Below are 115,343 nucleotides of genomic sequence, written 5' to 3'. Positions count from 1 at the left end.
ACGCGCCTGCAGCGGGCCCTGCCGCTGCGCGAACTGTTCGCCGCGCCGAACGTGCGCGCCCTGGCCGCGGCATTGGAGCGCGGCGAGGTCGAGACCGCGATACCGCAACGGCTGTCGCGCACCCAGCGTCTGCCGCTGTCGCCCGCACAGCGCCGGCTGTGGTTCCTGCAACAGCTCGACGCCGCTTCGCCGAGCTACAACATGCCCGGCGCGTGGCGGATCGAAGGCGCGCTGGACCCGGCCGCGCTGCGCGCCGCGTTCGCCTGCCTGCTGGCGCGGCACGAGGCGCTGCACAGCCGCATCGCCAGCGACGCCGGCACGCCGTATGCGCTGCCCGATCCGCAGGCCGCGCTGCCGTGGCGGGAGCTCGACCTGTCGGCGCTGGCGCCGGCGCAACGCGAGGCGCGCCTGCAGCAACGCCTGCACGCCAGCGCGACCGCCGCGTTCGATTTGGGGCGCGAACTGCCGCTGCGGATCGAATTGATCCGGCTGGGCGCGGACGAGCACGCGCTGCTGGTCTGCCTGCACCACATCGCCGCCGACGGCGCCTCGCTGGGCCTGCTGATGGCCCAGGCCAACGCCGCCTATCGCGCAGCGTTGCGCGGCGAGCGCGACAACGAAGACGCTTCGCGCCTGCACTACGCCGATTTCGCCGATTGGCAACAGCGTCTGCTCACGCCCGAGCGCGAACGCAGCTTGCTGACTTACTGGCGCGAACGCCTGTCCGGCGCGCCCGCGGTGCACAGCCTGCCGCTGGATTACCCGCGTCCCGAGCGCCCCGATCATCGCGGCGGCCACCACGCCTTCGTGCTGCCGGCGGCGCTGGTGGCCCGGCTCGACGCATTGGCGCTGGATTGCGGCGTCACCGCCTTCATGCTGCTCAAGAGCGCGTTCGCGCTGGTGCTGGCGCGCTATTCCGACAACGACGACATCGTCCTGGGCACACCGGTGTCCGGCCGCGAGCGCGCCGAGTTCGAGCACACCATCGGCTTCTTCGCCAACACCCTGGTGTTGCGCGAAACCGTCGACCGCTCGCGCAGCCTGCCCGACTCGTTGCGCGCCGGCCGCGCGCAATACCTGGCCGATTTCGATCGCCAGGCGCAGCCCTTCGACACCCTGGTCGAGGCGCTGGGGGCGGCCGGGCAGGGCGGGCCGTCGCCCCTGTTCCAGATCCTGTTCGCCGTGCACGAAGGCGGCGCCGCGCTGGAATTCCCGGATGCGCGCCTGGTTGCGCTCGACCACGGCAGCGGCACGGCCAAGTTCGACCTGAGCCTGCACCTGACCCGCCGCGACGGCGGCTTGCACGGCCAGTTCGAATTCGCCGCCGCGCTGCTGCGCGAAGATACCGTGCGCAGTCTCGGCGAATCGCTGGCGGCGCTGCTGGCCGATCTGGCCGAGCGTCCCGACGCGCCGGCCGGCGAACTCGCGCTCGCCGCCGCGGCGTTGCCGCAACCGGCACCCGCCGCGGCGGCCGTCGCGCACGCCGATCTTTGGCATTGGTTCGAGCACAGCGCCCAAGTCCATGCGCAGTCGGTCGCGCTGGAGCACGGCGAGCATCGCATCGAGTACGCCGAACTCGCGCGGCAGGCGCGCGACTGCGCCGACTATCTGTACGCCCACGGCGTCCGTGCCGGCGACCGGGTCGGCCTGTGCCTGGCGCGCGGCTGCGCGCCGGTCGTCGCGATCCTCGCCTGCCTGCGCCTGGGCGCGGCTTATGTACCGCTGGATCCGGCCTATCCGAGCGAGCGCTTGCTGCGCATCGCAGCGGAAGCGCGATTGCGCTGCATCCTCGCCGACGCGGCGGGCGAGGCGGCGCTGATCGGCGCCGACGCGCCGCGCCTGCCGATGCCCGCCGAAGGTGCGGTCTTCGCGCCAGCGCCGACGGCGACGATCGATCCCGACAGCGCCGCCTATGTGCTCTACACCTCCGGCTCGACCGGCACGCCGAAGGGTGTGGTCCTGCCGCATCGCGCCTTGACCCAGTTGCTGACCGCCCAGGCCGCCGACCAGCCGCTGTTCGGCGAACGCCTGGCGACGCTGCAGTTCACCTCGTTGAACTTCGACGTCTCGTTCCAGGAAATCTTCACCGCGCTGGTCAGCGGTTCGCGCCTGGTGCTTGTCGGCGAGGCGCAGCGCCAGGACCTGCCGGCCTTGGTCGAGTTGATCCATGCCCGCGGCGTGCAGCGGCTGTTCCTGCCCGTGGCGGTATTGACCTTGTTGCCGATGCTGGCGCAACGGCCCTTGCCGGAGCTGCGCCTGGTCGCGGTCGCCGGCGAGGCGCTGTCGGTTTCGCCGGCGCTGCGCGGTTTCTTCGCCGCGCATCCGCAATGCCGTCTGGTCAATCACTACGGGCCGACCGAGACCCACGTGGTCACGGCGCATACCTTGCCGGCCGATCCGCTGCGCTGGCCGGCGCTGCCGCCGATCGGGCGGCCGCTGCCGAACCTGCGCCTGAGCGTGCGCGACGCGCGTGGCGCGCCGCTGCCGCAGGGCGCGATCGGCGAACTCTACGTCGCCGGTCCCGCGCTGGCGTCGGGCTATCTGGGCCGGCCGGACCTGACCGCGGAACGCTTCGTCGTCGATGCCGACGGCGCAGTCGCGTACCGCACCGGCGACCGCGTGCACCTGGGCGGCGACGGCGAGTTGCGTTATCTGTCGCGCGGCGACGGCCAGATCAAGCTGCGCGGCTTCCGCATCGAGACCGGCGAAGTCGCCGCGCAATTGCAGGCCGTGCCCGGCGTGCGCGCCGCCGCGGTCGATCTGCGCACCGACCCCGTCGGCGAACCGCGACTGGTCGCGTGGCTGGCCGGCGACGAGGACGCGGCCGCGCTGCGCGAGCGCGCCGAGCGGCAGGTCGAACGCAGCCTGCCCGCGTTCATGCGCCCGCAGGCCTACGCCGTGCTGGCGCGCCTGCCGCTGACCGTCAACGGCAAGCTCGACCGCGCCGCACTGCCGGCGCCGCAATGGCAACGCGAGCCCAGCGCGGCCCAGCCCGCGCAGACCGCGACCGAAGCGGTCCTGCTGGAGCTGTGGCGCGAACTGCTCGGCAACGACGGCCTCGGCACGACCGATCACTTCTTCGCCCACGGCGGCCATTCGTTGCTGGCCGTGCGCCTGCTCGCGCGGGTGCGCGAACGCTATCCGCATGCGCCGCCGCTGGCGGCGATCTTCGCCGCGCCGACCGTGCGCGAGCTGGCCGCGCGCATCGACGCGCTGGCCGACGGCGCGAACGCCGACGCGCCGGTCGCGGCCGATCGCTCCGGCGAACTGCCGTTGTCGTTCGGCCAGGCCCGGTTGTGGGCGCTGGAACGCCTGACCGGCGGTGCCGCCGACTACCTGATTCCGGCGGTGGTGGAGCTGCGCGGCGAACTCGACGCCGCGCGCTTGCTGGCCGCGTTCGACGCGGTGTGCGCGCGCCACGAGATCCTGCGCAGCCGATTCGGCGAACGCGACGGCGAAGGCCGTCAAACCGTGCGCCCGGCCGCGGCCGGCACCGGCTGGATCGAAGACGCGACCGGTTGCAGCGACGAGGCCTGCCGCGAGCGCGTGGCGGAACTGACCGCGCGCCCGTTCGACTTGGCCGAGCAAGCGCCGCTGCGCGTGGCCTTGCTGCGCCGCGCCGCCGACCGCCATGTGCTGGTGCTGGTGCTGCACCACATCGTCGCCGACGCGGCCTCGCTGCCGATCCTGCTCGCCGACTTGCAGGCGGCCTACGCCGAACCGGCGCAAGCCTTGCCGGCGCTGCCGCTGCAGTACGGCGACTATGCGCTGTGGCAACGCGGCCGCGAAGGGCAGGCGAGTGCGGCGCAGGAACTGGCCTGGTGGCGAGAGCGCCTGCACGGCCTGCCGACGGTGCACAACCTGCCGCTGGACCGGCCGCGTCCGCCGCAGCGCTCCTACGCCGGCGCGACCCTGCGCCAACCGCTGCCGCCGGCGCTGGTGGCGCGGCTGGACGCGCTGGCGGCGCGCCAGCGGGTCAGCCGCTACGTGCTGCTGCAGGCGGTGTTCGTGCTCTGGCTGCATCACTTCAGCGAAGCCGAGGATATCGTGCTGGGCACGCCGTCGGCCGCGCGCGACCATGCCGGCCTGGACGGAATGATCGGCTTCTTCGTCGATACCCTGGTGCTGCGCCACCACGCCGAACCTTCGATGCGCTTCGATCAGCTGCTGGACGCGGTGGCGGCCACGGTGACCCAGGCGCTGGCGCATCAGGATACCCCGTTCGAGCACCTGGTCGATGCGCTGCGGCCGCCGCGCGAACTGGCCCACAATCCGCTGTTCCAGATCATGTTCTCGGCGCAGTCCGCGCAGCCGACGCGACTGTCGCTGCCCGGCATCGAGGTGCATGCGCTCGACGCGCCCAGCCGCAGCGCCAAGTTCGATCTGTCGCTGGACGTCAACCAGCTCGAAGACGGCTGCGTGGCGTTCTGGGAGTACGCCACCGATCTGTTCGATGCCGACAGCGTGGAGCAGTTCGCCGCGCACTACCTGCGCTTGCTCGAAGCGGTCGCCGACGCGCCGACGCGGACCCTGGACGAACTCGCCCGGGTCGAGGAGCGCTGGCCGGCGCCGACGACCGCGCCGGCGCCGACGCACGTCGCCGCGCGCATCCGCGAACACGCGCTGCGCACGCCGCGGGCGCTGGCGGTCGAAGACGGCGAAACCCGCCTGGACTACCGCAGCCTGTGGCGCCGCGCCGGCGCGCTGGCCCGGCATCTGCCGCGCGACGGCACGCCGGTCGCGGTGCTGGCGCCGCGCGGTTGGCAATCCATCGTCGCCGAACTGGCGGCGTGGCGCGCCGCGCGCGCGTTCCTGCCGCTGGACCCGGCGCATCCGCCGGCGCACCTGCAGGCCATCGCCGCCGATGCCGGCGCCGGCGCGCTGCTGCGCCACGCCGATTTCGCGCTCGACCTGGGCGTGCCGGGCTGGACCATCGACACCGCCAGCGAACCCGAAGCGCCAGACGGCGACGACGACAGCGATGGCGGGGCGGACGCCGCCGGCATCGCCTATCTGATCTACACCTCCGGTTCGACCGGCGCGCCCAAGGGCGTGGTGATCGGCCACGACAACCTCGCCGCCTACGTCGACGCGGCCGGCGCGGCCTATGCCATCGGCGCGCACGACCGCGTGCTCAATCTGGCCTCGCCCGGTTTCGACATCGCCATCGAAGAGACCATGGTGAGCCTGGCCCACGGCGCAACGGTAGTGGTCGCCGGTCCGCAGTTCCTGGCCCAGGCCAGCGGCTTCTGCGCGGCGCTGGCGGCGCAGGCGATCAGCGTGACCAGCCTGCCGACCGCGTTGTGGAACGTGCTGGCCGAAACCGCGCAGGGCGCGCAGGCGCCGGCGTGCTGGCGCCTGTGCGTGCTCGGCGGCGAAAGCCTGCAGCCGGGCTTGCTCGCGCAATGGCGCCGGCACGTCGTCGGCGGCCCGCAACTGATCAACACCTACGGCCCGACCGAGACCACGGTGGTGGCGAGCCACTACCGGCTCGGCGACGACGGCCGCGTCGCCATCGGCCGGGCGCTCGGCGACGCCCGCCTGAGCGTGCGTCGCGACGGCTGGCCGGTGGCTCCGGGACTGCCGGGCGAACTGGTCATCGGCGGCGCCGGCGTCGGCCGCGGCTATCACGGCCAGCCGCAGCTCAGCGCCGAGGCGTTCTTCGAATCCGAAGGCCAACGCTGGTACCGCAGCGGCGACCGGGTGCGTTGGAACGGCGAGGGCCAACTCGAATTCCTCGGCCGCAGCGATCATCAGCTTAAGTTGCGCGGTTACCGGGTCGATCCGGAACAAGTGGGCGCGGTCCTGGCCGGCCATCCCGCGCTGCGCCAAGCGGTGGTCGTCGCGGTGCGGCCGGCGCAGGGCGAGGCGTACTTGGCCGCGTATGCGGTCGCCGATCCAGGCGCGGCCTCCGCCGAGGTCGAGCCGGCCGCGCTGCGCCAGTGGCTGGGCGCGCGGCTGCCCGACTACATGCTGCCGCAGGCCTGGTCGGTGGTGCCGGAATTGCCTTTGACGGTCAACGGCAAGCTCGACCGCAAGCGCCTGCCCGAAGCCCCGCGCCTGGCCGCATCCGCCACCGCGGCCGCGCCGGTGGCGCCGCGCGACGAACGCGAACGCGAACTCGCGGCGATCTGGTGCGAACTGCTGCGGCTGCCACAGGTCGGGGTCGAAGACGACTTCTTCGCTCTCGGCGGCAACTCGCTCGGCGCGATCCGGCTCAAGGCGCGGGTCGAAGCGCGCTTCAACGTGGAACTGGAACTGGCCGGGCTGTTCGCCCGTCCGACCATCGCCGCACTGGCCGAGCGCATCGCCGCCGCGGACCAGCGCATCGCCGCCGACGACATCGGCTTCCTCAACGATCTGCTGGACGAACTGGAATGACCGCTGCATCCGAACTGCGCGCGATCGCCGAACGCGCGATCAACCTGCCGGCGCACAAGCAGGACCTGTTCCTGGCGCGCCTGGACGAACGCGGCCTGGACGCGGCGCTGCTGCCGATCGTGGCCCGCGCCGAGGCCGATGCGGCCACGCCGCTGTCGTTCGCGCAACGCCGCATGTACCTGGTCGAGCGCATGTCCGCGCAAGCCCTGTACAACCTCGCCTCGGGCCTGGAACTGCACGGCGAACTGAACCTCCGCGCCTTGCGCGGCGCCTTGGACTCGATCGTCGAACGTCATGCAGTGCTGCGCACGGTCTATCGCGAAGTCGACGGCGTGCCGCAACAGCAGGTGCTGGCGCACGCGCCGCTGGCGCTGGAAGAGCGCACCCTGCAAGGCGATGCCGGCCGGCAACTGCGCGAGCGGCTCGACGCGATGCAGGCGCAGCCGTTCGCGCTCGATGCCGAAGCGCCGCTGCGGATCGAGCTGTACCGGCTCGGCGAGCGGCGCTGGGCCTTGCTGTGGTGTGTGCACCACATCGCGTTCGACGCTTGGTCCGAAGGCGTGCTGCAAAACGAGCTGGTGCAGGCCTATTCGGCTCTGGCCGACGGTCGCGCTGCGATGCTGGCGCCGCTGGCGGCGCAGTACGCCGACTACGCCGCCTGGGAAGGACTGTGGCAGCGCAGCGCCAGCTTCCGCCGCCACAGCGACTATTGGCGCGACGCGCTGGCCGGCGTGCCGGACGAATTGTCGCTGCCGTTCGACCGCGCCCGGCCCGCCACGCAGGCGCGCGGTCACGGCGGCGCCGAAGCGAGGCGCACGCTGCCGGCGGCGCTGACCCGGCGCCTGTACGGCCTGACCGCGAATCTGCTGCCGGGACGCGAGACCACGCTGTACACCTTGTTGCAGACCGCGTTCGGTTGGCTGCTGGCGCGCTACGGCAACACCGGCGACCTGTGCATGGCGACCTCGATCGCCAACCGCCAACGCACCGAACTCGAACCGCTGATCGGCTGCCTGGTCAACACTCTGGCGATCCGCCACCGGGTCGAGGCCTCGCTGCGCTTCGACCAGGCGGCCGCGGCCGCAGGCGACACCATCACCGCCGCGTTCGAGCACGCGCAGGTGCCGTTCGAGCACGTGCTGGAGCGGCTGGACATCGCCCGCGACGGCGTCCGTCCGCCGCTGTGCCAGGTGCTGTTCGTGCTGCAGAACGTGCCCGACGCCGGCGCCCTGGCCCTGCCTGGGCTGAGCATCGCGCCGTTGGCGCAGGAACAGCGGCTGGCGCGTTTCGACCTCAGCCTGCGCATCGCCGAGCGCCGCGACGAGGCCCATCTCGGCCTGCATCTGGAGTACAGCACCGAGTTGTTCCAGGAGCAGACGGCCGAACGCCTGCTCGCCGATTTCGAAATCCTGCTGGAACAGGTTTGCGCCGCGCCGCAGATTCGCTTCGGCGAGGTCGTGCTCGGGCATGAGGCGCGGAATCAAACCGTCGAGCCCGCGGCCGTCGCCACCGCGCAGTCGCTGCTGTGGCAGGCACCGGCGCAAGCGGTGGCGGTGGAAGAGGGCGATGCCAGCTGGACCTACGCGCAGCTGCGCGCGGCGGCCGGCCGGATCGCCGCGATGCTCGACGCGGCGGGTACGTCGCCGGGCGCGCACGTCGCGCTGTGCCTGCCGCGGACGTTCGCGCAACTGGCGGCGATGGCCGCGGTGTGGCATCGCGGCGCGGCGTGGCTGCCGTTGGACCCGCAACATCCCGATGCGCGTCAGATCGCCGTGCTCGACGACAGCGGTGCGGGTGTCGTGATCGGCTGGGGCGCTGCGCCGGCGTGGCTGCCGGCCAGCGTGCGTTGGCTCGATGCCGAATCGGTCCTGGGCGACACCGCGCCATATGCGGAACCGCCGCGCGTGGATGTCGATGTCGATACTCCGGCCTATCTGATCTACACCTCCGGCTCGACCGGCACGCCCAAGGGCGTGGTGGTGAGCCAGGGCAGTCTGGCGCATTACGTCGCCGGCGTGTTGCCGGTGCTGGAACTCGGCGAGAACGCGTCGCTGGCTACGCTATCGACGGTCGCGGCCGACCTGGGTTTCACCGCCTTGTTCGGCGCTTTGCTGAGCGGCCGCCGCGTTCGGCTGCTGCCGGCGGAGCTGGCGTTCGATGCGCAAGCGCTGGCCGCACATCTTCAGGCGCATCCGGTGGATTGCCTGAAGATCGTGCCCTCGCATCTGGCCGGTTTGCTGGCGGCCGGCGGCGGCGCGTCGGTGTTGCCGCGCGAATGCCTGGTCACCGGCGGCGAAGCGCTGAGCGGCGCCTTGGTCCAGCAGGTGCGCGCGCTCGCGCCGTCGCTGCGGATCGTCAATCACTACGGCCCGACCGAAACCACGGTCGGTATCCTGACCTGCACCGTGCCGGACGAATGGCCGGCGGAGCAGGGCGTCCCGGTGGGCTGTCCGCTGGCCGGCAACGAGGCCTGGGTGTTGGACCGTTTCGGTCTGCCGGCGCCGATCGGCGTGGCCGGCGAGCTGTACCTGGGCGGCGGCAATCTGTCGCTGGGCTATTGGCAGCGCGACGAACAAACCGCCGAACGCTTCGTCGCGCATCCGTTCGCGCCGGGCCGCACGCTGTACCGAAGCGGCGATCTCGCCAAGCTCGATAGCGAAGGCCGGATCGTGTACCTCGGCCGCGGCGATCACCAGGTCAAGATTCGCGGCTATCGCGTGGAATTGGGCGAAGTCGAGCAAGTGCTGGCGCAGTTGCCCGGCGTCGAAGTCGCCGCGGTGCTGGCTCTGCCAGGCGCCAACGGCGTATTGCAACTGGGCGCTTGCGTGCAAGGCACGCTGGACGGTGTCGCCGACGCGCTGGCGCAGCGCCTGCCCGAATACCTATGCCCGACCCGCTGGTGCGTGGTCGAATCGATGCCGCGCCTGGGCAACGGCAAGATCGACCGTCAAGCGCTGGCCGAGTTGTTGCAGCAGGACGAAACCGATCCGTCGGCCGAGACCGCCGACGAACCCCCGGTCAACGAAGTGCTGCGCGAGCTGTGGCAAAAGCTGCTGGGCCGCGAGCATATCGGCGCGCACGAGAACTTCTTCGCGCTCGGCGGCGATTCGATCCTGAGTCTGCAAGTCGTAGCGCGGGCGCGCCAAGCCGGGCTGGCGCTGATGCCGCGACAGCTGTACGACCATCCGACCCTGGCCGCGCTCAGCGCTCACGTGCAGGCGAGCGCGCCGGCGCCCGCCGCGGCCAAGCCCGCGCCTGAAGCCGAACAGGCATTCGGCTTGACCCCGATCCAGCATTGGTTCTTCGAACAGGCGTTGGAGCAGCCCGCGCACTGGAACATGTCGGTCTGCATCCGCATTCCCGAGCGCCTGCGGCCGGCTGCGCTGGAGACCGCCGTACGCGCCGTGGCCGAACGCCATCCGATGCTGCGCGCGCGTTTCGGCCGCGATGCAAGCGGCACGTGGCAGCAGCGCATCGGCCCGTGGCTGCCCGCGCAGTTCGCCCACCGCGAAAGCGACGACCCGGCGAGCCGCGCAGAATCGATGCGCGCCTGGCAAGCCAGCCTGGACCTCGACAACGGACCGCTGTTCCGCGCGCTCTATCTCACCGCCGCCGATGCCGCGGATGGGCGTCTGCTGCTGGTCGCGCATCATTTGCTGATCGACGGCGTGTCCTGGCGCGTGTTGCTGGAGGACCTGCAGCGCGCCTATCGCGACGCCGCCGACGGCCGCGCGCCGGCCCTGGCGCCACCGCCGAGCGATTTCGGCCAATGGCAGCGGCATCTGCGCGAGGGTCTGTCGCCGCGGCGCCTGCAGCAATGGCGCGATTACTGGGCGCGACCGCAATCCGGCGACTGCGCGCAGCTGCCGTTCGCCGCCAGCGCCAACCGCGAATGCGATAGCGCCAGCGTGCACGCGCGGCTCGACCGCACCGCCACCGCCCGATTGCTCGGCGAGGACACGCGCGCGTTGCGCACCCAACCGCAGGAGCTGCTGCTGGCCGCGCTGGCGACGGCGCTGGCGCGACTGTGCGGCGCGAACGACATCGTGATCGAGCTGGAAGGCCACGGCCGCGAGCCGGTCGACAGCGAGCTGGATTTGTCGGAAACCGTCGGCTGGTTCACCAGCCGCTACCCGGCGCGGCTGCGTCTGCCCGCCGGCGCCGTGCCGGCCGCGACGCTGGCCGCGGTCAAGGACCAACTGCGCGACATTCCCGATCGCGGCCTGGGCTATGGCGTGCTGCGCTACCTGCACGGCGAACTCGCCGACCTGCCGGTACCGCAGGTCTGCTTCAACTACCTCGGCCAGGTGCGTTCGGGCGAGGCCGCGGGGTGGGACTTCGCCGGCGGCGACGACGGCGGCAGCCGCGCGCCCGGCACCCGCCGCAGCCATCTGCTCGATGTCGGCGCCATCGTCGTCGACGGCGAGTTGAGCGTGGATTGGACCTATCCCGCCGACGCGATCGGCCGCGATGCGATCCAGACGCTGGCCGACGATTTCATCGCCGCGCTGCAGGCGCTACTGGCACTGGACGGCCGCGACGCCGCCGTCCCCACGCGCAGCGACCTGGCCCTGGCCGCGTTCGACGACGCCGGTTTCGACCGTTTGATCCATCGCTATCCGGACCTGGAAGACGCCTATCCGGTGTCGCCGCTGCAGCAAGGCTTGCTGTTCCACGCCCTGGACGCCGGCGAGCAGCCGCTCTACATCAACCAGAGCACGGTCACCCTCGACGGCGAATTCGATGCCGACGCATTCGACCAGGCCTGGACGCTGGCGCTGGCTCGGCATCCGATCCTGCGCACCGGTTTCGCCTGGGACGGCCTGGAACGGCCGCTGCAGGTGGTTCGCAGCCGGGCGTCGCTATCGCCGCGCCGGCACGACCTGCGCGATCGCGACGAAGCCGGCATCGCCGCGATCCTGGCCGAGATCCAACGCGAGGACCGCACTACGCCGTTCGCGCTCGACGAGGTGCCGCTGATGCGGGTGCGCCTGCTGCAGTGCGCGCCGCGGCGGCATATCGTGGTGTGGACGCGCCACCATCTGATCGTCGACGGCTGGAGCTCGGCGCTGCTGATCCAGGAAGTGATGGCCGGCTACCGCGCGCTTGCGCGCGGGCAGCGGCCGGCGCTGCCCGCGGCGCCGCCGTATCGCGATTATCTGGGCTGGCTGGCGCGGCAGGATCGCGCGGGCTCTAGCGCCTGGTGGTCGCGCGAACTGGCCGCGCTCGACGCGCCCGCGCGATTGCCTGAGGCCGCCGATCCGCAGCCCGGTTTCGCCCATGTGCAACGCGAGTTCGATGCGACCGCCGTGGCTGCGCTGGCTGCCGCTCACGCGGTCACGCTAGGCACCGCGGTGCAGGGCGCGCTGGCGCTGGTGCTGCGCCGTTACTATGGCCGCGACGATTTCTGCATCGGCCTGACCAGTTCCGGCCGTCCGGCCGAACTGCCCGGGGTGGAGCGCATGCTCGGCGTGTTCATCAACACTTTGCCGCTGCGCTTGCGCTTCGACCGGACGCAACTGGAGCGGTCGCCATCGCTTGGCGCATGGTTGGCGCAGTTGCAACGGCACGGCGTGGACCTGCGCGAGCACGAACACCTGCCGCTGGCCGAAGTGCAGGCCTTGTCGGGCCTGACGGGCGGCGTGTCGCCGTTCGATACCCTGCTGGTGTTCGAGAACTATCCCGCCGCGCCGGGCGAGGATGGTGGCGAACTGCGCGTGCGTGAGCACGACGGCGCGGACCTGACCCACTATCCGCTGACCCTGGCGATGCTGGCCGACGAGTCCAGACTGCACGTGCAAGCGGTGCTCGACCGCGGCAAGCTCGACGGCTGGCTGGTCGAGCAGATGCTGGACGATCTGGCCTTCGTGCTGCGGCAGCTGCCGTCGTTGCAGCGACTGGACGACTTGCCGTTGCTGCCTTCGCAGAGTCGATCCGCCGCCTGGACCGAACGCGCGAGCTACCCATGCGTCGGCAGTCTGGTCGCGCGCTTCATCGAAGTCGCGCAGCGCCATCCCGCGCGCATCGCCGTCTCGGCCGAAGACGGCGAACTCGACTACGCCGCGCTCGATCGGCGGTCTTCGCAGTTGGCGGCATTGCTGATCCGCCAAGGCGCCGGCCCCGGCCAACGCGTCGGCCTGTGCCTGCCGCGCGGCCGCGATCTGCTGGTCGCGCTGCTGGCGATCCTCAAAACCGGCGCGGCTTACGTTCCGGTCGATCCGCAGGCCCCGGCGGCGCGGCGCGGTTTTATTCTCGAAGACAGCGGCGTCTGCCTCAGCGTCAGCCAGCGCGCATTGGCGGTCGAGCTGCCCGGCACGGCGCTGTGCCTGGACGATCCGTTCACTCGCGCGCAGCTCGATGCGGCGACGCCGGGCGAACTGCCCGAGGTGCCCGCCGACGCGCCGGCGTATCTGATCTACACCTCGGGTTCGACCGGCACGCCCAAGGGTGTGGTGGTCACGCATCGCAATGTCGAGCGGCTGTTCACCGCGGCCACGCAGGATGGCCATTTCGCATTCGACGAACATGACGTGTGGAGCCTGTTCCACTCGCACGCCTTCGACTTCGCGGTGTGGGAACTGTGGGGCGCGTGGCTGTACGGCGGCCGCGCGGTGCTGGTGCCGGAAGCGGTCTGCCGCCAACCCGATGCCTTCCTCGATTTGCTCGCCGAACAGGGCATCACCGTGCTCAACCAGACGCCGTCGGCGTTCTACGCGCTGCAGTCGCAGGCGCTGCGACGCGACGTACCGCTGAAGGTGAAGACCGTGGTGTTCGGCGGCGAAGCGCTCGAACCTTCGCGCCTGCAACCCTGGCGCGAGCGCTACCCGGATGCCGAGCTGGTCAACATGTACGGCATCACCGAAACCACGGTGCACGTCAGCTTCCACCGCCTCAGCGACGAAGACCTGCAAAGCCCGGCCAGCCGCATCGGCCGTGCATTGCCGGACCTGGCCGTACACGTGCTCGACGACGCCGGCCAGCCGGTACCGCTGGGCGTGGTCGGCGAACTGGTGGTCGAAGGCGACGGCGTCGCCCAAAGCTATTGGCAGCGGCCGGAATTGACCGCGCAGCGCTTCGTGGCGGTCGACGGCCAACGCCGCTACCGCTCCGGCGACCTCGGCCGCTACCGCGCCGACGGATCGCTGGAGTACCGCGGCCGCGGCGACGATCAAGTCAAGCTGCGCGGCTACCGGATCGAACCGGGCGAGATCGCGGCCAAGCTCGCGGCGTTGCCGCAGGTCGTCGACGCCGCGGTGACGGTCGAAGGGCAGGGCGAGGGCGCATGGCTGATGGCTTACGCCGTCGCCGCGCCGAACGCCGAACCCGATCCGCAAGCGTTGCGCGATGCGCTGCGCGCGGTGCTGCCGGACTACATGCTGCCGCGTCAGATCCAGCTGCTGCCGGCGCTGCCGCTGACCGCCAACGGCAAGCTCGACCGCAAGGCGCTGCCCAAGCCGGAAGCGACCCAGGCGGCCGACCGGCGCATGCCGCGCAACGCGCTGGAATGGCAGTTGCTGGATGCGTGGCGGCAGGTGTTGGCGCGCAGCGACTTCGGCATCGACGACGATTTCTTCGCCCTCGGCGGCCACTCGCTGCTCGCCACCTCGCTGCTCAGTCGCCTGCGCCGCCTGCGCGGCCAGGACTTGCCGCTGGCGCTGGTGTTCCAGCATCCGAGCATCGCGCGCATGAGCGAGCATCTGGGCGCGCAGCGCGGCGGCGCCAATGCACTGGTGCGGCTGCGCGGCGGCGGCGCGGCGACGCAGCGGCTGTTCTGCCTGCACCCCGGCGGCGGCCACACCCTGGCCTATGCGCCGGCGCTGGAACGCCTCGATGCGGACGTGGCCGCGTTCGGCATCAACTCGCGCATGCTGGTCGACAATCAGTGGCGGCCGGCGAGCCTGGAGGCCTTGCTCGACGACTACCTGGCGCTGATCCGCGCCGAGCAGCCTGAAGGCCCGTACGCGCTGCTGGGCTGGTCGCTCGGCGGCACGCTCGCCTACGCCCTGGCCGAGCGCCTGGAGCAAGCCGGCGACCAGGTCGCCTGGCTCGGCCTGATCGACTGCTTCGGCTGGCGCGAGAAGGAACGCATCGCCGATCCGGCCTTGCACGGCCTGCGCTGGCTGCCGGAGTACTTCGCCTACCTGGAGCCGGCCCAGCGCGAACCGCTGTACGCGCAGCCGCAACAGCTCGTCGCGCTGGATGCCGCGCTGGTGGAAGCGGCCGACGAAGCCGCGCGCCAAACCGTGCTCGCCGCGCACTACGCAGCGCTGGCGGGGCAGGGCGTCGCCGATGCCGAACGCCATCTGCTGCAACTGCGCCTGTTCCGCAGTTGGGACGAGGTGCTGGCGGGCTACCGTCCCGGTCGCCTCGCCGCGCCGGTCGCGCACTGGCAGGCCGCCGACAGCGTGGCCTTGTTCGGCGGCGGCGCCGACGCGTGGCAGGCGCATGCCGCGGTCGAGCAGACCGTGCTGGCGGGCGACCACTATTCGATCATGCAGTCGCCGGCCCTGGCCGACGCCGTGGCCGCGGCCGCGCGCCGCGCCCGCGCCGCGGAGGTGTCCCCATGTCGCTGATCCGCCTGTTGTTCCGCAGCCATCGCGCGTTCATCGCCCTGGCGATGTCGCTGAGCCTGGTCAGCGCCGCGATCGGCGTGGCGATGATCGGCTACGTCGACCGCCTGCTGGCGCAGGTCGGCGACGCGCGCGGGCTGGCCGGTTTCGCCGCGCTGCTGGTGGCCTTGTTCGTGTTCGGCAGCGCCGCGCAACTGGCCATGTCCACGCTCGGCCACAAGGTCGTCTACCGGCTGCGCCAGACGATGGTCAAGCGGGTGCTCGACACCGACGTGGAGCGGCTGGAAGGGGTCGGACTGGCGCGCATCCTGGCCACCCTCAACGGCGACATCAACACCATCACCCTGGCCTTCGCCAGCCTGCCGTCAGTGGTCTACGGCCTGACCCTGACCTTCGGCGGCTTCGCCTACCTGGCGTGGCTGTCGCTGCCGCTGTTCGCCGCCTGCGCGCTGATGATCGCCATAGCGGTCGGCTGCAGCGCGTTGCTGATGGCGCGCACCCGGCGCGAGGCGCGCCTGGCCCGCGACATGGAAGACCATCTGTACCGTCACTACCAGGCCGTGGTCGAGGGCCGCAAGGAACTGGCCCTGAACCGCGACCGCGCCCGCAGCGTGTACGAACACGAGTTCGAGCCCGACGCCCGCCGCAGTCGCGACCACGAGATCCGCACCGACATCTACAACGGCCTCAACCAGAACTGGATCAACACGATCCTGCTGGCGACCATCGGTCTGGTGTTCTTCCTGGTCGGCTACCTCGGCTGGGCCAGCCCGGGCACGGCCGCGACGTTCGCCTTCGCGCTGATGTTCCTGCGCACGCCGATGGCCGGCATGGTCGGTTCGGTGCCGAGCCTGATCGCCGGCAGCGTGGCCCTGGCCAAGGTCGACAGCCTGCAACTGGCGCCGCACCGCGAAGGCTTCGGCGACGACGAAACGGCGCTGCCGGCGGACTGGTCGCGCCTGCAGTTGCGCGGCGCGGCCTATCGTTATGCCGCCGCGACCCCGGAGGAAGCCGGCTTCGGCGTCGGTCCGATCGACCTGAGCCTGCGCCGCGGCGAACTGTTGTTCGTGATCGGCGGCAACGGCAGCGGCAAGAGCACGCTGATGCGGGTGCTGTCGGGACTGTACCGCCCGCAACAGGGCGCGCTGTGGCTGGACGACACCGAGATCGACGCCGCCCGCACGCCGGCTCTGCGGCGCCTGTTCGCCACGGTGTTTTCCGATTTCCATCTGTTCAACCGCGTGCTCGGCCCGGACGGCGCGGACTTCGGCGACGAACGCGCGCAGGCGCTGCTGGCCCGGCTGGAACTGGCGCACAAGGTGTCCGTCGGCGCCGGCGTGCTGTCGGACACGCGCCTGTCGCAGGGCCAGCGCAAGCGTCTGGCGCTGCTGCTGGCCTGGGCCGAGCAGCGGCCGATCCTGCTGCTCGACGAATGGGCGGCCGACCAGGACCCGGCGTTCCGCCGTTTCTTCTACGAGCACCTGCTGCCGGAGTTGCGCGCGGCCGGCAAGACCATCGTCGCGGTCAGCCACGACGACCGCTATTTCCACCTCGCCGACCGGGTGCTGAAACTCGACGGCGGCCAGTTGGCCGAGTACGACGGCGACCACGCGACGGGAGGGCGAATGGCGCATGCGCCGGCGCAGGCGCTGGGGTAAGGTCTGCGGCCTATGACGAACCCGCCCTCGCTTCCCTCCCGGCCCGGCGTTGCGGCCCGCTGCCTGGCCTTGCTGGTGCTGATCGCGTGCGCCGCCGCCGCGTGGCTGGACGTGAGGCCGCCGGCCGCGCGCGACGGCAACGCAGCTGCGAGCGAGTTCTCGGCCGCGCGCGCCATGCGTCACCTGCCGTCGATCGCGTCCCGGCCGCACCCGGTCGGCAGCGCCGAGAACGCGCGGGTGCGCGCGTATCTGCTCGCCGAACTGCGCAAGCTCGATTTGCAGCCGCAGGTGCAGACCGCGTTCGTGGCCAAGCCCGACCGCTGGGGCGTGGTCGCCGGCACCGTGCACAACATCGTCGCGCGCCTGCCCGGGCGCGAGCCGGGCCCGGCGCTGGCGCTGGTCGCGCACTACGACTCGGTCACCACCGGTCCGGGCGCGGCCGACAACGGCGCTTCGGTCGCCGCGGTCCTGGAAACCTTGCGCGCGCTGCGCGCCGGCGCGCCGCTGCGCAACGACGTGATGGTGGTGTTCACCGATGCCGAGGAAGCGGACCTGCTCGGCGCCGAGGCCTTCGTCGCCCAGCATCCCTGGGCGCGGCGGATCGGGCTGGTGCTAAACTTCGATTTCCGCGGCAACCGCGGCCCGTCGATGCTGTTCGAAACCAGCGCCGGCAACGGCCGCCTGGTGGCGCAGTTCGCCGCGGCGGCGCCGCATCCGATCGGCGGTTCGCTGGGCTACGAGCTGTATCGGCGCATGCCCAACAGCACCGACTTCAAGGTGTTCAAGCAGGCCGGCATCGCCGGGCTCAACTTCGCCGCGATCGAAGGCCACACCCACTACCACACCCAGATCGACCGGATCGACCGCCTGCAGCCCGATAGCGTGCAGCACCTGGGCGAGAACATGCTCGCTGCGGCGCGCAGCTTCGGCGAATCCGACCTTCAACGCATCCACGGCGAGGACCGGGTGTTCTTCAATGCGCCGGGCCTGGGCATGCCGAACTACGGCGCAGGCTGGGCGATCGCATTCACCGCGCTGGCGGTCGCGCTGAGCCTGGTGCTGCTCGTCGCGGGACTGCGCAACGGCGCGATCCGCGGCGCCGGCGTGGCCCGCGCGTTGCCGCTGTTCGCGCTGGGGCTGGTCCTGGCCGGCGGCGCGTGCCAGGCGCTGTGGATCGCGGTCGGCTGGCTGCATCCGGCCTACGCGACGCTGTTGCAGGGCGATACCTACAACAGCCATTGGTACCTGCTCGCGTTCCTGGCCGTGGCCGCGGGCGTGCAGACCGCGCTGCTGGCCGCGACGGCGCGCTGGTGCAGCGCGCTGGAAGCCGGATTCGCGGCGATGCTGGTCTGGACCGCGTTGTTGTGCTGGGCCGCCGCGGTCGTGCCCGGCGCCGGTTATCTGCTGCTGTGGCCGCTGCTGGCGGTGCAAGCCGGCACTTGGGCGAGCCTGGCGCGCCCGGGCCGCGGCGTGTCGGCGAACGTGCGGCTGGCCGTGCAGACCGCCGCGGCGATCCCCGGCGTGGCGCTGTTCGCGATAGTGCTGTGGGCGCTGTACGTGGCGCTGACCCCGTCGCTGGCATTCGTCGCCGGCATCGCCGCCATGTTGCTGTTCGGCATGCTCGCGCCGTTGCTGGCGCAGATCGGCGGAAGCGGGGCAGGGCGCTGGGCCCCGTGGCTGGCGGCGCTGGCGCTGCTCGCCGTCGGCTCGGTCACCGCTGGTTTCGACACCGCGCATCCGCGCCAGAACAGCTTGCTGTACGCGCAGGACGCCGCCAGCGGCAACGCCTGGTGGATTTCGCGCGACGACCGGCCCGACGCCTGGACCGGCCGCTACCTCGGCGCATCGCCGACGCAGCGGACGATGCCGGAGTTCTTCGGCCCAGATTCCGATCCGTTCTGGGCCGGCGCGACGCCCGCGGTGCTGGCGCCGCCGACGCTGCGGCTCGACGCCGAACGCGCAGACGCGCAGGCGCGCACGCTCAAACTGACCATAGCGTCCGCACGCAACGCGCCGCGGATGATGTTGAGCGTGGACGGCGCGACCGTACTGCGCGCAGCGATCGCCGGCGTCGAATACCCGAACGCGCAGGCGGACGACAGCGAAGAATGGATGCTCGACCTGTACGGACAAGGCGACGCGCCGCTGCGGCTCGAACTGCAGCTCAAGCCCGGATCGGCCTACGCGATCCGCCTGGTCGATGCTTCGTACGAACCCACGATGATGCGCGTGCCGCGTCCCGAAGGCATGGTCGCGCAACCGTTCTCGCTCAACGGCGCGGCGCTGGTCCGCAGCGAGTTGCGCGGCGGGGCGGGTGCGGCGGCGGACAAGGCCGGGCCTTGAAAGCCCGCGGCGCCGGTCTGCGTCGATCCCGTCCGTGTCGCGCTGGATGCGCGAAACCGGCGGCTATCGGCGAGCGCGGCACGATGCGCGCCGTGCATGCGGACGGGCGATGGCGCGCTACGACTCGTCCGCCCCGTCCGCCGCCTGCAGTAGATAGCCCAAACCGCGCATCGCATGGATCTCGATGCCAGCCGGCGCCAGCGTGCGCCGCAGTCGGGAGATATGCGATTCCAAGGTGTTGGATTCGATGTTGTCGTCGAAGCCGTACACCGCTTCCTGCAGCTTGGTCCGCGAGACCGTGCGGCCGGCGCGCAGGCACAGCGCTTCCAACACCAACAGCTGCCGCCGCGGCAGGTTCAGCCGGACCCCGTGCAGGCTGGCGCAGCGGTCGCCGAAATCGAATTGCAGCGCGCCCAGGGTCATGCTCGGGATCTGCTGCTGGGTCGGGCGCCGGCACACCGCGCGGATGCGCGCCAGCAGTTCGTTCACGTCGAACGGCTTGGTGATGTAGTCGTCGGCGCCGGCGTCCAGGCCCTGGATGCGGTCTTCGACCTGGTGGCGCGCGGTCAGGATCAGCACCGGCAGGCCCGGCTGCGCGCGCCGCGCCAGCGGGATCAGCGAAATGCCTTCGCCGTCGGGGAGCTGCCAGTCCAGGATCAGCACGCGGTAATCGGCGTCGCTCAGCGCGCGCCGCGCCGCGCCGAGGTCGGCGGCGACGTCGAGCACGATGCTGTGCGCGGCCAGCGCGCTCTTGAGCGCCTGCGACAGGCCTTGATCGTCTTCGACCAGCAGGATGCGCATGATCAGGCGCCTCGCGCCGGCGGCCGCAGCAGCGGCAGTTGCACGCAAAAGCGCGCGCCGCCTTGCGACGATCGCGACACGCGGATGCTGCCGCGATGCCGGGTCACCACTTCGCGCGCCAGGTGCAGGCCCAGGCCGCTGCCCTGGGCGGACGGATTGAGCCGGTAGAACGGCGAGAAGATCTGCGGATACTCCTCTTCGGCGATGCCCGGACCGGCATCGGACACGCTGATGCGCGCGTCCGCCGACACGCTCAGTTCGATCCCGCCGGCGCGGCCGCCGTGGGTCATGGCGTTCTGCAGCAGGTTCATCACCACCCGCTGCAAGGCGCCGACATCGCCGGACACATACACCGGCTGCGCGGGCGCGTCGAACGAGAACGCGTAGCCGGCCTTCACCAGCAGCGGCGCGATGTCCTCGCCGACCTCGCGGCAGACCTGGACCAGGTCCAGGGTGTCGTTGGCGATCAGGCCGCGGTCGATCCGCTGCAGATCCAGCAACTGCTCGGAGATGTTCTCCAGCCGCACGATGTCGCTGAGCAGGCTGGTCTTGGACGGTCCGGCGGACAGCGCCGCGGCGCGCGCGCGCACGATCGCGATCGGCAGGCGCAGTTCGTGCGCGGCGTTGCCGAGGAAGCGGTCGCGCGCTTCGGCGGCGTCCCAGATCCGGTCCAGCGCCTGGTTGAAGGCGTCGATCAGCGGCTTGAGCTCGGACGGCACCGCAGCGGCGTCGAGGTGGCGGCTGCGGCGGTTCATGTCGACTCCGCGCGCCTGCTCGGCGACCTCGCCGATGCCGCGCAGGCCGCGGCGCACGATCCACGGCACCAGCAGCAGGATCACGATCGCCACCGGCAGCGCCATCCACAGGCCGACGAAGTAGAACAGCGGCGCGAACAGGCCGATCACGCCTTCCTCGGGCACGCCGCCGACGATGATGCGCAACCGGCCCCAGTCGCGCTCGGCGACGACCAGGGTCGCGGCCAGGCGCGGGTCCGGGCTGCGCAGGTCGGAGTCGCTCAGCAGCGGCAGCATCGCCACCACCGGCCGGTATTCGGCGGGCAGCTTGCCCCAGGTCAGGGTATGGCCGGCGTCGTCCACCGCCGCCAGCCAAGCGGTTTCGGGCGCTTCGCGCAGCCGTTGCGGCAGCCGCGCCGGGGCCAGGACCAGCGTCGCCCCGCGCCGGTCGATGGCCTGGGCCGCGTCGTCGGCGGTGTCGCGGTAGATCGTGCGCGCTTCGGGCTTCCACAGCACCACGCACAGGATCGCGAACAGCACGAAGATCAACGACACCACGCCCAGGCCGACCCGCCAGGCGATGCGGCGACTCAGCGACGGCACGCGGAAGAAGAACGGGATCGGGTTGCGCATGCTGGCTCCGGCGGCGTCTGCAACGCGCACAGCGTCGCCGGCATGATAGTCCCGTTCGCGCCGGCGCTGCGCGCGCACGACCGCCCCGGGCCGCGCCGTCCGCGCGCGCTCAAGCGCCGCCGCCATCGCCCGCGCCCGCCGCGGCGGTGGCGGTCCTGGACGGCGCCTGCGGTTCGGCCGGGTTGTGGGTGATCAGCCGCGAGAGTTTCGGCGTCAGCCACAGTTCGGCGTCCTCGACGAATTCGTACACCACCGGCACCAAGACCAGGGACAGCACGGTCGAACTGATCAGTCCGCCGATCACCGCCAGCGCCATCGGCACGCGGAACTCCGAGCCTTCGCCCAGCCCGAGCGCGGTCGGGACCATGCCGGCGGCCATGGCGAAGGTGGTCATCACGATCGGCCGCGCGCGTTCGCGGCAGGCCGACACCAGCGCCTGGTGCTGGCTGGCGCCGTCGCGTTCGGCCTCGATCGCGAACTCCACCAGCAGGATCGAGTTCTTCGCCGCCAGCCCCATCAGCATCAGCAGCCCGATCAGCGCCGGCAGGCCCAGTTCGGCGCCGCCGAGCAGCAGGCCGAGGAAGGCGCCGGCCAGCGACAGCGGCAGCGCGGCCAGGATCGTGATCGGCTTGAAGAAGCTGCGGAACAGCAGCACCAGCACCGCATAGATCATGAAGATGCCGGCGGCCAGGGCCAGACCGAAGCTGGCGAACAGCTCGACCTGGCTCTCGCCCTGGCCGTAGGCGGGGTTGGTCACGCCTGGCGGCAACTGCTTGAGGATCGGCAGGGCGTTGATGCGGGCCATGGCCTGGCCCAGCGAAACCCCGTGCAGTTCGGCCTCGACCATCGCCCGGCGTTCGCGGTCGTAGCGTTCGATCCGCGCCGCGCCGGCCTGGAAGCCGAGGTCGGCGACCGCCGCCAGCGGCACCGACGCGCCGCTGGCGGTGGGCACGCGCAAGGCGCCGATGACGTCGAGATCGCCGCGCGCGGCGTCGTCGAGCCGCACCCGCACCGTCAGCCGCTCCATGCCGGCGTTGAACTTGGCCGAATTGGCGTCGATGTCGCCGATGGTCGCCACCCGCGCGATCGCCGCGACCGCTTCCGGGCTCACGCCCAGGCGCGCGGCCTGCTCGGGTTTCAGCCGCACGATCAGCTCGGTGCCCGGGCGCGGGGTCACTTCGTGCACGTTGGCCAGTTCCGGCAGGCCGCGCATCTGCCGCTCCAGCGTGCGCGCGGCCTGTTCCAGCGCGGCGCCGTCCTCGCTCGACAGCAGCACCTGGACCACGGTGCTGCCGCCTTGCCCGGCCGGCCCGTAGCCCAGGCGCACGTCCGGAATCGACAGCATCAGCGCGCGGATGTCGGCCTGGAATTGCTGGGTGGTCAGCTCGCGGTCGGCGCGCAGCAGCACGGTGACGCCGCTGCTGCCGGCGGCGTCGGTGGCGAGGGTCGCGAACACGCTCTGCACGTCGTCGCGCTTGCGCAGTTCGCGCGTCAGGCGCTGGGTCGAGGCCTGCAGGTCGTCCAGGGTCGCGCCGGGCGCGCCTTCCAGCGAGATCTGCACGATGCCGTTGTCGCTCGGCGGGGTGAAGCCGGTCGGCAGCGCCGCGGCCAGGAACAGCGAGCCGACGAAGATCGCCACGCCCAGCGCCAGCGAGATCCAGCGGTGGTCGAGCGCCCAGTCGAGCGCGCGGCGGTACGTGCCGCGGAACGGCTTGCGTTCGTGCGCCTGCGCCTGCGGGGCGAGGAAGTAGGCGCACATCAGCGGCGTGAGCATGCGCGCGACCACCAGCGAGGACAGCACCGACACCGCCACGGTGATGCCGAACTCGAAGAAGAACTGGCCGATGAAGCCGCTCAGGAACGACACCGGCAGGAACACCACCACGATCGCCAGCGTGGTCGCGGTCACCGCCAGGCCGATCGCGTCGGAGCCTTCGAACGCCGCCTGGAACGGCGTCTCGCCGAGCTGGATGCGCTTTTGGATGTTCTCGATCTCGACGATGGCGTCGTCGACCAGGATGCCGATCACCAGGGTCAGCGCCAGCAAGGTGATCATGTTCAGGCTGAAGCCCAGCAGCGCCATGATCGCGAAGGTGGGGATCAGCGAGATCGGCATCGCCACCGCGGCGATCGCGGTCGCGCGCCAGTCGCGCAGGAACGCCAGCACCACCAGCGCCGCCAGCAGCATGCCCTCGACCAGGGTGTGCACGGTCGCCTCGAAGCTGTGGCGGGTGTTCTCGGCCGAGGACAGGATGCGGGTGAAGCGCAAGCCGGGATGGCGGCGGGCGAGGTCGTCGACGGCCTCGATCGTGGCCGCCTCCACTTCGACGTCGGAGGCGGCCTTGGTCTTCATGACCTGGAAGCCGACCACCGGCGCGCCGTCGAGCAGGGCCAGGCTGCTGCGTTCGGCGCCGCCGCTGCCGACCTGGGCGACGTCGCCCAGGCGCACGTTGCGGCCGTCGCCGGTGGGGATCGTCAGCTGGCGCAGGCTTTCCACGTTTTGCGCCGCGTTGAGCACGCGCACGGTCTGCTGGTGGCCGCCGATGCGCGCGCTGCCGCCGCCGATATCGGCGCTGAAACCGCGCAGCGCGTCGTTGACCTGCGGCGCGCTCAGGCCCAGCGCTTCCAGCCGGGCCGGGTCGAGGGTGACGTTGATCTCGCGCTCGACGCCGCCGACGCGGGCGACCTGGGCGACGCCGCGCGCACCGATCACTTCGCGCGCGACGGTGTCGTCGACGAACCAGCTCAGCTCCACATCCGACATCGCCGGTGCCGACACTGCGTAGGTCAGGATCGGCATCTGGTCGATGTCGAAGCGGCGCACTACCGGCTCCTCGATCCCGCGCGGCAGGGTCGCGCGCACGCCGTCGATGGCCGCGCGCACTTCGTCGGTGGCCTTCTGCGCGTCCGCGCCGACGACGAATTCGACCGTGGTCGAGGACAGGCCCAGCGACACGGTCGAGCTGACGTGATCGACGTCGGCGATGCTGGCGAGCGCGCCTTCGATCTCGCGGGTGATCTGGGTTTCGACCTCCGACGGCGCCGCGCCGGGCAGGCTGACGGCGACCTGCACGATCGGGAACGACACGTCCGGGAACAGCTTGATCGGCAGCGCCTTGTAGCCGGCCAGGCCGGCCAGCAGCAGGGCGATGAACAGCACGCTGACCGGGATCGGGTTCTTGATCGACCAGGCGGAGATGCCGAGTTTCATGTCAGCGCTCCGCGGCGGATGCCGGTTTCGGCGCGTGCGGCGCCGGCGCGACCGGCTCAGGCGAAACCGGCTCAGGTGCGACCGGCTCCGGGACGACCGCTTCCGGCCGGACCCGGTCGCCGTCGATCAGGAACGCGCCGCCGGCCAGCGCGACCCGGCTGCCGACCGGCGGTCCCTGCAACAATTCGACCACGCCGCCCGAGCGCCGGCCGGTCTTCACCGCGATCCGGCGGGCACGGTCGTCGCGGTCGATCAGGGTCAGCTGCGGGCCGCTGGCCTCGAAATGCACGGCCTTTTCCGGCACCGTCGCGACCGGCGCGGAGCGGCCGGCGAAGGCGGCGCGGGCGAAGCCGCCCACGCGCAGGTCCGCCGCGACCGGCAGCGCCACGCGCACGCGTCCGAGCTTGGTCTTGGGATCGATGCGCGGGCTCACCAGCCGCACCCGGCCGGCGAAGACCTGGCCGTCGGCAAGCGTGACCGCGACCGGCTGGCCCGGCTCGATGCCGAGGATCGCGGTTTCGGGCACTTCGGCGTCGAGTTCGACCTGGTCGTCGCGGACGATGCGGAACAGCGGCTCGCCGCCGGACAGCGAACCCGGGCGCGCGCTGCGCTCGATCACCACGCCAGACACCGGCGCGCGCACGGTGGTCTGCCGCGACTGCGTTTCCAGTTCGCGCAACTGCGCCTGGGCGATGCGGGCCTGACTGCGGCGGCGGCCGATCTCTTCCTCCGACATAACCCCGCTGCCGTCGAGGCCGCGCACGCGTTCGGCTTCGCTGCCGGCCTGGGCCGCCTGCGCGCGCGCCTGCGCCAGGCGTTCACGCAGCAGCGCGTCGTCGAGCACCGCCAATGGCTGGCCCGCGCGCACTCGCGCGCCTTCCTCGACCAGCACCCGCAGCACCCGCACGCCGGCCTGTTCGACGCCGACCGCGGCTTCCTCGCGCGCGACCAGCAAGCCCGAGGCGCTGGCGGCGCTGGCCAGCGCGCGGCTTTCCACCCGCGCGACCGTCACCGCGCGCACGCTCTCCGGCGCCCGCGGCGTGGCGGGTTTTTGTTGCGAACACGCGCACAGCAGCGCGGTGGCGCCGGCGAGCAGCAGGCAGGCGGTGGTCGAATTCATGGTCGGATCGGTCGCAGGAACGGTGGAATGGGGAGAGCGGCGCGGATCAGGCATCGCCCGGCGCGGCGGCGGACCAGCCGCCGCCGAGCGCCTTGCACGCCTGGACCGCGCCGAGCAGCGCGTCGAGCCGGGCCGCGGTGCGCGCGCTGCGCGTGGCCCGCCACGCGGCTTCGGCGTCGAGCAGCGCCTGCAGGTCGCCGAGGCCGCGCTGGAAGCGAACCTGTGCGGCATCGAACGCGCGACGGGCGCGGATCTCGCCGTCGTCGAGCGTATGTGCGCGCTTGCGCGCCGCGGCCAGTCGCAGCAGGGCCTGGTCGGCTTCGGCGAAGGCGGCCTGTACCGCCTGTTCGTAGCCGAGCGCGGCCTGTTGCCCGCGCGCGCCTTGCAGGTCCAGCGCAGCGAGCAGCCGCGGCCGGTCCAGCACCGGCACGGCGAGGCCGGCGCCCAGGGTCCAGAACGAGCGCGAGGCGTCGAGCGCGCCGCGCTGCCACGACGCGCCGGGGGTGGCTTGCAGGGTCAGCTTGGGAAAGAAATCGAGCTCGGCCAAGCGCACCGCGCCGGCCGCCGCGTGGATCCGCGCCTGCGCCTGGCGCACGTCGGGACGGCGGCCCAGCAGGTCGCCCGGCAGCGTCGCCGGCACCTCGGGCGCCGTGCCCAGCTCGGCGCTGAGCGGCAACGCCGCGGCCGGCGCGAACGCATCGCCGCTGAGCACCAGCAGCGCGCGCCGGGCGGCGTCCAGTTCGGCTTGCAGCGCCAGCCGTTCCGCCTGGCTGCGCGCGAGTTCGGCGCCGACGCGGTCGCCGTCGGCGGGCGCCGCCAGGCCGCGTTCGACACGTCGCCGCAGCAGCTCGGCCAGCGCGCCCTGGATGCGTTCGTTCTCGCGCGCGTCGTCCAACCGCGCGGCCAGACCGCGCGCCTCGAACAAGGTCTGCGCGACCTTCGCCGCGACCGCCGCGCGCGCGGCTTCGTACTGGAAGCGCGCCGCGGCCAGATCCGCGTCGGCGGCGGAGCGCGCGGCGGCGCGGCGGCCGAACAGGTCGAGCTCCCAGCCGACTGGCAGCGACGCGCTGCGCGCGCGTTCGTCGGCAGGATCGGGGCCGTCGTCGAGATCGCGGCTGCGCGTGCGTTCGGCGCTGGCGCGCAGCGCGCCTTGCGGCGCATACGCCGACAGCGCCTGGCCGCGGATCGCACGCGCTTCGTCCAGGCGCGCCAGCGCGAGGCGAGCGTCGACGCCGGCGTCGAGCGCGCGTTCGACCAGCGCCTGCAGTTGCGCGTCGTCGAAACCGCGCCACCACGCGTCCAGCGCCGCCGGCGGCAGCTGCGCGCGGCCGGCGGCGTCGTAAACCGGAGGCAGAACCAGCGACGGAACCTGCGGGCGCTGGCCGCTGGCGCAGCCGGCCAAGGCGAGCGCCAGCGCGACACCGAGCCAGTGGCGCGCCGGCGGGCGCAGGGCCGCGGCGAACGCGAACGGATGCGGCATGTCAGCCCTGCGTCGCGTTCGTAGCGCCGAGCACGAGCGTGGCCACGGCGATGAAGTGGAATGCGCTGCCGGCGATGACGAAGCCATGCCACCACGCATGCAGCGCGGGGCGGCGGCGCGACATCAGATAGAACGGCGTGCCGGCGGTGTAGGCCAGCCCGCCCGCGGCCAGCCACAACAAGGTCGGGCGGGCGAAATGCTGCAGGAACGGATGCGCGGCGATCACCACCACCCAACCCATCGCCACGTAGATCGCGGTGGAGAGCCAGCGCCGGCCGATCGCCGCGCGCAGCTTCAGCGCGATGCCTATCGCCGCCGCCGGCCATACGATCGCCAGCAGCAACGCGCCCCAACCGCCGCCCAGCGCCACCGCGAACGGCGTGTAGGTGCCGGCGATCAACAGGTAGATCGAGCAGTGGTCGAGCGCGCGCAGGAACGGCTTGCGCGCGGCGTCGGCGCTGCCGTGGTACAGCGCCGAGGCGACATACATCGCCAGCAGCGCGGCGACGAACACGCACACCGATGCGGCCAGCGCGAACGAGCCGCTGCCGAGGCTGGCGTCGACGAGCCAGGCGCCCAGCACGGCGAACGCCAGCGCGCCGGCCGCATGGGTCAGCGCGTTGGCGCGCTCTTCGCGCGGAATGGATCGCAGCCACGACGAGCGACGGCGCGAGGGGCGCGGGTTCCAGGCCGCGGAAGTGAGGCCGTAGCGGGTTTCCTGATTCATGGCGGTCGGCTTTTGACTCGGACGAGCCCCCGGGGGCGGGGCGTTCAGCCGGGCGACCTTAGCCAGCGAAGCTTGCGCGAACTATGCGCGGCGGTTTTCCGCTGCGGTATACGCCTCGCGCGTTAATCGCACGGTCACGTCGCGGCGAAGCGCGCGAGCGACAAGGTTCGCGCAAGCATCGCCGCGCATCATGCACGCGCCCGTGCGCCGTCGCGTCGCGGCGATCCGCGTGCGATGGAATTCGCGCGCCCGCGGCGTCCGTCGGTTCACGGTTCCCCCGACTACGAAACATTCGACAAGGAGAAACACATGTACGTACGCATCGCTTCCGGCCTGGCCCTGGCCGCCGGCCTGGCACTGTGCGCGCAAGCCGAGGCCGCGCCGCAATACGGCAGCCACGGCGGCTACGGCGGCGGCGACACGATCCGCTGCGAATCCGACGGCGGCCGCCAACGCTACTGCCAGGCCGATACGCGCGGCGGCGTGCGCCTGAGCCGGCAGCTGTCGAATTCCTCGTGCGTGCAGGGCAGCAGTTGGGGCTACGATCGCCGCGGCGTGTGGGTGTCGCAGGGCTGCCGCGCCGACTTCGAGATCGGTCGCGGCGGCCGGGGCGGCAGCGGCTGGGGCCAGAGCGGAGCAGGTTGGGGCGATCGCGGCGGCGGCCAGGTCCTGAGCTGCGATTCCAACAAGGAGCGTCTCAACCGCTGCAATGCCAGCGTGCGCCGCGGCGCGCGCCTGGTCCGGCAGAACTCCAATTCACCGTGCATCGAAGGCCAGAGCTGGGGCTGGGACCGCAACGGCGTGTGGGTCAGCAACGGCTGCCGCGGGCAATTCCGGATCGATTGATCCGCTGCGGCGCGATCGCGCGCGCATCCGCGCGAACAGCCGGTGGGGCGGGCCGGCTGGCAGCGCCAAGGGATACGGGCGGGCGCCGATCGCGCCCGTTCATCCATCGAAGGCGGCGGCGTCCATCGCAAGGAGGCGCCGCCGGTCGCATCGCCGCGCCTGCTTCGGCGACGCCGGGCAACTGCACCGCAACCGCAGCCGCGACGCACCGGTTCTGTCTACGCATACCCTCACGCAGCGCCGGCGGGCTTGCGTACCTGGGTCACAGTCCGCGATGCGCGATGCCGGGCCGTAGCGAAGTGCCGCTTATGCCGGCCGAAGCAACGAATGTAAAGCCCGGCATGACGAAGAATTCGCTATAAAAATGCGAATTGCATTGCACAAAGAACCACGCATAACGGAATCACCCACGGCGATGGGTCCTATACCGAATATCGATTTCCGCGCCGGCGCCGCCCGCGGGTAAACAGACCGGGCTCGCCGGTCGGCTGGTTCGACGCACGACGGCGGAGCTCACTTGTCTGAGCAACCCCGGAGGCGGCATGTCCGTTCAGAACAGCCAGAAGTTCATTGCAAGAAACCGCGCCCCGCGCGTGCAGATCGAGTACGACGTCGAAATCTACGGCGCGCAGAAGAAGGTCCAGGTGCCGTTCGTAATGGGCGTGCTGTCGGACCTGTCCGGCGCCAACTCCGTCGACCTGCCGCCGATCGAAGAGCGCAAGGCGCTGGAGATCGACGTCGACAACTTCGACAGCCGCATGCGCGCGATGAAGCCGCGGGTGCAGATCAGCGTGCCCAACACGCTTACCGGCGAAGGCGAATTGGCGGTGGACCTGACCTTCGAGCGGCTGGAGGATTTCTCCCCGGCCGAAGTGGTCAAGCGGATCGAGCCGATGGCCAAGCTGCTGGAGGCGCGCACTCAGCTGTCCAACCTGAGCACCTACCTGGACGGCAAGGCCGGCGCCGAGCGCCTGATCGCCGACACCATCCGCGACCCGGCCCTGCTGCGCGCCCTGGCCAGCACGCCCAACCCCGAGCGCGAGTGAGGCGACGATCATGGCCACTACCCAGAAAGCCGTCGCCACCGCCGAAGCGCTCGAAACCGCGCCGTCGGTAGACGCGCCGTCGATCAACGATTTCTCCGCGCTGCTCGCGCGCGAGTTCCGCCCGCGCAACGAGCGCGCCGGCGAGGAAGTCCGCTCGGCGGTGCGCACGCTCGCCGAGCAGGTGCTCGAACGCAGCGACATCATCAGCGCCGACGTCACCCAGACCCTGAGCGCCTACATCGCCGAGATCGACCGCAAGCTCAGCGAGCAGCTCAACCTTGTGATGCACAACGCCCAGTTCCAGAAGATGGAAGGCGCCTGGCGCGGCCTGCATTACCTGGTCACCAACACCGAGACCGACACGCTGCTGAAGATCCGCGTGCTCAACGTCTCCAAGGCCGAACTCGGCAAGAACCTCAAGCGCTTCAAGGGCGTCGCCTGGGACCAGAGCCCGGTGTTCAAGAAGGTCTACGAAGAAGAGTACGGCCAGCTCGGCGGCGAGCCTTACGGCTGTCTGATCGGCGATTACTACTTCGACCACAGTCCGCAGGACGTGGAAATGTTGCGCGGCATCGGCCAGATCGCCGCCGCCGCGCACGCGCCGTTCATCGGCGCGGCCTCGCCGAGCCTGATGGGCATGGAGAGCTGGGGCGAGCTGTCGAACCCGCGCGACCTGGCCAAGATCTTCACCACCCCGGACTACGCCGCCTGGCGTTCGCTGCGCGGCAGCGACGACGCCAAGTACCTCGCGCTGGCGATGCCGCGCACGCTCTCGCGCCTGCCGTACGGCGCGCGCACCGAGCCGGTCGAGGAGTTCGACTTCGAAGAGGACACCGAAGGCGCCGATTCCTCGCGCTACACCTGGCAGAACGCCGCTTACGCGATGGCGGTCAACGTCAACCGTTCGTTCAAGCTCTACGGCTGGTGCACGCGCATCCGCGGCGTCGAGTCCGGCGGCGCGGTCGAAGGCCTGCCGGCGCACACCTTCCCGACCGACGACGGCGGCGTGGACATGAAGTGCCCGACCGAGATCGCGATCACCGACCGCCGCTCGGCCGAGCTCGACAAGATGGGCCTGATGCCGCTGGTGCACCGCAAGAACAGCGACATGGCCGCGTTCATCGGCGCGCAGTCGCTGGGCCGGCCGGAGGAGTACGACGACCCCGACGCCACCGCCAACGCGGCGTTGAGCGCGCGCCTGCCGTACATGTTCGCGTGCTCGCGCTTCGCCCATTACCTGAAGTGCATCGCGCGCGACAAGATCGGCTCGTTCAGCACCCGCGAACAGGTGCAGAGCTGGCTGACCGACTGGGTCATGAACTACGTCGACGGCGACCCGGCCAACTCCAGCGAGGAAGCCAAGGCGCGCAAGCCGCTGGCCGCGGCCGAGGTGCAGGTGGAGGAAGTCGAGGGCAACCCGGGCTACTACACCTCCAAGTTCTTCCTGCGCCCGCATTACCAGCTCGAAGGCCTGACCGTGTCGCTGCGCCTGGTCTCCCGCCTGCCGTCCGCGCAAGCCAAGTAACCCCCCAACGCAATCCCAGCCAAGCAACTCCGGGCGCGAACGGCGCGGCGCAGGCCGCTCCGACGCTCCCGGCTTTTCCCAGAACCGCTGAAACGGAGATAGGCCGTGGCATACGACATGCATCTGAAGTTCGGTCCGGGCGACGTCGAGATCAAGGGCGCGTCCAATCATTCCAAGCACAAGGACGAGGTGCCGATCCTGGCCTGGTCGTGGGGCACCAGCAACACCGGCAACCTGCACACCGGCGCCGGCTACGCCGCCGGCGGCAAGGCCAACGTGCAGGACATCTCGATCACCAAGTACATCGACTCGTGCTCCAACGCGCTGCTCAACGCCTGCTGCACCGGCGCGCGCGTGGAGAACGCCACGCTGTACGTGACCAACGCCACCGGCGAGCAGACCGACTTCCTGACCATCGAGCTCAGCGACGGCGTCATGGTGACCGCGGTTTCCACCGGCGGCAGCGGCGGCGAAGAACGCCTGACCGAGAACATCACCCTGCATTTCGGCAAGTTCAAGTACGCCTTCCAGCCGCAGGACGACAAGGGCAAGAAGCAGGGCGGCACCAAGGACTTCACCTTCTCGATGCAGGAAGTCAAGAAGTCCTGATCCGCGCGTCGCGGCGTCCGCGCCGCGATCCGGGTTCCGCCGCCTCGTCCATTCCAGAGCCGACCGCGCCATGATCCGTACCGTTTCGCAGTCCCAGCAAGAGTGTTCCAGCCTGCTCAAGCGAGGCGAGTTCGACCTGGCGTTGCGTTCGGCGATGGAATGGGCGAAGCAGCATCCGGCCGATGCGGAGCTGCGCATCGGCCTGTTCCAACTGCTCGCCGCGTCCGGCCAGTGGAGCCGGGCGCGCGAGCAACTGCAATTGTCGGCGCGGCTCGACGCCGGCCACGGCGATCTCGCCGCGGCCTACTCGCGCGTGCTCGACGCCGAGCTCGAACGCGAGCAGGTGATGTCCGGGCAGATGATGCCGCTGCTGCTGGGCCAGGCCGGCCAGTGGCAGCACGACCTGCTGCTGGCGCTGCGCCAGGACAGCCAGGGGCTCGCCGCCGAGGCCGCGCAGCGGCGCGAGGTGGCGCTGGCCCAGGCCGAAGCCGCCGCCGGCGAGATCGACGGCGTCGCCTTCCAGTGGCTGTGCGATGCCGATCCGCGCTTCGGGCCGTGCCTGGAAGTGGTGTTGGAAACCGGCTATGCCTGGATCGCGTTCGCGCAGTTGAGCGAGGTGGTGCTGGACGCGCCGGTGAGCCTGCGCGACCTGCTGTGGCAACCGGCCACGCTGGTGTGGCGCAACGGCGACGCGGTCGCCGGGCTGGTGCCGTGCCGCTATCCGGGCAGCGAACACAGCGAGCACATCGCCCTGCGCCTGGGCCGGCGCACCGACTGGAGCGGCGACGCCGCCGCCGCGCGCGGACTCGGCCAGCGCATGCTGCTCAGCGACCGCGGCGAGCATCCGCTGCTGGAGATCCGCCGCATCCGCTTCGATCCGCCGCCGGGCGAGGCCGCCGCATGGCCGAGCTGAGCCAGCAGGAACGGCTGCAACCCTCGTTGCTGGACCGGCTCATCGACGAGAACCGGCACGAGATCGTCGAAAGCCGCGACGCCCGCGCGATCACCGCGGCGAAACTGCGCCAATGCATCGTCCGCGACCTGTCGTGGCTGCTCAACTGCACCCGGCACTGGTCCGACGAAGCGCTCGAGGCGCATCCCTACGTCGCCGCAAGCGTACTGAACTACGGCATTCCCGACCTGGCCGGCACCTTGCTCGAAGGCCTGGACGTGAGCGCGCTGCAAAGCCGCATCCAGGCCGCGATCCTGGCGTTCGAACCGCGCCTGCTGGCCTCGGGCCTGCAGGTGACCGCGCGCGTGGACCCGCAGCGCAGCGACCACCTGGCGCTGTCGTTCGTGATCGAGTCGGAGATGTGGGCGCAGCCGATCCCGCTGAGCCTGTACCTGCGCACCGAGGTCGACCTGGAAACCGGGCGTTTCAGCCTGGTGGAGGGCGAGCGCTGACCATGGACCCGCGCCTGCTCCATCACTACAACCGCGAGCTGCAGCACCTGCGCGAGATGGGCGCGGAGTTCGCCCGCGACTACCCCAAGGTCGCCGGGCGCCTGGGCATGAGCGGCATCGAGTGCGCCGACCCGTACGTCGAGCGCCTGCTGGAAGGCTTCGCGTTCATGGCCGCGCGCGTGCAGCTGGAGCTGGAAGCGCAGCAGCCGGTGTTCGCCGCGCACCTGCTGGAGATGCTGTACCCGCATTTTCTCGCGCCGCTGCCGTCGATGGCGGTGGTGCAGTTGCATCCCGAGGCGGGCGAGGGCATCGACCCGGCCGGCCACCACCTGCCGCGCGATACCGCGCTGCACTCGCTGCTCGGCCACGGCGAGCGCACGCCGTGCGAATACCGCACCGCGCACGAGGTGGTGCTGTATCCGCTGCGCCTGACCGATGCGGCCTATCTGGCCTCGCCGGCGGCGCTGGCGGCGATAGGCATCGCCGCCGACGCCGGGGTCAAGGCCGGCCTGCGCCTGAGTTTCGCGGTCGAGCCCGGGCTCAGCGTGGACATGCTCAACCTGGACCGGCTGCCGCTGTTCATCGCCGGCGCCGACGGCCAGTCGGGCTGCCTGTACGAACAACTGCACGCGCACGCGACCGGCTTCGTGGTGCGCGCCGCGGCCGGCCCCAACGGCAGCTACCTCAGCCGCACGTTCGGACCCGAGCGCATCGGCGAGGTCGGCTTCGACGATGCGCAGGCCTTGCTGCCGCGCAGCGAGCGCTCGTTCAGCGGCTATCGGCTGCTGCAGGAATATTTCGCCTGTCCGGAGCGGTTCCTGTTCGCCGAATTCTCCGGCCTGTCCGAGCTGTTGCCGCGCGCGTCCTGCCTGGGGTTCGAGATCGTGGTGCTGTTCGACCGCGTCGCCGAGCGGCTCGACAACGCGGTCGGCGCCGACAACTTCCGCCTGTACTGCACCCCGGCGATCAACCTGTTCCCCAAGCGCGGCGACCGCATCCACCTGCGCCAGGGCGTGTCCGAGCACCACCTGCTCGCCGACCGCACCCGGCCGATGGATTTCGAGGTCTACAGCGTCGCCCAGGTCGAGGGCTACGGCGACGCCAACGAGCCGTTGCAGCGTTTCGAGCCGTTCTACGCCGCGCAGGGGCGCAGCTGGCACGAGCGGCGCTCGGCGTTCTATGCGCTGCGCCGGCATCCGCGCCGGCTGTCGCAGGGGCAGAAGCACAACGGCGCGCGTTCCAGCTACGTCGGCAGCGAGACCTTCATCGCCCTGGTCGACGGCGAGCAGGCGCCGTACGCGCACGATCTGCGCCAGCTCGGCCTGCAGATGCTGTGCACCAACCGCGACCTGCCGCTGCACATGCCGGTCGGCAAGGCCAGCACCGATTTCCTGCTCGACGACGCCGCCGCGATCGGCGCGGCGCGCTGCGTCGCCGGGCCGACCCGGCCGCGCGCCGCGGTCGCCGCCGGCGATTCGCGCTGGCGCCTGATCAGCCACCTGCAGCTCAACTACCTGTCGCTGCTCGACGACGGCGAGGACGGCGCCAGCGCGATCCGCGAGATGCTGACCCTGTACCACGACCCGCACGACAGCGCCGCGCGGCGCCAGGTCGAAGGCATCCGCCGGGTCGCCTCGCGCCCGATCGTGCGCCGGCTGCCGCTGCCGGGGCCGGCCACGTACGGCCGCGGACTGGAGATCACCCTGACCTGCGACGACGCCGCCTTCGAAGGCCAGGGCGCGTACCTGCTGGCGTCGGTGCTGCGGCATTTCTTCGCCCGCCAGGCATCGATGAATTCCTTCACCGAGACCGTGCTGCGCACGCTCGAACGCAACGAGGTGGACCGATGGCCCGCAAGGCTCGGAAACCGACCGATCCTGTAGCCCGCGGGGCGGCGTCGGCGGACGCCGCGCGCCTGTTGCGGGCGCTGCGCGAGCGGCCGCAGGACTTCGAACTGTTCGAGGCGCTGCGCCGGATCGAGTGCGCGTACCCGCAGCACCCGCGCCTGGGCCAGGCCGCGCGCCCGCAGGACGAGCCGGTGCGGCTGGGCCAGCGCGCCAGCCTGGACTTCGCCCCGCGCAGCGTCGACGCCCTCGACGAAACCGGCGGCGGACGCGCGCCGCGGCTGCGCACGTTTCCGCTCGGCCTGTTCGGCCCGCAAGGCGCGCTGCCGCTGCACCTGACCGAGTACGCGATCGAGCGCGAACGCATGGACCAGGACCCGACCCTGGCCGCGTTCGCCGATCTGTTCCATCACCGCATGATCGCGCTGTGGTACCGCAGTTGGGCCGATGCGCGGCCGACCGTGCACGCCGACCGACCCGACCAGGACCGCTTCGGCGGCCACGTCGATGCGCTGGTCGGGGTCGGCCAGCCGGCGCTGCGCGAACGCGATGCGCTGGCGCCGGACGTGCGCCGTTACTTCGCCGGACGCTTCGCCGCGCAGGCGCGCAATGCCGAAGGATTGCAGGCGGCGATCCGGACCTTGTTCGACGTGCCGCTGACGGTGCAGTCGTTCTTCGCCGACTGGCTGGACCTGCCGCCGGACGGCCGCCTCGGCATGGGCCGGCAAGCCGCGCGGCTGGGCCAGGAAGCGACGATGGGCGCCAAGTTCCGCAACGCCCAGCACCGCTTCCGCCTGCGCATCGGGCCGCTGGACCTGCCGCGCTACCGCGAGTTCCTGCCCGGCGGGCGCGCGCTGCGCGAGCTGGTCGCGCTGGTGCGCCATTACTGCGGCGACGAATACCTGTGGGACCTGCAACTGGTGCTCGACCGCAGCCAGGTGCCGCCGCCGCGGCTGGGCAAGTCGCAGCGCATGGGCCAATCGCTGTGGATGGGCGATTACCGCAAGCCCGAGCACGCCGACGACCTGGTCCTGCACCCCGCCCTCAACGCCTGAACCCACTTCCGCAACGGGAACCGCCATGGCCAACATCAGCCGCGCCGCATTGTTCGGCAAGCTCAACAAGATCGCGTACCAGAGCATCGAGTCGGCGACCGTGTTCTGCAAACTGCGCGGCAACCCCGAGGTGGAGCTGTCGCACTGGCTGTACCAGCTGCTGCAATTGCAGGACGGCGACGTGCATCGGATCGTGCGCCACTTCGGCATCGAGCCGGCGCGGCTGGCGCGCGACCTGACCCAGGCGCTGGACCGGCTGCCGCGCAGCGGCGGCGGCGCGCACTTCGATCTTTCCGCGCACGTCGAGGAGACCGTGGAGCGGGCCTGGCTGTACTGCAGCCTGCGCTACGGTCGCCAGCGCGTGCGCAGCGGCGACCTGCTGGTGGCGATCGCGCAGACCCGCGGCCTGCGCAACGCGCTGCTGGCGCTGTCGCCCGAGTTCGCCGCGCTGCGCACCGAAGCGTTGACCGACGAACTCGAACGCATCGTCGCCGGCTCGCCCGAAGACGACGCGCTGGACGTCGCCGCGACGCCGGCCGAGGCCGCGCCGGGGCAGGGCGCCGTCGCCGGCGGCGACGATGCGCTGGCGCGTTTCACCGTCGACCTGACCGCGCAGGCCCGCGCCGGCAGCATCGACCCGGTGGTCGGCCGCGACGAGGAGATCCGCCAGCTGGTCGACATCCTGATGCGCCGCCGGCAGAACAATCCGATGCTGGTCGGCGAGGCCGGCGTCGGCAAGACCGCGGTGGTCGAGGGCTTCGCGTTGCGCATCGCCGAGGGCGACGTGCCGCCGGCGCTGCGCGAGGTCGAGCTGCGCGTGCTCGACGTGGGTTTGCTGCAAGCCGGCGCCAGCGTCAAGGGCGAGTTCGAAAACCGGCTGCGCCAGGTCATCGACCGGGTCCAGGCGTCGGTGCGGCCGATCGTCTTGTTCATCGACGAAGCCCACACCCTGGTCGGCGCCGGCGGCGCGGCCGGCACCGGCGATGCCGCCAACCTGCTCAAGCCGGCGCTGGCGCGCGGCAACCTGCGCACCATCGGCGCGACCACCTGGGCCGAGTACAAGCGCCATATCGAGAAAGACCCGGCGCTGACCCGGCGCTTCCAGCCGATCAAGATCGAAGAGCCGGCCGAGGCGCGCGCGGTGGCGATGATGCGCGGCGTGGCCGCGGCGATGGAGCAGCACCACCGCGTGCAGATCCTCGACGAGGCGCTGGAAGCGGCGGTGCGGCTGTCGCATCGCTACATCCCGGCGCGGCAGCTGCCGGACAAGTCGGTGAGCCTGCTCGACACCGCCTGCGCGCGGGTGGCGATCAGCCATCACGCGGTGCCGCCGCAACTCGACGACGCGCGCAAGCGCATCGCCGTGCTGGAGACCGAACAGACGATGGTCGAACGCGAGGGCCGCATCGGCGTGGACGTGGCCGAGCGCGCCGGCCGGGTCGGCACGGAGCTCGCCGACCTGCGTGAGAACGAGCAACGCTTGCAGCAGGGCTGGGCGGCGGAAAAGGCCCTGGTCGAGCGCATCCTGGCGCTGCGCGCCCGACTCGGCGAAGCGGTCGCCGCGAGCGAAGCCGGCGCGACCGCGATGGCGCACGCCGAGCCGGCAGACGACGCAGCGGCGGACGAGGAACTCGCAGACGCTGAAACGCCGATCCGCGGCGACGGCGAGGCGCACGCGCCGGCCGACCCCGGCGCGCCGTCGCTGCTGGACCAACTGCGCGCCCTGCAGGCCGAACTGTCGGCGCTGCAAGGCGAGCGCCCGCTGGTGCTGCCGAGCGTGGACTACCAGGCGGTGGCTTCGGTGGTCGCCGACTGGACCGGCATTCCGCTTGGGCGCATGGCCCGCGACGAGGTGCGCACGGTGCTGGAACTGCCGGCGCTGCTGGGCCGGCGCGTGGTCGGCCAGGACCATGCGATGGAGGCCATCGCCCGGCGCATCCAGACCTCGCGCGCCGGCCTCGACAACCCCGACAAGCCGGTCGGCGTGTTCCTGCTCGCCGGCACCTCCGGCGTCGGCAAGACCGAGACCGCGCTGGCGCTGGCCGAGACCCTCTACGGCGGCGAGCAGAACCTGATCACCATCAACATGAGCGAGTTCCAGGAGCCGCACAGCGTGGCCACGCTCAAGGGCGCGCCGCCGGGCTACGTCGGCTACGGCGAGGGAGGGGTGCTGACCGAAGCGGTGCGCCGGCGCCCGTACTCGGTGGTGCTGCTCGACGAGGTCGAGAAGGCGCATCCGGACGTGCACGAGATCTTCTTCCAGGTGTTCGACAAGGGCTGGATGGAGGATGGCGAGGGCCGCCGCATCGACTTCCGCAACACGCTGATCCTGCTGACCACCAACGCCGGCACCGAACTGCTGACCAGTCTGTGCGCGGACCCGGACCTGACCCCGGATCCGGACGCGCTGGGCCAGGCGTTGCGCGCGCCGTTGCTGAAGGTGTTCCCGCCGGCGCTGCTCGGCCGCCTGGTCACCATCGCCTATTACCCGCTCGGCGACGCGCTGCTGGCGCGCATCGCCCGGCTGCAGCTCGAGCGCATCGCCCAGCGCGTGGCCGCGCGCTACCGCGCGCAGTTCCGCTACGGCGAGGACGTCATCGCACTGGTGGTGCAGCGCTGCACCGAGTCCGAATCCGGCGGCCGCATGATCGATTCCATCCTCACCCACGCGCTGTTGCCGACGATCAGCCGGCGCCTGCTCGAACGCGACGCCGAGCTGCCGCCGCCGCGCAGCATCCGCATCGGCGCCGACGGCGCCGAACTCAGCGTCGAGATCGACTGAGCCGCCGCCGTCCGTCCACTCCCGTCCCCACGCCACCGATCCCACTACCGAGACCCGCCATGAGCAACCTGAGCAGGGAAGAGTTCCTCGCCCTCAACGCGATCGCCAAGTCGCGCCGCGAGCTGATGTTCCAGACCTTCAACGGCACCCAGCTGAAGTTCGGCAAGTTCAGCTACGCCAAGGGCAACTGGCACGGCATGGCCACCGGCATCTACGAATTCCAGGGGATGATCCAGGAGAAGGTCACCGAGGCGATGCTGCCGAAGATCCAGGAAGCGGCGCAGGCCTTCGCCGCCGACGCCGCCGGGGTCGGCAATTTCAACGAACTGGTCGCCGCGCTCGGCCAGGAATCGGCCGGCCAGTTGCTCAAGGAAATCATTCCCTGGGTCGGCCTGGTCTACACCACGATCAACTGGGCCAAGGCGTCCAAGCAGGTGATCACCGACGCCCACCACCTGTACCGGATCAAGGCCGGCGATTTCCGCTCCGGCTTCCGCGACGGCACCCCGCAGGCGGCGGTGGACTCGGTCCAGCAGATCATCAAGCGCGAGCTGTACGTCGGCGGCATCGACTGGGCCAACCAGACCGTCGGCTTCGGCACCAAGGTGGCCGGCGTGTTCATCGACATGGGCACCGCGACCACGCTCGGCCCGGGCATCGCCACCTTCATCGCCGACTGGCTGCTCAAGCTGACCGTGATCGGCATGGACATCAAGCAGATGAAGGCCGGCAACCGCTGGCTGCAGAATCCGGGCGACCTCAGCATCAAGGTGTTCGAGGAATGCCCGATCCTGGGCTGCTACCTGCTGATCAGCGCCGATACCTCGAGCGTGGCCAATCTGTTCGTCGCCGACATCGGCCTGCCCAACTGGATGACCCAGGTCGAGCAGATGTACGAGAGCAAGATCGAGCCGACCGTGCGCTACGCGCGCGACCTGGTCGATCGCTCCAATCTGCAGCTGGAAGGCGTCAGCGGCCGCGCCCAGCCGGCCAAGACCCACGTCAAGAAGGATTTCTTCCTCAAGTCCAAGGCCAAGGCGGCCAAGGACTACCTGCGCGCGCACGTGCCGCACCGCAGCTCGCGGCCGACCGCCTGAGGCCGCGGGCTCGATGCCGCGAACCTGACGCCGACGCCCGTCGTTCCCAGCCCGACCCTCGCACCGAACGCCCCCTTCGCCGAGAGCACCGACCATGGCCCACGCCATCACCTTGCAGTCCCCGCTGGGCGACAAGCTGCGCTTCGCCCGCATGCGCGCGCGCGAGCAGCTCGGGCGCCTCTATACCTTCGAGCTGGAAGCGATCAGCCGCTCGCCGGCGCTGGACCTCAAGGCGATGCTGGGCATGGCGATGTCGGTCAAAGTGACCACGCCCAAGGGCTACGTGCGCCATTACCACGGCATCGTCAGCGAGGTCGAGCAGACCGGTTTCGAATACATCAAGGACTTGCGCTACGCCGTCTATGCGCTGGTGCTGGTGCCCAAGCCCTGGCTGCTGACCCAACGCCGCGACTGCCGCATCTTCAAGAACAAGAGCGTGCCCGAGCTGGTCCGGCTGCTGCTGTCGGAGGCCGGCTACACCGACGTCAAGCTCAGCCTCACCGGCAGCTACAAGGCGCGCGAGTACTGCGTGCAGTACCGCGAGAGCGACTTCGACTTCATCAGCCGGCTGATGGAGCAGGAGGGCATCTACTACTACTTCACCCACACCGCCAGCACCCACACCATGGTCCTGGCCGACGCGCTCGGCGCGCACAGCGCCAACGCGCCGTTCGCGCGGGTGCCGTACTGCCCGCCGGGACAGAAGGGCAGCCGGATGAAGGATTCGATCACCGACTGGAACCTGGGCCGCAGCGCGCACAGCAAGCGCGTGCGCCTGAACGACTACGACTACCTCAAGCCGCGCGCTTCGCTGCAGGTCGCCGAGGAGCCGGCCGAGGCCTGCGGCGGCAGCGTCGGCGAGCTCGACGTGTTCGACTATCCCGGCGCCTACGAAGACCTCGCGGTCGGCCGGCGCTACGCCCAGGTGCGCGCGGAAGCGCTGAACGTACCGCAGGCGCGGTTCAGCGGACAGACCGACGCCTGCGGTCTGGCGGTCGGCGCGCTGTTCAAGCTCAAGGATTTTCCGCTGGCCGAGTACAACCAGGAATACCTGGTGGTGCAGGCCGAGACCGTACTGGTCGAGGTCGACTACGTATCCGGCGAAAGCGCCACCTGCGAGCCGTACTTCTGCACGTTCTCGGCCTTGCGCAGCCGCCAGCCGTTCCGCACCGCGCAGACCACGCCGTGGCCGCGCATCGCCGGGTTGCAGACCGCGGTGGTGCACGGCAAGACGCCGGAGGACATCGAGGTCGACCAGTACGGCCGGGTCGAGGTGGACTTCTTCTGGAGCCCGCCGGGCAAGCGGCGCGCGGACTGCTCCTGTCCGGTGCGGGTGGCCTCGTATTGGGCCGGGCGGCGCTGGGGCGCGGTGCACATCCCGCGCGTCGGCCAGGAAGTGGTGGTGAGCTTCCTGGAAGGCAATCCGGACCGGCCGCTGATCATCGGCAGCGTCTACAACGCCGACCATATGCCGCCGTATCCGCTGCCGGCGCAGCGCACCCGCAGCGGCGTGCGCAGCCGCAGCCATCCGCGCGGCGGGCCGGAGGACTACAACGAAATCAGCTTCGAGGACCGCAAGGGCAAGGAAGAACTGCTGCTGCACGCGCAGCGCGACATGCGCCACGAATCCGAGAACGACCACCTGGTCGACACCAAGCGCGACGAGACCGGCGAGATCGGCCGCAACCGCGAATGGACCGTCGGCCGCGACGACACCCTCAAGGTCGGCCGCAAGCTGCGCATCGAGGCCGGCAACGAGATCGAGCTGGTCACCGGCGCGGCGCGGCTGGTGATGAAGCGCAGCGGCGAGATATCGATCAGCGGCACCCGTTTGACCTTCGACGCGCGGATCGGCTTCAACGTGGTCGCCGGCGCCGCGGTCGACATCAAGAGCGGCACGGCGTTCACGGTGATGGCCAACGGCGCGGTGATGGTGCAGTCCAACGCGGTCGCCACGGTGCGCGCCAACGCCACCTTGCTGCTGCAGGCCACCGGCCCGGCCATCCTCAAGGGCTCGCCGCCCTTGCTGGCATGAGCGCCGCCATGACCGCGACCGCGCAGATCGCCGAGCAGATGCAGCTGTCCGAACCGGGACAGGCGCTGGCGGCCGCGCACGAGGCGCCGCTGGCGGCGGTCTCGGCGCTGATCGGCGCGCAGCGCTACGGCGACGCGCTGCCGCTGTCGCTGCGCCTGCTGCCGACGCCGTACGCGCTGGCGTGGACGTGCCAGTGCGCCGGCGCGCAGCCGCTGGACGAACGCGACGCGCAAGGCCTGCGCCTGGCCCAGCGCTGGATGCGCGAGCGCGACGAACCCAGCCGGCAGGCGGCGCAGGCCTTCGCCGAGAACGACGACTACCGCAGCCCCGGCGCCTGGCTCGCGGCTGCGGCGGCCTGGGCCAGCGGCGCGCCCGCGGCCGAAGGCGGCGCGCCGCCGGCGGCGCACTTGACCGCGGTTGCGGCCAACGCGGCGCTGGTGCTGCTGGCCAGCCGCGAGCCGGAGCGTTTCGACGAACGCCTGCAGCGCTGGGCCGAGCAGGCGCACGCGTTGCTGGGCCAGGTCCATCCCACGGAGCAGATCGCATGAGCGCGAGCGCACAGGCATTGACGATGCGGTTGCGCGACAGCGCGCTGGCGCCGGCCGGCGCGCGCGCGCAGTTCGAGGGCGGCGGCAGCATCGGCCGCGGCGCCGCCTGCGACTGGGTGCTGGAGGCCGACGGCGTATCGCGCCTGCACGCCACGGTGCGCTGCCTGGACGGCCTGTACTTCATCGAGGACCACAGCACCAACGGCCTGCTGCACAACGGCGCGGCGCTGCAGCCCGGCCTGCCGGTGGCGCTGCGCCACGGCGACTGGCTCAAGATCGACGTGTTCGAGATCGACATCGCGATCGGTACGGATGGCGCGCACGCCGCCGCGGCGCAACCGGCGTACGCGCCGATGCCGGCGCCGGTCGACGACGAGCTGCCCGAGGTCTCGATCGCGGTGCTGTCCGGCGCCGAATCCGATTACGTCGACGAACACGACCTGCAGGCGCTGCTGGCCGGGCCGCGCAGCGCGGTCGCGGTGGATCCGCTGGCCTTGCTCGACCGCGCCGAAGCCGGCCACGGCACCGAATGGTCGATCGGCGGCTGGAACCACACGCCGGCGGCCGCGGCGGCGTATCACATGCCGATGGCGACGGTCGCCGCGCCCGCGCCGGCGGTGTTGCCGGAAAACTGGGACCGCACCCGCACCCAGTACGCGTCGGCGCCGGTGCAGGAAGCGGCGGCTTCGGCGAAACGGGCGCCCGCCGCGGTCGCGGCGGGCGAGGGCGAGGGCGATACTGCGCCGCAACCGCGACGCGCAGCGGTCGATGCGCGGCCCGGATTGCAGACCTCCGAGCCGGCGCCCGCCGCGATAGCGATAGACGAGGATTTCCTCGCCGCCGCGGGGCCGGCCGTCGCGCCTCAGCGACCGGAACCCAATCCGCTGCAAGCGCTGTTCGATCCGCCACCGTCCGCGGCAATTGCGCCCGTCGCATTCGTCGGCGAATTCGAGCGCCCGCTCGACCATCCCGTCGAACATCCCATCGAACATCCGGTCGATTCGACGCCCAACGCGCCGCGGCCAGTACCCACCGGGCCGCAGCCGCCGCAACACCCCGCGCCAGCCTCGGACGCCGCGCTCTTCGCCACCGCTGTCGCCGGCCTGATGGACCTGCTGCGCGCACGCGCCGAGTTCAAGAACGGCCTGCGCCTGCCCTCGACCCTGGTGCAGCGGCGCGAGAACAATCCGCTCAAGTTCGCCGCCTCCGTCGAGGAAGCGATCGCACGCCTCGGCGGCCCAACCGACGGCGCCTACCTCGCCGGCGAAGCCGCGATCGAGGACGCCATGCGCGACATCCGCCACCACCAGCTGGCATTGCTGGCGGCGATGCGGATCGCGCTGGAGCACGCCTTCGCCCACTTCGACCCGGTCCGTTTCGATCCCGACGACGGCGGCAAGACCGCGTTGGGCTGGGGCGGCAAGGGCTGGCGCCGCTATCGCGAACGCTACCAGGCGCTGCGCGGCGATCCGGACGAGCGCTACCGCGTGCTGTTCGGCGACGAATTCGCCCGCGCCTACGAAGAGCAGATGAGCCTGATGAAAACCCGAGACGCCGGCGCGCACTGGAGCGGCACCGCATGATCGACAGCAACAAGGTGATCTGGAGCGAAGGGCTGTTCCTGCGGCCGCAGCACATGCAGCAGCAGGAGCGCTACCTGGAGCGTTTCGTCGAGCTGCGCGCCGGCGCGCTGCGCCCGCACGCCTGGGGCTTCGCCCTGCTGGAGCTGGAGACCGAGCTGCTGGCGATCGGCAAGCTGGCGATCCGCCGCGCCCGCGGCTGCTTTCCCGACGGCACTCCGTTTTCGATTCCCGACCGCGACCCGGCGCCGCCGCCGCTGGATGTGGGCATGGACTGCCGCGACCAGATCGTCAGCCTGAGCCTGCCGCTGCGTTCGGCGGCCCAGCCCGACAGCGCCTGGCCCGACGAAAGCGCGCCGCGCCTGACCCGCTACCGGGTCGGCGAAACCGAGATCGGCGACGCTTCCGGCAGCGTCGCCGGTTCGGTGCTGATCGAAGTCGGCTCGATGCAGTCGCGCCTGCGCCTGCAGTCCGAGCCCAAGGAGGGCCTGGTCGAGATCCCGCTGGCGCGGGTGATCGAATGCCGCCCCGACCGCCGGGTGATCCTCGACGACGCCTTCGTGCCCACGGTTTGCCGGATCGAAGGCGCGGGCGGACTGGTCACCTTGTTGTCGGAACTGCTGGGCCTGCTGCACCAGCGCGGCCAGGCCCTGGCCGAACGCGTCGCCGGCGGCGACCGCGTCGGCGTGGCCGACATCGCCGATCTGCTGATGCTGCAGACCATCAACCGCTACCAGCCGCTGGTCGCGCATTGGGCGCATTCGCCGCTGGAGCATCCCGAAGGCCTCTATCGGCTGCTGATCGAGATGGCCGGCGAGCTGGCGACCTTCACCCGCGCGAGCAAACGTGGCCCTTCGTTCCCGGCCTACCGCCACGAGGCGCTGCGCGAGAGCTTCGAGCCGGTGGTGCTGGCGCTGCGCGAGTCCTTGAGCGCGGTGCTGGAACAGTCGGCCATCGCGGTGCCGCTGCAGCAGCGCAAGTACGGCGTGTGGGTCGGCGTGCTGGCCGATCCGGGCCTGCTCGACGCAGCCTCGTTCGTGCTCGCGGTCAAGGCCGACGTGCGCGGCGAGGAGCTGCGCAAGCGGCTGCCGTCGGAATCCAAGATCGGCCCGGTCGAGAAGATCCGCGACCTGGTCAATCTGCAATTGCCGGGCATCGCCCTGAGCTCGATGGCGATCGCGCCGCGCCAGGTGCCTTACCACGCCGGCCGCCAGTACTTCGAGCTCGACCGGCATTCGCCGCTGTGGAAGGCGTTGCGCACCTCCGGCGGCATGGCCCTGCATTTCGGCGGCGGCTTCCCCGGCATCGAACTGGAACTGTGGGCGGTGAGGAGCTGAGATGAACGAGCGCAACGCCGCCTCCCGCGACGACGTCACCGTGCTGCGCGCCGCGCCGCCCGCGGCGGCGTCCGGCGCCGGGCGGACAGGGCATGAGGCCGTTGGCGCAGCGCCGGCGGGCCGTCTCGAACCAAGCCGCCTCGAGCCAGGCCGCGGCGAAGCCGGTCGCGCCGAGGCGGAGCTGGACACCGCGTTCAAGGCCTTGCCCGGCGCGGTCGCCGGCAACGGCCTGGTGCGCGCGGCCACGCCGCTGCTGTTGCTGGCGGTGCAGCTGCGCCACAGCGCGCAGGCGCCGGAACTCGGCGCGCTGCGCGCCGCCTGCGGCGCCAAGCTGCAGCGCTTCGAAGGCGACGCGCGCCAGCACGGCGTGGACGAGAAGATCGCGATGATGGCGCGCTACGTGCTGTGCACGTTGCTCGACGAAGCGGTGCTGGCGGCGCCGTGGGGCGACAGCAGCGGCTGGTCGCAGCGCACCTTGCTGGTCAGCTTCCACGGCGAAACCTACGGCGGCGCCAAGGTGTTCGACCTGCTCGACCGGCTCAGCCGCGAGCCGGCGCGTTACCTGGATCTGCTGGAAATGATCTACCTGGCCCTGGCGCTGGGCTTCGGCGGCCGCTATCTGGTCGAACCCGGCGGCCAGGCGCGCCTGGCCGACCGCCTGACCACGCTGCACGCGTTGATCCGGCGCCAGCGCGACACGCCGCCGTCCGAGCTGTCGCCGCATTGGCGCGGCGCCGACTACCGGCTGCAGGCGCAGTCCGGCGTCTCGCCGCTGCTGGTCGCCGCGCTGGCGTCGCTGTGCATGGTGCTGGCCACGTTCCTGTTCCTGCATACGCGGCTCAACAGCCTGTCCGCACCGATCAGCGCGCAGTTGGCGCGGATCGGCTTCGACCGGGTGCGCCTGCCGACCGCGGCGACGCCCGCGCCGGCGCCGGACCTGGCCGGCCTGCTGCGCGGCGAGCGCGACGCCGGCCTGCTCAGCGTCGACAGCGCCGACGGCAAGGCCACCATCCGCATCGCCGGCGCGGCGATGTTTCCCTCGGCCAGCGCCGAGGTCGACGCCGCCCAGCGGCCGCTGCTGGCGCGGGTGGCCGCCGCGCTCGACCGCCTGCCCGGACGCATCGTCGTGGTCGGGCATACCGACGACCAGCCGGTGCGCTCGCTGGCGTTCCGCGACAACTTCGAACTGTCCGCCCGGCGCGCGCAGAACGTCGGCGCGCTGCTGGCCGCGAACCTTCGCGATCCGCGCCGGATCGAGCACAGCGGCGCCGGCGATTCGCAGCCCATCGCCGTGCCGGCGCAGTTGCCGGCCAACCGCGCGCGCAACCGCCGCGTCGAGATCGTGCTGATCCCGGAGACCTGATCGATGATGTCGTATCTCTACCGCTTCATCGATTTCATGCGCCGCAAGGGTTTGACCGACCTGGCCGCGTTCGCGCTGACGGTGATCCTGGTCTGGACCGGCGGGCCGTACTTCGGCACCGACTCGTGGTATCCCCTGCGCAGCGTGCAGGCGCGGCTGATCCTGATCGGCGCGATCGGCGCCGGCTGGCTGCTGTGGCGCGGCTGGCGCTGGTGGCGCGAACGCCGCGCCGCCGGCGAGATGGCCCAGGACCTCGCCGCGCCGGCCGGCGAGGGCGCCGACAGCCCCGCCGCGCGCGCCGGCCAGGAACAGGCGCGGTTGCGCGCGCGCTTCGCCGAGGCGATGGAACTGCTGCGCAAGCGCAAGCGCCGCGACGGCCGCGGCCTGGACACGCTGCCGTGGTACCTGCTGATCGGCGCGCCCGGCGCCGGCAAGAGCACGCTGCTGCAGAACTCGGGCCTGGACTTTCCGCTCAAGGAGCATTTCGGCGGCCACACCGTCGCCGGCGTCGGCGGCACCCGCCAGTGCGACTGGTGGTTCGCCGACCAGGCGGTGTTCATCGACAGCGCCGGCCGCTACACCACCCAGGATTCCGACGCGGCCGCCGACGGCGCCGCTTGGCAGGCCTTCCTGGGCCTGCTGCGCAAGCACCGGCGTCGTCCATTGAACGGGGTGATCGTCGCGGTCAGCGCCTCGGACCTGCTCGATCCCGACGAAGACCGCCGCCGCGCCCACGCGCGCGCGGTGCGCCGGCGCCTGGACGAACTCGGCGAGCGCCTGCGCGCGACCGTGCCGGTCTACCTGGTGCTGACCAAGTGCGACCTGATCTCCGGCTTCGGCGATTTCTTCGCCGAGCTCGACGGCGCCGGGCGCGAACAGGTCTGGGGCACGACCTTCCCGCACGGCCGCGACGCGCCGGCCGACCCGACCACGCTGTTCGCCGCCGAACTGGAACTGCTGCTGGGCCGCATCGACGCGCGCGCGCTCGACCGCCTGCAGGCGTTCCGCGATCCGCAGCGGCGCGCCGGGGTGCTGTCGTTCCCGCAGCAGTTGCGCCTGCTGCAGCCGCAGTTGCAGGCGTTCGTGCACAGCGCGTTCGGCTCGCACGGTTATGCCGACCAGCCGTGGCTGCGCGGCGTCTACTTCACCTCCGGCACCCAGCACGGCCATCCGATCGACCGGGTGCTGTCGACGGTGGCGCGGGTGTTCGGCCTGGCGCCGTCGCGGTTGCCGGCGCCGGCGGACAAGCCGCGCACCTTCTTCGTCGGCCGCCTGCTCAACGAAGTGATGTTCGCCGAGGCCGGGCTGGCCGGCGGCTATCTCGGCAGCGAGCGGCGCAAGCGCGCGCTGCAGGTGGCCGCGTGGGTCGGTCTCGGCGCGGCCACGCTGACCTTGCTGTTCTGCCTGATCGGCAGTTACACCAACAACCGCCAGCGCATCGGCCAGGTCCGCGACGCGCTGGCCGATTACCCGATGGAAGCGCTGCCCGACGCGACCACCGAGCAGGAGTTCTACGCCCGCGCGCTGCAGCGCTTCGACGTGCTCGAACGCACCCGCAACGTCGCCGAGCCGCCCGGCCGGCCGGTGCCGTGGTCGTACCGGTTCGGCCTATACCGCGGCGCCAGCCTCGGCGCTGACGTGCAGGCGGCATACCTGCGCGATCTCAACGCGGTGATGCTGCCGGCGCTGGCGCAGTCGCTGCACCTCAGCCTGAGTGGTTCCAGCGGCGATCCGCAGTGGCTGTACCAGTTGCTCAAGGGCTATCTGATGCTGGGCCAGCCGGCGCGCCGCGACGTCGGCCATCTCTCGGCGCTGGCGGCGACGCACTGGCGGCGCACGCTGTCGGACGATCCGGCGCTGCGCGCGGCGCTGGACCGGCACCTGCGCGCCTTGTTCGCCGGCGGCGCGCGCGCCTTGCCGCTGGACGAGCGCCAGATCGAACGCGCGCGCGAAACCCTGCACACCGCCGAGATCCCGACCTTGGTCTACGGTGGTCTGGTGCTGGCGCGCTCCGGCGCGACGCCGCGCGAAGCGGCGCCGGTGCGGCTGGACCGCAAGCTCGGCCTGCTCGGCGAAGTGTTCCAGCGCCGCAGCGGCACCGCGCTGTCGGAACCGCTGCCGGCGCTGTACACCCGCCAGGCCTTCGCCGAACTGTCCGGCGGCGGCATCGAGCGCGCGGTGCGCGAGTTCCTGGCCGAGGACTGGGTGCTCGGCGGCGCCAAGCTCGACGCGCTGGCGCGGCTGCAACTGACCCAGCAAGTGCTGGCGCTGTACCAGCGCGACTACATCGCCGCCTGGGACCGGGTGCTGGCCGACATCGAGCTGCGGCCGGTGGTCGGCATGGGCGAGGCCAGCGCGGTCGCGGCCAAGCTCGGCGGTCCGGGCTCGCCGTTGAAAGCCTTGCTGGAGCTGGTGCGCGAGCACACCCATGGCCTGCATGCGGCCAAGCCCGCGGGCGACAAGGGCGCGAAAGGCGGCGGCTCCGCGCAGAACCGCTCCGCCGCCGAGGCCGACAACGACAACGACAACGAGGGCGGCGCAGGGCAGGGCGGCGACGCTGCCGGCGAGCCCATCGGCCTGCATTTCGAACCGTTCAACCGGCTGCTGTCGAGCGACGGCGGGGCGATGCCGCTGGACCAGACCATGACCACGCTGACCCAGATGAGCCGTTCGCTGCTGAGCATCGGCGCCGGCGTCGGCGGCGTCGACCAGAACGACCCGGCGTTGCTGATCGCCGCGCAGCAGGCCGAGCAACTGCCCGCGCCGGCCTCGCAATGGGTCGCCGCGCTGGCCGGACGCAGCCGCAGCCTGGCCGCCGACAGCGCCGGCGAATCCATGCGCGCCGGGCTGCGCCAGAGCGTCGGCGCGGACTGCGGCCTGTTCGTCAACGGCCGCTATCCGTTCGACCCGGGCGCCAGCAGCGAGATTCCGCTGCGCGACTTCGCCGAACTGTTCGCCGGCGGCGGCCGTTTCGACCGTTTCTTCCAACAGTCGCTGGCGGCCAAGGTCGACACCGGCGCGCGCCGTTGGCAATGGAAGGACGGCATGCGCGAGGTCGAGGCCGGGGACGTGCTCGCGCGCGCGCAACTGGCCGACCAGATCCGCCAGGCTTACTTCGGCAGCGGCGGCCTGCCGCAAGTGGCGTTCACCGTCTCGGTCGCGCCGCAGCCCGGCATCGGCCGGGTGCAGCTGGAGGTCGACGGCCAAAGCCTGGACTACGCCGACGGCGTCGCCACGCGCCAGAGCATGACCTGGCCCGGCCCGCGCGCCGGCTTCGTCAAGATCAGCGCCTGGGACGAGCAGGACCAGCCGCTGGCGAGCAAGGAATACCGCGGCGCGTGGTCGTGGTTCCGCGCCCTGCAGGACGGTCGCCTGCGCCGCGAAGGCGACCTGAACTACGTCGCCGACATCGCCCTGGGCAGCGCGCAACTGCGCATCGGCGTACTGCCGGGCAGCCTGCGCCATCCGTTCGCCGACGCGTCGGTGCAGCGGTTCCGTTGCCCGTGAGCGGACCGCATGCCACGGTCGGTTTCTACGGCAAGCTGCCGTGCGTGGGCGATTTCGTCCGCCGCCGCCTGCCCGATGCGTTCGTCGCGCCGTGGGACGCGGCGATGCAGCGCCTGCTGCTGAGCGCGTCCGGCGACGATGCGCCGGTGCGCGACGACGCTTCGCGCTGGCGCTTCGCGCTGGCGCCGGGCGTGTGCGGCGACCGCGCCTGGATCGGCTGCGTCGGCGCCAGCCGCGACCGCGTCGGCCGCGCGTTTCCGCTGGTGCTGGCGGCGCCGCTCGCGGCTGCGGCGCCGGCCTGGTTCGACGCCGCCGAACGCCTCTATGCGCAAGCGCTGCGCGGCGAGTTCGCCGACGTCGAAGCCTTCGACCGCGCATGCGCGCGACTGCGCGCCGACGCGGCCGACGATCCGCGCTTGGCCGCATGGCGACGCGCGCACGCCGGCGACGACGGCCGCCGCTGCAGCCTGTGGTGGCGTGCCGATGCGCCCGCGCGGCGCGGCGCGTGGATCACCAGCGTCGGCCTGGCGTTCGCCGAAGGCGGCCGCGAACTCGATCTTGCGTACGCGCCGCTGCCGGCGCAGCGCACCGATCTCGTCGAGGCCGACGCATGAACGCCGGCGTTCTGCCCATGCCGGACCTGCACGCCGGCTTCGGCCGTTTCGCTTCCGACGGCCTCAGCGACCGCGGCAAGCTGCGCGACCGCAACGAGGACGCGATCCTGGTGCGCGAAGACCTCGGCCTGTGGGCGGTCGCCGACGGCCTCGGCGGCCACAGCGCCGGCGACTACGCCAGCCGCGCGGTGATCGAGCGACTCGACGCGCTGCAGCGTCCGCACGACCTGGTCGAGTTCATCGAAGCCATCGAGGACGCCTTGCGCGCGGTCAACCAAGAGCTGCGCGAATTGGCGCAGACGCGCCAGGTCGACATCATCGCCTCGACCGTGGTGTTGCTGGTCGGCGCCGAGGACCTGGCGGTGTGCGGCTGGGTCGGCGACAGCCGCGCCTACGGTTTCGACGGCGCGCGCCTGGCACAACTCACCCGCGACCACGTCGCCAGCTACGACGAGGACGAAGACCCGTCCGCGCCGGGCGCACCGATGGCCGGCGGCGCGCTGACCCGGGCCATCGGCGCCGACGACGAGTTGTTCGTCGATTGGGCGGTGATCGCGCGCCGGCCGGGACAGACCTTCGTGCTGTGCTCGGACGGGATCAACAAGGAAATGAGCGACGAGGAGATCGCCGCCGAGTGCCGCCGCCACGGCGAGCCCGGCGCGCTCGCGCGGCGCCTGCTCGACACCGCGCTGGCGCGCGCGGGCCGCGACAACATTTCGGTGGTGACGGTGCGCCGGGGGGGCGCGGAACCATGAAGCACACGGACGAGCGGCCGCGGGCCGCGGACAGCGACGACGCGACCCGGGTCGCGCCGATCCGCGCCGATGCCGGCGCGACGGCGGCACCGCCGGCCAACGCACCTGCGGCGGACGAAACGGTGGTGGCGCCGATGCGCGCGTCCGCGACCGGCGCGCCTGCCGCCCACACCCACACCCACACGCCTGCGACGGACGCGCCGCCCGCATCCGCGCCGGCACCGGACGCCGCGCCGCACGCCGACGACGCCACCGTGGTCAAGCGTCCCGCCATCGACACCGAGCGGCGCCGCGCGACCTCGCAGTCCACCAGCGCCGGCACCACCGACTGGGTCGCGCTCAGCGCCGATCCGGCGCAGGCCCAGGTCGGCGTCGGCACCTTGCTCAAGGGCCGCTTCCTGCTCGAACGCGAGATCGGCCGCGGCGGCATGGGCGTGGTCTACCTGGCGCGCGACGAGCGCAAGGTCGAAGCGCGCGACCGCCATCCGCACATCGCGGTGAAGGTGCTCAACGACGATTTCCGCCGCCATCCCGACGCGCTGATCGCGCTGCAGCGCGAGGCGCGCAAGGCGCAGAGCCTGGCCCACGACCGGATCGTGCGGGTCTACGACTTCGACAAGGACGGCACCGTCGTATTCATGACGATGGAATACATCGATGGCACCGACCTGCGCGGATTGATCCGCGGCCGCCAGGGCCTGGGCCTGCCGATGGCCGAAGCCGCCGGCCTGATCGAAGGCATGGGCCGCGCCCTGGAACGCGCGCACCGCGCCGGCGTGGTGCATTCGGACTTCAAGCCCGGCAACGTCATGGTCGACGCCGATGGCGCGGCGAAAGTGTTCGACTTCGGCATCGCCCGCGCCACCCGCCGCGTCGGCGAGGCCGACGACGACCGCACCGTGTTCGACGCGACCACGCTCGGCGCGCTGACCCCGGCCTACGCCAGCCTGGAGATGCTGCGCGGCGAGCAACCGGCGGTGGCCGACGACGTCTATGCGTTCGGTTGCGTGGTCTACGAATTGCTCGCCGGGCGCCATCCCTTCGACAAGCTCAGCGCCCAGGACGCGCAGGCCGCCGGCAAGTATCCCAAGCCGATCCGCGGCCTGAGCCGGCGCCAGAACCGCGCCCTGCAGCGCTGCCTGGCGTTCGCGGCGACCGATCGCCCCGGCATCGCCGAGGTGCTGGAACAATTGCGTCCGCGCGGCCTGCGCGAACGCGCGCGCGGCTACGCCGTCGGCGCCGGCGCATTGCTGCTGGGCGGCGCCGCGGCGGCGTTCCTGGCCCAGGCCTATTCGCGCCAGCAGCAGAGCCGGCAGGTGCTGCAGCGGCTCGCGCCGGGCGCCGCCGACCGCTACGCCGACGAAGCCCAGGCCGGCCGCGCGCTGATGGCGCTGGACGAGGAGGACCGGCGCCGGCTGGTGGCCGACGCCAGCGCGCCGATCGAATCGTTCCTGCTCGCGCGCATCGACCATTACTGGCTGCCGTACCGCGGCCGCGAGGACTACGCCGGCGCCCAGCGCGTGCTGGCCGTGCGCGAGCAGCTCAAGCTGTTCTCGCCGCGGCTGGAAACCCGGCGCATCGAACTGGAGCAGGAGCGCAACAAGATCCTCAACGAACTCGACACCCGGCTCAGCCGCGCGATCGCCGCCGGCGCGCTGTTCGAGGACCAGCCCGGCAACGCGGTGGCGATCCTCGGCCGGATCCGCGCGATCGATCCCAACAGCCGGCTGCTGCGCCATGCGCAACTGGCGCTGAGCTACGACGCGGCGATCGTGCAGGCCATCGGCGGCGGCCAGCTGGAATCGGCGCGGGTACGGCTGGCGACGGCGCGGCGGGTGTTCCCGAACGATCCGAACTGGCCGGTGCGCGAGCAGCAACTGACTGCCGCCGTCGCCGCGCCGCCGGTTCCGGCGGAGGGCGTACCGGTAGCGGGCGCACCGGCCGAAGGCGCGCCGGATGCGACCGCACCGCTCGCGGAACCTGCGGCCGCGGAGGCTGCCGAACCACTGGCGCAGGCGGAAGAAGCGGCGATGAAGGAGGCCGAGATCGAGACCCGGATCGAATCGTTGCGCGGCGCGGCCGCAGCCGGCGACGCCGACAAGGTCGCCGACCTGTTGCAGCGCATCGCCGAGCTCGATCCACGCCATGCCTTCCTCGGCGAGGGCCGACGCCTGCTGCGCGACACCGTGCTCGGCGAGGCGCGCGACCTGTCGCGGCAGGGCAAGTGGAGCGACGCGGCCGAGCTGAGCGCGCGGCGCGAGGACTGGAGCAATGATCCGACGGTGCGCCAGGCCGCGCTGCGCTACGCGCTGGCCGCCGACCTGGCCAGGCAGGGCGCGATCGAACCCGGTGCCCCGGCCTGGCCGGGCCTGCAGGGCAGGGCGCGCAAGCTGCGCGCGCAGGACCCGCGCGGCTTGCGCTTGTGGCAGGCCGAACTGGCCGCGTCCAACCGGCGCAGCGCGATCGCGGTGCGCGGCCTGCTGCAGCGTCTGCTGGCCGCGCCGGTCGAACCGGCGTCTGCGCCAGTAGCCACAACCGCGGCCGTGCCCGATACGCCAGCCGTGGCGGATCGCGCGGACAAGAAATCCGAACCGCTGGCACCGTGCCGCGCCGGGGCGGCCGCCAAGGCGCGGCCGTGCGGCGACTCGCTCGGCAGCTACGGCAACGGTCCGGTGCTGGTGGTGGTGCCGCGCGCCGGCAAGAAGCCGCTGGCGATCATGCGCCGCGAGATCGGCTTCGACGACCTCAAGCCGTTCTGCGATGCGACCCGCTCGTGTCCGGATTCGAGCCGCTGGCAGGGCAAGACCGTCGCCCGCGACCTGCCGCTGAGCCTGGTGCAGAAGTACGCGCAATGGCTCAGCGGCGCCAGCCGCCAAGCGTATCGGCTGCCAACCGACGCGGAGTGGATCGAAGCGGCCCGCGCCGGCGGCGCCGAGGCGGTGTGCGAAGTCGCGGTCACCAACCGCTGGGGACTGGTCAACATGGCCGGCGGCGTCGGCGAGTGGGTCGTCGACGGCAGCGTCGTCGGCGTGCGCGGCGGCCCCGGCAACGCCCGCGCCTGCGCCGGCGCGGCCGGCGTCGGCAACGGCCGCGCCGACGCACGGATCGGCGCGCGTCTGGTCAAGGAGCTGAAGTGAGCGAGTGGGAAATCCAGGTCAACCTCGCCCTGCGCGAACTCGGCCTGGCCCAGGCCGACGGCCGCATCGCGGCACAGGAGTACCGCCGCTGCCGTCGCCAGTTGCTGCTCAAGGCGCTGCACTTCGGCGCCGGCGCCGACACCCTGCGCCGCGACGAGGCGCATGCGCCCCGGCCGCCGCCGCCCGCGGTCGACGCGCGCAAAGGCTTGCCGCGCGCCCTGCGTTCGTGGGCGCTGTGGCTGTGGTGTCTGTGCATGCTGCTCGGCGCCGCGGCGCTGTACGCCTATTGGCTGGGGCATGGCGCGCCGTCGTGAGCGCGGCGCGCCAGGACTGGCGAACGGGTCCCGCGCGCGCAAGGCGCGAAGCGGAGCGCTCGATGGGAATCGCCGGATCAGCGCGGCTCGATCAACGCGGCTCGATTGAAGCAGCTCGGTTGAAGCCGTTCGATTCGATCGGCCCAACCACCGCAAGCCCGCCCGCGGCGACCGCGGGCGCAGGCTTCACTCGTCGTGGTTCTGCCCGGAAATCACTTGCAGCTGGGAAATCCCGTCCGGCGCGAGGTCGCGCATGAGCCCGGCGAAGTCCAGCCCGACCAGGCGTTGCGCCCGACGCAGCAGCAGCGGCACCGGGCTGGAAGGTTCCACCCGCGCGTAGTAGTCGCAAATCTGGTCGATCGCGCGGCGCACGTCCTCGGGACGCTCGATGCCCTGGCGTCCCGACGCAGCCGGCGCGGCCGCGGCGCCGTCGCCCGCGCTCGCCGCTTCGGCGACCGCGGCCGAGGCGTCGCGTTCCAGCAGCGCCGGATGCACGAACGCGCGCAACTCGCGCAACTCGCGCAGCAGCCCGGCGAAATCCGGGCCCGACAACGAAGTGCGTTCGCCGAATACGTCCGCCATCGCGCCCAGGTCGGCGACGGCGCCGGCCAACGCCGCGTCCAGCGCGGACAGTTCCTGCAGCGGGCATTCGCGCAGACAGGCCTCCATCGCCGACAGGCCGGGCAGGCCGGCCGCATCGGCCGGTTCGATCTTCAGCGTGCCCTGGGCGATGCGCAGTTCGCGCAGCGAGAAGTGCGCCGGGTGCGAGCCGCGGAACAAGCGCGCGCCGCGCAGGTAGGACAGCATGCGTTCGTTGTCGGCCAAGCCGGCGACCGCGTTGATGCGCTCGGTGGGATCGTCGTTCTCGCTCGGGTCCAGGCGCGGATGCACGCTGTCCCAATGGTGTTCCAGCAGCGCACGCATCAACGCCACGCCTTGCGCCCAACCGGCCACGCCGTCCAGATGCAGACGCGCCGCGCACCAGTGCACGGCCACGCGCAGGTCCTTGGACCGTTGCAGCAGCGCATCGGCCTGGTCGGCGATGCGCTGCCATTCGATCGGTTCCGAGGCGATGGTGCCGGCGCCGAGGGTGCGTTCCGGCCGCGGCTCGGCCAACTCTTCCAGCGTCTGGAAGTCCGGGTCGTATTCCAGGTTCGGGCCGCACGGTTCGTCGCCGTCGAGCGGCTGCAACAGGCGCTCGCTCATTGCACCGCTCCGGGGACGACGGCGGCGAGCAGGCGTTCGACCGCGCCGGTGCGGGCCTCGCGCGGCAACGGCGCGGCCGCATCGTCGGCGTCGAAGCCGAATCGATGTTCGCGCAGCCGGCGGTGCAGCGGATCGCGGTCGCTGCGCCGGTGCCAGGCGATCACCAGCGGCATCGGCGGCAAGGCGAACGGCAATTCGCAGCAGGCCAGCCCTTCGCTGGCCGGATCGGCGGCGAGCATGCTCAGCGGCACGGTGGCCACCATGTCGGTTTCCAGCAGGATGTCGCGCACATTGCTCCAATGCGGCAGCTGCACCGCGACGCTGCGCCGGTGGCCGCGACCGAGCAGGCAGTCGTCGATCGGCGCGCCGTCCTGTCCCGGCTCGCTCACCACCAAGTGCTGCAGCGCGCAGTACTCCGCCAGCGCGGGCGCGTGGACGCCGCGCGGATGCCGCAGGCGCTGGACCATCACGTAGCGGTCGTCGCCGAGCTTGCGGAAGCGCAGCGCCGGCGGCAGCTGGATCGACGAGCCCAGCAGCAGATCCAACTCGCCGTTCTCGAACTGGGCCAGCAGGTCCGGCTCCTGCGCGCGCACGAAGCACAGGCGCAGCCGCACATCGTCGAATTCGCAGCGCTGGGCGTGGCGGACCAGGCGCGCGGCGAGTGCGGCGATGGCTTCGGTATTGCCGCCGATCTTGAAGCTCACCTCGCTGGTCGCGGACTTGCGCTCCTCGCGGCGGCGCCCGATCGACTTGAGCTTGTCCATCGCTTCGCGCAGCGGCGCCGCCAACTCGACCGCCTTGGGCGTGGCGACCATGCCGCGGCCGGTGTCCGACGGGGTCAGCAACGGATCGTCGAACAACACCCGCAGCCGCGCCAGTTGCGAGGACAGCGCCGGCTGGCTGATGTGCAGGCGGCGCGCGGCGTGGGTGACGTTCTTGAGTTCGAGCAGGGCGTCCAGGGACACCAGCAGGGACAGATCGGTCGGTCGGAGGGTCATGAACGCGTCGATGGCGGGCGAGGGGCGATAGGCGTGGGGTTCCTGGGTCGGTGTCCTTACCTGGGCTGCGTCGGACGGCATCCGTCATTGGATGCTCGCTCACAGATTAGGTGCCTACGGCTACCAGCCGATTTCCGTCCCGGCTGGTTTTGTTACATATGTAACGCGCCGGGCCTGTACCCGTAATCCTGGCTCGAACGCGCCAGCGCGCGCGCCAGCGATTCGGCGCGCACCGGCGCGCGGAGGGTTTCGGCGACCGCGTAGCCCAGGTCCGGCGCCGGCGTCAGGCCCGGGTTGTGCAGGGCCAGCAGGATCGGGCGTCCGGGCAGCAGCGCGTGCAGCGTCGCGACCTCGCCGGCGGCGCAACGCGCGTCTTCGGACTGGACCAACGCGCCGTCGAAATGATCGGTGCGCTCGGCGATCGCGTGCGCGGCATGGTCGGCATCGGCATAGCCGATCGGCTCGTGGCCCAGCGCCGCGAGCAGGTCCTCCAGGCGCTCGCGCGCGGCGGGGTCCGCGCACAGCACCAGCCAGGTCTCGTGGCCGTCGCCGGCGGCGCAGTCGCCCTCGCACAGCGGCAAATCCACCACGAAGCGGGTACCCAGCCCGGGCCGGCTGTCGACCTGGATGCGGCCGTTGTGATTGCCGACGATCTGCTTGACCGTGGCCAGCCCCAGCCCGGTACCGCCTTTGCGGGTGGTGAAGAACGGATCGAAGATGCGGTCCAGCTGCGGCGCCGGAATGCCCACGCCGCGATCGATCACTTCGATGCGCACCCGTTCCGGCGCGGAGTCGCCATCGATGCGGGTCACCTGGATCAGGATCGGCCCGCGCATCGACATCGCCTGGGCCGCGTTGGTGCCCAGGTTGAGGATCACCTGCTGCAACTGGGACGGATTGCCCCACACCTGCAACGCGGACGGCGCCGGGCGCAGCTCGAACTCCACGCTCGCCGGCAGCGCCGCGACCAGCAGCGAACGGCTGCGCTTGGCCAGCTCGTTGATCTCTACCGGCCGCACGTGGTGGTTCTGGGTGCGGCCGAAACTCAGGATCGCTTCGACCAGTTCGGCCGCGTGCTCGAGCGCGCGGCCGATCTCGGCCAGGTTGGCCTGCGCGTGGGCGTGCGGCGCCAGCCGCAGCTGCGCGGTTTCGACGTTGCCGCGGATCGCGCCGATGATGTTGTTGAAGTTGTGCGAGATGCCGCTGGCCATGGTGCCGATGGTTTCCATGTCGCGGGCGCGGCCGAGCCGGTGCTCGAGCACGCGCGCCTCGTCTTCCAGGCGCTGGCGTTCCAGCGCGTCGGCCAGGGTGTCGAGCGCCGAGCGCAGCAGGACGAATTCGGAGTAGGCCGCGGCGCTGGCGCGCTGGCGCGGCCGGGTGCAGCACAACAGCGCGGTGGCGCCTGACTCCGAGCGCCGGCGCAGGCACAGCCAGCGCGCCCGCCGTAGCGGCGCGCGGTCGCCGGCGCGCAGCTCCACGCTGCGCCCGCGCTCGTCGACGACGAAAGCGTCGTGGCCCGGTCCCGCGCCGGGCGGGGCGTCGGCGATCAGCGCCTGGGCGAACGCGGCGAAGGCCGGATCCTCCGCGCCCGACCACGAACGCGGCCGCGCCTGGCCGCAGGACAGCACCAGCCCGGTCTCGACGTTGCCCAGCGACTGCGACAGGCGGGCGAGGCTGGCGGCGACGACCGCATCGGTCCTGGCACGTTCGCAGCCGAGCAGGTCGCGCGAGATCGCCATCATCAGGCGGTCGAACTCCGAACGCCGGCGCAGCGCGCGGGCGCGCTCGTGCAGCATCTTGGCCAGGTACACCAGCGTCGCCAGCATGGCGATGGCGAGCAGGATCAGGCCGCTGCGCGCCTGCAACGAACGTTCGGCCAGGCTTTCGCGACGCTGCGCCAGGTAGGTCTGCACCGCGGCATAGCTGGGCAGGTGCGGCAGCGGCTGCAGCTTGAGGATCGTCGCATGCGTCTGCGGCAGCAGCTGCGCCAGTTCGCGCGCGTGCACGAGCAACGGACCGGCGCCGCCGGCCTGCGCCATCGCGTCGAAGCGTTGGTGCACTTCGCGCAGGGCGTCCGCGCTGTCGTCCTGGCACAGCCGGTGGACCGAGCCGGTCAATGCGCCGATCGCGCGTACCGCGCGGACATCGCGTTCGGCCGCCAGTTGCCGGCCGCTCTCGGCCGAGAAGGTGCGCATGGCATCCGACAGCAGCGCGTTCTGCACGCGAAAGCGCGCCAGCTGGATCTGCTTGGCCTCGTAGTCGCCCGCCAGGCGGACGATGCGCGCGCCCAGTTCGACGTCCGCGCGCGCCAGCCGGCGCAGCCGCTCCAGCGCATCGCGCGCGCGGCGGTCGCCGGCGAACAGGCCGCGGTAATCGCGCAACGCGCCGACGCGGGTCTTCAGCACGTCGCTCTCGATGTCGGTATCGGCCATCTTCAGCGCCGCCAACGCGCTCAGCGAGCGGTCGCAGCGCTGGATCGCGCCGTCGAGGGAGTAGATGTACAACGCCAGCGACAGCAGCGCGGCCAGCATCGTCGCGCTGATGAAGACGATGGTCTTCATGGCGTTGGGTCAGCCGGCCGCGCCGCCGCGGGCGCCGATCCGCGACGCGGCCTGGCCGACGACCCGGCCGCTCGCCGCTAACGCCCGCGTCGCGGCCCCGCTCAAATGCACTCCACCGCAGGCGCGAACACGTAGCCGTGCCCGCGCTGGGTGACGATCACCTGCGGATTGACCGGATCGCGTTCGAGCTTGCGCCGCAGCCGCAGGATCTGCACGTCGATGCTGCGGTCGAACACGTCGTCGTGGATGCGGGTGGTGCGCAGCAGGTGGTCGCGGCTCAGCGGCCTGCCCGGCGCGTCGATGAAGGCGCACAGCAGCGCGTGCTCGCCCTTGGTCAGGACCACCGATTCGCCCTCGGGCGAGGTCAGCGCGCGCGCGGCGCGGTCGAACTGCCAGTCGTTCCAGCGGTAGATCGCGCGCTTGGCCGCCTGCACGCCGGCCATCAGCGAAGCCGAATGCCGGCGCAGCACCGCGCGCACGCGCGCGGTCAGCTCGTGCAGGCCGAACGGCTTGGGCATGTAGTCGTCGGCGCCGAGCTCGAGGCCGACGACGCGGTCGATCTCGTCGCGGCGGTGCCCGGTCATGATGATCACCGGGACGTCGGAATCGCGCCGCAACGCGCGCAACAGGTCCAGGCCGTTCTCCTGCCGCAGCATCAGGTCCAGCAGCACGATGTCGTGGCTGCGTTGTCGCATCGATTCGCTCATCTCGGCGCTGTCGGTGGCCGCGTAGGCGTCCATGCCCTGGGTGCGGATGTGCCCCATGATGACGTGCGCCAGCGCCTGGTCGTCCTCGACCACCAACACCTTGGGACGTTGCGACTGTTCTGGAAGTAGCATCGATACGACCTGTCACGATGATGATGCGATACGGCGGAGGCGGCGGAGTCGACAGATACAGCGGCCTGGGCGATGGGCGATCCGGTCGCGCGGCCGCGGCGCGCCGCCGCACGCGGCGGATGCGCAGACAGGCCGCAGGAGGGCAGGGTAGAAGCGCGCGGGAGCGCGAATGCCGCGACGGACCGGCGCACCGCCGCCGCGGACCGGGACGCAGCGCCCGCATGAGGCGCATCGCGTCCTGCATTCCCGACACGAAAACTTCGAATCCCCCTGAACCTCGTTCGCCGCGCAAACTTTTCCGCCGATCAGTGTGCGGTCCAAAGCTTGCGCAAAGCTTGCGATCCGAATTTCCGCAACATTCATGACAGCGCTGTCATTTTTTGCGTCAGGAATCTTATCCCATTGCGCGATCAAGTGTCGAGGCAAGTCGATTGTTTGATCGGATCCGCATTTTCTTTGACGACAAGTTCGTTTTGCGCGCCGAAGGCATGGATTTCAGGTGCGTTCGATCACAGATGCGGATTGCGTACGGCGCATTCGCTCGCCTCGCCGCGCCGCGGTTCGTTGCGTGTTGCGGCGACCGCCAATCGAATAATTTATTGCAAGCGTATGAAACGCAGTCGTCTAAATCGAATGGCATCGACAAGCGAATATCGTATACGGCTGCCGACGCCGCTGTTCGCGCCTGGCGATAGATGCCTTCGTCGACCTGATCGTCCCATGCTTTTCAAGGGACGCTTCGTCGGCGTTTTCCGAGCCCATCATTCGCTGCTGCGCGATACGATCTGTTTTTCGCTAGCGGCTGCAAATAGCTGCCCGATAGCGCGGAGCCTACGTCGTCGATACGAAGACATCGGAAAAGTCGCCACCAATTCCGATAGTGAGAAGAGAACGCACCGCCTGAGGCGGTCGTTACTCACGCCTCACGAAACGCACGCAATCACGCTCTGCGATGACGCCAGTCGCATTGCTCAGCACATCTCGCCGTCGTTGATCAAAGCGATCCAAAGCGCGATGAAATTCCAGTGGAAAAATGACTGAATCGTTCAGTCGAATGCTCACGCATCGGCAACAGGCGCATCGACACACTGCATCCAACCCGAGCGCTTCTTCGCTCGCGTTTCCAACTCAACTATGCGGAGCATCGTCATGAACAAGGACATCATTGCCGGCAAGTGGACGCAGCTGAAGGGTCAGGCCAAGGCCAAGTGGGGCGACTTGACCGACGACGATCTGGATGTCGCGGAAGGCAACGCGCAGTACCTGGCCGGCAAGCTGCAGGAGAAGTACGGTTGGGCGAAGGATCGCGCCGAAAAGGAAGTCAAGGACTTCAGCGACTCGTTGTAATGGGTTCGCGCTTACGGATCGACCAAGACGAAGGGGCGGCCCAGGCCGCCCCTTCGTTTTTTGGGGGCTGGTGTCGGCGAAAGGATCGCAAGACGCGCGAGGGGAGCTGCGCATTCGACGGCGTCACTGGAAAGCGCTGAGAGCAGACATCGCGGGGGATGGGGGATTTGCGCAAACGACGCATGGCAGAAAGCAGGGGGCATGGGGCCGTAATCGAGGCGGGGACGACGCACGCTGCGCCGGTTCGGTGCGCGCGATCTCGTGTCGGCGTAATGGCGGCGCGCACGAAGGAATCCGCCGCGCGCTCCGAGCAAAGTCGGTAGTCGGCTTGGACATCGCGCCGCGCGTCGCGGGGCAATCCCATGCCGACACGCCGCATGCGCCATCAGGCGAAACGAAAACCGGCCGCGCACCCAGCGCGTCGACGAAGCCGCGGATCGCCTGCCCGACGCGCAGCGCTTTGCCGTATCGGGCGCCCGGTACAAACGCAAACAGCGCAGGCCGCGGCGCCGTGCCATACTGAGAGATAACGAGACTCGTTCTCATTTGCGGCAGCCGGGGATTCGTAGCCGCCACCGCCGTCCCGATCCGTCCCAGTCCGTCCGTTGCCGGCCGCGCGCTTGCGCCGCCGCCGCATGGCCGTCGTCGGCCTCGCGGCCGCGGCGTCCTTCCTTTCGCCTATCGATCCGCTCGAACGCCCATGCCTATCGCTCCGCCGTCGTCGCCGAAGTCCCGTCTTTTCATCGCCGCCGCGGTCTGCGCGGCGCTCGCCGCGATGCTGGCGTGGCGATTCTGGCCGTCGGCGCCGGCCGCCGCCGCCGCGGAACAGGCCGCCGTGCCGGTGCGCGCGGCGGCGGCCAAGCGCGAGAGTTTCGCCGTCACCCTCAAGGCCCTCGGCACGGTCACGCCGCTGAGCTACGTGACCCTGCGCAGCCGGGTCGAGGGCGAACTGGTCGAAGTCGCGTTCCAGGAAGGCCAGCAGGTCAGGGCAGGGCAGTTGCTCGCGCGCATCGATCCGAGCACCTATCAAGTGCAACTGGCCAAGGCCGAAGGACAGCAGCAGGAGAATCTGGCGACGCTGGACAACGCCCGGCGCGAACTGGCGCGTTATCGCGAACTCAAGTCCGGCCACTACGTCTCGGCCCAGGACGTCAGCAATCGCGAAGCGCAGGTGCGCCAGCTCGAAGGCCGTCGCCGCAGCGATCAAGCCGCGGTCGACGAAGCGCGAGTGCGCCTGGGACATACCCGGATCGTGGCGCCGGTGTCCGGGCGCGTGGGCCTGCGCGGCATCGACCAAGGCAATCTGGTCGGCGCCGGCAATACCGCCGGCGAGGCCATCGCCAGCATCGCCCAGACCTCGCCGATCAGCGTGATGTTCACCGTCGCCGAGAACGAACTGCCGGCCTTGCTGGAGGCGGTGCGCCGCCAGCCGGACCTGCCGGTGGAGGCATGGGACCGCGAGGAACGCACCCGCCTGGCCAGCGGCCGCGTGGCCAGCATCGACAACCGCATCGACAGCGCCACCGGCACGCTGCGCATCCGCGCCGTGTTCGACAACGCCGACGCCGCGCTGTTTCCGCAGCAGTTCGTCAACGTGCGCCTGAGCACCCAGCGCAGCGACGCGGTGGTGATTCCCGACGCCGCGGTGCAGTTCGGCGCCAAGGGCAACTACGTGTTCGTGATCGGCGCCGACAGCAAGGTCGCGATCCGTCCGCTCAAGCTCGGCGCGGCCCAGGACGGGCGCATCGCCGTGCACGAAGGGCTCAAGCCGGACGAGCGGGTGGTGTTGGAAGGCCTGGACCGCTTGCGCGAGGGCAGCGCGGTCGAAGTGATCGCCGACGCGGCCGCCGCCGCGCCAGCCGCCGGCAGCCGATGAATCTGTCGCGCATTTTCATCCTGCGGCCGATCGCCACCACCCTGGCGATGATCGCGCTGCTGCTGTCGGGGCTGCTGGCCTATCGCCTACTGCCCGCGGCCGCGCTGCCGCAGGTGGATTACCCGATCGTGCAGGTGTCGACCTTCTATCCCGGCGCCAGCCCGACGGTGATGGCGGCGGCGGTGACCGCGCCGCTGGAGCGCCGACTCGGCCAGATCCCGGGCCTCGCGCAGATGTCCTCGTCCAGTTCGTCCGGCGCATCGGTGATCACCCTGCAGTTCTCGCTCGAGGTCGATCTCGGCGTGGCCGAACAGGAAGTGCAGGCGGCGATCAACGCCGCCAGCGGCCTGCTGCCCGACGACCTGCCGATGCCGCCGGTGTACCGCAAGGTCAATCCCGCCGACGCGCCGGTGCTGACCTTGGCGGTGAGCTCGGACACGCTGTCCTTGCCCGAACTCTACGATCTGATCGACACCCGCGTGGCCCAGCGCATCGCCCAGTTGCCGGGCGTGGGCATGGTCGCGCTCGCCGGCGGACAACGCCCGGCGGTGCGGGTGCAGGTCAATCCGGTGGCGCTGGCCGCGAACGGTTTGAGCGTGGCCGAGGTGCACAAGGCCATCGGCGCGGCCAACATCAACGCGCCCAAGGGCAGCTTCGACGGTCCGACCCGCGCGATCATGCTCGACGCCAACGACCAGTTGCGCTCGCCGCAGGAATACCGCGACCTGGTGCTGCGCTGGCGCGACGGCGCGCCGTTGCGCCTGGGCGATGTCGCCAGCGTCGAGGACGGCGCCGAGAACCGTATGCTGGCGGCGTGGTCGGGGCGGCGGCCGGCGATCCTGGTCAACATCCAGCGCCAGCCCGGCGCCAACGTGATCGACGTGGTCGACCGGGTGCGCGCGTTGCTGCCGCAGTTGTCGGCCAGCCTGCCGGCCGGGGCCGAAGTCAGCGTGCTCGGCGACCGCACCGAATCGATCCGCGCCTCGATCCGCGGCGTGCAGAAGGAACTGGCGCTGGCGATCGCGCTGGTGGTGATGGTGACCCTGTTGTTCCTGCGCAACGTGCCGGCCACGCTGATCCCCAGCGTGGCGGTGCCGCTGTCGCTGGTGGGCAGCTTCGGGGTGATGTACCTGGCCGGTTTCTCGCTCAACAACCTCAGCCTGATGGCGCTGACCATCGCCACCGGCTTCGTGGTCGACGACGCGATCGTGATGCTGGAGAACATCGCCCGCCACCTGGAGCGCGGCGAGAAACCGCTCGACGCGGCGCTCAAGGGCGCGCGCCAGATCGGTTTCACCCTGATCTCGCTGACCTTCTCGTTGATCGCGGTGCTGATCCCGCTGCTGTTCATGGGCGATGTGGTCGGCAAGCTGTTCCACGAGTTCGCGATCACCCTGGCGGTGGCGATCGCGATCTCGCTGGTGGTGTCGCTGACCCTCACGCCGATGATGTGCGCGGTGTTCCTGCGCCACGGCCATCCGGGCCGGCGCGAACAGGACGGGCAAGATACGAACGGACGGGATCAGGCGCGCCAACGCAAGCCCGATCCGTTCGACCGCATGATCGCCCATTACGACCGCGGCCTGGACTGGGTGCTGCGCCACCAGGGCTGGACCCTGCTGGCGACCCTGGCGACCTTGCTGTTGACCGCGGCCCTGTACCTCGCGGTGCCCAAGGGCTTCTTCCCGATCCAGGACACCGGCCTGATCCAGGGCGTGACCCAGGCGCCGCAATCGGTGTCGTTCGCAGCGATGGCGCAGCGCCAGCAGGCGGTCGCCGCGACGCTGCTCGACGATCCCGACGTGGCCGGGCTGTCTTCGTTCATCGGCGTCGACGGACAGAACGCCACGCTCAACAGCGGGCGGATGCTGATCTATCTCAAGCCGCACGGCCAGCGCGAAGCCGCCGCCGGCGAGATCCTGCAGCGCTTGAAGCAACGCGCGGCGCGGATCGCCGGCATCGAGCTGTACCTGCAGCCGGCGCAGGAGCTGAGCCTGGACGACCGCATCGGCCGCACCCAGTATCAGCTCAGCCTCACCGCGCCGAGCGAACAGGCGCTGGGTGACTGGACCGAGCGCCTGCTGCAGCGCCTGCAGCGCGAACCGGCCCTGGCCGGAGCGACCAGCGAACTGCAGCGCGACGGTCTGCAGGCGTACGTGGAGATCGACCGCGCCGCCGCCGCGCGGCTGGGCGTCAGCGTGGCCGACGTCGCCGACGCGCTGTACGACGCGTTCGGCCAGCGCCAGGTCTCGACCATGTTCACCCAGGCCAACCAGTACCGCGTGGTGCTGGAAGCGCGGCCGCAGTTCCAGCGCGGGCCGCAGGACATCGGCCGCATCCACGTCGCCGGCGCCGACGGCGAGCCGGTGCCGCTGTCGGCGATCGCGCGGGTCGAGCAACGCCCGGCGGCGCTGCTGATCCAGCAGATCGGCCAGTTCCCGGCGACCGTGGTGTCCTTCGACCTGGCCCCGGGCGCGTCGCTGGATCGCGCGGTGACGGCGATCGAGCGCGCCTGGGCGGAGCTGGACGCGCCGGCCTCGGTGCAGCTGCAGTTCCAGGGCGCGGCCGGCGCGTTCCGCGATTCGCTGTCGAGCACGCTGTGGCTGGTGCTGGCCGCGGTGCTGGTGATGTACATCGTGCTGGGGGTGCTGTACGAGAGCTACATCCACCCGATCACGATCCTGTCGACCTTGCCCTCGGCCACGGTCGGCGCCTTGCTGGCGCTGTGGCTGAGCGGGCGCAGCCTCGACCTGATCGCGATCATCGGCATCGTGCTGTTGATCGGCCTGGTCAAGAAGAACGCGATCATGATGATCGACTTCGCCCTGGAGGCCGAGCGCGGGCAGGGCATGAGCCCGCGCGAGGCGATCCGGCAGGCCGCGCTGCTGCGCTTCCGGCCGATCCTGATGACCACGCTGGCGGCGTTGTTCGGCGCGGTGCCGCTGATGTTCGCCAGCGGCTCGGGCGCCGAGTTGCGCCAGCCGCTGGGCTGGGTGATGGTCGGCGGCCTGCTGCTGAGCCAGTTGCTGACGGTGTTCACCACGCCGGTGATCTATCTGTTCTTCGACCGCATCGCGCGCCGCCGTTCCGCCGCGTCGGCGGTCGCGGCCGACGCGCCCGGCCCGGCCACGGCATGAACATCGCTGGCGTGTTCATCCGCCGCCCGGTCGCGACCGTGCTGCTGGCGGTCGCGGTGGCGCTGGCCGGGTTGCTGGCGTACGCGCGGCTGCCGGTGGCGCCGTTGCCGCAAGTCGACTATCCCAGCATCCAGGTCTGGGCCGAGTTGCCCGGCGCCAGTCCCGAATCGATGGCGGCGACCATCGCCACGCCGCTGGAACGCGCGCTCGGCAGCATTCCCGGCATCGTCGAGATCGAGTCGAGCAGTTCGCAGGGCGCGACCGAGATCGAGCTGACCTTCGCCCTGGGACGCGACATCGAAGCGGCCGCGCGCGAAGTGCAGGCGGCGATCAACGCCGCGCGCTCGCAACTGCCGGCCGGGATGCCGGAGATGCCGCAGTTCGGCAAATCCACGCCGTCGCAGGCGCCGATCATGGCGTTGGCGCTGAGCTCGCCGCGGCATACGCCGGGCCAGCTCTACGACATGGCGGCGAGCCTGCTGAGCGCGCGCGTCGCCCAGATTCCCGGCGTGGCCAAGGTCGAACTCGGCGGCGGTTCGCTGCCGGCGGTACGGGTGGCGCTGGACCCGAACGCGCTCAATCATCACGGCATCGCCCTGGACGAGGTCGCCGCAGCGATCCGCCGGGCGCATACGCTGCGGCCGCTCGGCGAAGTGGGCGATGCGCACCGGCGCTGGCAGATCGAAGCGCCCCAGCAGCTCGCGCGCGCGCAGGAATTCGCGCCGCTGATCGTGGCCTGGCGCGACGGCCGGCCGGTGCGGCTGGGCGACGTGGCGAGCGTCGGCGAAGGCGTGGAGAACCGTTACGCCGCCGGCTTCCACAACGACCGCGACGCGGTGCTGATGGTGATCACCCGCCAGCCCGACGCCAACATCGTCGAGACCATCGACGCGGTGCGCGCGCGGCTGCCGGCGCTGCAGGCGCTGCTGCCGCCGGACGTCAGCATGACCGTCACCGCCGAGCGTTCGCCGAGCATCCGCGCGACCCTGGCCGAGGCGCGAACGACTTTGATCCTGGCCGTCGCCCTGGTCGCGCTGGTGGTGTTCGCGTTCCTCGGCGACGTGCGCGCGGCGCTGCTGCCGACGCTGTCGATCCCGGTCGCGCTGTTCGGCGCGCTGGCGGTGATCTGGCTGTGCGGGTTCTCGCTCAACACCTTGTCGTTGATGGCCTTGATCGTGGCCAGCGTGCTGGTGGTGGACGACGCCATCGTGGTGCTGGAGAACATCGCCCGCCACCGCGAGGCCGGCCTGTCGCCGGTGCAGGCGGCGCTGCGCGGCGCAGGCGAGGTCGGCTCGACCCTGCTGTCGATGAACCTGGCGCTGGCGGCGGTGTTCGTCTCGATCATGTTCGTCGACGACTTCGCCCGGCTGTTGTTCCGCGAGTTCTCGATCACCCTGGTCGCGGCGATGGCGGTGTCGGTGGCGGTGTCGCTGAGCCTGACCCCGAGTCTGTGCGCGCGCCTGTCCGGCGGCCGACCCGCGGACGCGGCGCCGCGGGGCCGCATCGACGCGTCGTTCCAGTGCCTGCGCCGCGGCTATGCGCGTTCGCTGGCCGCCGCGTTGCGCCGTTGGCCGTGGCTGGCGCTGGGGTTCGCGGCTTTGCTCGGCCTCAACCTGTGGCTGTTCGCGGCGGTGCCCAAAGGCGTGGTGCCCAGCCAGGACACCGGCCAGCTGCGCGGTTTCGCCCGCGGCGACGACGGGCTGTCGTTCCAGGTCATGCAGCCCAAAATCGCGCAGTACCGCGAACTGCTGACCCAGGACCCGGCGATCTCGCACATCGGCGGCTTCATCGGCGGCGACAACGGCATCAACAACGCCTTCATCCTGGTCAACCTCAAGCCGCTGAGCGAGCGCAAGGCCTCCAGCGACGAGATCATGGCGCGCCTGCGCGAGAAGATGCCCAAGGTGCCCGGCGGCGTGCTGTGGCTGTGGGTCGATCAGGACATCAACCTGCCCGGCGACGGCGACGAAGGCGGGCACGAACTGATCCTGATGTCCGACAGCGTCGCGCGCCTGCGCGAATGGACGCCGAAGGTGCGCAACGCGCTGGCCCGGCTGCCGCAGTTGGCCGACGTCGAGTCCAGCGGCGACGAGGGCGCGCGCCAGGTGGTGCTGGACATCGACCGCACCGCGGCGGCGCGGCTGGGGGTGGACATGCGCACGATCGCCACGGTGCTGGACAATTCCTTCAGCCAGCGCCAGATCGCGACCCGCTACGAGCGCCTGAACCAGTACCGGGTGGTGCTGGAGCTCGACCCGCGCCTGACCCGCAGCCCCGACACCTTGCAGCGCGTGCATGCGCTCAACGCCGCGGGCGAACGGGTGCCTCTGTCGGCGTTCGCGTCGATGCGTTACCGGATCGCGCCGGACCGGATCAACCACACCGACCAATTCGCCGCCGCCACCGTATCCTTCGCGCTGGCGCCGGGCGCCAGCCTGCAGCAGGCCAGCGACGCGATCGGGCGCGCCATGGCCGGGGTCATGCTGCCCAGCGACGTGCGCGCGCGCCTGGGCGGGCAAGCCGGCGATCTCGACCAGCGCGGCCAGCGCTTCGCCTGGCTGATCCTCGGCGCGATGCTCGCGGTGTACCTGCTGCTCGGCATGCTCTACGAGAGTTGGCTGCAACCGCTGACCATCCTGTCGACGCTGCCGGCGGCTGGCCTCGGCGCGCTGGCCGCGCTGTACGCGTTCGGCGACGAACTCAACCTGATCTCGCTGCTGGGCCTGTTCCTGCTGGTGGGCGTGGTGATGAAGAACACCATCCTGATGGTCGACTTCGCCCTGGCCGGCCAGCGCGAGCGCGGCCTGGACGCGCGCGAGGCGGCGATCGAGGCGGCGACGCTGCGCTTGCGGCCGATCCTGATGACCACGCTGGCGGCGCTGCTCGGCACCGCGCCGCTGCTGCTGTCGACGGGGGAGGGCTGGGAGATGCGGCGGCCGCTCGGACTGGCCATCGTCGGCGGGCTGATCGTCAGCCAGTGGCTGACGCTCTACACCACGCCGTGCATCTATCTGCTGCTGTCGCGGTGGAGCGATCCGGTGCGGCGGGACGCTACTCCTGTCGTTCGGGAAACTTGAATCCGATGTAGGTGCCCGAACTCAGCCCCATCAGTCCCAGCAGCGTGGCGCTGAATTCCGGCATCGCCAGGCTGTTGTAGACGCTGGATACGAACATGATGCCGAGCACGATGGTCCAGGCGAAGATCTGGAAGCGATGAAAGGAGTACCCGTCGCGATCGGCCATGACGTCGCGCAGGAATCCGCGCGAGGCGCGCGCCGACTTTTTCGAATCCAGCGATGAGAACCGGTGCGCCGCCTGGGCCAGCCGCGCGCGCGCGGCCTGGATTTTTCCGTCCAGCTGCTCCCGCTGGGCGGTATCGTCGGGCGTGGCCGCGGCGCCGGCGTCCAGCCCGGCGCGTTCCAGCTTCAAATCGGCGATGGTCTTTTCGAGCTCGCGCCGCTCCGCCGAAAGGTTCCAGCGCCGCTCCGAGTGCGCCGAATCCTTGCTGGAGTCGATCAGCGCTTCGCTCAACGCCGTGCCGGCGCTGATTCCCATCAGCCCCAGCAGCGACGGGGTAATCGTGTCCAGCATGTCGGTGATCAGCCAAATCACCAGGTAAGACACGTAGATCAGAAAGAACCAGAAGGCCATCTGGGTGCGCCCCAGGTTGTACGCCTTGGGACTGCCATCGGCCGGCGCGGCGCCCGGCTCGCGGATGATGCTGGTGCTGCGCGCCAGCCGTATGAACAGGATCAAGGTGAGGGAGGCCACCAGCGCCGCGGTCGCGCCGAACACAGGCGAAATGACCGTCATCAGCAGCGGATTGGTTTTGTCGTGCACGGTTTCGAACGGGGCGTGATCCTCCAGGCCGATGCTGAACCTCACCGGCCGCCGCATGCTGTCGGGCGCGCCCAGCAGATCCGTCCAGTGCTCCTTGCTTTCCGGAGTTATCTTCAGATGGAAATAGATCCGGCCCTCGTGCGGGTGGACTTCCTCGGGGTAGTTGCCGCGGATCGCCCTGCCTTCGATGAAAGGCACCAGTTTGGCGGGGTCGTGGGTCGCCGCCCACTCTTTCAGGTTGGCGACCGTGACCTCGGCGATGTCGTCGAGCTGAAGCACGCCGTCGACGGCGGATACTTTCGGCGCGGGCGCCGGCGCCGGCGCGGGATCGCCCGGGCCGGCATCGACGGCGGCGACGCGCGCCGCGTCGTCCTGGGCGCTGGACGCCGGCACGCTGGCCGGCGCGGTCATGCCGCATAAGAACAAAAGCCCCAGCACGGATGCGGGAATCAACCGATGTCTAGCCGGAGCCGGCATGATCGTTCTCCAAACAAGGCGGCGAACATAGGCCGTCCCGTCCGACAAGGCGGGCGGTTCGCCGCGGTTGGCCGCGGTTCGCTCATGGACTGCGGCCGCCGAACCGCAGATAGGCGGTCGCGAGCTTGGTGTCGTAGCTGTTCTTGGCGAAACCCAGCCCGTTGTACGCGGCCGCGAAGCCTTTCCAGTCCTGGCTGCGCAACGCGTCCAACAGCCCCGGGCGGCGGATGAAACTGGAGAAGGCCGCCAGCTGCGCCTCCGCGCTCTGCTTGTGCGCGGCAACGAAGGCTTCGATGTCGTCGAATCCGCACATCGCGAAGTTGAACCCCATGATCTGGAACGCGCCCCAGCTCGCGGACGCGAAGGCGGCGCCGCGATCGAGCGCGCAGGCGGCATCCAGCCGCTTCCATTCGCCGGCGACCGAGCCGGAATACTTGCTCCGGTCCCAGTGCGGGTGGCTCAGTTCTGGATGGCTTGCGTCGAAGCGTCCCTGGGTCTGGCGATGGAACACGTGGCCTTCGAAGAGGACCTTGGGCAGCTGCGAGGGCGGCCGCATGAATCCGCCGCCGGACGATTCGACTTCCGCGACCGCTTTCAAGCAGGCCTCATCGACTCCCAGCCGCTCTGCCAGGTCCTTCCACGCCTGCGGTGAGACAATTCGGTTGATGGCCGTTTCCACTGGGCTGCCGTTGTGCGAAGGGCGCGGCGACGACGCGGATGTGCGCCCGCGCGATGAAACGCTGCGGGCGAGCGTTCGCCGGTCCGCGTCCGATGTCGCTCGTCTCCGAGTTCAACGTCGATCGCTCCGGCTCGTGAATCGCGGTTCGCCTGCGCATCGGTTTCGTGGTGCTTTGCAGCATGATTTCGGCCGAACACTCGCCCCCGAAGGCGTTTGCTCCCCCTTGTGCGCAATCGATTGCATTCCGAGGAATTTTGCGGTTTCATGCCGGCAGCGAAGCTCAGCGGCTGGATCTCCATCCGCTCGATCGATTCGAAGCATCGACTGCCGGTGCGCATCCCGTCGCGACGCGATGCTTCGAAAGATTTGTCTGAGCGACCTTTCGGTTATGGCTTCAGGAAGCGCAGATGAGCTTTATGAACCCGAAGATCACGCGGCGAAACGCGATCCGCGCCGCGGCAATGGCCGGCCTCGGACTCGCCGCCGCCGCGGTCGCGCCCGGCATCGCTGCCCCGGCCCCGCTGAAGGGCCGGCTGAAGCACTCCGTCGCCCGCTGGACGTTCCCGAAGCAGTCGGTCGCCGAGCTTTGCCGGACGGTGAAGGACATCGGTTTTTCCGCCATCGACCTGGTCGGCCCCGAAGACTGGCCGACCCTGAAGGCCCACGGCGTGTTCAGTTCGATGTGCAACGGCGCCGAGCTCGGACTGAAGAACGGCTTCGCCGGCAAGGAATTCCACGATCAGCTGGTGGAGCGCTACGCCCGCCACATCGATCTGGTCGCCGATGCCGGTTACCGCAACCTGATCTGCTTTTCCGGCAACCGCAACGGCATGGATCCCCAGCAGGGCCTGGCCAACGCCGAGGCCGGGCTCAAGCGCATCCTCGGGCACGCCGAAAAGCGCGGCGTCGTGCTGGTGATGGAACTGCTCAACTCCAGGGTGGACCACCCCGACTATCTGTGCGATCGCTCCGCCTGGGGCGTCGCGCTGTGCGAGCGGATCGGCTCGGACCACTTCGGCCTGCTCTACGACATCTACCACATGCAGATCATGGAAGGCGACATCATCGCCACCATCGGCAAGCACCATTCGTGGTTCAAGCACTACCACACCGCGGGCGTTCCCGGTCGGCACGAGATCGGCGCGAACCAGGAACTCAACTATCCCGCCATCTGTCGCGCGATCCGCGACACCGGCTTCGACGGTTACCTGGCGCAGGAGTTCATGCCAGAAGCGCCGGACCCGGTCGAATCGCTGCGCGAGGCGATACGCCTGTGCGACGTCTGAAAACGATATCCACCTTGGGACAGCTCTCATGGCAGACAATCATTACGACGCGATCGTCGTCGGATCGGGCATCAGCGGCGGCTGGGCGGCCAAGGAGCTGACCGAAAAGGGACTCAAGGTCCTGATGCTGGAACGCGGCCGCAACATCGAGCACGTCAAGGGCTACGTCAATGCGATGAAGGAGGCCTGGGATTACCCGCACCGCACCTGGGCGACCCAGGAGATGAAGGCGGCGTTCCCGGTGCTCAAGCGCGACTACCCGCTGGCCGAAGACACGGCCGGGATGTGGGCCGACGAAAAGGACTGTCCGTATACCGAAACCAAGCGCTTCGACTGGTTTCGCGGCTATCACGTAGGCGGCCGCTCGCTGATGTGGGGTCGGCAAAGCTATCGCCTGTCGGACCTGGATTTCGAGGCGAACCTCAAGGACGGCATCGCCACCGACTGGCCGATCCGTTACGCCGACATCGCGCCGTGGTACGACTACGTCGAGAAATTCGCCGGCATCGCCGGCACCGTCGAGGGACTGGACGTCCTGCCCGACGGCCAGTTCCTGCCGCCGATCCCGTTGAACATCGTCGAGAAAGACGTGGCGACGCGGATAAAGAAGGCGTTCGGCGGCAGCCGCCATTTGATCCACTCGCGCACCGCGAACATCACCGAGCCCAAGCCGGAGCAGGGCCGGGTCAATTGCCAGTACCGCAACAAATGCATCCTGGGCTGCCCGTTCGGCGCCTACTTCTCGACCCAGTCGGCGACGCTGCCGGCGGCGATGAAGACCGGCAACCTGACCTTGCGTCCGTTCTCGATCGTCAAGCAAGTGCTGTACGACAAGGACCGAAAGCGCGCGCGCGGGGTCGAGATCATCGACGCCGAAAGCGGCCAGACCTACGAATACACCGCCAAGGTCGTCTTCATCAACGCATCGGCGTTCAATTCGACCTGGCTGCTGATGAACTCGGCCACCGATGTGTGGGAAGGCGGTCTGGGCTCGGCTTCGGGCGAGTTGGGACACAACGTGATGGACCATCATTTCCGCGTCGGCGCGTCCGGTTGGGTCGAGGGCTTCGAGGACAAGTACTACTTCGGCCGCCGGCCGTGCGGTTTCTACATTCCGCGGTTCCGCAACCTGGGCCGGGAGAAGCGCGACTATGTACGCGGCTTCGGCTACCAGGGATCGGCCAGCCGCAGCGGCTGGTCGCGCGACATCGCCGAGCTCAGCGTCGGCGCCGATCTCAAGGACGCCTTGAGCGTCCCGGGCGATTGGTCCATCGGCATGACCGGGTTCGGCGAGATGTTGCCGTATCACGACAACACCATCAGCCTCGATCCGCAGCGCAAGGACAAGTGGGGGCTGCCGGTGCTGGCGATGGACGTGAGCCTGCGCAAGAACGAGCGGGCGATGCGCAAGGACATGGGCGCGGACGCGGCCGAAATGCTGGAGGCCGCCGGCGTCAAGAACGTCAAGGTGCACGAGAGCGACTACGCCCCGGGCATGGCCATCCATGAAATGGGCACGGCACGGATGGGGCGCGACCGCAAGAATTCGGTGTTGAACATGCACAATCAGGTCTGGGACGCGCCGAACGTCTATGTCACCGACGGCGCCTGCATGACCTCCAGCGCCTGCGTGAATCCGTCGCTGACCTACATGGCGCTGACCGCGCGCGCGGCGGACCATGCCGTGCGCGAACTCAAGGCGGGGAACCTGTGATGGAACGCCGCGAACTGTTGAAGATGATCGCCGCCGCGACCGGCGCGGCCATGATCGGCGTACCGGCGTTCGTCTACGGGCAGGCGCCGGCGCCGAGCGGGAACAGCGCCTTTTCCGCGGACGAAGTGGCCAGGCTCGACGAAATCGCCGACACCATCCTGCCCCGGACCAAGACGCCCGGGGCTAAAGACGCCGGCGTCGGCGCGTTCATGGCGACGTTCGTGACCGATTGCTACACGCCCGAATACCAGGCGCTGTTCCGCGCCGGCCTGGCCGAACTCGACCAGCGCGCGGGCGGCCGGTTCGTATCGCTGTCGCCGCAGGCGCGCAGCGAATTGCTGCGCGCCCTGGACGGCGAAGCCGGGCGGCGGATCAATTCGATGGCGGTGGCCACCGGCGGCGCCACTGCCAACGCCGCGAAGCCGCATTACTTCACCATGATCAAGCAGCTGACGCTGTTCGGTTTCTTCACCTCCAAGGTCGGTGCGACCCAGGCGCTGCGCTACGTCGCGGTGCCCGGACGCTACGACGGCGCCGCGGTCTACGAGCCGGGCACGCCGGCATGGGCGACCTGATGGCGCGCCGGCACACTCGCGTCGCGATCGCCGGGGCGAGAATCGGCGCGCCGGTCCTGTCGATGGCGTTCGCCGCCCTCGTTGCGGCCCCCGCGTTCGCGCAAGCCCAAGACCAGCAGCAACGCGACCCTGCCAAGACCGAAGTCTGGACGCCGGTACCCAAGGCAGTGGCCACGCCGAAGGACGCCGCGCCGTCCGATGCGGTGGTGCTGTTCGACGGCAAGGACCTCTCGGCGTGGGAGGCGGAGCAGGGCGGTCAGGCTTCGTGGACCGTGGCCGACGGCGCGTTCACCGTGGTGCCGGGCAGCAAGGGCATCCGCAGCAAACGCCGCTTCTGCGACATCCAGTTGCATGTCGAATGGCGCACTCCGGCCCAGACCCGCGGATTCGACGGCCAGCATCGCGGCAACAGCGGAATTTTCCTGCAGGAGCTGTACGAGCTGCAGGTGCTCGACAGCTACGACAATCCGACCTATGCCAACGGCCAGGCGGCGTCGATCTACAAGCAGGCGATCCCGCTGGCGAACGCCTCGCGCGCGCCGGGCCAGTGGCAGGCCTACGATGTCGTCTGGAAAGCGCCGCGCTTCGCGCAGGGCGGCGGCCTGGTTTCGCCCGCGCGCATCACCGTGTTGCACAACGGCGTGCTGGTGCAGGACGACACCGTGCTGTCGGGCAAGACCGAATACATCGGCGCGCCGTCGTATTCGCCCCACGGCTGCGCGCCGATCTACCTGCAGGACCACGACGCCAAGGTCAGCTACCGCAACATCTGGGTACGCGAACTGTAGACGGCGGGCGCGCGGCGGGACGCTGCGCCGCGGCCCGCGTCTTATTGTTTCAGGAAGACCGCGAGGTCTTCGAGATCCTTCTCCGACAACTGGCCGAACGGCGGCATCAGTCCGCCGCCGGTCTTGATCCGTTCCTTGATCTTCTTCGCGTCCAGCCGCTTACCCACGTCGGTCAGGGCGGGAAACATTTCGCCCATGCCCGCGCGATTGGGGCCGTGGCAGGACGCGCAATTGGCGGCATAGAGCTTGGCGCCGGCCGCGGAATCCTGTGCGATGGCGGGCGCGGCGGCCAACGCCGCGGCGAGGAAGGGCAGAACGGCGACCGCGATGGACTTCGACATGGGCATGCTCCGCGATCAGCGGCCCGCGCCCGCGGGCAGGTGCTGGTTGAGGTAGGCCGCGCCGGTCTTGACGACCGCGGCGGGATCGAGCGGGTGATCGTGCTCGAGGATGTACCAGCGCACGCCTGCGCGCTCGGCGGCGGGAAGGATCGCGTTCCAGTCCAGCACGCCCTGGCCCAGGGCGGCGAAACCGTCTTCGTCCTTGGCCTGGCCTTGCGGGGCGTTGTCCTTGGCGTGGACGGCGAACACGCGTCCGCGGAACTTGCCGAGCAAGGCGACCGGGTCGTGGCCGGCGCGCGCGATCCAGGCCAGGTCCAGTTCGGCCTGCAAGCGCGGGCCGGCGCCTTCGAACAGCAGTTCCAGACCGGTCTTGCCGCCCGAACCGGCGGGTTCGGCGAGCTCGAAATCGTGGTTGTGGTAGGCGAGGGTCATGCCCTTGGCGCGCAGCTTGTCCGCGATCCCACCGAGCTCCTTGCCCAGCGCGATCCAGCCGGCGGCGTCGGTCGGGCGCTCTTCCTTCGCCAGGTAGGGCACCACCAGCGTGTTGGTGCCGACCGCCTTGTTGAACGCCACCACGCCGTCGAGATCGCGGCGCAGATTGGTGAGCTGCGCGTGGGTCGAAATCGCCTTGATCGAATACTTGGCGAGCAGCCGCTTGAGCCGCTTGGACGAAACGTCCTGCGTGCCGACCGTCTCGACGGCGCGGATGCCGGCGTCGTGCACGATCTTCAACTGCTCGTCGAGCGAGGCGACCTCTCGCAGCGTGTACATCTGCACGGCGATGGGCTTGGCCCGGTTGTCGGCGCGCTGGGCGAAGGCGGGCAGGGCGGTCAGCAGCACGAGCGCGGCGGCCGCGAGGAGGCGTGGAGTGGCTGTCGTCATGGTGTCTTCCCGGGAGGGTGATGGCTGCGGACGAAACGATGGCCCAGGCGTGCGGGGAGGGCGGGCGGCGCGTCGTGGCGGGTGCTTGGATCAGGCGGGCCGGCGTTCCTCGTCGACCGCGCGGCCGATGGAGGTCCAGGCGCGCGTCCGCGCCGATGCGATGACGCGGTCGACGATCAGCGCCGAGCGCAGCCCGTCGTCGAAGCTCGGCAATCCTTCCGGCGCTTCGGCGCCGATGGCGCGATACGTGTCGGCGACGAAGGCTTCGAAGCAATGGCCGTAGCCCTGTGCGTGGCCGACCGGCAGCAGCGACAGCCTGCATTGCTCGGCGCTGCCCGCCGCCGGGCCGCGCACGAAGATCTCTTCGCGTTGGTCGGGCAATCCGATCCACAGCCGTTCGCTGTCTTCCTGGTCGAACGCGACGCTGGCCCGGGCGCCGTCGATTTCGAACCACAGGCGGTTGCGGCGTCCGGCCGAGACCTGGCTGACCGTTAGCGAGGCCAGCACGCCGCTGCCGGTCTTGAACATGGCCGCGGCGACGTCTTCGCTGGAAACGGCCTGCATCGCGCCGTCGGCGGCCGGGCGGGCGTAGCTCTCGCCGGTGACGGCGCTGCGCTGCGCGATCACGGTTTCGAAGGCGGCGCTGACCTCGACGAAGCGCTCGCCGGCGACCCATTCCACCAGATCGCACCAGTGCGAGCCGATGTCGGCGAACACGCGCGAGGGGCCGCCCAGCGCCGGATCGACGCGCCAGTTGTTGCTGGCCGGGTCCAGCAGCCAATCCTGCAGATAGCTGCCGTGGATGAGCCGCAACGGCCCCAGTTCGCCCTGCGCTATGCGCGCGCGCGCCTCGCGTACGACCGGGTGGTAGCGGTAGACGAACGGCACCGTGGCCACGAGCCCGCTGGCGGCGGCCGCGGCCGCCAGGGCGCCGGCGTCTTCGAGCGTGGTCGCCAACGGCTTTTCGCAGATCACGTGCTTGCCGGCCGCCAGCGCGGCCTGTGCCATCGCCCGATGCAGATGATTGGGCGTGCAGATGTGCACGACCTGCACCTGCGGGTCGGCGAGCGCTTCTTCGATATCGCGGTAGGCGCGTGCGACATTCCAGGCGGACGCCACGTCCGCGGCGCGTTGCGGCGACGACGCGCTCACGCCGCAAACCCGGGCGCCGGCCAGGATCGCCGCGCGGCGGTGCACGTTGCCGATCATTCCAGTGCCTACGATGGCGACGCCGAGCTGGCTCATCGGTCGGTGTTCCTCAGGGGGCGGATGGCGTGGAAGGCGCGGCGGAAACCGCCGCCGGCCGTTCGCGGAACAGCAACAAGAACGCCGCGAGCACGAGCAGCGCGACGCCGGCCGGGAACAGCCAGATCTGCTGCCAGTCGCGGCCGGCCGCCGTGGTGTAGTGCTCCACCACCGCGCCGGACAGGAAGCTGCCGATCAGCATGCCGACGCCGTAGGTCGCCAGAGTGATGAAGCCTTGCGCGCTGCTGCGGAACGCCGGGCCGGCATGGGCGTCGGTATAGATCTGGCCGGTGACGAAGAAGAAGTCGTAGCAGATGCCGTGCAGCACGATGCCGGTCACCAGCAGGGCGAACCCAGCGCCGGCGTCGCCGTAGGCGAACAGGACGTAGCGCAGCACCCACGCGGCCATGCCCAGCGCCAGCATGGTCTTGACGCCCAGCCGCGCGAACAGGAACGGCATGGCCAGCATCAGCAGCACTTCCGACACCTGGCCGAGCGACTGCAATCCGGCCGCGCCGCGCACGCCGAGATCGTTGAGATACGGATTGGTGAAGTTGTAGTAGAACGATAGCGGTATGCAGATCGCGATCGAGGCCAGGAAGAACACCAGGTAGGAACGCGATTTCAGCAGGCGCAGCGCGTCCAGTCCGAGGATCTGGCCGAGCCCGGCCTCGCGCTGGCGCTCCAGCGGCGGCGTGTGCGGCAGGGTGAGCGCATACAGGCCGAGCAGCAGCGAGGCCGCCGCCGCCATCTTGAAGGTGAGGTCGAGCCGATGCGCCTGTTCCCAGCCCAGCCAGCCGATCAGCACGCCGGCGACGATCCAGCCGATGCTGCCGGCGACGCGCACCGGCGGGAACTGCTTTTCCGGCGCCTGCATGTGCCGCATCGCGATGCTGTTGGCCAGGGCCAGCGTCGGCATGAACAGCAGCATGTAGGCCATGACGCAGGCCGAGAACGCGCCGAAGCTGGTCGCCGTCGAGGCGCCCCACATCAGCGCCGCGCCGGCCAGATGCAGCAGCGCCAGGATGCGCTGCGCCGCGAAGTAGCGGTCGGCGATCAGCCCGACCAGGAACGGCGCGACGATGGCGCCGATGGACTGGCTCAGGAACGCCGTCGCGACCTGGCTCGCGCTGGCCTGCAGCGGCCCCTGCACGAGGTAGGTGCCCAGGGTGACGAACCACGCCCCCCAGATGAAGAACTGAAGAAACATCATCGCGCTCAGGCGCGGCATGGTGAACGTCATGGTGTCCCCTTGGTGGCTTCCACAGCGCGGACCGCGTCGAATCAAATCCCCAGCAGGCTGCGCGTGCGCTCGGGACTGGCGCCGCTGTCGGCGAAGTCGTCGAACGCGCGCTCGGTAACGCGAATGAGATGGTCGCGGATGAACGCGGCCCCCTCGCGCGCGCCGTCTTCCGGATGCTTCAGGCAGCACTCCCACTCCAACACCGCCCAGCCCGGGAAGTCGTACTGGGCCAGCTTGGAGAAGATCGCCTTGAAATCGACCTGACCGTCGCCGAGCGAGCGGAACCGCCCGGGACGGTCGATCCAGTCCTGATAGCCGCCATAGACGCCGCTGCGCGCGCTGGCGCGGTACTCGGCGTCCTTGACGTGGAAGATGCCGATGCGCTCGTGGTAGCGGTCGATGAAGCCCAGGTAGTCCATCTGCTGCAGCAGCAGGTGGCTGGGGTCGTAGAGGATCTTCGCGCGCCGGTGGTGATCGACGGCGTCGAGGAAGCGCTCGAAGGTCGCGCCGTCGTGCAGGTCTTCGCCCGGATGGATCTCGTAGCACAGGTCCACGCCGCAGGCGTCGAACGCGTCCAGGATGGGACGCCAGCGGCGGCCGAGTTCGGCGAAGGCGGCGTCGACTAGCCCGTGCGGCCGTTGCGGCCAGGGATAGAAATAAGGCCAGGCCAACGCACCGGAAAAGGTCGCGTGCGCGCTCAGCCCCAGGCGCTGGCTGGCCTGCGCCGCCAGCATCAGCTGCTCGACCGCCCAGGCCTGGCGGGCGGGCGGATCGCCGCGCTTTTCCGCCGGGGCGAAACCGTCGAACAAGATGTCGTAGGCTGGATGGACCGCGATCAGCTGGCCCTGCAGATGCGTGGACAGCTCGGTGATCTCGATGCCGTGCCGGGCCAAGGTCGCGGCGACGTCGTCGCAATAGGCCTGGCTGCGGGCGGCCTGGGCGAGATCGAAGAGGTGGGGCGCGCTGGTCGGTACTTGTACGCCAGAATAGCCCAGGCCGGCGGCCCACTCGGCCAGAGTGTCCAACCGATCGAACGGAGGTTTGTCACCGATGAACTGCGCGAGGAACAGCGCTGGACCCTTGAGTGTTTTCATGGAAATCCGCCCGATGCAATCGATTGCAATCCTAGCACGGGGTCGCCACGATACGCGTTGTGCAGCGCAGCGGGGACCGTCGGGCTGAGGCATGGCGACCATTTACGACATCGCAAAACACGTCGGCGTTTCCGCCGGCACCGTGTCGCGCGCGCTGTCGCGGCCGGACAAGGTGCTGCCGGCCACGCGCCAGCGCATCGAGGAAGCGGCCGCCGCGCTGGGCTATGTCCCCAACACGGTGGCGCGCACGCTCAAGACCCAGCGCAGCGGCAAGATCCTGGTCACGGTCCCGGACATCGCCAATCCGTTCTTCGCGCAGATCCTGCAAGGCGCCGAAGACGCCGCGCAGGCGGCCGACTACGCGGTGCTGCTCGGCGACACCCAGAACCGGCCGGATCGCGAAGAGCGCTACGCGCAGATGCTGCCGCGCAACGAGGCCGACGGCCTGATCGTGCTCGGGCACCGGCTGCCGCCTACGGCGCAGGAGATCGTCAAGCGGCTCGGCGCCACCGCGCCGGTGGTCAACGGCTGCGAGTTCGACCCGGCGCTGGGCATTCCCAGCGTCCACATCGACAACGCCGCCGCCTCGCGCGCGGCGATGGAGCATCTGTACGGCCTCGGGCACGAACGGATCGCCGTGATCGGCGGCCCGCCCGACAATCCCTTGCACCGACAACGGCTGGAAGGCGTCGAGGCCGCCGCCAGGACGCGGGGACGCCTGCGGCTGCTGAAGATCGCCCCCGGCGACTTTTCGATCGAGTCCGGCTATGCCGCGGGGAAAAAACTGCTGGGGCAGGGGCAGGGCGCCGCCCCGACCGCGGCGTTCTGCTTCAGCGACCAGATGGCGCTAGGGGTTCTCGCCGCGTGCCGCGACCTGGGCCTGCGCGTGCCCGAGGATTTCTCGATCGTCGGTTTCGACGATCTGGCGTCGTCGCGTTACCTGACCCCGCCGCTGACGACCATCAGCCAACCCATGCGCGAGATCGGCGTGCGTGCCGTCAACTTGCTGCTCGCGATCATCGAGGCGGTGGACGTGCCGCATCAGCAGACGCTGGATTTCAGTTTGATGCTGCGTGGGTCGACTGCTGCGTTGGCGCCGTAGGGCGGGGTGTCCGGTCACCGCTGCTCTGCATCCGCACTAGGGCCGGGGAACACTCAAGCTCAGTATCGACGGCACGTGTTCCGGATCGGCAGCGCGCAAGCATGCATAGGCCATGCCGCTGAGCCCGATCATCAAACCCAGCGGCATCTCGTTTTCAGTGCGGCCGCCGCAAACCCAGCCGTTGCTGCCCTGAGCCAACAGCGCGTCGGCGAGCCGGCGGCATCGCGCCAACAATGCCCGGTCGCCGGACTGAACCGCCCATTCAAACGGAAAGTCGAGGTTCCCCCAACTTCCATGGCACAGGCAGTGTCCCGCAGCGTCGTCCATGCCGACAAGCACGGCGTTCAAACAATGATCGACGTCGCGCTCCCAGGCGGCATCGCGATAGGCCGTCGGCCAAAGCAGACGCGCCAGTCCCACGCCGGAGGCGCCATGACACCACGATGCGGTCCCCTTACGTGCCTGCGTGGCGTTCGTGGTGTCGAGGTCGTACCACGAGCCTCCGCGGCGCCGGTAGGCGACACGTTCCCGCTCGAGCGCGGACAGGGCCATTCTCAGGCAGCGCGCATCGTCGAATGCGGCCGCATGGCGGGCCAGGGCCGCCGCGATGCCCGCGGACCCGTGCGCGAATCCAGTCGCACCCAGGACATCGTCGCCCCCGTCGTGCCAGTACGCGCCGAACGCGTCTTGCCTGGCTGCTGCAATCAGGCGATCGGCACAGCATCTCGTCGCTGCGTGCAAGTCGGGATCATCGCGATGAACGTGCAGTTGCAGCAGCACCAGCAGGCAACCCGCGGCACCGGAGATGACATCGAACTCCCGGTCTTCGGCAATGCGCTCGAAAATGGTCGGAACCCACGCAAGCGCGGCATCAACCAAGTCGGGCCGCCGCTGGCGCAGTCCCAACACCAGCAGCGCATACATCCAGCCGCTCAGGCCATTGAAGGCACCGATGGAGGGCAGGGCGTCGGGGTTGCGCCGCAGGCGGCGGTCGATGGATTCCATCGCGGCCGCCGAGCGGGCGACGAGTTCGCTGTGGCCGGTCCGTAGCCCCGTTTCCGACAGCATCAGCATCACCCCCGCAAGCCCCTCGTACAGCGCCTCGTCCATCTGGGCCAGGCGCGGGACGTCTTCGGAGGAATAGTCGAGGTGAATGAACCGGGTTTCGCCGCGATCGCAGAAACGCATCGCCACGATCTGGTCCGCGATCTGCAGCGCCATCTCCTCGAAGGAACGCGGAGCGGTACGTTCGCGCCTCGCCGCCATCGGGCGGGATGCCATCGCGGGCTCATCGAGCCGGGTGCTTTCCAGCGACTGATGGAGCAGATAGCGTTGCCTGCGGAAATCCAGCGGCGAAAGGGATCGCACGCGCTTTCGCATTTCCCGGATGCCGGAACTCGAAAAAAGCCCGCCTGTGCGACGCCCGTCCTCGTCCTCGACCTCCAGGCTGTCTCCCCGGATCCAGAACCTCGGAACGTCGCCGCGCTCGAGGGCGTGCCGTTCCGAACAACCAACGCTGCGCAGCGCGGGCCAAGCCTCGTAGCCCACACTCAGTCTGTCCAGGGCTTCGCTCCGCTTGTGCGAGTCCCGCAGGTACTTGGGATGCGACATGGCGTCCAGCAGGCGACCGTAGATCGCGGTGGATCGCAGTACGGCCCTCGACTTGAGGCAGGAGAATTGCAACAAGGGCCCGTCCTCGGCGAGCAGCCAATCCTTGTGGTCCAACAAGCCGGCGTAAGTGGATTCGAATCCCCGCAGGATCGAATCGGCGTACGCATAGGGAAGCAATACGCCGCCGTCGTCGCGTACCGGCAGGTTGTGCCCATGGCCTGGTTTTTCTTTGACCTGCGCCAGCCGGATTTCATCGCTGCCGGCGCCTATGATCCTGTGCACGAGGCGATGCTCGGCGCCGGTCGAGAGACCGCTGATGTCCACCGAGTCCAGCATGCTCTCCCTGGTGGGCAGCAATCCGGATTCCAGAATGGATCTGGCGCCGGCCGCCCAGCCATTACCTTGTTCGATCTGGCTGGAGCGCGGCTGGCATAACGTCTCCAGATCGACGATGACCGGATAGCCTGCGGAGGCGATGACGTTCTCAAAATGCAGGTCCGAAGCGGCAAGCACATGGGCGATGGCTATCAGGCCTCCATACCGGCCGTAGTAAGAGGTTGCCGCGTCCTCGTCGCCTGTCGGGACGTGCTCGATAGGCTCGGCATATCCGTAAGTTCCTTTGTCGAGCACGAGCGGCGAGCGCTGTCCCGGCCGGATTCCCCGATCCGCGAGCATGCGCAGGCATCGGGCAAATGCCGTGTCCATGGCCATCGGGCGCGGCTTGTAGAACAGGGCCCCGTGCTCGAACGCCAATCGCGCCACGGTGTTGCCGTCGTCGTGTCTGTCGCCCAGGCCCGTTTCGAAACCGCGCCACGCTCCGATTCCGCAGGCGCCGGGAACGAACGCGCCCAACGAGGCGTGATCGTTCGTGATGCGCTCCAGGAGCAGGTACAGCGTCCGCTCGACTTGCGTCGTGATGCGGACGATATCGCCGCTCAGCAGCGGATAGTTCTTTTCGATGGCGCTGCGGCCGGAGACGCGTTGAATATGCTCGATGAAGAACTGGAATTTTTGCTGTGCGGTATCTCCGCGCAGGAGCCCGCGATGGCGAGCCAGGGCGATCTCCAGGATCAGGGCGCGAAAGCTCCACAGCAGGAGCGGGGTCGAAAATGCCGAGCGGATGCTCGGCAGCAGGCTTTGAGAGTCGAGTTTGTCGGGATGACTTCGGGCGGCGGATTCGTAGATGCCCGCGACACGATGCAGCGCCGGCTCGAACAACGGCGCTGCCCACCCCAGGAAAGGGTCCAGTCTTCGCAGGTCTTCGTCGCTCAGCATGACTGGCACGATGATGGGCTGCCGATGCAGCCCATCATCGGGTCCCGCATCGGGATCAGGCGATGCAAGTCCAGCGCGGAGTCCACGGCACGCGGGCGGTTTCCATTTTGTCGTCGCACAGATCGGGCTCGCCGATCACTTCTTGCTGCAGCTGCTCGAAATCTTCGGTCGAAAGATCGATTTGCACTGGCATGGTCAATATCCTCTCCACAGATGGTCAGCGGACATCACTCCGAGTCAGCCGCACATTCGTCCGCATCAATGTGCAGCAATCGTGTCGGGTCTTTGTTCGAGACAAGCAGAACATCCAGGCACTCTCGCAACTTATTCAAGTGTTCCTTAATGGTGATTTCACATTCCTGTCCCGCCGAACGCTCGCTCGATAGAGCGTCGCGACTCCGGCGTCGCACATCCTCTTGGGTCTAAACTCGTGTTCCTCCTGAGGCTTGATCGTATGGATGGTTGGAAAGGTGTAGTCGCGGTCATTATGTATACCTTGATCTTCGTGAAAGATCTCGATGCGCAGTTCCCTAAAACCCTTTATATGATTGAGACCGGGGAGGGGATTGCGTTCGGGCCAGAGGAAATGAAGCGAGCGATAGAGGCTGCGTTGGCCTCAAGGGACGACTTGTCGGAGTTGTTGGATCAGCCTCACTCGGATGGTGCGCTTCGCAGTTACTTTGCGAAAATACTTATGCACCTGCCGCACTAAACAACGCAGATTTTTTTGTCAGGGCCACGCTAAGGTCGATGCTGTCGGCAGCACCGGATGCACTTTCGGTGACCTGCAGCAGTTCCGCACAAGCAGCGACGCTCAGGCCGCAGCTCAAACGGGCCTCGCGAAAACGCCAGGGGGCGATGGGATACCGGCGCACCGGAAGACCTTTCCGCTCCTTAGCTAATTTCGCATAATGTGTACCACCCGCGCCGGTTCAGCTTCGTCGATCGACAGAACTGAACGGCTCTTGGCGGGCGAGGGCAGCGACACCGCGAACAACATCAACGTGACCGACGCCGCCGCCCCGAGCCGGCGCGCCAGGGCTACCCAAGCCTCATGCGCTGCGCCTGTCGTTCGCGCCGCCTGCGCTACCAGCAACCAGGGCCCTTGGTCTTCGCCAGCCAAGCGCGCCAGCGCCATCACCTGGTCGTCTTCCGGAACCTTGTATCCGACCCGCCAATGCGAGAGCGCTTGCCGTGAACGGCCTAGCCGCTCTGCTAGCGCCGAGTCGCTGCTGATACCCGAATGCTTCCTGGCTCGGTCCAGGAGGTCTGCTATCCCGATCATGTATCACCGCCGGTTGACAAGTGTCTAACGCCGAGCATACATTGCACCTGTCTGCCGCTGGGTAGACAGGGCAACCGCCGGGGGGTGGGGCCCGGCGCCCGCCCCCCGAGGCCCGCGCCGTCGCCCCCCGGCCTACAGGGGGTAGGGGATGCAAACCGTCACGCGTCACGAAATTCTTCGCGGCCTGCTGCAAGAGGCCGTTGCGGGTGAAGCGATCCGCTACCGCATTCTTGAGCACGCTCGCCGCACCGTTGCGAGTCTCACCCCTGGCACTGTCGAGCATCATAACGCGGCTCGCGCAGCCGGCTTCTGCCTGGCGTCCTATCGCAACCAGCGCGACCTGGTCGGCAGCCTTTCTCGCCAGGTCGGCCTGCTGTGACCGCCGCCGCCGGCGTCCTCGCTCTCGGCTTCGCCGTCTGCGCCATCGTTCTCCTGTCGCGGGTCGCCGGCTTGCTCCGGCACCTGGCGACTCAACCGGAACGCGAGGCGTTGTGCCTGTCCACCGCGACGGCGCAGACCGGCGACCTTTCCGAAACGCGTCACGAAATTCAATCCGACGAATGGGGCGATTACGACTGCGGTGATTGCTGCGGGCCTAGTTGCCCTTGGTGCTGTGACCGCTTGGTTGCGGAGATGGGTTTCCCTTCGTACGTGCCTGGCTACGAACAGCGCGTGTTGAGCAAGAGCGCGCAGGCGTGACGTGGGATCAGGCCATGTCGAGCTACTGGATCAGCCGGAACTGTACGGTGTCGCGGATACGCGTCTACGCGACGCCTGGTCTGAGCTTCTCAGGCCCCGTCCCGCACATGTGTTCGCAACTCTCACTTTTCGACGCGAAAAGCACTTCCGCGACAAGCACAGCGGAAAAGTCGTCGCGGTCAACCGAACCGGCGCGAACGGTTCTATGCATCCAGAAGCGGCCGACAAAGCGTTTCGCTACTTCGTCAGCTGCCTCAATCGCGAAATCTACGGCCCCAAGTGGAACACGCGATGGCATCGCGGCATCCAGTGGGCGCGAGGTAGCGAGTTCCACAAGGACGGCCGGCTGCATTTCCACGCGCTGCTGTCCGCGCCCACGGCTGACCTTAACCACCTCATGTCCCGCTACGCCTGGCATGAGTGGTGGTACCGCGAGTTCGGCCGTAACCAGCTGGAGCAACCGCGATCACAGCACCAGGTCGCCGACTACGTAAGCAAATACGTCGTCAAAGACGGCTTGGTGGATCTGTCCCCGAATTTCGGAGCGTGGCAACCCGCACGCCCCGATTACGCAGCAGCACCGCAGCAAGGCGACCTGTCCGGGGTCGCGCACGACGAACCGGACACTGGCGGACTGATGCAAGCATCGCGCTGGGAGGGCACCAAGAGAGGACGGCCGAGCGGCCACGGTCCTTAGCTTGACCCTACCAGTCCGCCTGAAATTCGCAGCACCGACCACAACGACGACAGCCAAAGAGGCCAGACATGAATCTCATCGAAGCTCCCGTTATCACCATCGCCGGTCCCGCCCAGGTTCGCACCATCACCGACGCCAAGGGTTTCGCCAAGCAGCTGCACTTTCAGCCCGCCACGCTCGAAACCGCGCAGATGCGCGTGCAGATCGATCACGAGTTCGATACGCCCGATCAGGCCCTGGCGGTCGGCAGCAAGTGGCAGTGGGACGTGACCGCCGACCTGGTCCCCGGTCGCTACGGCCGCACCGACCTGGCCCGTCGCCGCACGCTGCGGCCGCTGGTCGAGGCCAAGCCCGCTCCGTCGCCCAAGGCGGCCTAAGCCATGGCGAACGCGTACTTCCTCGCCTGCAACGTCGAGGACTTCAACGAGGCGACGGGGGAGTGCGCGCACCCGTATTACGGCACCCCGCCGCAGTTCTTTCCCGTGTTGTCCGCTACCGACGGCGCTCTGATCGCCGGCGCTATCGGCGCCACGTGGACGCTTGGCGTTGTCGCAAGACTGCTGATCCGCACCGGACAGCAGGAAACCCACCGCTCGTAAGAGCCCAACAGAGGAAAACCCATGTTCAACAGCATCCGCTTCAACAGCTTCCCCAACACCGCCCGCCGCTATGGCGCCACCCTCTCCACCTTCGCCCGCAAGCACGCCGCCAAGATCGGCGTGGGCACCACCGCGCTCGCGGTCTCCGGCGCCGCCTCCGCCCAGGACTCGGGCATCGGCGCCGCCGCCCTCGCGGCCATCGGCGGCCTGAACGGCGACGTGAAGGCGATCCTGGTGATCCTGGTCGGCGTCGTCTTCATGTTCGTCCTGTACGGCTTCATCAAGCGCGCCAAGTAAGCGGCCGCCGTCATGTCTCGCGGATGCATGGAATGCGAGACCGAAGTGGATGCGTCGTTTTGTTCGCACTGCGGCCAGGAAACCGAGGAATTGGTTGAGTGCGAGCAATGCGGCGCTCTACACGTCGAGGGTGGTTGGTGCGTGTCCTGCGAACCGCCCGAGGAAGACAGGGCGGACTCGATGATGAATTGCGCAGGCTGCGGTGCGTTCAACGATGAGGGCGATGCGTTTTGCACCGAGTGCGGCGACCAACTTTGACCGGCGGTCTACACACACAGGGGCGGATTTCCGCCCCTCACTTTTTCGGAGGGAGTATGGACGGCTATTTCGTGATCGTCGCGTTCCTGGGCGCTCTCTGGCTCGCCTACGATGCGACCTGACATGCGCTGCGTGCCTCTGTCGATCGCGCTGGTGCTGCTCGCCTTGATGGCGCTCACGTGGCCTCAGGCGGTCGCGGCGCAGCAGCTGTGTGGCGCAAATTCCAATTGCGATGAAGGGCAGGCCCTGGTGGCCTGTCATGACAAGCTGGGCAGGCTTGAGACTGACTCGCCGCAGCTCAAGCCGTTTAGCAATAAGCAGTGCAAGCGTTCGGCTAACTCGACCGACGCACAGGGTCTTATCCAGGCGACGGCGACGTACGGCCAGCACAACGTTAATGGCCTTTTCGGCGAGTTCGCGTACAAGGCCAGTTGCGGTTCTCGTCCGCACGACAACCTGCTGGTGAATCACACGCTTCAGCCGCGGCCGCCCGGCTCTAACGTCTGCATACGCGGCTGTAGGCATTCTTCGGATGGCCAGGCCGGCTTGTGCTGGACGGAAACGGAAGGTCCGCGACCTGGCTATTACTGCACGTACGACATGACGCCAACCGGTACGACATGCGATCCCACAGACGATGGTGATGGCGAAGAGGTGCCCCCGGACAAGGAGTGCACGGCCGGCCAGGTTCGCCTGCTGAACGGCAAGTGTGGCGACCAAGGCGATTGCCCCGTGGGGCAGCATAAGGTGAATGGAAAGTGTGAGCCGGTAGGGCAGTGCCCCACAGGCAAAATCAAGGCCCCGGATGGGTCCTGCGTCGACGAGGGATGCCCGGCCGGCCAGGCCAAGGGCAAGGACGGTACGTGCAAGCCGGACGGCGACGGCGACGGCGATCCCGACGACGGCGAGGACACCGGCACGTTCTCCGGCGGCGAGGATTGCAAGGTCCCGCCCGAGTGCAGCGGCGACAACATCCTGTGCGGCATGGCGCGCATCCAGTGGCGCATCGATTGCAACACCCGGAAAAACCGCACGGTCACCGGCGGCCATGGCTGTAGCTCCGGAGACGTGCCGATCTGCACGGGTGAGAAGTGCGACGCACTCGAATACGCCCAGCTGCTGCAGCAATGGCGTGCCGCGTGCAATACGCGTACCAGTGGCGGCGGATCTGCGGATGCGCAACCGGCCTGGACAAAAGTGACGGGTGACGGAAGTGGTGGCGGCCCTGAGCCTGGCGGTGTGACCCGTGTGATAGGGCAGGGCATCGATGGGAGGCTTGATTCGTCTGGCCTGTTCGGCGGCTCCGGCCAATGCCCGCGACTCGGCGCAATCGATCTGGGCGACTACGGTTCTTTCGACCTGGACAGCGAGCCGTGGTTCTGCGACCTGCTCGCTATGACGCGGTGGATTCTCAAACTCGTCGGCGCGTTCATCGCGCTCGGCATACTGCTGGGGTGGCGCCTTGGATAGCATCATTATCAAGTGGGTCGGCACGTTGATCACCGCGCTGAAACTCGGCGCGGCGAGCATCGCGGGCCGCATCTTCGCCGGCATGGGGCTGACGTTCGTGAGCTTCACCTACGCGTTGCCGGCGGTGAAGAGTTGGCTTGCGCAGCAAGCGCAGGGCCTGGGACCGCAGGCGATTCAGTTGCTTTCGGCCACCGGCGTGGACGTGTTTATGACGCTGATCATCTCCGCGCTCGTTGCGCGAATCGGGATGAAGACGGTTCTGATGCTGACCTCGCAACTCGAATCGATGATCAACCAGGCGGGAGGCTAGGATGATCTACCAATGGACTGGGCAACCCGGCCACGGCAAGACGCTGCACGCGCTTGACCAGGCCATCGATTTTCGTGACGCGGGACGGTTGGTGTACGTCTGCAACGTCCGCAATTTCGATCACGGCAAGGCCAGGATGCTGCCGCTTGAGCCTGCGCAGTTCAAGGACTGGATGAACGCCACGCCTGAGGGCTGCGTGATCCTGGTTGATGAGTGCTATGAGCACGACATGCTGACCAAGCGGTCTCCTGGCTCGAAGGTGCCGGAGCACGTCAAGGAGCTCGCGAAGCATCGCCACACCGGCCGCGATTTCATCTTCGTGTGCCAGTCGCCGTCCAAGCAAATGGACGAGTTTGTGCACGACAACATCGAGCGGCACACGCACGTGCGTCGCCGCTTCGGTCTTCCGTTCGCGCATCTGCGTATCTTCGACCGCTACGAGCGCAACCCGGAAAAGGCGCACCCGCTGATTCTCAAGCGGGTCAAGCTGCCCCGTAGGCCGATGGGCTTGTACGAGTCCACCGTCCTCGATACCACTGAGCGCAAGGTGCCGTGGTACTACCCTGCTGCAGCGATTCTCGCCGTGGTGATCCTGGTCGGCGGTTACATGACCGCCAGCCGCGTCAACAGCCGTTTCTCACCGGACGCAAAGCCTGTCGCGGCAGGAGCAAGCGGGCGCGGCAACGGAGCGTCAGCGACGGTGCCGCGTACGCTTAGCGAGGAACGCAAGGGCAGTGCACCCGTGTATGACACGGCGGGCGACTACGCCAAGGCCCACCTGCCCAGGTTCGCCACAATGCCCTGGACGGCGCCCGTCTACGATCACCGTTCGATCACCGCTGACCCGCAGTTGCTCTGCATGTCCTCCGGCGCCGGCGTCGATGCCGATGGCGTCGAGCATCCCGAAAGCTGTCGTTGCGTCACTGAGCAAAACACGGTGTATGCGATCAGTCAGGGCGAGTGCATGCGCATCGCCCGCGATGGCCCGGTCTACAACCCGTACAAGCAACGAGCCACCGCGAATAGTGACGAGAAACGGAATTCGTCCGATGCCGGCAAGCCGTCGGAGCCCGACGCAATCCCTGCGGCCACTGCGGTGATGAGCGCGCCCCAGGTTGCCGGCTACGGCGCGATTGGAGTCGGCAGTCCGGTAAATAAGTGACGCGTCACTTATAACGTAATGTCATTAGACTTAAGTGACGCGTCACGTTAATACGGCATCAGTCCGAAGGAGCGCCCACGCATGAAGCACGCAAACGACCCAGGCACTATCGAGATGTTCGACGCCCCCAAGCGTCGCGGTCGGCCGCCGCAGGGCAAGCAAGCATTGACGCCTGCCGAGCGGGCCAGGCGCTACCGCCGCAAGCGCGTTGATCGCTTCGGCGACGTTCTCGAACGGCCGGAAGAAGCTACGGTTCAAGCCATCTGCATGGCGCTCGCCGATCTGTCCAGGCATGCCAAGGATGATCCGGCCAGCATTCTTGGCTACAAGCTGGTGGCGGAACTTTCCCGCCGCTTTCCTGACCCGTTCGCTAGCCTCGCCAGCAAGAGGAAAAAGTGATGAGTCACGAAATTCTTAGCCGCGCCCTAGCTCTCGCTCTCATTGTCCTCGGTCTGTACGTTTTCTCGTTCTTTGTCCGTTGGGAACTTCACAATCTCCACGAACACACGCGCCAGGGGAATCGTGATGAGTGACGAAATTGACGAAGCCTCGATGATGCTGCCGTACGAGTATCCGTACGGCGACGCTATCGACCAGGCTATGCGCGAGATTGATGCGGTAGCGTCACGCATCCCCGATTTCGGTCTGCCCTGGGTCGACAAGCGCGAGATGGTCAAGATTCGTGCGATCCTGCAGCGCCTCCTCGCTGGTAACCCGTAGGGGTATTCCAGGCAAACCGCTTCACCCGCGCCTGCGCCTGGTCCGAACGGGGCAGGGGATAGGACTCTTCGCAGAGGGTGACCGACCGGGACCACCCCTCCCCGCAAAACCGCTTTTCAGGAGGCTTCATGGACTGGCCGCTACTGATTTACACGTTTCTCGCTGGCTACCTGGTGGCCGCGTTCCCCGCCTGGCTCCGCGCACGCCGGCGTGAACTGTTGATCGAGCGGTTGTCCTGGCTCCTGGACGATGCGCGCCGTGCCCAGGCTCCGCCTCCAGCGGATCCGCCACCGCCAGGCCCGAAGGTCTGGACGCGCACATGAGAGAAAGGCCCCCGGTTGGGGGCCTTTTCGTTATGCGCTACCCTTCCCGCACAGGGGGAAGGTATGAAGCCAGGGATTGCGTTGCTGCTCTTGCTGTGCTCGCTGCAGGCGAGCGGCCAGGCGGTTTACAAGTGCGTAGGGAAGGGCGGGGCCGTCTCCTACCAGAGCGAGCTTTGTGACAACGGCAGGCCGGCGAAGGCCTGGGCGGCCACCCCAGAGCCGGAGCCCACGGCCGCGCAACTCCGAGCTCGCCAGTGGGCACAGCAACGGGCGCAGGCCGAATCGCGGGAGCTGGCCGCCAGGGCCGGGCGTGCGCCTGGTGCGTTCCGCCCCGGCCGGGGTAGCGCTCAAGGCGCGGCCATCCCTATCGGCGGTAGCGCCTGCGCAAAGGCTCGCGCGGATCGCGATGCCTGGACGAGAGGTCCAGATTCGTTGCAAGCCGGCATCGACACTCGCCGCGGCTGGGATGACTACGTGTGGAACGCGTGCAAATGAAAAGGCCCCCAATCGGGGGCCTTTTCGTTACGCGTGGCGGAATAGCTGGGTGTGCCTGTAGATCCATCGGTCTACCTGGTCGGGACTCGCCCAGTCACCTGCAGGTGATACGAGCCTGGCTCCTGCGAGCTTCCAGCCCGCCCAGGGGCCGAACAGCGGCGTGTGGTTGTAGATCACGCGGCGGTGTAGCTGTGCCGCGCAGTTGTTCGGGCACGGGCGGCCCTCAGGCCAGCACGGCGGGCGTTCGATCATGGTGACCTCCTGTCGTTGCGAGCGTGTCCAGCATCGCCAGGAGACGCCGCACCAGGCGCGACCACCGGTCGAGGAACAAGCGGCGCCGCATCAGGCCCCACAGTCCGTAATTTCGCATAATGTGTATTATGTTATTATTTGTGCGGCTAGTGCAGCGCATCGGCCCTTCGGACGCCTACGCGGACTGTTGTGGCGTGAGCAGATGGAACTCTATAGGCAAGGCTTCGCCTCGCGCCGCCAAGCCGAAGCTGCTTCGTAATCCGCCTCCCCAGCACACGCCGGCTGCTTGAAATCCGGCCGTCACGACCGCCCTCAGCCGTCCAGAATTCACGCTGGCGGGCTTCATTGCTCGCACCAGCGTCGACGGCCCAACCGTAAGGTTGCCGAAAGGTACGACAGCGGCCTCATCGCCCAGTCTGTGCGCAACCGCCGGCCAGGACGACACCGGCGAGCGGCCCGCAGGATGTGCGGGCGAGCGTCGTCTGCTCAACGAGGATCCGATCATGGCTAGCATCGATTACGCCGGTTACGGCGTGTGGAACAGCACCAACGACGTCACCAGCAAGGTCCGCCAGCAGTACAGCGCCGGCCAGCGCACCTTCATCGCCAACAACGGCGATTACGGCGATCCGTCGCCGGGCGATCGCAAGTACCTGTACATCGTCTGGAACAGCTCCGACAGCGGCGTGGTCGGCGAGGATGACAGCCGCGGCATCACCGTGCCGTAAGTGCAGGCTTCGCCTCGGTAGATTTCGCATAACGCGAAGATCACGGAATCTCACGAGCGCCGGTCGGTATGACCGGCGCTCGTGTGTTAGGCCTTTCACTGGCTCGCGTGCGCGCTTCCATGCGCACGGCCTCAGCGGCCGCCAGCCCTTGCTCTATCCGGGATCGCGTCAACGCCAACAACGACGACTCGTGCAACCCGTTTCAGCAACGAAACATCACGCTACGGTTCGCCGTTGGCGGAATTTCGACGCGCGGCTCCCCTTGCCCGCCGCCCCGCCCGGCGCCAAGCCTCAAGCATCCAACGTCGCCCCGCCGTCCACGCGCAGATCGTGCAGGGTGATGTGGCGCGCACGGTCCGACAACAGGAAGCAGACCGCCTCGGCCACGTCGTCGGGCTCGGCGATGCGGCCGAGCGGAATGCCGATGCGGAAGCGCTCGCCGTCGCCGCGCAGGATCCGCTCGCGCGCCGCTTCATCGGCGGCGAAGGCGCGCTGCATGGCGGTGTCGGTGGAACCGGGCGAGACGATGTTGCAACGCACGCCGCACGGCGCGAGTTCCAATGCCAGGCAACGCAGGTACTGGGTCGCCGCGGCTTTCGAGGCGGCATAGGCCGACATGCCGGTGCGCGGCGCGGCGGCCGCGTTGGAACCGACCGCGACGATGCTGCCGACGCGGCGCTCGCGCATGCGCGAAGCGACGGCGCGAGTGGTGGCGAACACGCCGCGGGCGTTGACCGCCATGCACGCATCCCAGTCGTCGGGATCCAACTCGACCGCCGCGCCGACGCGCAGGATGCCGGCGACATGCGCCAGGTGCGCGATCGGCCCCAGTTCGTCCTCGATCCGCGCCACCGCCGCCTCGACCGCGCCGATATCGGCGACATCGCAGGCCTGCGCCAGCACCTGCGCCCCCTGCCCGCGCAGCGCCAGCGCCGTCGCCTGCAATCGCGCCTGGTCGCGATCCATCAGCGCCAGCCGCGCGCCCTCCCCCGCCAGCCGCGCCGCCGTCGCCGCGCCGATCCCCTGCGCCGCGCCGACCACCAGGGCGACGCGCCCGGCGAACTCCCCTGCCCCGTCTTGTCGCGCGTTCACGCCGACGCCCCCTGCAACGCGTCGGCCTGCGCTTCGAATTCATCCATGATCCGGTGGCGCTCGTCGTGGTAGCGCTCCTCGTCCCAACGGTCTTTCCAATACGGAACCGCGTACATCATCGCGCGCGGCACGCCGCGTTCGCGCGCGAGCAAATCGCGGATCGCCACCACCTGCGCGCTTTCGCCGGCCAAGGTCGCCGACACCGTTTCGCCGTCGTGCCACGGCAGTTCGCGCACCGCCTCCAACAACCGCCGGCTCGCGCCGGCCGGGGCGCCGTCGCGCGAGAACCAGCGCGCCTGCAGCCGCGGATGCGCGGGCAAGGGCTGGATCTCGCCGGCATCGGGCGCTTCCAGCAAGGCATCGATGCGCGCGTGCGCCGGCAATTGCGCGATCACCGCGCAGATCAAGGCGTAGCTGCTGGGATCGCCGACCAGCAGATGGCGGCCGGCCTGCGCGCGGAACAGCGCCGGCCCGCCCGGACCGGCCACGCCGAGCGCATCGCCCGGCCGCGCCGCGGCGGCCCAGCGCGAGGCCGGGCCGTCGTCGCCGTGCAGCACGATGTCGATGTCGAGCTCGGCCGCGGCCGGATCGATCCGCGCCACGGTGTAGGTGCGCACCGCCGGCCGCGCCGCGCCGGGCGGCCACACCGGCCCGTGTTCGCCGAACTCCGGCAACACCGGCGTCTGCCCGGCCTCGGCCGGCAGAAACAGCTTGATGTGCGCGCCTTCGCTGCCGGCCGGAAAGCCGTCGAGCTCGCGCCCGCCGACGGTGATCCGGCGCATCCGCGCGGTGCGCTGGGCGATGCGCAACACCCGCAGCAGGCGCGCGCGTGGACGCGCGCTCATGCGGCCTCGCGCGCGAGCGCGCTGTGCAACTGGTCCAGGCGCAATGAGGAATCCGCCAGCGCCGCCCGCATCGTCGCGACCAGGGCGCGATGGTGCGCGTCCAGCGTCGCCGCGTCGTAGGCCTGCGGATTGGCCTCGATATCGAAGCGGGCGCCGTCGGCCAGCGGCGACACGGTCAGGTCGAGATCCTCGACCGAGCCCACCGATACCGGGTGCGCGCGGCTGCGCAGGCCGTCGAACACGAAGCCGCGATCGAACGGCATCAGGTTGAGCACCGGCCCGTACAGTTGCGCGTGGCTGTCGCCCAGGCCGAGGTCCTGGCGCAGCCATTCGTAGTTGTAGCGCTGATGCGGGCGCAGTTCGCGCAATTCGGCGGCGACCGCGCGCGCCAGTTCGGCGAAGCTCCACTGCGGCTGCAGGCGCAGGCGCAGCGGCACCACGTTCATGCCCATGCACGGCACGCCCAGCGCCGCCGAGCCGAGCCGGTTCATCACCAACAGCCCCAGCGAAATCGCGTCGCTGCCGCTGCGCGCGCGCATCCAGGCGAACACCGCGGCGATCAGCCACGCCGACCAGTCCACGCCGATCGCGCGCGCCGCGTGATGCCAGCGCTGGTGCTCGCCGGCCGGCAGCTGCAGGCGCGAAGAACGCGCGCTGTCGTCGGGCGCGCACTTGGGCCCGAGCGTGACCGGTTCGGCGCGATCGGCGCAGCGCTGCAGCCAGAACTCGCGGCTGCGCGCGGATTCGGGCGACGCGCGATAGCGCGCTTCCTCGGCGACCAGCGGCGCAAGCGACCAGTCGCGCGCGGCTGCCGCCGCGCGGCCGCCGGTCCGGGCCGAATACAACTCGGCGACGCGGTGGATCAGCAGCAGATAGGCGAAGCCGTCGAGCGCGATATGGTGCGCGCGCAAGTACCACAGGTGGCGCTGCGCGCCCAGGCGGATCAGCGCGGTCGCGAACAGCGGGCGCCGGGCCAGGTCGGCCGGGCGCAGTAGGTCCTCGCGCATCCAGCGCCAGGCGCTGTCCCAGGGCCGGTCGCAGCCGGCGTAGTCTTCGCGGCCGATCACCACGCTGCGCGATTCGCGTAAGCGCTGGACGACATCGATGCCCTCGCCTTCGTAGCGCATGTGCAGCGCGTCGCAGGCCTGCAAGGTCTCGCGGATCGACGCTTCCAGCGCCGCCTCGTCGAGCGGGCCTTCCAACTCCACGGCTTCGGCGGTCCACAACGCCGGACTGTCGGGGTCGAGTTGTTGCGCCGACCACATGCCCAGTTGCGGGCCGGTGAGCGGCAGCGATAGTGCGTCGTCCGACGCCAGGCTGTCGGACCTCAGGCTCCCCGACATCAGGCCGCCCGCCGCTGCTGGATCAGTTCCCACCATTGCGCCACGCTGCCGCGCTCTGCCAGTTCGACCAGACCGATGCGCTCGCCGCGCGCCGACCAACGCTCCAGCAGGGTCATCATCCGGATCGAATCCAGCCCGGCCTCGAAGGGATTGTCGTCGGCGCCGATCTCGGCGAGCGGACGCTCCATGATCAACGCCAGTTCGGTGCGCAGCGCGGTCAGGCTCGCGGGCAGGCCGGCGCCGTCGGCCAGCGCCTGCGCGCAGTCGGCGCGGCCGAGCACCACGCCGCAGCGGCGCGACACGTAATCCAGCGCCATCTGGTGTTCTTGCGCGGAAAAATCGGCCAGCGCGTCGGCGACCAGGAACGGCTGGATGTCGTGCATGAAGGCGTCGGCCACGGTCATCATGCAGCCGATGTGGGCGTAGATGCCGCAGACGATGAGCTGATCGCGGCCTTGTTCCTGCATCCGCTGGCGAAGATCGCTGGAGACGAAGGCGCTGTAGCGCCACTTGGTCAACACGGTGTCGTGCGGGCGCGGCGCGATCGGCGCGGCGACCGGCGCCAGTTGCGGCTGGGCGGTGATGCCCGGGCCCCACCACGGCTGCAGCAGGCCACGCTGCTGCGCGCTCTGCACCGGCGGCTGGGCGGTGTAGACCACCGGCACGCCGGCATCGTCGCAGGCGTCGCGCAGCGCGCGCACGTTCTCCAGCAACTGCGGCACCGGCGCCTGGGTCTGATCGTAGAACGCCAGGAAATACTCCTGCAGGTCGTGGATCAGCAGCACCGCGCGCGCGGGCTCCGGGCGCCAGTCGACCCGATTGGACGGCCACTGCTGCGGGCCGGGCATGGGATAGGTCGCGATCTTGGGAATGGTCATGGCGAGACTTCGACGGTAGCGGATTCGGGAAAGGAAGCGACGGCCGGCGGCGCGAAGCGCGCGCGCAAGGCCTTCTTGTCGATCTTGCCGACCGCGGTGCGCGGCAACTCGGCCAGGAATTCGACGCGGTCGGGAATCTTGTAGGCGGCGATGCCGCGTTCGCGCAGGAACTGGGCCAACTCGCGCGGCGTGGCCTGGGCCGGCTCGCGCAGCGTCACGAACGCGCAGGACTTCTCGCCGAGGAAGCGGTCGGGCATCGCCACCAGCGCGGCGTCGAACACCGCCGGATGCGCCAGCAAGTAGCCCTCGATCTCCTCGGCCGCGATCTTTTCGCCGCCGCGATTGACCTGATCCTTGGCCCGGCCCTCGACGATCAGATGCCCGCTGGCGAGCCGGCGCACGCGGTCGCCAGTGCGATAGAAGCCGTCGGCGGTGAACGCGCGCGCGTTGTGCGCTTCGGCGCGGTAGTAGCCGCGGATCGTGTACGGCCCGCGGGTCAGCAGATGGCCGATCCCGCCGGGCGCGACCTCGACGTCTTCGTCGTCGACGATGCGGATCTCGTCGTCGTCGCTGATCGGCCGTCCCTGCGTGCCCAGCACGAATTCCTCGCCGTCCTCGTCGCGGGTGTAGTTGACCAGCCCTTCGGCCATGCCGAACACCTGCTGCAGGCGGCAACCGAACGCCGCCGGCACGCGCCGGGCGACATCGCCGGCCAGGTGCGCGCCGCCGATCTGGATGCAGCGCAGGCTGTCCAGGTCGTAGCGCGCCCGCGCGCGCGAATCCAGCCACGCCAGCGCCAGGGCCGGCACCAGCGCGGCCAGGGTGACGCGCTCGCGCTGGATCAGGGCGAAGCACGATTCGGCGTCGCCCTGCCGCGCCAGCACCACGCAGCCGCCGGCATGGAACACGCCGAGCGCGCCGGGCGAGCTCATCGGGAAATTGTGCGCGGCCGGCAAGACGCACAGGTAGACGGTCTCGCCGTCCAGGCCGCAGATGCGCGCGCTCTCGCGCACGCTGTACAAATAGTCGTCGTGGGTGCGCGGGATCAGTTTGGGCACGCCGGTGCTGCCGCCGGACAACTGCAGGAAGGCGAACTCGGCCGCGTCCGGGCCGTCGCCTTGCAGCGGTTCGTCGAGCAACGCGTGGAAGGCGTGGAATTCCTCGGCCTCGCCGATCACGACCACCTCGCGCAGGCCGGTATGTTCGCCGCTCAGTTCGCGGATCATCGCGCGGCAATCGAAGCCGCCGTCGCGGTCGGCGATCACGCAGGCGCGTACGTCGGCGTGGCCGACGAAATAGCCGATCTCGGCGCGGCGATGCGCCGGCAGCGCGAACACCGGCAGTGCGCCGAGCAGGAACAGCGCGTGGCAGGCGACGTAGTATTCGCCGATGTTCGGCAGTTGCAGCAGCACCCGGTCGCGCGGCGCGACGCCGATGCGGCGCAGGCCCGCGGCGAATCGGCGCGCGTCGCGATCCAGTTGCGCGTAGCTCCAGCGCCGTTCACCGCATACCACGGCGGTGCGTTCGGGATGTTCGCGCGCGCCGCGGGCCAGGCCGGCGTAGAGGTTCTCGCCGATCCAGTAACCGCGCTCGCGATAACGCGCGGCGAATTCGTCCGGCCAAGCCACGCAGCCGTCCAGCGGCGCGGCGTTCATGCCCTGCCCTCGGCCTCGGCCACGTGCGCCAGCCCCATCGCGCCGAGCATGGTGCGCAGCTTGGCCGTGGTCTCGGCCAGTTCGGCCTCCGGCTGCGAGCCGGCGACGATGCCGGCGCCGGCGAACACCGTCGCGCGATGTTCCTCGACCAGGGCGCAGCGGATCGTCACCGCCCATTCGCCGTCGCCTTCGCTGTCGCACCAGCCGACCAGGCCGGTGAACAGGCCGCGGTCGTAGCCTTCCAGTTCGCGGATCGTGCGCCGCGCCGGTTCGGTCGGATAGCCGCACACCGCCGGGGTCGGATGCAGCGCCAGCGCCAGCCGCAGCGAACTGGTCGCCGGATCGCGCAGCACGCCGTCCACGCGCGTGGACAGATGCCACATGGTCGGCGTGGCCAATAGCGAAGGCGCGGCCGGCACCTGCAGTTCGCGGCAGAACGGGCGCAGCGCCGCGGCCACGTCCTCGATCACCAGCGCGTGTTCGTGCAGGTCCTTGGCCGACTGCAGCAGGCCCTCGGCGCGGCGGCGGTCTTCGTGCGGATCGGCGCTGCGCGGGATCGAACCGGCCAGCGGATTCGACACGATCCGCGCGCCGCGCTTGGACAGCAGCAACTCGGGGCTGGAACCGATCAGGCAGGCGGCCGGACCGCCGGCGCCGGCCAGATCCATGGCGAAGGTGTAGGCCGACGGCGCGCGCGCCAGCAACTGCGCGAGCAATTGCGCCACCTCGACCCGCGCATCGATGCGCAGGCTGCGCGACATCACCACCTTGCGCAGCCCGCCGTCGTGGATGCGTTGCAGCGAGCGCTCGACGTTGCGCTTGAACTGCGCCGGCGCAGGCACCGGCTGGACGTTCGGCTCGATTCGGTCCGCGTGGCGGGCCTCGCCGTGGACGGCGCCGCGGTGGCGCGCGCGCCCGGCCGCGAACGCGGCCTGCGCCGGCACCCACAGCCGCGCGGGCTGGCCGCCTTCGAACGGCACCGCGCCGAGCAGCGGCAAGCGCCCGGCTTCGGCCGCGACCTGCGCCAGCAAACGCTCGCTGGCGCTGGCGAGATCGTCGTCGCTGGCGCGCGTCAACGGCTGCAGCACGCCGCGCGCATGCAGCTGCGTGTGGCTGGAGGAGAACAGCGAATCGTGCGCGCGGTAGCTCGACAGCAAGGCCGGCGCGGCTGAAGTTTCGGCCGGCTCATGGCTCGACGCGGAGGCGTCGAAGCCGCCGATTCCGGATTCGCCCGCGTTGGATTCGCTGGCGGGAACCGGCGCGAGCGGCGCCAATTGGGCTTCTTCGCTCATCGCCGCGCTCCTGCGCGCGCGCCGGCGCGATCGCCGCGAGGATCGCGGAAGCAAGAAGGCGAGAAACGGAAAGCTGGCGTCGCGCAAGCCGCGCGGGAGAATGCGTTCAAGGGGCACCTGCAGGCTCTGGGGTCGAGAGCTTGCGGGCGGGAACGCCGGCTGGCCGGAAATGGACGAGCCGTGAGTACGTCGTCCGTGTGAGTGGGAATTATGCCACTTGCGCTGGGCCGGGCAAGCGCTTGCGCGCCGCGCGCGGGATGAACGAAATCGCGCGTACGGCCGCGTGCGCGCTTACGCCGGACGCCGTTGTCGGTTCAAGCCAGCGCGATGCGATAAGCATCACAGCCGTACAAATATGGTTTGCGACGCTTATCGCGCTTTCACTAACCCGACATGCATCCGCAAACCATTGCGCCGACCGCGAGCGACCTGCGTCGGCGCGCTGATGTTGCAACAGCCGTCATCGCCAAGCCAGCGCACCGCCGCGGTGCTCGCGCCTCTCGCGCACAGACAGACGCAAGCGCACCGCGTTCATGCCGCCGCGCCCGCCAGCCACCGCAACAGTCCGCGCACCGCCATCACCCCGGCCAGCGTCGCCAGCAGCGAAGCGCCGACATGCGCGGCGACGATCGCGCCGGCCCAGCCGTACTCGCCGCGCAACAGCAGACTGGATGTCTCGGCCGAGAACGTCGAAAACGTGGTCAGGCCGCCGAGAAAGCCGGTGGTCAGTGCCAGCCGCAAGGCCAGCGGCAGGGTTTCGTATTGGGCGAACACCGCCATCAACACGCCCATCAACAACCCGCCCAGGGCGTTGGCGGCCAGGGTGCCCATCGGAACGGTCGGGAACAGCGGGTTCAGGGCCAGGCCGAGCCACCAGCGCAACAACGCGCCCAGGCCCGCGCCGATGAAGATGCTCACAGCCGACATGCCATCCACGCGCTCGGACTCCTCACGGTTTGCAGGGAGCGCGCGCGGCGGGTATCGACTGGACGGCGACACGCCTGCGCACCCGCGCTCCGGGGTGGGCAGGCATCATCAGCCTTGGCGGCGGTTCGCCTGTCGCGACAGGACCGGAGGAATGCCATCTCCGCCGGTCATGCTACCGCAGCGGCAAATCCGCGAACAAGCGCGGACGCAGCGCCGGTCGCCCCGCTCCCGGCGCTGCCGGCGGCGAGCGAAGCGATGGTGTCGCGAAGCCTCGGCGACGCGCCGAAATGAACGCCGCACGCAACCTTCCCACTCAGGAAGGTTGCACCCTCGCCGGCCATTGCGTGCACAATGATGTTCGTTCGACCGCGAGACCGCGTCCCGCCGCCGTTCGCCGCTCCCATCGCATCCACTGCCCCGCTCTCGCGCATGTCCTTTCTTTCGCTGCTGCTGCGCCTGTCGCTGATCGTCGCGTTGAGCCTCAACGGCTATGCGTCGGCGGCGATGATCGCCAGCGGCGGCCACGCGATGGGCCCGCATACGGCGATGGCGGCCGCGCCCGCCGCGGGCCCGGCGATGGCCGATTGCCACGAAGGCATGGACCTGCCGGCGATGGCGCATGCCGATGGCCCGATGCAGCATCACGGCGCCGCGCCCGGCTCCATGCCCGATTCCACGCCGCACCCCGGCGACCCGGCCGCCCCGCATGAGGGCGACTGCTGCGGCAAGTTCGCTTGCCAGTGCGATTGCCTGCAGGCCGCCAGCATCGCCCACGCGGTCGTGCCGTTGCCGCCGCGCCTGGACGAAATCGCGCCGGCGCTGCCGAACGCGCACGCGCCGCCCAGCGGCGTGCTGAGCCTGCCGATCCGCCCGCCCATCGCCTGATTCGCGACCGCCGGCCCTGCGCCGGCCCACGGCCGTACGCGCCCGCGGCGAACGCCGCGCGCCGTCGCCGTTCGCACGCGGGCCGCGCCGCCGCCCGGCCGGCCCGCGCATCGCTTGCCGCGATCCAGATCGCGGCGCTTCCCACTCGCCGGCAACGGCACGGAAGGTCCCATGAATTCACGTATTCCCCCTTACGGAGCGCCGCTCGACCGCAGCCGCCGCCGCTTCGTCGCCGGCCTCGCCGCCGGCGGCGCCATCGCCGGCAGCGGCCTGTGGCGCGGCGCGTCCGCCGCGCCGATGGCGCACGCCCCGCGCGTTCTCAGCGGCACCGAGTTCGATCTCGACATCGGCGCCACCCAGGTCAACTTCACCGGCCGCGTGCGCCCGGCGGTGACCGTCAACGGCAGCCTGCCGGCGCCGATCCTGCGCTGGCGCGAAGGCGACACCGTGACCCTGCGCGTGGCCAACCGCCTGCGCGAGGGCATGACCTCGATCCATTGGCACGGGTTGATCCTGCCGGCCAACATGGACGGCGTGCCGGGCCTGAGCTTCGACGGCATCCGCCCCGGCGAGAGTTACGTCTATCGCTTCCGGGTCGGCCAATCCGGCACGTACTGGTACCACAGCCACTCGCTGTTCCAGGAACAGGCCGGCTTGTACGGCGCGATCGTCATCGATCCGCGCGAACCGCATCCCTACCGCTACGACCGCGAGCACGTGCTGCTGCTGTCGGACTGGACCGACCTGGAACCGACCACGCTGTTCCGCCGGCTCAAGCAGATGTCCAGCTACGACAACTACTACAAGCGCACCGTCGGCGACGCGCTGCGCGACGTGCGCGACAAGGGCCTGGCCGCGACCCTGCGCGACCGCGGCGAATGGGGCCGCATGCGCATGACCCCGACCGATCTGTCCGACGTCAACGGCCACACCTACACCTACCTGCTCAACGGCGCCACGCCGGCCGGCAACTGGACCGGCCTGTTCAAGCCCGGCGAGAAGGTGCTGCTGCGCTTCGTCAACGGCTCGGCGATGACCTATTTCGACGTGCGCATCCCCGGCCTGAAGATGACCGTGGTCGCCGCCGACGGCATGCCGGTGCATCCGGTCAGCGTCGACGAGTTCCGCATCGCCGTGGCCGAGACCTACGACGTCATCGTCGAGCCTTCAGGCCAGGACGCCTACACGATCTTCTGCCAGGACAACGCCCGCACCGGCTACGTGCGCGGCACCCTGGCGGTACGCCAGGGACTGGAAGCGGAGGTGCCACGCACCGATCCGCGCCCACTGCTGACCATGGAGGACATGGGCCACGGCGGCATGGGCGGGCACGGCGGCCACGACATGTCGCAGATGAAGGGCATGGAGGGCGGTTGCGGCGGCAACATGGGCGGCGCCAAGTCCAAAGGCATGGAAGGCGGCTGCGGCGCCAACATGGGCGGCGGCAACGGCATGGCCGGCATGAACCACGCCGGCATGAACCACGGCGCCGGCGCGAAACCGGGCGGCGACGAGCGCCTGATCGACATGCGCGCGATGAGCGTGTCGCCCAAGCTCGACGACCCCGGCATCGGCCTGCGCGGCAACGGCCGCAAGGTGCTGACCTACGCCGACCTGCACAGCGTGTTCCCCGATCCGGACGGCCGCGAACCCGGCCGCGAGATCGAGCTGCACCTCACCGGCCACATGGAAAAGTTCGCCTGGTCCTTCGACGGGCAGAAATTCATGGGCGCGGAACCCATTCGGCTGACCTACGGCGAGCGCCTGCGCATCGTCCTGGTCAACGACACCATGATGACCCACCCGATCCACCTGCACGGCCTGTGGAGCGACCTGGAGAACGAGAAACAGGAATTCCAGGTACGCAAGCACACCGTCGACATGCCGCCGGGAACGCGCCGCAGCTATCGCGTGCGCGCCGACGCGCTCGGCCGCTGGGCCTTCCACTGCCATCTGCTCTACCACATGGAAGCGGGCATGATGCGCGAAGTGAGGGTCGAAGAATGAAGACGACCGCACGCCTGCCCCGCTCCGCCCTGGCCCTGGCGCTGTCGTTCGCCGGCGTCGCCGGCGCACAGCAGCACGATCATGCCGCGCATGCGACCGACGCGGCGCCCGCGGCCGCAATGGATCGTTCGCGAATGAACCATTCGCACGCCGGCAAGAAAACGCCGGCGAAGACGGCCGCCGCGCAGTCGAAAGCGGCCGCTGCGGACCCTGCGCAGATGAACCACTCGCAGATCGATCATTCCAGGATGGATCACTCCGGTCATGCGGCGCCTGCCGCCGCATCCGAGCCGGACGCGGCGATGGATCGCTCCAAGATGGACCACTCGCAGATGGACCATTCGAAAATGGACCACTCGCAGATGGGCCACGGCGCCGCGCCGCGCACCGACGCGCCGCAGCGACCGCGCGAGCCGATCCCCGCGGTCACCGACGCCGACCGCGCCGCCGCGTTCCCGCCGATCAGCCTGCACATGCAGCACGCGCCCGAGTTCGGCCGCATGGTGGTGTTCAACCGCCTGGAAGCGGTCGATGCCGAGCACGGCAGCGCCCAGGCCTGGGAAGGCCAGGCCTGGTTCGGCAACGACACCGATCGCCTGTGGCTGCGCAGCGAAGGCGAGCGCGAGGACGGCCGCACCGAATCGGCCAACCTGGAAGCGCTTTACGGCCGCGCGATCTCGCCGTGGTGGGACGTGGTCGCCGGCGTGCGCCACGACTTCCGCCCCGAGCGTTCGCAGACCTGGGCCGCGTTCGGTCTGCAGGGGCTGTCGCCGTACAAGTTCGAAGTGTCCGCCACCGCCTATCTCGGCGAACGCGGCCAGAGCGCGCTCAACCTGGAGGCCGAGTACGAGCTGCTGCTGACCAACCGCCTGATCCTGCAGCCGCTGGTCGAAGTCGAGTTCTACGGCAAGGACGATCCGCGCCGCGAGACCGGCGCCGGCCTCAGCAGCGCCGAAGCCGGGCTGCGCCTGCGCTACGAGTTCAGCCGCAAGTTCGCGCCGTATATCGGCGTGAGTTGGGAGCGCGCGTTCGGCGACACCGCCGACTACCGGCGCGCGCACGGCGAACGGATCGAGGACACCCGCCTGGTCGCCGGCGTGCGGCTGTGGTTCTGAAGGAGCGCGCCGATGAACGCTTTCCTTCGAACCGGCCTGTGGCTGGGCGGCGCGGTCTTGGCCGCGGGCGCGGCCGGCGCCGCGGCGCTGTGGTCCGGGATCTATGACGTCGGTGCCGACGCGCCGCACACGCGGCCGGTGTACGCCGTGCTCGAGTACGCGCGCGAGCGCTCGGTGGCGACGCGCGCGAGCGCGATCGCGGTGCCGGCCGATCTCGACGACGCCGAGCGCGTGCGCCGCGGCGCCGGCAACTACGCGGCGATGTGCGCCGGTTGCCACCTGACCCCGGGCGCCGGCCCCAGCGAGCTGTCGCGCGGCTTGTACCCGGCGCCGCCGAACCTGTCGCAACGCGAAGTCGATGCCGCGTCCGCGTTCTGGACGATCAAGCACGGCATCAAGGCCTCGGGCATGCCGGCTTGGGGCGGCAGCATGGACGACGCCCACCTGTGGGACCTGGTCGCCTTCCTCGGCCGGTTGCCCTCGCTGGACGCGCAGGGCTATCGCGAACTGGTCGCGCGCAGCGACGGCCATTCGCACGGCGGCGGCGAGGACGCGTCCGGGCATGGCGCCATGGGCGGGCATGCGCATCGCAACGACGCCCGGTCCGGCGCGGGCGATGCGCAGGGACACGACGCCGGCGCGGGCGATGCCGCAACCGGCGGACATGCGCATGCGCACGACGACGCGCATCAACCCGCACCGCGGGACAACGCCAAGGCCGCGCCACCGACCGAGGACGCGCACACCCACCGCGACGGCCGATCGCACCGGCACTGATCCGGCCGGACCGGCTCCGCTTCATAGCGGAGCCGGTCCTGGGAGTTTGTGGCGAGCGGCGGAGCCGATACCGGGAGTTCCGTGGCGATCCGAAAGGAAAGCGTCGGGCCTGAAGGCCCTCCCACGACAGCGGTCGGGCCGCACATCGCCGCAGATAGAGCCAGCCAGCTTTGAATAGAGCCAGCCAGCCTTACTGGAACCGGCCAGCTATATAGAGACGGCCAGTTTTGTAGAGACGGCCAGCTTTGTAGAGCCAGCGAGCTTTACTGGAGCCAGCCAGCTTTGCCGAAGCCGGCCGCCTTCGCTGTTGTGGGAGGGCCTTCAGGCCCGACGCCTTCCTCCCAGCCGCCACGCACTCGCTGAACGGCGCACTGCGTCGCACTCCCCTGCCGCCGCACTCGGCTTGGGCCCCCGCAAACGCGCGGCTATGATGTCGCTCAAGCCATCATCGCGGCCGAGGAGCCAGCAATGTCGATCAACTCCAAGGCCCGCCGCGACGCCAAGAAGCGCAAACTCGCCCGCGCCCGTCCGGTCGCGGCGGTCGGCGCCAGCATCGAGCCGCACGCGGAGCTGCGCGATACCGACGGCCGCCTGCTCGGCGGCATCGTCCGCCGCGACGGCGAATGGACCCTGGGCCTGGGCGGCCGCATCGTCGGCGGCTCCGAGAGCGCGGCGCGGGTGCTGGCCCTGCTCGAACGCGCCGCGTCGCTGCACCGGCGCGAAGGCCGCCAGGTCAGCCTGGGCTGCTCCAGCGCGTTGCGCCGCGCCGCCGACCAGGAACTGGCCGAGCGCGGACTGAGCTCCGAGCAGTTCCGCGAGGAATTGGAGAAAGAGCTGGCGATCGACCCGCCGCCCGCGCTCAACGTCGTCGCCGACGCCGGCGACGCCCGCCACTGAAACGGCGCTAGGCCTCGGCCAGCGCTTCCCAGCGCCGCTGCAATCCGGCCAGCTCCTCCAGCAAGGCCGCCACCTGCGCGGCCGATTCCGGCAACGGTCGCTGCGCCAGCTGCAACTCCAGCGCCTGCGCGCGCGCCGCCGCCTGAGCGTCGTACAAGGCGATGGCGCCGGCGCAGCGATGCAGCGCCGCCGCCAGCGCGACCGCGTCTTCGGCGCGCAGCGCCCCGGCGATGCCCTCGCGTTCGCGCGGCAACTCACGCAGCAACAGCGGCAACACCGCGCGCAAGCCCGTACGGTCCGGCTCGGCCTGCGCCGGCGCCTGCTCCAGCGTCGGCTTCGCCGCCGGCAACCAGCGCCGCAGCGCCCGTTCCAGCTCGCCCAGCCGCACCGGCTTGACCAGGCAATCGTCCATCCCGGCCGCATGGCAACGCTCGAGCTGCTCGGGCAAGGCGCTGGCGGTGACCGCCACGATCGCCAGGCGCGCGCCGCCGCCGCGCGCCTCCTCGGCGCGGATCGCGCGGGCCAGTTGGTAACCGTCGGGTTGCGGCATCTGGCAGTCGCTCAACAGCAGATCGAAGCCGCCCTCGCGCAGGGCCGCCAGCGCCTCGCGGCCGCTGGCGCACACCCGGCTGGCATGGCCGAGTTCGAGCAACTGGCGACGGATCAGTTCGCGGTTGATCGGGCTGTCCTCGGCCACCAGGATGCGCGTGGCCTGCGGCCCCGCCGCCGCTACCGGCACGGCCGCCGCACGCACGGCCGCCGCGGCCGGCGCGACGCTGGCCGGATCGCGCGCCCATTCGCAAGCGCGCCGCACGTGCAGGAACAGCAAGGGATCGGCGTGCACCGCATAGCTCTGCGAACCGCCGTCATGGTCGGTGCGGCGCATCCGCAATTGGCCGGGGCGCTCCGCGTCCTCGAAACTCAGGTCGGCCCGTTCGCCCGGCATGGCCGGCCGCTGGCGCAGCGCCGCCAGCCATTGCCGCAAGGCGTCGGCGCGGCGCGGATCGGCCAGCTTCACCGCCACCCGCAGCGGCGCCGCAGCGGCCCCCGGTTCCGCCGCCGCGGCCACCGCCGCGCGCAACGGCAGTTCGACCATCGCCCGCGTGCCCTGCCCCAGCCGGCTGTCCACGCGGATGCATCCGCCCATCAACTCCACCAGTTGCCGGCAGATCGACAAGCCCAGGCCGGTCCCACCGTAGCGGCGCGAGGTACTGTCCTCGCCCTGCCGGAACGGCTCGAACGCGCGCCGCAACTGGGCCGGGCTCATGCCGATGCCGGTATCGCCGACCTCGATGACCAACTTGGCCGCGCGCACCCGCATGTCCAGCCAGACTCCGCCGCTCTCGGTGAACTTGACCGCGTTGCCGAGCAGGTTCAACAGCACCTGGCGCAGCCGCGCCGCGTCGCCGAGCACGCTGTCGGGCACCGCCGCGTCCACCCGCAGGTCCAGGCGCAGGCGGCGGTTGCGGCAGTCCTCGGCGGCGTGCATCGCCACCGCATCGGCGAGCCCGCGCGGCTGCAGCGGCGCCCATTCGATGCGCAGTTGCCCGGCTTCGATCCGCGACACGTCCAGGATGTCGCCGACCAGCGCCTGCAGGCTCTGCGCCGACTCGCGCATGTAGCCCAACAACGCCTGCTGGTCGGCGTCCAGCGGCGAGCGTTGCAGCAACTCCAGCATGCCGACCATGCCGGCCATCGGCGTGCGGATCTCATGGCTCATCGTCGCCAGGAAATGCGATTTGGCGCGGGTCGCGGCCTCGGCCTGCTCCTTGGCCCTGGCCAGCGCCTGGGCCTGCACGTGCACGTCGGTGACCTCGACGAAGTAGCCGGTGTAGCCGGCCTCGCTGCCGTCCTCGCCAGGCTGCGGCGGCCGCGGCAACGCGCTGACCCGCACCCAGCGCCATTGGCCGTCGTCGCCGTGCACGCGGAAATCGGCATGCAGGCCGCTCATGGCCCGGGTCGCGACGCGGATCGCCTGGCGCAATCGCGGCAGGTCGTCGCGATGCACGCGCGCGAACAGCGCGCGCGAGTCGAGCGCCGCACGCTCGGCGCCGATCCCGAACAACAGCTCCGGGCGTCCGGTCAGATAAGGGAAGCGGATCTGGCCGTTGGCGGCGCGCTGCGCCTTGAACACCACGCCCGGCAGGTTGCGCGCGACTTCGCGCAGCTTGCGGTCGGCCGCCTCGCGCCGCCGCGATTCGTTGCGCAGGCGCAGGTGGAACACGGCGATGACGTTGATCGTCAGCAGCGCCACCGACACGATCACCAGCACCCGGCTCCACGGCACGCCCTGGCGATAGCGCGCGGCGGTCGCGCCGTCGCGGATGCGTTCGCGCTCGGCCTGCGGCAGGCGGTCGAGCCGCTCGGTCGGCGGGCTCGCACGGGCGCCGGCGGCGGCGGGGATCGATTCCGCCGTGGGACTGGCCGCGTTTCGTGCGAACGACCAAACCGTGTCGGGCGCGCTGCGCGTTGCGGCGATCTTCTCGCCGGTTCGCCCTGCCGCTATAGGGTCTTCGGCAATGCGAGCGCCCTTGCCGGGCAGCTCGTCCGCCGCGGGCGCGGCCTCGACAGCAACCGGCACGAGGACCGGGCCCGGATCGGGATTCCAGGTGCGCGCCTGCGCCGAACCCGCCGCCACGGCCGCCACCATCGCCAATGCAGCCAGTCCCCCGCACCGCAGCGCACGACGGCCCGCCTCGGCGCTCGCCGCAGGGGCGCCCGCGCGGTTCAGGACAGCAGGCCTTCGCTGCGGGCGTATTCGTAGATCTCGCGATCGTTGCGCAAGCCCAGCTTGGCCATCGCATCGGTCTTCTGCCGGCTGATGGTCTGCTTGCTGCGATGCAGTTGCGCGGCGATCTGCGACACGCCGAAGCCGGCGACGAACAGCCGCAGCACCTCGGCCTCGCGCGGCGACAGCGCCTGGCCGGCGCGCGCCAGCGCCGCCGCCGGATCGAGCGCGGCCGACAAGGCGCGGCCGTAGTAGTGCTGGCCCTGCGCCACCGCGGACACCGCCTGGGCCAGCTCGTTCGCGGCCGCGGCCTTGTCGAGCAGCCCGGCGACGCCGGTGTCGGCGATCGAACGCAGCATCGGCGGGTTGCCGATCATGGTCAGCACGATCACCGGCAATTGCGGATAACGGCGGCGGATCAGCCCGAGCAAGGTCAGGCCGTCGCCGGCGCGGCTGCCGGGCATGGAAAAATCGGTGATCAGCAAATCCAGCGGCGTGACCGCCAGCAGCCCCAGCAGTTCGTCGGCGCCGGCGGCTTCGGCCACCACCGTCCAGGCGTCGCCGCCGCCCGCGTCGAGCAGGGCGCGCACGCCAGCGCGCACCACCGGATGGTCGTCGGACAAGGCGATGCGCAGCGGCTCGCGCGGGAAATCGGGCATATCGGTCGCGTCGGGCATGTCGTTCACGGTGCTGTTCCTCTTGAACAGCTTCTCGTCGTGTACATGCGCAGGCGGACAAAAGGTGCGCGCAGGGAGATGGCGCGCGTTCGCTGCACCAAGCCAAGGCGGGCGAATTTGGCGATCCGTCGGCCGTCGCGGCGTCAGGCCGCGCCCGCGTGGAACGATCCACGCGAAATACAGGCGCAAAAAAATCGGGCCGCACTGGGCGGCCCGATTCGCGAACGCAGGCGCCGCGAACGGCGCGCCGTCAGGGTCGGTGGTGCGACGTCACGAGCGCACCGGCACCAGGGTGATCTCGACCCGGCGGTTCTGCGCACGGCCGGCCTCGGTGTCGTTGCTGGCGATCGGCCGGGTCTTGCCCGCGCCGGTGAGGATGAAGCGGTCGCGCACCAGGCCCTTGGACATCAGGTAATTGCCGACCGAAGCGGCGCGCTGCTCGGACAGGCGCTGATTGACCGCGTCGCCGCCGATGCTGTCGGTGTGGCCGGCGACCTCGACGATGGTCTGGTTGTACTCGTTCAGGGTGCTGGCGACGTTGTCGAGCACCGGGTCGAACTTCGGGTCCAAGTTGGCGCTGTTGAAGGCGAAGGTGATGTTGCTGGGCATGTTCAGGGTGATGTTGTCGCCCTGGCGGATCACGTCGACGCCGGTGCCTTGCATGCGCTCGCGCAGCGCGCGTTCCTGGCGGTCCTGGTAGTTGCCGATCGCGCCGCCGGCGAGGCCGCCGACGCCGGCGCCGATCAACGCGCGCTGGCGGCGCTCGGTGGCGTCGTTGCCGCTGAGCAGGCCCGCCGCGACGCCAGCCAGCGCGCCGATCAGCGCGCCCTTCTGGGTCTTGCTCATGCCGCCCTGCTGTTGCTGCGGCTGGTTCGGATCGCCCGGGTACGGCTGCTGCTGGCCGCCGTAGTAGCCGCCGCCACCGGTGGCGCAGCCGGCGAGCAGCGCGGTCAGGGTCGCGGCGGCGATGGCGAGTTTGAATGGGGTCTTCATGGGCTGTCCTCGTCTGGTGGCGGAGCGCCCACAAGCTAATCACGCCGCCGTGGGGGACGAGTGACGGAGGCGACCGCCCGTTCAGGTCCGGGCGGGGAAGGCGCGCGGGCCTTTCCCGGAGGGCTTTGCCGCTGCATGTGGGAGGGCCTGCAGGCCCGACGCCTTCCGATCAGGCCGGCAAGAAAGCGTCGGGGCTGAAGCCCCTCCCACAGGGCCTCAGGCCATCAACGCCGCCGCGCCCTCGGCGTCCAGGGCGTGGTTCCAGTCGCCCATCAGCGCCAGGTACAGCAGCTTGTCGAACTCGGCGCCGAAGCGGCCGATCACCTCGTCCGGATCGGGGATCAGCTTGCCGTCGGCGATCAGGCCGAAATGCACGCGGCCGTTGTAGCTCAGGATCGAGATGCCGACCCCGATCGAGCCGGTCTGCGGCACCCAGAACATCATTTCGTCGAGCCGGCAGCCCGCCATGTACAGCGGCTGCTGCGGCCCGGGCACGTTGGTCGCCACTGCGGTGGCCTTGCGGCTGAACAGCTCCAGCGCCAGCCCCTGCATCTGCGCCGGGGCCATGCCGAGCGCAGCCAAAAGTCCAAATGCGACAATGGCTTGTCGCGAATTCTTGAGATTATTCATGCACTCGGCGACGCGCTCGACCCGGCGGATCGGGTTGGCCTCGCCGACCGGCAGGTCTAGGAACACCAGGCCGAAGTGGTTGCCGAGCTTGCGCGCGTGTTCCAGCGGCCGCAGGTTGACCGGCACGGTCGCGCGCAGGGTCAGGCCGTCGACCGCGTCGCCGCGTTCGATCATGTAGCTGCGCAGCGCGCCGGCCGCGGTCGCCATCAGCACGTCGTTGACGGTGCAGTCGCAGGCGCGGCCGACCGCCTTGACCTCTTCCAGGTCCAGCGGCTCGGCCCAGGCCACCCGCTTGGACACGCCGAGCTTGCCGCGCAGCATCGACGGCGGATCGTCCGACAGCGACAGCGCGTGCAGCAGTTCGCGCGCGATCTCGCCGCCCTCCTTGGCCAGCATCGCCGCCAGGGTCGGATCGCGGTACATCTCCATGCTCTTCTCGACAGCCTTGCTGCCGAGCTTCATGTAGCGCTCGACCGCGCCGACCCGGCGGGCGACGTCGGCGCCGTCCTGCTTGAGCCAGGCGTGCGGCAGGTCGCTGCCCTTGGCCGGCTGCGCGGTGGTGTCGGTCAGCGACAGCAGCACCTGGACCAGGGCGATGCCGTCGGCATAGCTGTGGTGCAGGCGCGCGACCAAGGCCGAACCGCCGTGGTAGCGCTCGACCAGATGGAACTGCCACAGCGGCCGGCTCGGATCGAGCGGGCTGGAAGCGAGCTGGCTGACGAAGCGTTCCAGCGCGCGCTTGCCGCCGCGCCCCGGCAGCGCGGTGTGCTGCACGTGCCAGTCCAGGTCGAGGTCGTCGTCGGTCTGCCAGTAGGCGCCGGCGGCGGTGTCCACGGCTTTCTGCCGGAACCGCCCATAAGCGAGGAAGCGTTGTTTGATGACCTTGCGCAGCGCGTCCACCGACATCGGTTCGGCGAACATCAGCACCCCGGTGATCATCATCGGATTGGTCGGGCGCTCCATCCGCAACCAGGCCGTATCGACCCGCGACATCGGTTCGCGACGCGCGCGCCGGCGCTGCCCTGCACCCGTTTCTGCCTTCGCCATGCGTGTCTCCGATGCGTTCGGGCGAGTGAATCATGCGTGCGTCGCGGGAGTCAACGCGCCGGGTCGGGATTCGGGAACGAAGGGAAAACGCAACGGGCAGCGGCACGCCGGCCGCTCGCCGCGGCCGGCCTAGGTCACTCGCGCAAGCGGCGATACGCCTCCAGCGCCGCGTCGCGCCCGGCCGCGAGGTCGACCAGCGGCTGCGGCGGATAATCCGGCGCCTCGCGACGCAGGCGGCGCGGGTCCTGCCACGGCGCGAAGCGCAGCGGCACCGGCAGGCCGGCCAGCTCCGGCACCCAGCGCGCGATGTAGGCGCCGTCGGGATCGAACTTCTCCGACTGGGTCACCGGATTGAACACGCGGAAGTACGGCGCCGCGTCGGCGCCGGTGCCGGCGACCCATTGCCAGCCCAGCGTGTTGTTGGCCAGATCGGCGTCGACCAGGGTGTCCCAGAACCAGCGCGCGCCGTGCCGCCAATGCAGGCGCAGGTGCTTGGTCAGGTAGCTGGCGACGATCATGCGCACGCGGTTGTGCATCCAGCCGGTGGCCCACAGCTCGCGCATGCCGGCATCGACGATCGGCACGCCGGTGCGGCCCTGCTGCCACGGCTCCAGCTTCGGCGGCGCCGCGCGCGCCCAGTCGAAGTCGGCGAAGCGCGGGTTGAAGTTCTGCTCGGGCGTGTCGGGGAAATGGTGCAGCAGGTGGTGGGCGAACTCGCGCCAGCCCAGTTCGCGGATCGCCGCGTCGACGTCGCGCGCGTTGCCGGCGTTGCGTTCGGCCTGCAACGCGGCGACCGCGCGCCACGGCGCGATCTCGCCGAAGTGCAGGTGCGGCGACAGGCGCGAGGTGCCGACCCGGTCGGGCCGGTCGCGCTGTTCGGCGTAGCCGCGCAGCGCGCCGTCGACGAAGGTCTCCAGCGCCGCGCGCGCGCCGGCTTCGCCCGGGCTCCAGTGCTGCCAGAATTCCCGGTCCCACCCCAGCTTCGGCAGCAGCCGCAGCGCGTCCAGCGGCACGCCCTCCGGCCCTTCGCGGGTGGCCGGCAGCGAGGCCGGCGCCTGCCATGCGGGATGCTCGCGCCAGTCGGCCAG

The 115,343-nt window shown here is 70.1% G+C and carries 84 protein-coding genes and 1 riboswitch (2 of these 85 cut by a window edge); of the genes, 53 read left to right on the top strand and 31 right to left on the bottom strand.

Going from position 1 to position 115,343, the window contains the following annotated elements; genetic code table 11:
- The 4 genes in view from RDV84_RS19580 to RDV84_RS19565 are tightly spaced (at most 12 nt apart) and all read left to right on the top strand, a layout consistent with a single transcriptional unit that may run on beyond the window.
- Positions 1–6,381: the 3' portion of a non-ribosomal peptide synthetase gene (locus RDV84_RS19580; RefSeq protein WP_309151301.1), read on the top strand. The gene continues 3,228 nt to the left of window position 1, outside the view; only the last 6,381 of its 9,609 coding nucleotides appear in the window; its start codon lies off the left edge, out of view; the stop codon is at positions 6,379–6,381.
- Positions 6,378–14,954, top strand: a complete 8,577-nt coding sequence (locus RDV84_RS19575) for a non-ribosomal peptide synthetase (RefSeq protein ID WP_309151300.1) — start codon at positions 6,378–6,380, stop codon at positions 14,952–14,954. Before RDV84_RS19580 ends, RDV84_RS19575 begins: the two co-directional genes overlap by 4 nt.
- Positions 14,945–16,609: a multidrug ABC transporter permease/ATP-binding protein gene (locus tag RDV84_RS19570; RefSeq protein WP_309151299.1), complete on the top strand. Its 1,665-nt coding sequence runs from the start codon at positions 14,945–14,947 to the stop codon at positions 16,607–16,609. Before RDV84_RS19575 ends, RDV84_RS19570 begins: the two co-directional genes overlap by 10 nt.
- Positions 16,610–16,621: 12 nt before the next feature.
- Positions 16,622–18,952 (top strand): M20/M25/M40 family metallo-hydrolase, encoded by a 2,331-nt coding sequence (locus RDV84_RS19565; protein ID WP_309151298.1) that lies wholly within the window; start codon positions 16,622–16,624, stop codon positions 18,950–18,952.
- A 117-nt stretch (positions 18,953–19,069) separates the two neighbouring features.
- Here RDV84_RS19565 and RDV84_RS19560 read toward each other — a convergent pair whose 3' ends face one another.
- The 6 genes from RDV84_RS19560 to trhA form a co-directional block, all read right to left on the bottom strand.
- Positions 19,070–19,753: a response regulator gene (locus RDV84_RS19560; RefSeq protein WP_309151297.1), complete on the bottom strand. Its 684-nt coding sequence runs from the start codon at positions 19,751–19,753 to the stop codon at positions 19,070–19,072.
- Between the two features lie 2 nt (positions 19,754–19,755).
- Positions 19,756–21,120 carry a sensor histidine kinase gene (locus RDV84_RS19555; protein ID WP_309151296.1) on the bottom strand — a complete coding sequence of 455 codons (1,365 nt, stop codon included), beginning with the start codon at positions 21,118–21,120 and terminating at the stop codon, positions 19,756–19,758.
- A 109-nt stretch (positions 21,121–21,229) separates the two neighbouring features.
- Complete coding sequence (locus RDV84_RS19550) at positions 21,230–24,331, bottom strand: efflux RND transporter permease subunit (protein ID WP_309151295.1); 3,102 nt, start codon at positions 24,329–24,331, stop codon at positions 21,230–21,232.
- Between the two features lies 1 nt (position 24,332).
- Positions 24,333–25,451: an efflux RND transporter periplasmic adaptor subunit gene (locus tag RDV84_RS19545; protein WP_309151294.1), complete on the bottom strand. Its 1,119-nt coding sequence runs from the start codon at positions 25,449–25,451 to the stop codon at positions 24,333–24,335.
- Positions 25,452–25,497: 46 nt separating this feature from the next.
- Entirely contained in the window at positions 25,498–26,931 is a 1,434-nt protein-coding gene (locus tag RDV84_RS19540; protein WP_309151293.1) for an efflux transporter outer membrane subunit, read from the bottom strand.
- 1 nt (position 26,932) lies between these two features.
- A complete protein-coding gene (trhA, locus tag RDV84_RS19535) occupies positions 26,933–27,658 on the bottom strand; it encodes a PAQR family membrane homeostasis protein TrhA (protein ID WP_309151292.1) in 726 nt (241 codons plus the stop codon).
- 309 nt (positions 27,659–27,967) lie between these two features.
- Between trhA and RDV84_RS19530 the strand changes: the two genes are divergently transcribed.
- The 20 genes from RDV84_RS19530 to RDV84_RS19435 all read left to right on the top strand — a co-directional run bounded on the left by RDV84_RS19530 (position 27,968) and on the right by RDV84_RS19435 (position 55,056).
- The gene (locus RDV84_RS19530) at positions 27,968–28,504 is read left to right on the top strand and encodes a DUF3011 domain-containing protein (protein ID WP_057947644.1); all 537 of its coding nucleotides are present in this window, start codon (positions 27,968–27,970) and stop codon (positions 28,502–28,504) included.
- Positions 28,505–29,046: 542 nt separating this feature from the next.
- Positions 29,047–29,550 (top strand): type VI secretion system contractile sheath small subunit, encoded by a 504-nt coding sequence (tssB, locus tag RDV84_RS19525; protein WP_057947645.1) that lies wholly within the window; start codon positions 29,047–29,049, stop codon positions 29,548–29,550.
- A 10-nt stretch (positions 29,551–29,560) separates the two neighbouring features.
- Entirely contained in the window at positions 29,561–31,075 is a 1,515-nt protein-coding gene (tssC, locus tag RDV84_RS19520) for a type VI secretion system contractile sheath large subunit (RefSeq protein WP_057947646.1), read from the top strand.
- A gap of 105 nt (positions 31,076–31,180) precedes the next feature.
- The gene (locus RDV84_RS19515; protein ID WP_057947647.1) at positions 31,181–31,684 is read left to right on the top strand and encodes an Hcp family type VI secretion system effector; all 504 of its coding nucleotides are present in this window, start codon (positions 31,181–31,183) and stop codon (positions 31,682–31,684) included.
- 70 nt (positions 31,685–31,754) lie between these two features.
- Positions 31,755–32,597 (top strand): type VI secretion system accessory protein TagJ, encoded by an 843-nt coding sequence (locus tag RDV84_RS19510; protein ID WP_057947648.1) that lies wholly within the window; start codon positions 31,755–31,757, stop codon positions 32,595–32,597.
- Positions 32,585–33,088: a type VI secretion system baseplate subunit TssE gene (gene tssE, locus RDV84_RS19505; RefSeq protein ID WP_078995358.1), complete on the top strand. Its 504-nt coding sequence runs from the start codon at positions 32,585–32,587 to the stop codon at positions 33,086–33,088. Before RDV84_RS19510 ends, tssE begins: the two co-directional genes overlap by 13 nt.
- A gap of 2 nt (positions 33,089–33,090) precedes the next feature.
- Positions 33,091–34,971 (top strand): type VI secretion system baseplate subunit TssF, encoded by a 1,881-nt coding sequence (tssF, locus tag RDV84_RS19500; RefSeq protein ID WP_309151291.1) that lies wholly within the window; start codon positions 33,091–33,093, stop codon positions 34,969–34,971.
- Positions 34,935–35,987 carry a type VI secretion system baseplate subunit TssG gene (gene tssG / locus RDV84_RS19495; protein ID WP_309151290.1) on the top strand — a complete coding sequence of 351 codons (1,053 nt, stop codon included), beginning with the start codon at positions 34,935–34,937 and terminating at the stop codon, positions 35,985–35,987. The genes tssF and tssG overlap by 37 nt, the downstream gene beginning before the upstream one ends.
- A gap of 25 nt (positions 35,988–36,012) precedes the next feature.
- Complete coding sequence (tssH, locus tag RDV84_RS19490) at positions 36,013–38,769, top strand: type VI secretion system ATPase TssH (RefSeq protein WP_309151289.1); 2,757 nt, start codon at positions 36,013–36,015, stop codon at positions 38,767–38,769.
- A gap of 59 nt (positions 38,770–38,828) precedes the next feature.
- Positions 38,829–39,866: a hypothetical protein gene (locus tag RDV84_RS19485; RefSeq protein ID WP_057947652.1), complete on the top strand. Its 1,038-nt coding sequence runs from the start codon at positions 38,829–38,831 to the stop codon at positions 39,864–39,866.
- A 94-nt stretch (positions 39,867–39,960) separates the two neighbouring features.
- Entirely contained in the window at positions 39,961–41,901 is a 1,941-nt protein-coding gene (locus tag RDV84_RS19480; RefSeq protein ID WP_078995362.1) for a type VI secretion system Vgr family protein, read from the top strand.
- Between the two features lie 8 nt (positions 41,902–41,909).
- Positions 41,910–42,449 carry a DUF6931 family protein gene (locus RDV84_RS19475; RefSeq protein ID WP_309151288.1) on the top strand — a complete coding sequence of 180 codons (540 nt, stop codon included), beginning with the start codon at positions 41,910–41,912 and terminating at the stop codon, positions 42,447–42,449.
- On the top strand, positions 42,446–44,032 hold the full coding sequence (gene tagH, locus RDV84_RS19470) for a type VI secretion system-associated FHA domain protein TagH (protein ID WP_309151287.1): 1,587 nt from the start codon (positions 42,446–42,448) through the stop codon (positions 44,030–44,032). The genes RDV84_RS19475 and tagH overlap by 4 nt, the downstream gene beginning before the upstream one ends.
- Entirely contained in the window at positions 44,029–45,366 is a 1,338-nt protein-coding gene (tssK, locus tag RDV84_RS19465; protein WP_057947656.1) for a type VI secretion system baseplate subunit TssK, read from the top strand. The genes tagH and tssK overlap by 4 nt, the downstream gene beginning before the upstream one ends.
- 1 nt (position 45,367) lies before the next feature.
- Positions 45,368–46,729 (top strand): type VI secretion system protein TssL, long form, encoded by a 1,362-nt coding sequence (gene tssL, locus RDV84_RS19460; RefSeq protein WP_309151286.1) that lies wholly within the window; start codon positions 45,368–45,370, stop codon positions 46,727–46,729.
- A gap of 3 nt (positions 46,730–46,732) precedes the next feature.
- Complete coding sequence (gene tssM, locus RDV84_RS19455; RefSeq protein ID WP_309151285.1) at positions 46,733–50,236, top strand: type VI secretion system membrane subunit TssM; 3,504 nt, start codon at positions 46,733–46,735, stop codon at positions 50,234–50,236.
- The gene (tagF, locus tag RDV84_RS19450; RefSeq protein ID WP_309151284.1) at positions 50,233–50,850 is read left to right on the top strand and encodes a type VI secretion system-associated protein TagF; all 618 of its coding nucleotides are present in this window, start codon (positions 50,233–50,235) and stop codon (positions 50,848–50,850) included. Before tssM ends, tagF begins: the two co-directional genes overlap by 4 nt.
- Positions 50,847–51,605 carry a PP2C family protein-serine/threonine phosphatase gene (locus RDV84_RS19445; protein ID WP_309151283.1) on the top strand — a complete coding sequence of 253 codons (759 nt, stop codon included), beginning with the start codon at positions 50,847–50,849 and terminating at the stop codon, positions 51,603–51,605. The genes tagF and RDV84_RS19445 overlap by 4 nt, the downstream gene beginning before the upstream one ends.
- Entirely contained in the window at positions 51,602–54,742 is a 3,141-nt protein-coding gene (locus tag RDV84_RS19440) for a serine/threonine-protein kinase (RefSeq protein WP_309151282.1), read from the top strand. The genes RDV84_RS19445 and RDV84_RS19440 overlap by 4 nt, the downstream gene beginning before the upstream one ends.
- Complete coding sequence (locus RDV84_RS19435) at positions 54,739–55,056, top strand: hypothetical protein (protein WP_057947660.1); 318 nt, start codon at positions 54,739–54,741, stop codon at positions 55,054–55,056. The genes RDV84_RS19440 and RDV84_RS19435 overlap by 4 nt, the downstream gene beginning before the upstream one ends.
- Before the next feature lie 186 nt (positions 55,057–55,242).
- Here the strand turns inward: RDV84_RS19435 and tssA are convergent, their stop codons facing one another.
- From tssA to RDV84_RS19415, 4 genes are all read right to left on the bottom strand, one after another.
- Entirely contained in the window at positions 55,243–56,262 is a 1,020-nt protein-coding gene (gene tssA / locus RDV84_RS19430) for a type VI secretion system protein TssA (RefSeq protein ID WP_309151281.1), read from the bottom strand.
- Positions 56,259–57,260 carry a LysR family transcriptional regulator gene (locus RDV84_RS19425; protein WP_309151280.1) on the bottom strand — a complete coding sequence of 334 codons (1,002 nt, stop codon included), beginning with the start codon at positions 57,258–57,260 and terminating at the stop codon, positions 56,259–56,261. Before RDV84_RS19425 ends, tssA begins: the two co-directional genes overlap by 4 nt.
- 152 nt (positions 57,261–57,412) lie before the next feature.
- Positions 57,413–59,821 (bottom strand): ATP-binding protein, encoded by a 2,409-nt coding sequence (locus RDV84_RS19420; RefSeq protein WP_309151279.1) that lies wholly within the window; start codon positions 59,819–59,821, stop codon positions 57,413–57,415.
- 101 nt (positions 59,822–59,922) lie between these two features.
- Positions 59,923–60,660 carry a response regulator gene (locus RDV84_RS19415; protein WP_057947663.1) on the bottom strand — a complete coding sequence of 246 codons (738 nt, stop codon included), beginning with the start codon at positions 60,658–60,660 and terminating at the stop codon, positions 59,923–59,925.
- A gap of 720 nt (positions 60,661–61,380) precedes the next feature.
- Here RDV84_RS19415 and RDV84_RS19410 point away from each other — a divergent pair.
- The 5 genes from RDV84_RS19410 to RDV84_RS19390 all read left to right on the top strand — a co-directional run bounded on the left by RDV84_RS19410 (position 61,381) and on the right by RDV84_RS19390 (position 70,097).
- Entirely contained in the window at positions 61,381–61,701 is a 321-nt protein-coding gene (locus tag RDV84_RS19410; RefSeq protein ID WP_309151278.1) for a hypothetical protein, read from the top strand.
- A 108-nt stretch (positions 61,702–61,809) separates the two neighbouring features.
- Positions 61,810–62,007 (top strand): CsbD family protein, encoded by a 198-nt coding sequence (locus RDV84_RS19405; RefSeq protein WP_057947664.1) that lies wholly within the window; start codon positions 61,810–61,812, stop codon positions 62,005–62,007.
- 700 nt (positions 62,008–62,707) lie between these two features.
- Positions 62,708–63,883 (top strand): efflux RND transporter periplasmic adaptor subunit, encoded by a 1,176-nt coding sequence (locus RDV84_RS19400; protein WP_309151277.1) that lies wholly within the window; start codon positions 62,708–62,710, stop codon positions 63,881–63,883.
- Positions 63,880–67,020 carry a multidrug efflux RND transporter permease subunit gene (locus RDV84_RS19395; protein ID WP_309151276.1) on the top strand — a complete coding sequence of 1,047 codons (3,141 nt, stop codon included), beginning with the start codon at positions 63,880–63,882 and terminating at the stop codon, positions 67,018–67,020. Before RDV84_RS19400 ends, RDV84_RS19395 begins: the two co-directional genes overlap by 4 nt.
- Positions 67,017–70,097: an efflux RND transporter permease subunit gene (locus RDV84_RS19390; RefSeq protein ID WP_309151275.1), complete on the top strand. Its 3,081-nt coding sequence runs from the start codon at positions 67,017–67,019 to the stop codon at positions 70,095–70,097. Before RDV84_RS19395 ends, RDV84_RS19390 begins: the two co-directional genes overlap by 4 nt.
- Here the strand turns inward: RDV84_RS19390 and RDV84_RS19385 are convergent.
- Together RDV84_RS19385 and RDV84_RS19380 are read right to left on the bottom strand one after the other, a co-directional pair.
- Positions 70,072–71,337: a hypothetical protein gene (locus RDV84_RS19385; RefSeq protein WP_309151274.1), complete on the bottom strand. Its 1,266-nt coding sequence runs from the start codon at positions 71,335–71,337 to the stop codon at positions 70,072–70,074. The genes RDV84_RS19390 and RDV84_RS19385 overlap by 26 nt on opposite strands.
- Positions 71,338–71,419: 82 nt before the next feature.
- Positions 71,420–72,016, bottom strand: a complete 597-nt coding sequence (locus RDV84_RS19380) for an N-acetylmuramidase family protein (protein ID WP_309151273.1) — start codon at positions 72,014–72,016, stop codon at positions 71,420–71,422.
- Between the two features lie 461 nt (positions 72,017–72,477).
- On the opposite strand from RDV84_RS19380, the gene RDV84_RS19375 reads away from it, so the two are divergent.
- From RDV84_RS19375 to RDV84_RS19360, 4 genes are all read left to right on the top strand, one after another.
- Positions 72,478–73,302: a hydroxypyruvate isomerase family protein gene (locus RDV84_RS19375; protein ID WP_309153757.1), complete on the top strand. Its 825-nt coding sequence runs from the start codon at positions 72,478–72,480 to the stop codon at positions 73,300–73,302.
- 28 nt (positions 73,303–73,330) lie between these two features.
- The gene (locus RDV84_RS19370; RefSeq protein ID WP_309151272.1) at positions 73,331–75,016 is read left to right on the top strand and encodes a GMC oxidoreductase; all 1,686 of its coding nucleotides are present in this window, start codon (positions 73,331–73,333) and stop codon (positions 75,014–75,016) included.
- Positions 75,016–75,591, top strand: a complete 576-nt coding sequence (locus tag RDV84_RS19365) for a gluconate 2-dehydrogenase subunit 3 family protein (protein ID WP_309151271.1) — start codon at positions 75,016–75,018, stop codon at positions 75,589–75,591. Before RDV84_RS19370 ends, RDV84_RS19365 begins: the two co-directional genes overlap by 1 nt.
- Positions 75,592–75,653: 62 nt before the next feature.
- Entirely contained in the window at positions 75,654–76,379 is a 726-nt protein-coding gene (locus RDV84_RS19360) for a 3-keto-disaccharide hydrolase (protein ID WP_309151270.1), read from the top strand.
- A gap of 41 nt (positions 76,380–76,420) precedes the next feature.
- Here the strand turns inward: RDV84_RS19360 and RDV84_RS19355 are convergent, their stop codons facing one another.
- The 5 genes from RDV84_RS19355 to RDV84_RS19335 all read right to left on the bottom strand — a co-directional run bounded on the left by RDV84_RS19355 (position 76,421) and on the right by RDV84_RS19335 (position 81,184).
- A complete protein-coding gene (locus tag RDV84_RS19355; protein ID WP_309151269.1) occupies positions 76,421–76,720 on the bottom strand; it encodes a c-type cytochrome in 300 nt (99 codons plus the stop codon).
- 15 nt (positions 76,721–76,735) lie between these two features.
- Positions 76,736–77,602 (bottom strand): sugar phosphate isomerase/epimerase family protein, encoded by an 867-nt coding sequence (locus tag RDV84_RS19350; RefSeq protein ID WP_309151268.1) that lies wholly within the window; start codon positions 77,600–77,602, stop codon positions 76,736–76,738.
- Between the two features lie 90 nt (positions 77,603–77,692).
- Entirely contained in the window at positions 77,693–78,847 is a 1,155-nt protein-coding gene (locus tag RDV84_RS19345; RefSeq protein ID WP_309151266.1) for a Gfo/Idh/MocA family protein, read from the bottom strand.
- A gap of 13 nt (positions 78,848–78,860) precedes the next feature.
- On the bottom strand, positions 78,861–80,090 hold the full coding sequence (locus RDV84_RS19340; protein WP_250450478.1) for an MFS transporter: 1,230 nt from the start codon (positions 80,088–80,090) through the stop codon (positions 78,861–78,863).
- Positions 80,091–80,131: 41 nt separating this feature from the next.
- On the bottom strand, positions 80,132–81,184 hold the full coding sequence (locus RDV84_RS19335; RefSeq protein WP_250450475.1) for a sugar phosphate isomerase/epimerase family protein: 1,053 nt from the start codon (positions 81,182–81,184) through the stop codon (positions 80,132–80,134).
- 91 nt (positions 81,185–81,275) lie between these two features.
- On the opposite strand from RDV84_RS19335, the gene RDV84_RS19330 reads away from it, so the two are divergent.
- Positions 81,276–82,286 carry a LacI family DNA-binding transcriptional regulator gene (locus tag RDV84_RS19330; protein ID WP_309151265.1) on the top strand — a complete coding sequence of 337 codons (1,011 nt, stop codon included), beginning with the start codon at positions 81,276–81,278 and terminating at the stop codon, positions 82,284–82,286.
- Positions 82,287–82,322: 36 nt separating this feature from the next.
- Here the strand turns inward: RDV84_RS19330 and RDV84_RS19325 are convergent, their stop codons facing one another.
- Positions 82,323–85,172 (bottom strand): type 2 lanthipeptide synthetase LanM family protein, encoded by a 2,850-nt coding sequence (locus RDV84_RS19325; protein ID WP_309151264.1) that lies wholly within the window; start codon positions 85,170–85,172, stop codon positions 82,323–82,325.
- 55 nt (positions 85,173–85,227) lie between these two features.
- Positions 85,228–85,365: a hypothetical protein gene (locus tag RDV84_RS19320; protein WP_157490380.1), complete on the bottom strand. Its 138-nt coding sequence runs from the start codon at positions 85,363–85,365 to the stop codon at positions 85,228–85,230.
- A gap of 1,240 nt (positions 85,366–86,605) precedes the next feature.
- On the opposite strand from RDV84_RS19320, the gene RDV84_RS19315 reads away from it, so the two are divergent.
- The 13 genes from RDV84_RS19315 (at position 86,606) to RDV84_RS19260 (ending at position 94,467) form a co-directional block, all read left to right on the top strand.
- Positions 86,606–86,836, top strand: coding sequence for a hypothetical protein (locus tag RDV84_RS19315; protein WP_309151263.1), 231 nt, complete (start codon positions 86,606–86,608; stop codon positions 86,834–86,836).
- Complete coding sequence (locus RDV84_RS19310) at positions 86,833–87,156, top strand: hypothetical protein (RefSeq protein WP_309151262.1); 324 nt, start codon at positions 86,833–86,835, stop codon at positions 87,154–87,156. The genes RDV84_RS19315 and RDV84_RS19310 overlap by 4 nt, the downstream gene beginning before the upstream one ends.
- Before the next feature lie 109 nt (positions 87,157–87,265).
- Entirely contained in the window at positions 87,266–87,853 is a 588-nt protein-coding gene (locus tag RDV84_RS19305; protein WP_309151261.1) for a rolling circle replication-associated protein, read from the top strand.
- A gap of 68 nt (positions 87,854–87,921) precedes the next feature.
- On the top strand, positions 87,922–88,230 hold the full coding sequence (locus RDV84_RS19300; RefSeq protein ID WP_309151260.1) for a hypothetical protein: 309 nt from the start codon (positions 87,922–87,924) through the stop codon (positions 88,228–88,230).
- Between the two features lie 3 nt (positions 88,231–88,233).
- Positions 88,234–88,452: a hypothetical protein gene (locus tag RDV84_RS19295; RefSeq protein WP_309151259.1), complete on the top strand. Its 219-nt coding sequence runs from the start codon at positions 88,234–88,236 to the stop codon at positions 88,450–88,452.
- Positions 88,453–88,473: 21 nt separating this feature from the next.
- Positions 88,474–88,749 carry a hypothetical protein gene (locus RDV84_RS19290; RefSeq protein ID WP_309151258.1) on the top strand — a complete coding sequence of 92 codons (276 nt, stop codon included), beginning with the start codon at positions 88,474–88,476 and terminating at the stop codon, positions 88,747–88,749.
- A 390-nt stretch (positions 88,750–89,139) separates the two neighbouring features.
- Positions 89,140–90,477 carry a hypothetical protein gene (locus RDV84_RS19285; RefSeq protein WP_309151257.1) on the top strand — a complete coding sequence of 446 codons (1,338 nt, stop codon included), beginning with the start codon at positions 89,140–89,142 and terminating at the stop codon, positions 90,475–90,477.
- Positions 90,470–90,787 (top strand): DUF2523 family protein, encoded by a 318-nt coding sequence (locus RDV84_RS19280; RefSeq protein ID WP_309151256.1) that lies wholly within the window; start codon positions 90,470–90,472, stop codon positions 90,785–90,787. The genes RDV84_RS19285 and RDV84_RS19280 overlap by 8 nt, the downstream gene beginning before the upstream one ends.
- Before the next feature lies 1 nt (position 90,788).
- Entirely contained in the window at positions 90,789–91,949 is a 1,161-nt protein-coding gene (locus RDV84_RS19275; RefSeq protein WP_309151255.1) for a zonular occludens toxin domain-containing protein, read from the top strand.
- Positions 91,950–92,030: 81 nt separating this feature from the next.
- Positions 92,031–92,348 carry a hypothetical protein gene (locus RDV84_RS19270; protein WP_309151254.1) on the top strand — a complete coding sequence of 106 codons (318 nt, stop codon included), beginning with the start codon at positions 92,031–92,033 and terminating at the stop codon, positions 92,346–92,348.
- Between the two features lie 126 nt (positions 92,349–92,474).
- On the top strand, positions 92,475–92,669 hold the full coding sequence (locus RDV84_RS19265; RefSeq protein WP_309151253.1) for a hypothetical protein: 195 nt from the start codon (positions 92,475–92,477) through the stop codon (positions 92,667–92,669).
- Between the two features lie 386 nt (positions 92,670–93,055).
- Entirely contained in the window at positions 93,056–93,487 is a 432-nt protein-coding gene (locus tag RDV84_RS26910) for a DUF4124 domain-containing protein (protein WP_425606221.1), read from the top strand.
- 755 nt (positions 93,488–94,242) lie between these two features.
- Positions 94,243–94,467: a hypothetical protein gene (locus RDV84_RS19260; protein ID WP_057947681.1), complete on the top strand. Its 225-nt coding sequence runs from the start codon at positions 94,243–94,245 to the stop codon at positions 94,465–94,467.
- 291 nt (positions 94,468–94,758) lie between these two features.
- Here the strand turns inward: RDV84_RS19260 and RDV84_RS19255 are convergent, their stop codons facing one another.
- From RDV84_RS19255 to crcB, 7 genes are all read right to left on the bottom strand, one after another.
- Entirely contained in the window at positions 94,759–95,559 is an 801-nt protein-coding gene (locus RDV84_RS19255; RefSeq protein ID WP_309151252.1) for a 2,3-dihydro-2,3-dihydroxybenzoate dehydrogenase, read from the bottom strand.
- On the bottom strand, positions 95,556–96,404 hold the full coding sequence (locus RDV84_RS19250) for a siderophore-interacting protein (RefSeq protein ID WP_250450405.1): 849 nt from the start codon (positions 96,402–96,404) through the stop codon (positions 95,556–95,558). The genes RDV84_RS19255 and RDV84_RS19250 overlap by 4 nt, the downstream gene beginning before the upstream one ends.
- A complete protein-coding gene (locus RDV84_RS19245) occupies positions 96,401–97,747 on the bottom strand; it encodes a condensation domain-containing protein (protein ID WP_309151251.1) in 1,347 nt (448 codons plus the stop codon). Before RDV84_RS19245 ends, RDV84_RS19250 begins: the two co-directional genes overlap by 4 nt.
- Entirely contained in the window at positions 97,747–98,625 is an 879-nt protein-coding gene (locus RDV84_RS19240; protein ID WP_309151250.1) for an isochorismatase, read from the bottom strand. Before RDV84_RS19240 ends, RDV84_RS19245 begins: the two co-directional genes overlap by 1 nt.
- Positions 98,622–100,280, bottom strand: coding sequence for a (2,3-dihydroxybenzoyl)adenylate synthase (locus RDV84_RS19235; RefSeq protein WP_309151249.1), 1,659 nt, complete (start codon positions 100,278–100,280; stop codon positions 98,622–98,624). The genes RDV84_RS19240 and RDV84_RS19235 overlap by 4 nt, the downstream gene beginning before the upstream one ends.
- Positions 100,277–101,572 carry an isochorismate synthase gene (locus RDV84_RS19230; RefSeq protein ID WP_309151248.1) on the bottom strand — a complete coding sequence of 432 codons (1,296 nt, stop codon included), beginning with the start codon at positions 101,570–101,572 and terminating at the stop codon, positions 100,277–100,279. The genes RDV84_RS19235 and RDV84_RS19230 overlap by 4 nt, the downstream gene beginning before the upstream one ends.
- A 531-nt stretch (positions 101,573–102,103) precedes the next feature.
- Complete coding sequence (gene crcB, locus RDV84_RS19225) at positions 102,104–102,499, bottom strand: fluoride efflux transporter CrcB (protein WP_250450395.1); 396 nt, start codon at positions 102,497–102,499, stop codon at positions 102,104–102,106.
- A gap of 92 nt (positions 102,500–102,591) precedes the next feature.
- Positions 102,592–102,670, bottom strand: a riboswitch (Fluoride riboswitch).
- A gap of 258 nt (positions 102,671–102,928) precedes the next feature.
- Between crcB and RDV84_RS19220 the strand changes: the two genes are divergently transcribed.
- The 6 genes from RDV84_RS19220 to RDV84_RS19200 all read left to right on the top strand — a co-directional run bounded on the left by RDV84_RS19220 (position 102,929) and on the right by RDV84_RS19200 (position 108,180).
- The gene (locus tag RDV84_RS19220) at positions 102,929–103,384 is read left to right on the top strand and encodes a CopL family metal-binding regulatory protein (RefSeq protein ID WP_309151247.1); all 456 of its coding nucleotides are present in this window, start codon (positions 102,929–102,931) and stop codon (positions 103,382–103,384) included.
- Positions 103,385–103,555: 171 nt separating this feature from the next.
- Complete coding sequence (locus RDV84_RS19215) at positions 103,556–105,391, top strand: copper resistance system multicopper oxidase (protein ID WP_309151246.1); 1,836 nt, start codon at positions 103,556–103,558, stop codon at positions 105,389–105,391.
- Positions 105,388–106,506 carry a copper resistance protein B gene (locus tag RDV84_RS19210; protein ID WP_309151245.1) on the top strand — a complete coding sequence of 373 codons (1,119 nt, stop codon included), beginning with the start codon at positions 105,388–105,390 and terminating at the stop codon, positions 106,504–106,506. Before RDV84_RS19215 ends, RDV84_RS19210 begins: the two co-directional genes overlap by 4 nt.
- A gap of 12 nt (positions 106,507–106,518) precedes the next feature.
- Positions 106,519–107,283: a c-type cytochrome gene (locus RDV84_RS19205; RefSeq protein WP_057947689.1), complete on the top strand. Its 765-nt coding sequence runs from the start codon at positions 106,519–106,521 to the stop codon at positions 107,281–107,283.
- 48 nt (positions 107,284–107,331) lie between these two features.
- The gene (locus tag RDV84_RS26905) at positions 107,332–107,457 is read left to right on the top strand and encodes a DUF6053 domain-containing protein (RefSeq protein WP_425608180.1); all 126 of its coding nucleotides are present in this window, start codon (positions 107,332–107,334) and stop codon (positions 107,455–107,457) included.
- A gap of 294 nt (positions 107,458–107,751) precedes the next feature.
- Positions 107,752–108,180: a hypothetical protein gene (locus RDV84_RS19200; protein WP_057947690.1), complete on the top strand. Its 429-nt coding sequence runs from the start codon at positions 107,752–107,754 to the stop codon at positions 108,178–108,180.
- 7 nt (positions 108,181–108,187) lie between these two features.
- On the opposite strand, the gene RDV84_RS19195 is transcribed toward RDV84_RS19200, so the two are convergent.
- From RDV84_RS19195 to RDV84_RS19175, 5 genes are all read right to left on the bottom strand, one after another.
- Positions 108,188–110,818 (bottom strand): PAS domain-containing hybrid sensor histidine kinase/response regulator, encoded by a 2,631-nt coding sequence (locus RDV84_RS19195; RefSeq protein ID WP_309151244.1) that lies wholly within the window; start codon positions 110,816–110,818, stop codon positions 108,188–108,190.
- Positions 110,819–110,907: 89 nt separating this feature from the next.
- Positions 110,908–111,585: a response regulator gene (locus RDV84_RS19190; protein WP_231784037.1), complete on the bottom strand. Its 678-nt coding sequence runs from the start codon at positions 111,583–111,585 to the stop codon at positions 110,908–110,910.
- A gap of 270 nt (positions 111,586–111,855) precedes the next feature.
- Positions 111,856–112,578, bottom strand: coding sequence for a YiaD family glycine zipper/OmpA-like lipoprotein (locus RDV84_RS19185; RefSeq protein ID WP_078995417.1), 723 nt, complete (start codon positions 112,576–112,578; stop codon positions 111,856–111,858).
- 216 nt (positions 112,579–112,794) lie between these two features.
- A complete protein-coding gene (locus tag RDV84_RS19180; RefSeq protein ID WP_078995418.1) occupies positions 112,795–114,255 on the bottom strand; it encodes a WS/DGAT/MGAT family O-acyltransferase in 1,461 nt (486 codons plus the stop codon).
- Positions 114,256–114,389: 134 nt separating this feature from the next.
- Positions 114,390–115,343: the 3' portion of a cryptochrome/photolyase family protein gene (locus RDV84_RS19175; RefSeq protein WP_309151243.1), read on the bottom strand. The gene runs 477 nt beyond the window's last position; the window shows 954 of its 1,431 coding nt (coding positions 478–1,431); its start codon lies beyond the right edge, outside the window — the gene reads right to left on this strand; the stop codon is at positions 114,390–114,392.

It is taken from the genome of Lysobacter yananisis (assembly GCF_031199375.1).
In the GTDB taxonomy this organism is placed as follows: Bacteria; Pseudomonadota; Gammaproteobacteria; order Xanthomonadales; family Xanthomonadaceae; genus Lysobacter; species Lysobacter yananisis.
The sequence above is the reverse complement of the archived record's forward strand: the minus strand, read 5'-3'. Positions and strand labels throughout refer to the sequence as shown.

What these genes read in the sequence shown, in the direction of transcription:
- RDV84_RS19390 (WP_309151275.1), top strand. Translation starts at nt 67,017, where the DNA reads ATGAACATCGCTGGCGTGTTCATCCGCCGCCCGGTCGCGACCGTGCTG.
- tssK (WP_057947656.1), top strand. Translation starts at nt 44,029, where the DNA reads ATGATCGACAGCAACAAGGTGATCTGGAGCGAAGGGCTGTTCCTGCGG.
- RDV84_RS19295 (WP_309151259.1), top strand. Translation starts at nt 88,234, where the DNA reads ATGGCGAACGCGTACTTCCTCGCCTGCAACGTCGAGGACTTCAACGAG.
- RDV84_RS19215 (WP_309151246.1), top strand. Translation starts at nt 103,556, where the DNA reads ATGAATTCACGTATTCCCCCTTACGGAGCGCCGCTCGACCGCAGCCGC.
- RDV84_RS19205 (WP_057947689.1), top strand. Translation starts at nt 106,519, where the DNA reads ATGAACGCTTTCCTTCGAACCGGCCTGTGGCTGGGCGGCGCGGTCTTG.
- RDV84_RS19270 (WP_309151254.1), top strand. Translation starts at nt 92,031, where the DNA reads ATGAAGCACGCAAACGACCCAGGCACTATCGAGATGTTCGACGCCCCC.
- RDV84_RS19385 (WP_309151274.1), bottom strand. Translation starts at nt 71,337, where the DNA reads ATGCCGGCTCCGGCTAGACATCGGTTGATTCCCGCATCCGTGCTGGGG.
- RDV84_RS19190 (WP_231784037.1), bottom strand. Translation starts at nt 111,585, where the DNA reads ATGCCCGACGCGACCGATATGCCCGATTTCCCGCGCGAGCCGCTGCGC.
- tssG (WP_309151290.1), top strand. Translation starts at nt 34,935, where the DNA reads ATGGCCCGCAAGGCTCGGAAACCGACCGATCCTGTAGCCCGCGGGGCG.
- RDV84_RS19545 (WP_309151294.1), bottom strand. Translation starts at nt 25,451, where the DNA reads ATGAATTCGACCACCGCCTGCCTGCTGCTCGCCGGCGCCACCGCGCTG.
- RDV84_RS19530 (WP_057947644.1), top strand. Translation starts at nt 27,968, where the DNA reads ATGTACGTACGCATCGCTTCCGGCCTGGCCCTGGCCGCCGGCCTGGCA.
- tssA (WP_309151281.1), bottom strand. Translation starts at nt 56,262, where the DNA reads ATGAGCGAGCGCCTGTTGCAGCCGCTCGACGGCGACGAACCGTGCGGC.
- RDV84_RS19290 (WP_309151258.1), top strand. Translation starts at nt 88,474, where the DNA reads ATGTTCAACAGCATCCGCTTCAACAGCTTCCCCAACACCGCCCGCCGC.
- RDV84_RS19350 (WP_309151268.1), bottom strand. Translation starts at nt 77,602, where the DNA reads ATGACGACAGCCACTCCACGCCTCCTCGCGGCCGCCGCGCTCGTGCTG.
- tssL (WP_309151286.1), top strand. Translation starts at nt 45,368, where the DNA reads ATGAACGAGCGCAACGCCGCCTCCCGCGACGACGTCACCGTGCTGCGC.
- RDV84_RS19340 (WP_250450478.1), bottom strand. Translation starts at nt 80,090, where the DNA reads ATGACGTTCACCATGCCGCGCCTGAGCGCGATGATGTTTCTTCAGTTC.
- RDV84_RS19230 (WP_309151248.1), bottom strand. Translation starts at nt 101,572, where the DNA reads ATGAGCGAAGAAGCCCAATTGGCGCCGCTCGCGCCGGTTCCCGCCAGC.
- RDV84_RS19565 (WP_309151298.1), top strand. Translation starts at nt 16,622, where the DNA reads ATGACGAACCCGCCCTCGCTTCCCTCCCGGCCCGGCGTTGCGGCCCGC.
- RDV84_RS19345 (WP_309151266.1), bottom strand. Translation starts at nt 78,847, where the DNA reads ATGAGCCAGCTCGGCGTCGCCATCGTAGGCACTGGAATGATCGGCAAC.
- tssH (WP_309151289.1), top strand. Translation starts at nt 36,013, where the DNA reads ATGGCCAACATCAGCCGCGCCGCATTGTTCGGCAAGCTCAACAAGATC.
- tssC (WP_057947646.1), top strand. Translation starts at nt 29,561, where the DNA reads ATGGCCACTACCCAGAAAGCCGTCGCCACCGCCGAAGCGCTCGAAACC.
- RDV84_RS19260 (WP_057947681.1), top strand. Translation starts at nt 94,243, where the DNA reads ATGGCTAGCATCGATTACGCCGGTTACGGCGTGTGGAACAGCACCAAC.
- RDV84_RS19485 (WP_057947652.1), top strand. Translation starts at nt 38,829, where the DNA reads ATGAGCAACCTGAGCAGGGAAGAGTTCCTCGCCCTCAACGCGATCGCC.
- RDV84_RS19220 (WP_309151247.1), top strand. Translation starts at nt 102,929, where the DNA reads ATGTCCTTTCTTTCGCTGCTGCTGCGCCTGTCGCTGATCGTCGCGTTG.
- RDV84_RS19275 (WP_309151255.1), top strand. Translation starts at nt 90,789, where the DNA reads ATGATCTACCAATGGACTGGGCAACCCGGCCACGGCAAGACGCTGCAC.
- RDV84_RS19560 (WP_309151297.1), bottom strand. Translation starts at nt 19,753, where the DNA reads ATGCGCATCCTGCTGGTCGAAGACGATCAAGGCCTGTCGCAGGCGCTC.
- RDV84_RS19335 (WP_250450475.1), bottom strand. Translation starts at nt 81,184, where the DNA reads ATGAAAACACTCAAGGGTCCAGCGCTGTTCCTCGCGCAGTTCATCGGT.
- RDV84_RS19210 (WP_309151245.1), top strand. Translation starts at nt 105,388, where the DNA reads ATGAAGACGACCGCACGCCTGCCCCGCTCCGCCCTGGCCCTGGCGCTG.
- RDV84_RS19375 (WP_309153757.1), top strand. Translation starts at nt 72,478, where the DNA reads ATGGCCGGCCTCGGACTCGCCGCCGCCGCGGTCGCGCCCGGCATCGCT.
- RDV84_RS19240 (WP_309151250.1), bottom strand. Translation starts at nt 98,625, where the DNA reads ATGACCATTCCCAAGATCGCGACCTATCCCATGCCCGGCCCGCAGCAG.
- tssE (WP_078995358.1), top strand. Translation starts at nt 32,585, where the DNA reads ATGGCCGAGCTGAGCCAGCAGGAACGGCTGCAACCCTCGTTGCTGGAC.
- RDV84_RS19415 (WP_057947663.1), bottom strand. Translation starts at nt 60,660, where the DNA reads ATGCTACTTCCAGAACAGTCGCAACGTCCCAAGGTGTTGGTGGTCGAG.
- RDV84_RS19510 (WP_057947648.1), top strand. Translation starts at nt 31,755, where the DNA reads ATGATCCGTACCGTTTCGCAGTCCCAGCAAGAGTGTTCCAGCCTGCTC.
- RDV84_RS19475 (WP_309151288.1), top strand. Translation starts at nt 41,910, where the DNA reads ATGACCGCGACCGCGCAGATCGCCGAGCAGATGCAGCTGTCCGAACCG.
- crcB (WP_250450395.1), bottom strand. Translation starts at nt 102,499, where the DNA reads ATGTCGGCTGTGAGCATCTTCATCGGCGCGGGCCTGGGCGCGTTGTTG.
- RDV84_RS19445 (WP_309151283.1), top strand. Translation starts at nt 50,847, where the DNA reads ATGAACGCCGGCGTTCTGCCCATGCCGGACCTGCACGCCGGCTTCGGC.
- RDV84_RS19540 (WP_309151293.1), bottom strand. Translation starts at nt 26,931, where the DNA reads ATGCCGCATCCGTTCGCGTTCGCCGCGGCCCTGCGCCCGCCGGCGCGC.
- trhA (WP_309151292.1), bottom strand. Translation starts at nt 27,658, where the DNA reads ATGAATCAGGAAACCCGCTACGGCCTCACTTCCGCGGCCTGGAACCCG.
- tssM (WP_309151285.1), top strand. Translation starts at nt 46,733, where the DNA reads ATGATGTCGTATCTCTACCGCTTCATCGATTTCATGCGCCGCAAGGGT.
- RDV84_RS19330 (WP_309151265.1), top strand. Translation starts at nt 81,276, where the DNA reads ATGGCGACCATTTACGACATCGCAAAACACGTCGGCGTTTCCGCCGGC.
- RDV84_RS19550 (WP_309151295.1), bottom strand. Translation starts at nt 24,331, where the DNA reads ATGAAACTCGGCATCTCCGCCTGGTCGATCAAGAACCCGATCCCGGTC.
- RDV84_RS19400 (WP_309151277.1), top strand. Translation starts at nt 62,708, where the DNA reads ATGCCTATCGCTCCGCCGTCGTCGCCGAAGTCCCGTCTTTTCATCGCC.
- RDV84_RS19365 (WP_309151271.1), top strand. Translation starts at nt 75,016, where the DNA reads ATGGAACGCCGCGAACTGTTGAAGATGATCGCCGCCGCGACCGGCGCG.
- RDV84_RS19570 (WP_309151299.1), top strand. Translation starts at nt 14,945, where the DNA reads ATGTCGCTGATCCGCCTGTTGTTCCGCAGCCATCGCGCGTTCATCGCC.
- RDV84_RS19185 (WP_078995417.1), bottom strand. Translation starts at nt 112,578, where the DNA reads ATGAAGACCCCATTCAAACTCGCCATCGCCGCCGCGACCCTGACCGCG.
- RDV84_RS19395 (WP_309151276.1), top strand. Translation starts at nt 63,880, where the DNA reads ATGAATCTGTCGCGCATTTTCATCCTGCGGCCGATCGCCACCACCCTG.
- tssB (WP_057947645.1), top strand. Translation starts at nt 29,047, where the DNA reads ATGTCCGTTCAGAACAGCCAGAAGTTCATTGCAAGAAACCGCGCCCCG.
- RDV84_RS19245 (WP_309151251.1), bottom strand. Translation starts at nt 97,747, where the DNA reads ATGTCGGGGAGCCTGAGGTCCGACAGCCTGGCGTCGGACGACGCACTA.
- RDV84_RS19315 (WP_309151263.1), top strand. Translation starts at nt 86,606, where the DNA reads ATGCAAACCGTCACGCGTCACGAAATTCTTCGCGGCCTGCTGCAAGAG.
- RDV84_RS19325 (WP_309151264.1), bottom strand. Translation starts at nt 85,172, where the DNA reads ATGCTGAGCGACGAAGACCTGCGAAGACTGGACCCTTTCCTGGGGTGG.
- RDV84_RS19360 (WP_309151270.1), top strand. Translation starts at nt 75,654, where the DNA reads ATGGCGTTCGCCGCCCTCGTTGCGGCCCCCGCGTTCGCGCAAGCCCAA.
- RDV84_RS19250 (WP_250450405.1), bottom strand. Translation starts at nt 96,404, where the DNA reads ATGAGCGCGCGTCCACGCGCGCGCCTGCTGCGGGTGTTGCGCATCGCC.
- RDV84_RS19235 (WP_309151249.1), bottom strand. Translation starts at nt 100,280, where the DNA reads ATGAACGCCGCGCCGCTGGACGGCTGCGTGGCTTGGCCGGACGAATTC.
- RDV84_RS19410 (WP_309151278.1), top strand. Translation starts at nt 61,381, where the DNA reads ATGCTTTTCAAGGGACGCTTCGTCGGCGTTTTCCGAGCCCATCATTCG.
- RDV84_RS19480 (WP_078995362.1), top strand. Translation starts at nt 39,961, where the DNA reads ATGGCCCACGCCATCACCTTGCAGTCCCCGCTGGGCGACAAGCTGCGC.
- RDV84_RS19370 (WP_309151272.1), top strand. Translation starts at nt 73,331, where the DNA reads ATGGCAGACAATCATTACGACGCGATCGTCGTCGGATCGGGCATCAGC.
- RDV84_RS19355 (WP_309151269.1), bottom strand. Translation starts at nt 76,720, where the DNA reads ATGTCGAAGTCCATCGCGGTCGCCGTTCTGCCCTTCCTCGCCGCGGCG.
- tagH (WP_309151287.1), top strand. Translation starts at nt 42,446, where the DNA reads ATGAGCGCGAGCGCACAGGCATTGACGATGCGGTTGCGCGACAGCGCG.
- RDV84_RS19405 (WP_057947664.1), top strand. Translation starts at nt 61,810, where the DNA reads ATGAACAAGGACATCATTGCCGGCAAGTGGACGCAGCTGAAGGGTCAG.
- RDV84_RS19265 (WP_309151253.1), top strand. Translation starts at nt 92,475, where the DNA reads ATGAGTGACGAAATTGACGAAGCCTCGATGATGCTGCCGTACGAGTAT.
- tssF (WP_309151291.1), top strand. Translation starts at nt 33,091, where the DNA reads ATGGACCCGCGCCTGCTCCATCACTACAACCGCGAGCTGCAGCACCTG.
- RDV84_RS19420 (WP_309151279.1), bottom strand. Translation starts at nt 59,821, where the DNA reads ATGAAGACCATCGTCTTCATCAGCGCGACGATGCTGGCCGCGCTGCTG.
- RDV84_RS26910 (WP_425606221.1), top strand. Translation starts at nt 93,056, where the DNA reads ATGAAGCCAGGGATTGCGTTGCTGCTCTTGCTGTGCTCGCTGCAGGCG.
- RDV84_RS19440 (WP_309151282.1), top strand. Translation starts at nt 51,602, where the DNA reads ATGAAGCACACGGACGAGCGGCCGCGGGCCGCGGACAGCGACGACGCG.
- RDV84_RS19300 (WP_309151260.1), top strand. Translation starts at nt 87,922, where the DNA reads ATGAATCTCATCGAAGCTCCCGTTATCACCATCGCCGGTCCCGCCCAG.
- RDV84_RS19200 (WP_057947690.1), top strand. Translation starts at nt 107,752, where the DNA reads ATGTCGATCAACTCCAAGGCCCGCCGCGACGCCAAGAAGCGCAAACTC.
- RDV84_RS19180 (WP_078995418.1), bottom strand. Translation starts at nt 114,255, where the DNA reads ATGGCGAAGGCAGAAACGGGTGCAGGGCAGCGCCGGCGCGCGCGTCGC.
- RDV84_RS19575 (WP_309151300.1), top strand. Translation starts at nt 6,378, where the DNA reads ATGACCGCTGCATCCGAACTGCGCGCGATCGCCGAACGCGCGATCAAC.
- RDV84_RS19320 (WP_157490380.1), bottom strand. Translation starts at nt 85,365, where the DNA reads ATGCCAGTGCAAATCGATCTTTCGACCGAAGATTTCGAGCAGCTGCAG.
- RDV84_RS19555 (WP_309151296.1), bottom strand. Translation starts at nt 21,120, where the DNA reads ATGCGCAACCCGATCCCGTTCTTCTTCCGCGTGCCGTCGCTGAGTCGC.
- RDV84_RS19425 (WP_309151280.1), bottom strand. Translation starts at nt 57,260, where the DNA reads ATGACCCTCCGACCGACCGATCTGTCCCTGCTGGTGTCCCTGGACGCC.